74 protein-coding genes, 2 tRNA genes, 1 pseudogene and 1 riboswitch (1 of these 78 cut by a window edge) are annotated in these 90,233 nt (G+C 71.5%); of the genes and pseudogenes, 38 read left to right on the top strand and 39 right to left on the bottom strand.

Features of this window, described 5'->3' with window-relative positions; all coding sequences use genetic code 11:
• The first annotated feature begins 104 nt into the window (after nucleotides 1–104).
• A complete protein-coding gene (locus OTB20_RS17045; RefSeq protein WP_267751980.1) occupies nucleotides 105–1,070 on the top strand; it encodes a diacylglycerol/lipid kinase family protein in 966 nt (321 codons plus the stop codon).
• 331 nt (nucleotides 1,071–1,401) lie between these two features.
• Complete coding sequence (locus OTB20_RS17040; protein WP_003953983.1) at nucleotides 1,402–1,659, top strand: WhiB family transcriptional regulator; 258 nt, start codon at nucleotides 1,402–1,404, stop codon at nucleotides 1,657–1,659.
• Between the two features lie 159 nt (nucleotides 1,660–1,818).
• On the opposite strand, the gene OTB20_RS17035 is transcribed toward OTB20_RS17040, so the two are convergent.
• Both OTB20_RS17035 and OTB20_RS17030 read right to left on the bottom strand, forming a co-directional pair.
• Nucleotides 1,819–3,288, bottom strand: coding sequence for a sensor histidine kinase (locus tag OTB20_RS17035; protein WP_267818416.1), 1,470 nt, complete (start codon nucleotides 3,286–3,288; stop codon nucleotides 1,819–1,821).
• Between the two features lie 420 nt (nucleotides 3,289–3,708).
• Complete coding sequence (locus OTB20_RS17030) at nucleotides 3,709–4,302, bottom strand: TetR/AcrR family transcriptional regulator (RefSeq protein WP_267818388.1); 594 nt, start codon at nucleotides 4,300–4,302, stop codon at nucleotides 3,709–3,711.
• Nucleotides 4,303–4,379: 77 nt separating this feature from the next.
• On the opposite strand from OTB20_RS17030, the gene OTB20_RS17025 reads away from it, so the two are divergent.
• Both OTB20_RS17025 and nagB read left to right on the top strand, forming a co-directional pair.
• Nucleotides 4,380–5,141, top strand: a complete 762-nt coding sequence (locus OTB20_RS17025; protein ID WP_267818386.1) for an SDR family oxidoreductase — start codon at nucleotides 4,380–4,382, stop codon at nucleotides 5,139–5,141.
• Nucleotides 5,142–5,319: 178 nt separating this feature from the next.
• Nucleotides 5,320–6,105, top strand: a complete 786-nt coding sequence (gene nagB, locus OTB20_RS17020) for a glucosamine-6-phosphate deaminase (RefSeq protein WP_267751977.1) — start codon at nucleotides 5,320–5,322, stop codon at nucleotides 6,103–6,105.
• A gap of 134 nt (nucleotides 6,106–6,239) precedes the next feature.
• On the opposite strand, the gene OTB20_RS17015 is transcribed toward nagB, so the two are convergent.
• The 4 genes from OTB20_RS17015 to OTB20_RS17000 form a co-directional block, all read right to left on the bottom strand.
• Nucleotides 6,240–7,730, bottom strand: coding sequence for a glycoside hydrolase family 3 protein (locus tag OTB20_RS17015; protein ID WP_267818384.1), 1,491 nt, complete (start codon nucleotides 7,728–7,730; stop codon nucleotides 6,240–6,242).
• Nucleotides 7,731–7,736: 6 nt separating this feature from the next.
• Nucleotides 7,737–8,573 (bottom strand): carbohydrate ABC transporter permease, encoded by an 837-nt coding sequence (locus OTB20_RS17010; RefSeq protein ID WP_267755842.1) that lies wholly within the window; start codon nucleotides 8,571–8,573, stop codon nucleotides 7,737–7,739.
• Between the two features lie 56 nt (nucleotides 8,574–8,629).
• On the bottom strand, nucleotides 8,630–9,652 hold the full coding sequence (locus OTB20_RS17005; protein ID WP_267818383.1) for a carbohydrate ABC transporter permease: 1,023 nt from the start codon (nucleotides 9,650–9,652) through the stop codon (nucleotides 8,630–8,632).
• Nucleotides 9,653–9,809: 157 nt separating this feature from the next.
• The gene (locus OTB20_RS17000; RefSeq protein WP_267755814.1) at nucleotides 9,810–11,093 is read right to left on the bottom strand and encodes an extracellular solute-binding protein; all 1,284 of its coding nucleotides are present in this window, start codon (nucleotides 11,091–11,093) and stop codon (nucleotides 9,810–9,812) included.
• Between the two features lie 296 nt (nucleotides 11,094–11,389).
• Here OTB20_RS17000 and OTB20_RS16995 point away from each other — a divergent pair, with 296 nt between their 5' ends.
• The 8 genes from OTB20_RS16995 (at nucleotide 11,390) to OTB20_RS16960 (ending at nucleotide 20,913) form a co-directional block, all read left to right on the top strand.
• Nucleotides 11,390–12,154, top strand: coding sequence for a GntR family transcriptional regulator (locus OTB20_RS16995; protein WP_267818381.1), 765 nt, complete (start codon nucleotides 11,390–11,392; stop codon nucleotides 12,152–12,154).
• Nucleotides 12,155–12,711: 557 nt separating this feature from the next.
• A complete protein-coding gene (locus OTB20_RS16990) occupies nucleotides 12,712–14,874 on the top strand; it encodes a carbon starvation CstA family protein (RefSeq protein WP_267818415.1) in 2,163 nt (720 codons plus the stop codon).
• Nucleotides 14,871–15,068, top strand: coding sequence for a YbdD/YjiX family protein (locus OTB20_RS16985; RefSeq protein ID WP_267818379.1), 198 nt, complete (start codon nucleotides 14,871–14,873; stop codon nucleotides 15,066–15,068). The genes OTB20_RS16990 and OTB20_RS16985 overlap by 4 nt, the downstream gene beginning before the upstream one ends.
• Before the next feature lie 89 nt (nucleotides 15,069–15,157).
• Nucleotides 15,158–15,655: a GNAT family N-acetyltransferase gene (locus OTB20_RS16980; protein WP_267818377.1), complete on the top strand. Its 498-nt coding sequence runs from the start codon at nucleotides 15,158–15,160 to the stop codon at nucleotides 15,653–15,655.
• 91 nt (nucleotides 15,656–15,746) lie between these two features.
• Nucleotides 15,747–15,829, top strand: a riboswitch (cobalamin riboswitch).
• Nucleotides 15,830–16,009: 180 nt separating this feature from the next.
• Nucleotides 16,010–18,412 carry a ribonucleoside-diphosphate reductase subunit alpha gene (locus OTB20_RS16975; protein WP_267818375.1) on the top strand — a complete coding sequence of 801 codons (2,403 nt, stop codon included), beginning with the start codon at nucleotides 16,010–16,012 and terminating at the stop codon, nucleotides 18,410–18,412.
• Complete coding sequence (locus OTB20_RS16970; protein WP_267818373.1) at nucleotides 18,412–19,428, top strand: ribonucleotide-diphosphate reductase subunit beta; 1,017 nt, start codon at nucleotides 18,412–18,414, stop codon at nucleotides 19,426–19,428. The genes OTB20_RS16975 and OTB20_RS16970 overlap by 1 nt, the downstream gene beginning before the upstream one ends.
• Before the next feature lie 39 nt (nucleotides 19,429–19,467).
• Nucleotides 19,468–19,806 (top strand): DUF3703 domain-containing protein, encoded by a 339-nt coding sequence (locus OTB20_RS42760; RefSeq protein ID WP_420716419.1) that lies wholly within the window; start codon nucleotides 19,468–19,470, stop codon nucleotides 19,804–19,806.
• A gap of 126 nt (nucleotides 19,807–19,932) precedes the next feature.
• Complete coding sequence (locus OTB20_RS16960) at nucleotides 19,933–20,913, top strand: helix-turn-helix domain-containing protein (protein WP_267818369.1); 981 nt, start codon at nucleotides 19,933–19,935, stop codon at nucleotides 20,911–20,913.
• Nucleotides 20,914–21,175: 262 nt separating this feature from the next.
• Here OTB20_RS16960 and def read toward each other — a convergent pair whose 3' ends face one another.
• The 8 genes from def to OTB20_RS16920 form a co-directional block, all read right to left on the bottom strand.
• Complete coding sequence (def, locus tag OTB20_RS16955; protein WP_267818367.1) at nucleotides 21,176–21,826, bottom strand: peptide deformylase; 651 nt, start codon at nucleotides 21,824–21,826, stop codon at nucleotides 21,176–21,178.
• A 65-nt stretch (nucleotides 21,827–21,891) separates the two neighbouring features.
• The gene (locus OTB20_RS16950; protein WP_267818366.1) at nucleotides 21,892–22,887 is read right to left on the bottom strand and encodes a tetratricopeptide repeat protein; all 996 of its coding nucleotides are present in this window, start codon (nucleotides 22,885–22,887) and stop codon (nucleotides 21,892–21,894) included.
• 174 nt (nucleotides 22,888–23,061) lie between these two features.
• Nucleotides 23,062–24,321, bottom strand: a complete 1,260-nt coding sequence (locus OTB20_RS16945) for an HD-GYP domain-containing protein (protein WP_267818365.1) — start codon at nucleotides 24,319–24,321, stop codon at nucleotides 23,062–23,064.
• Nucleotides 24,318–25,940 carry an HD-GYP domain-containing protein gene (locus OTB20_RS16940; RefSeq protein ID WP_267818363.1) on the bottom strand — a complete coding sequence of 541 codons (1,623 nt, stop codon included), beginning with the start codon at nucleotides 25,938–25,940 and terminating at the stop codon, nucleotides 24,318–24,320. Before OTB20_RS16940 ends, OTB20_RS16945 begins: the two co-directional genes overlap by 4 nt.
• A gap of 221 nt (nucleotides 25,941–26,161) precedes the next feature.
• Nucleotides 26,162–26,491, bottom strand: a complete 330-nt coding sequence (rsrA, locus tag OTB20_RS16935) for a mycothiol system anti-sigma-R factor (protein WP_267755788.1) — start codon at nucleotides 26,489–26,491, stop codon at nucleotides 26,162–26,164.
• Nucleotides 26,488–27,132: a sigma-70 family RNA polymerase sigma factor gene (locus OTB20_RS16930; RefSeq protein WP_008741505.1), complete on the bottom strand. Its 645-nt coding sequence runs from the start codon at nucleotides 27,130–27,132 to the stop codon at nucleotides 26,488–26,490. The genes rsrA and OTB20_RS16930 overlap by 4 nt, the downstream gene beginning before the upstream one ends.
• 293 nt (nucleotides 27,133–27,425) lie before the next feature.
• A complete protein-coding gene (locus tag OTB20_RS16925) occupies nucleotides 27,426–28,088 on the bottom strand; it encodes an alpha/beta family hydrolase (RefSeq protein ID WP_267818362.1) in 663 nt (220 codons plus the stop codon).
• A gap of 49 nt (nucleotides 28,089–28,137) precedes the next feature.
• Nucleotides 28,138–28,953: an SOS response-associated peptidase gene (locus tag OTB20_RS16920; protein WP_267818360.1), complete on the bottom strand. Its 816-nt coding sequence runs from the start codon at nucleotides 28,951–28,953 to the stop codon at nucleotides 28,138–28,140.
• Nucleotides 28,954–29,006: 53 nt separating this feature from the next.
• On the opposite strand from OTB20_RS16920, the gene OTB20_RS16915 reads away from it, so the two are divergent.
• The 4 genes from OTB20_RS16915 (at nucleotide 29,007) to OTB20_RS16900 (ending at nucleotide 32,694) form a co-directional block, all read left to right on the top strand.
• Nucleotides 29,007–29,720, top strand: coding sequence for a M50 family metallopeptidase (locus OTB20_RS16915; RefSeq protein WP_267818358.1), 714 nt, complete (start codon nucleotides 29,007–29,009; stop codon nucleotides 29,718–29,720).
• A 113-nt stretch (nucleotides 29,721–29,833) separates the two neighbouring features.
• Nucleotides 29,834–31,195: a 3-phosphoshikimate 1-carboxyvinyltransferase gene (aroA, locus tag OTB20_RS16910; protein ID WP_267818356.1), complete on the top strand. Its 1,362-nt coding sequence runs from the start codon at nucleotides 29,834–29,836 to the stop codon at nucleotides 31,193–31,195.
• 8 nt (nucleotides 31,196–31,203) lie between these two features.
• Nucleotides 31,204–32,214, top strand: a complete 1,011-nt coding sequence (rsgA, locus tag OTB20_RS16905) for a ribosome small subunit-dependent GTPase A (RefSeq protein WP_267818354.1) — start codon at nucleotides 31,204–31,206, stop codon at nucleotides 32,212–32,214.
• A gap of 156 nt (nucleotides 32,215–32,370) precedes the next feature.
• A complete protein-coding gene (locus OTB20_RS16900; protein ID WP_267818352.1) occupies nucleotides 32,371–32,694 on the top strand; it encodes a DMT family transporter in 324 nt (107 codons plus the stop codon).
• On the opposite strand, the gene OTB20_RS16895 is transcribed toward OTB20_RS16900, so the two are convergent.
• Nucleotides 32,660–33,241 (bottom strand): TetR/AcrR family transcriptional regulator, encoded by a 582-nt coding sequence (locus OTB20_RS16895; protein ID WP_267818350.1) that lies wholly within the window; start codon nucleotides 33,239–33,241, stop codon nucleotides 32,660–32,662. The two genes, OTB20_RS16900 and OTB20_RS16895, sit on opposite strands and share 35 nt — an antisense overlap.
• A gap of 133 nt (nucleotides 33,242–33,374) precedes the next feature.
• Between OTB20_RS16895 and hisN the strand changes: the two genes are divergently transcribed.
• Together hisN and OTB20_RS16885 are read left to right on the top strand one after the other, a co-directional pair.
• Nucleotides 33,375–34,178 (top strand): histidinol-phosphatase, encoded by an 804-nt coding sequence (hisN, locus tag OTB20_RS16890; protein ID WP_267818349.1) that lies wholly within the window; start codon nucleotides 33,375–33,377, stop codon nucleotides 34,176–34,178.
• Between the two features lie 209 nt (nucleotides 34,179–34,387).
• A complete protein-coding gene (locus OTB20_RS16885; protein ID WP_267818413.1) occupies nucleotides 34,388–34,783 on the top strand; it encodes a cyclic nucleotide-binding/CBS domain-containing protein in 396 nt (131 codons plus the stop codon).
• A 69-nt stretch (nucleotides 34,784–34,852) separates the two neighbouring features.
• On the opposite strand, the gene OTB20_RS16880 is transcribed toward OTB20_RS16885, so the two are convergent.
• Nucleotides 34,853–36,304 carry a catalase gene (locus OTB20_RS16880; RefSeq protein WP_267818348.1) on the bottom strand — a complete coding sequence of 484 codons (1,452 nt, stop codon included), beginning with the start codon at nucleotides 36,302–36,304 and terminating at the stop codon, nucleotides 34,853–34,855.
• 149 nt (nucleotides 36,305–36,453) lie between these two features.
• Here OTB20_RS16880 and OTB20_RS16875 point away from each other — a divergent pair, with 149 nt between their 5' ends.
• Nucleotides 36,454–36,870 carry a Fur family transcriptional regulator gene (locus tag OTB20_RS16875; RefSeq protein WP_267818347.1) on the top strand — a complete coding sequence of 139 codons (417 nt, stop codon included), beginning with the start codon at nucleotides 36,454–36,456 and terminating at the stop codon, nucleotides 36,868–36,870.
• 138 nt (nucleotides 36,871–37,008) lie between these two features.
• On the opposite strand, the gene OTB20_RS16870 is transcribed toward OTB20_RS16875, so the two are convergent.
• The 4 genes from OTB20_RS16870 to OTB20_RS16855 form a co-directional block, all read right to left on the bottom strand.
• Nucleotides 37,009–37,082: transfer RNA gene (locus OTB20_RS16870), tRNA-Met, on the bottom strand.
• Nucleotides 37,083–37,208: 126 nt separating this feature from the next.
• A complete protein-coding gene (locus OTB20_RS16865) occupies nucleotides 37,209–39,110 on the bottom strand; it encodes a tetratricopeptide repeat protein (RefSeq protein WP_420716418.1) in 1,902 nt (633 codons plus the stop codon).
• Between the two features lie 211 nt (nucleotides 39,111–39,321).
• Nucleotides 39,322–39,395, bottom strand: a tRNA-Met gene (locus OTB20_RS16860).
• 44 nt (nucleotides 39,396–39,439) lie between these two features.
• Entirely contained in the window at nucleotides 39,440–42,316 is a 2,877-nt protein-coding gene (locus OTB20_RS16855) for a UPF0182 family protein (protein WP_267818411.1), read from the bottom strand.
• 147 nt (nucleotides 42,317–42,463) lie between these two features.
• Between OTB20_RS16855 and OTB20_RS16850 the strand changes: the two genes are divergently transcribed.
• Nucleotides 42,464–43,036, top strand: coding sequence for a PPA1309 family protein (locus tag OTB20_RS16850; RefSeq protein ID WP_267818345.1), 573 nt, complete (start codon nucleotides 42,464–42,466; stop codon nucleotides 43,034–43,036).
• Between the two features lie 22 nt (nucleotides 43,037–43,058).
• On the opposite strand, the gene OTB20_RS16845 is transcribed toward OTB20_RS16850, so the two are convergent.
• From OTB20_RS16845 to OTB20_RS16830, 4 genes are all read right to left on the bottom strand, one after another.
• On the bottom strand, nucleotides 43,059–44,147 hold the full coding sequence (locus tag OTB20_RS16845; RefSeq protein WP_267818344.1) for a PDZ domain-containing protein: 1,089 nt from the start codon (nucleotides 44,145–44,147) through the stop codon (nucleotides 43,059–43,061).
• A gap of 70 nt (nucleotides 44,148–44,217) precedes the next feature.
• Nucleotides 44,218–44,430 (bottom strand): hypothetical protein, encoded by a 213-nt coding sequence (locus tag OTB20_RS16840; RefSeq protein WP_267818342.1) that lies wholly within the window; start codon nucleotides 44,428–44,430, stop codon nucleotides 44,218–44,220.
• 106 nt (nucleotides 44,431–44,536) lie between these two features.
• Nucleotides 44,537–44,998, bottom strand: a complete 462-nt coding sequence (locus tag OTB20_RS16835; protein WP_267755758.1) for a molybdenum cofactor biosynthesis protein MoaE — start codon at nucleotides 44,996–44,998, stop codon at nucleotides 44,537–44,539.
• A gap of 203 nt (nucleotides 44,999–45,201) precedes the next feature.
• Nucleotides 45,202–46,419, bottom strand: coding sequence for an SDR family oxidoreductase (locus tag OTB20_RS16830; RefSeq protein ID WP_267818340.1), 1,218 nt, complete (start codon nucleotides 46,417–46,419; stop codon nucleotides 45,202–45,204).
• 193 nt (nucleotides 46,420–46,612) lie between these two features.
• Between OTB20_RS16830 and OTB20_RS16825 the strand changes: the two genes are divergently transcribed.
• Nucleotides 46,613–48,031: a zinc-dependent metalloprotease gene (locus tag OTB20_RS16825; RefSeq protein WP_267818338.1), complete on the top strand. Its 1,419-nt coding sequence runs from the start codon at nucleotides 46,613–46,615 to the stop codon at nucleotides 48,029–48,031.
• Complete coding sequence (locus OTB20_RS16820) at nucleotides 48,028–48,552, top strand: NUDIX hydrolase (RefSeq protein ID WP_267818337.1); 525 nt, start codon at nucleotides 48,028–48,030, stop codon at nucleotides 48,550–48,552. The genes OTB20_RS16825 and OTB20_RS16820 overlap by 4 nt, the downstream gene beginning before the upstream one ends.
• Before the next feature lie 73 nt (nucleotides 48,553–48,625).
• On the opposite strand, the gene OTB20_RS16815 is transcribed toward OTB20_RS16820, so the two are convergent.
• The 4 genes from OTB20_RS16815 to OTB20_RS16800 all read right to left on the bottom strand — a co-directional run bounded on the left by OTB20_RS16815 (nucleotide 48,626) and on the right by OTB20_RS16800 (nucleotide 52,434).
• On the bottom strand, nucleotides 48,626–49,381 hold the full coding sequence (locus OTB20_RS16815) for an AIM24 family protein (RefSeq protein WP_267755751.1): 756 nt from the start codon (nucleotides 49,379–49,381) through the stop codon (nucleotides 48,626–48,628).
• Between the two features lie 17 nt (nucleotides 49,382–49,398).
• Nucleotides 49,399–50,079 carry an AIM24 family protein gene (locus tag OTB20_RS16810; RefSeq protein WP_267818410.1) on the bottom strand — a complete coding sequence of 227 codons (681 nt, stop codon included), beginning with the start codon at nucleotides 50,077–50,079 and terminating at the stop codon, nucleotides 49,399–49,401.
• Nucleotides 50,080–50,108: 29 nt separating this feature from the next.
• Nucleotides 50,109–51,731, bottom strand: a complete 1,623-nt coding sequence (locus OTB20_RS16805; protein WP_267818335.1) for a TerD family protein — start codon at nucleotides 51,729–51,731, stop codon at nucleotides 50,109–50,111.
• A 139-nt stretch (nucleotides 51,732–51,870) separates the two neighbouring features.
• Complete coding sequence (locus tag OTB20_RS16800; protein ID WP_420716417.1) at nucleotides 51,871–52,434, bottom strand: M48 family metallopeptidase; 564 nt, start codon at nucleotides 52,432–52,434, stop codon at nucleotides 51,871–51,873.
• Nucleotides 52,435–52,659: 225 nt separating this feature from the next.
• On the opposite strand from OTB20_RS16800, the gene OTB20_RS16795 reads away from it, so the two are divergent.
• Together OTB20_RS16795 and OTB20_RS16790 are read left to right on the top strand one after the other, a co-directional pair.
• Nucleotides 52,660–53,766, top strand: a complete 1,107-nt coding sequence (locus OTB20_RS16795) for a ThiF family adenylyltransferase (protein ID WP_267818331.1) — start codon at nucleotides 52,660–52,662, stop codon at nucleotides 53,764–53,766.
• 420 nt (nucleotides 53,767–54,186) lie between these two features.
• Nucleotides 54,187–55,518: an ABC1 kinase family protein gene (locus OTB20_RS16790; RefSeq protein WP_267818329.1), complete on the top strand. Its 1,332-nt coding sequence runs from the start codon at nucleotides 54,187–54,189 to the stop codon at nucleotides 55,516–55,518.
• Between the two features lie 13 nt (nucleotides 55,519–55,531).
• Here the strand turns inward: OTB20_RS16790 and OTB20_RS16785 are convergent, their stop codons facing one another.
• The 5 genes from OTB20_RS16785 to OTB20_RS16765 all read right to left on the bottom strand — a co-directional run bounded on the left by OTB20_RS16785 (nucleotide 55,532) and on the right by OTB20_RS16765 (nucleotide 59,409).
• A complete protein-coding gene (locus tag OTB20_RS16785; RefSeq protein WP_267755740.1) occupies nucleotides 55,532–55,738 on the bottom strand; it encodes a hypothetical protein in 207 nt (68 codons plus the stop codon).
• Between the two features lie 110 nt (nucleotides 55,739–55,848).
• Entirely contained in the window at nucleotides 55,849–56,181 is a 333-nt protein-coding gene (locus OTB20_RS16780; RefSeq protein WP_267755737.1) for a hypothetical protein, read from the bottom strand.
• Nucleotides 56,178–56,552, bottom strand: coding sequence for a WhiB family transcriptional regulator (locus OTB20_RS16775; protein ID WP_267755735.1), 375 nt, complete (start codon nucleotides 56,550–56,552; stop codon nucleotides 56,178–56,180). The genes OTB20_RS16780 and OTB20_RS16775 overlap by 4 nt, the downstream gene beginning before the upstream one ends.
• A gap of 166 nt (nucleotides 56,553–56,718) precedes the next feature.
• Entirely contained in the window at nucleotides 56,719–57,129 is a 411-nt protein-coding gene (locus OTB20_RS16770; RefSeq protein WP_267818328.1) for a hypothetical protein, read from the bottom strand.
• Between the two features lie 114 nt (nucleotides 57,130–57,243).
• Nucleotides 57,244–59,409, bottom strand: a complete 2,166-nt coding sequence (locus OTB20_RS16765) for an ATP-dependent DNA helicase UvrD2 (protein WP_267818327.1) — start codon at nucleotides 59,407–59,409, stop codon at nucleotides 57,244–57,246.
• 256 nt (nucleotides 59,410–59,665) lie between these two features.
• Between OTB20_RS16765 and OTB20_RS16760 the strand changes: the two genes are divergently transcribed.
• Nucleotides 59,666–59,926 (top strand): mycoredoxin, encoded by a 261-nt coding sequence (locus OTB20_RS16760; RefSeq protein ID WP_267755732.1) that lies wholly within the window; start codon nucleotides 59,666–59,668, stop codon nucleotides 59,924–59,926.
• A gap of 182 nt (nucleotides 59,927–60,108) precedes the next feature.
• A complete protein-coding gene (locus OTB20_RS16755) occupies nucleotides 60,109–60,966 on the top strand; it encodes an aldo/keto reductase (protein WP_420716423.1) in 858 nt (285 codons plus the stop codon).
• 219 nt (nucleotides 60,967–61,185) lie between these two features.
• On the opposite strand, the gene nudC is transcribed toward OTB20_RS16755, so the two are convergent.
• The 5 genes from nudC to OTB20_RS16730 all read right to left on the bottom strand — a co-directional run bounded on the left by nudC (nucleotide 61,186) and on the right by OTB20_RS16730 (nucleotide 71,725).
• The gene (gene nudC, locus OTB20_RS16750) at nucleotides 61,186–62,139 is read right to left on the bottom strand and encodes an NAD(+) diphosphatase (protein ID WP_420716416.1); all 954 of its coding nucleotides are present in this window, start codon (nucleotides 62,137–62,139) and stop codon (nucleotides 61,186–61,188) included.
• A gap of 95 nt (nucleotides 62,140–62,234) precedes the next feature.
• A complete protein-coding gene (locus OTB20_RS16745; protein WP_267818323.1) occupies nucleotides 62,235–63,644 on the bottom strand; it encodes a dipeptidase in 1,410 nt (469 codons plus the stop codon).
• A gap of 9 nt (nucleotides 63,645–63,653) precedes the next feature.
• Nucleotides 63,654–67,526 carry a UvrD-helicase domain-containing protein gene (locus OTB20_RS16740; protein ID WP_267818322.1) on the bottom strand — a complete coding sequence of 1,291 codons (3,873 nt, stop codon included), beginning with the start codon at nucleotides 67,524–67,526 and terminating at the stop codon, nucleotides 63,654–63,656.
• Nucleotides 67,527–67,570: 44 nt separating this feature from the next.
• Complete coding sequence (locus OTB20_RS16735; RefSeq protein ID WP_267818320.1) at nucleotides 67,571–71,110, bottom strand: ATP-dependent helicase; 3,540 nt, start codon at nucleotides 71,108–71,110, stop codon at nucleotides 67,571–67,573.
• 258 nt (nucleotides 71,111–71,368) lie between these two features.
• Nucleotides 71,369–71,725, bottom strand: a complete 357-nt coding sequence (locus OTB20_RS16730) for an MGMT family protein (protein WP_267818318.1) — start codon at nucleotides 71,723–71,725, stop codon at nucleotides 71,369–71,371.
• Between the two features lie 169 nt (nucleotides 71,726–71,894).
• On the opposite strand from OTB20_RS16730, the gene OTB20_RS16725 reads away from it, so the two are divergent.
• From OTB20_RS16725 to OTB20_RS16715, 3 genes are all read left to right on the top strand, one after another.
• Nucleotides 71,895–74,741 carry a lysylphosphatidylglycerol synthase transmembrane domain-containing protein gene (locus tag OTB20_RS16725; protein ID WP_420716415.1) on the top strand — a complete coding sequence of 949 codons (2,847 nt, stop codon included), beginning with the start codon at nucleotides 71,895–71,897 and terminating at the stop codon, nucleotides 74,739–74,741.
• A gap of 41 nt (nucleotides 74,742–74,782) precedes the next feature.
• The gene (locus OTB20_RS16720; RefSeq protein ID WP_267818314.1) at nucleotides 74,783–75,688 is read left to right on the top strand and encodes a GNAT family N-acetyltransferase; all 906 of its coding nucleotides are present in this window, start codon (nucleotides 74,783–74,785) and stop codon (nucleotides 75,686–75,688) included.
• A gap of 76 nt (nucleotides 75,689–75,764) precedes the next feature.
• Nucleotides 75,765–76,268, top strand: a complete 504-nt coding sequence (locus OTB20_RS16715; protein ID WP_267818312.1) for a GNAT family N-acetyltransferase — start codon at nucleotides 75,765–75,767, stop codon at nucleotides 76,266–76,268.
• Nucleotides 76,269–76,297: 29 nt separating this feature from the next.
• Here OTB20_RS16715 and OTB20_RS16710 read toward each other — a convergent pair whose 3' ends face one another.
• Nucleotides 76,298–77,038 (bottom strand): YwiC-like family protein, encoded by a 741-nt coding sequence (locus OTB20_RS16710; protein ID WP_267818310.1) that lies wholly within the window; start codon nucleotides 77,036–77,038, stop codon nucleotides 76,298–76,300.
• Between the two features lie 230 nt (nucleotides 77,039–77,268).
• Between OTB20_RS16710 and OTB20_RS16705 the strand changes: the two genes are divergently transcribed.
• From OTB20_RS16705 to OTB20_RS16665, 9 genes and pseudogenes are all read left to right on the top strand, one after another.
• Complete coding sequence (locus OTB20_RS16705; protein WP_267818308.1) at nucleotides 77,269–80,976, top strand: nitrate reductase subunit alpha; 3,708 nt, start codon at nucleotides 77,269–77,271, stop codon at nucleotides 80,974–80,976.
• 3 nt (nucleotides 80,977–80,979) lie between these two features.
• Nucleotides 80,980–82,560 carry a nitrate reductase subunit beta gene (gene narH, locus OTB20_RS16700; protein WP_420716414.1) on the top strand — a complete coding sequence of 527 codons (1,581 nt, stop codon included), beginning with the start codon at nucleotides 80,980–80,982 and terminating at the stop codon, nucleotides 82,558–82,560.
• Complete coding sequence (narJ, locus tag OTB20_RS16695) at nucleotides 82,557–83,315, top strand: nitrate reductase molybdenum cofactor assembly chaperone (RefSeq protein WP_267818304.1); 759 nt, start codon at nucleotides 82,557–82,559, stop codon at nucleotides 83,313–83,315. The genes narH and narJ overlap by 4 nt, the downstream gene beginning before the upstream one ends.
• Nucleotides 83,315–84,040 (top strand): respiratory nitrate reductase subunit gamma, encoded by a 726-nt coding sequence (gene narI, locus OTB20_RS16690; protein WP_267818302.1) that lies wholly within the window; start codon nucleotides 83,315–83,317, stop codon nucleotides 84,038–84,040. The genes narJ and narI overlap by 1 nt, the downstream gene beginning before the upstream one ends.
• Complete coding sequence (locus OTB20_RS16685; RefSeq protein ID WP_267818300.1) at nucleotides 84,037–85,236, top strand: TIGR04053 family radical SAM/SPASM domain-containing protein; 1,200 nt, start codon at nucleotides 84,037–84,039, stop codon at nucleotides 85,234–85,236. The genes narI and OTB20_RS16685 overlap by 4 nt, the downstream gene beginning before the upstream one ends.
• 55 nt (nucleotides 85,237–85,291) lie before the next feature.
• Nucleotides 85,292–86,671, top strand: a complete 1,380-nt coding sequence (gene hemG / locus OTB20_RS16680) for a protoporphyrinogen oxidase (protein WP_267818298.1) — start codon at nucleotides 85,292–85,294, stop codon at nucleotides 86,669–86,671.
• Between the two features lie 279 nt (nucleotides 86,672–86,950).
• Nucleotides 86,951–87,375 (top strand): annotated as a pseudogene (locus tag OTB20_RS16675) (response regulator transcription factor); the annotation flags it as partial.
• Between the two features lie 88 nt (nucleotides 87,376–87,463).
• A complete protein-coding gene (locus OTB20_RS16670) occupies nucleotides 87,464–88,858 on the top strand; it encodes an ABC transporter permease (RefSeq protein ID WP_324290383.1) in 1,395 nt (464 codons plus the stop codon).
• 77 nt (nucleotides 88,859–88,935) lie between these two features.
• Nucleotides 88,936–90,233: the 5' portion of an alpha/beta hydrolase gene (locus OTB20_RS16665; protein ID WP_267818294.1), read on the top strand. It continues 286 nt past the right edge of the window; the window shows 1,298 of its 1,584 coding nt (coding positions 1–1,298); the start codon lies at nucleotides 88,936–88,938; the stop codon falls past the right edge of the window.

The raw sequence follows: 90,233 nt of genomic DNA, 5'->3' as shown, positions 1-90,233 counted from the left end.
GGGGTGGGCTTCGTACTCACCCCAGCAGGGTATCCGCGCGCCTCCCAGCCTCGCGGGGGCGGCCAGTATGGGCGGCGTCCGAACGGGTCGGTAGGCTGACGCCCATGCGTGCACTTCTCGTGGCCAACCCAGCAGCGACGACCACCAGTGCGCGCACGCGCGACGTCCTGACCCACGCTCTCGCCAGCGAGATGAAGCTGGAGGCGGTCACCACCGAATACCGCGGCCACGCCCGGGACCTGGGCCGCAGGGCGGCCGAGACCGGCGTCGACCTGGTGGTGGCCCTGGGCGGTGACGGCACCGTCAACGAAGTGGTCAACGGGCTGCTCCACGAGGGCCCCGATCCGGACCGGCTGCCCGGGCTCGCGGTGGTCCCCGGCGGCTCCACGAACGTCTTCGCCCGCGCGCTCGGCCTGCCCAACGACGCGGTCGAGGCGACCGGCGCCCTGCTGGACGCGCTGCGGGAGCGGCGCGAGCGGACGGTCGGCCTGGGCCTGGCGGCCGGCACCCCGGGCACTGAGGACGAGTCGGTTCCGGCGCGCTGGTTCACCTTCTGCGCGGGCTTCGGCTTCGACGCGGGTGTGGTGGGCCGGGTCGAACAGCAGCGGGAACGGGGCAAACGTTCGACCCATGCACTGTATGTACGACAGCTGATGCGCCAGTTCTGGGAAGAGCCCAACCGCCGGCACGGCATGGTGACGCTGGAGCGCCCCGGCGCGGATCCGGTGACGGACCTGGTGCTGTCGATAGTGTGCAACACGTCGCCCTGGACATACCTGGGCAATCGACCGCTCTACGCCTCTCCGGAGGCGTCGTTCGATACCGCACTTGACGTATTGGCACTGAACCGTTTGTCAACTCCGGCGGTCGCCCGCTATGCGACACAGCTCCTGACCTCGACTCCTGAACGAGGTCCACACGGCAAGCATGCGGTGTCTCTGCACGATCTGACCGACTTCACCTTGCATTCGAAGGTGCCGCTCCCGTTCCAGATGGACGGAGACCACCTAGGGTTGCGCACCAGCGTTCGGTTCACAGGCGTACGCCGTGCACTGCGTGTGATTGTGTGAGTGGAAGGGCCGAAAGTCCTTTCACTCGAACGTTTACACGCCGGTCCACCCCTAGGAAGTAGGGCTGTGACCTAGTAGACACCGACGAATCAAAAAAAACTTTCCGGAAGGGGTTGTATCCCCGTCCGAGGTTTGCGAATCTCTACATGGCGATCGGGACAGCCCGCAGAACCGGCACCCACACAGACCGCCAGAACCCCTCCACGAATCTCCGACAGCCCAGGGCGAGTTTTTCCCCAAACTGGGCGGTCTCCCTTCCCTCGCGAAGGGATTCGTGAAAGCGTTCACATTCACAAGCAACCTGCCCGCAATACAAGGAGATGGAGCAGCCATGGACTGGCGTCACAACGCCGTTTGCCGCGAGGAAGACCCGGAACTCTTCTTCCCCATCGGCAACACCGGTCCTGCGCTGCTGCAGATCGAGGAAGCCAAGGCCGTCTGCCGCCGTTGCCCCGTCATGGAGCAGTGCCTGCAGTGGGCGCTTGAGTCCGGCCAGGACTCCGGTGTCTGGGGCGGTCTCAGCGAAGACGAGCGCCGCGCAATGAAGCGCCGCGCCGCTCGCAACCGGGCGCGCAACGCCAGCGCCTGATATCGACTTTCGAGCCTCGAGCCGCAGCGCGTAGTACCCTTTCAAGCGCTCAGCAACGTGCTCTCGAACCCCGTACCGAAAACCATTCGGTACGGGGTTCAGTGCTGTCCGGAGCCCATGACGTCACCCTGAGTCACCAGTTCGGTGCCCCCGACCGCCCTACTTGTGCGGGCTGGCCGGGATGTCGAGGACGACCTTGGTGCCGCGCGGCGCGGAGGCGACCATGTCGAAGGTGCCGCCGAGCTCACCTTCCACCAGGGTCCGTACGATCTGCAGCCCGAGGTTGCCGGCCCGCTGGGGGTCGAACCCCTCGGGCAGACCGCAGCCGTCGTCCACCACGGAGATCAGCAGTCGGGCATCGTCCCGGCCGGTGCCGGAGCGGGCCGCGGAAACCTCCACGGTGCCGCCCTCCCCCTGGGTGAAGGCGTGTTCCAGGGCGTTCTGGAGGATCTCCGTCAGCACCATCGACAGCGGGGTGGCGACCTCCGCGTCCAGGATTCCGAAGCGGCCGGTGCGCCGGCAGTCGACCTTGCCCGGGGAGATCTCGGAGACCATCGCGATCACGCGGTCGGCGATCTCGTCGAACTCGACCCGCTCGTCCAGGTTCTGAGACAGCGTCTCGTGCACGATCGCGATCGAACCCACCCGGCGGACGGCTTCGTTCAGCGCCTCGCGCCCCTGCGGCGAATCCATCCGGCGGGCCTGCAGGCGCAAGAGCGCGGCCACGGTCTGGAGGTTGTTCTTGACCCGGTGGTGGATCTCCCGGATGGTCGCGTCCTTGGTGATCAATTCACGTTCGCGACGGCGCAGTTCCGTGACGTCGCGGCACATGACCAGCGAGCCGATCCTGGTGCCCTTGGGCTTGAGCGGGATGGCCCGCAGCTGGATGACCCCGCCGCTGCCCTCGGCCTCGGTCTCGCGCGGAGCCCAGCCGCTGGCGAGTTTGACCAGGGCCTCGTCCACCGGGCCGCGGGACGGCGCCAGTTCGGAAGTGATGGTGCCCAGGTGCTGGCCGACCAGGTCGGAGGCGAGCCCGAGCCGGTGGTAGGCGGAGAGCGCGTTCGGGGACGCGTACGTCACCACGCCGTCGGCGTCGAGCCTGATCAGGCCGTCCCCGACGCGCGGGGAGGCGTCCATGTCCACCTGCTGGCCGGGGAACGGGAAGGAGCCCGCCGCGATCATCTGCGCCAGGTCGGAGGCGGACTGGAGGTAGGTGAGCTCCAGGCGGCTGGGTGTACGCACAGTGAGCAGGTTGGTATTGCGTGCGATCACTCCGAGGACCCGGCCCTCGCGGCGCACGGGGATCGACTCGACGCGGACCGGCACCTCCTCGCGCCACTCCGGGTCGCCCTCGCGCACGATGCGGCCCTCGTCGAGCGCGGCGTCGAGCAGCGGGCGGCGGCCGCGCGGGATCAGGTGGCCGACCATGTCGTCCTGGTACGAGGTGGGGCCCGTGTTCGGCCGCATCTGCGCGACCGAGACGTACCGGCTGCCGTCGAGGGTGGGAACCCACAGCACGAGGTCGGCGAAGGAGAGGTCGGAGAGCAGCTGCCACTCCGAGACCAGCAGGTGGAGCCACTCCAGGTCGGTTTCACTGAGAGCGGTGTGCTGGCGTACGAGGTCGTTCATGGAGGGCACGTGGCGAGCGTACCCCGGGTACGGGCCATGACTTTCCTCAGAGCGATCTCCGAGTATCCGGTGGAGTACCCAGGAGACCCCGGTTCCGCGTAGGCTTGGAGGAAGTGACGGTATTCAGCGCTCCGTCATTGGATGGACAGAACAGATTGGTCTAGTCCACAATTGCATCAAGCTTCCGTCCTCCCCGCACAGGAGGACGGATCGAGGTAAGTCGCGCGCTCTGCCCTGACCGCGCGTCACCTCCCACCGGCCGTCGGGCACCGCACACCCGTCGGCCGTAAGTACTCCGGGCTACGGTGCCGGGCGGGCCGAGGGTCCCACTCGGCACCGTGGCCCAGAGGAACGAGTCGCGCGGAACGCAGAATGCGTCGCGCCGAATCCCGCGGAATGTGCCCGCACACCGCGGCGGCCCTACTGCGGCCAGGCCCGCAGGGCCAGCTCCGCCACCGCTTCCAGCTCCTCCCGGCCCGCGCCGTCGCGCGACTGCTGGGACATCCCCTGCAGCACGGCCCCGGCATAGCGCGCCAGCGCCCACGTGTCGGTGCCGGCCGGCAGGATCCCCGCGGCTACATCGGCCCGGATGCGGCTCTCGAACTGCACCAGGTTGGCCTCGCGCCGTGCGCGCAGTGCCTGCGCCACCTCGTCCGAGGTGGTGTTGACGGCCGCGCTGATCACCATGCAGCCCGGCGGGTGGGCGGGGTCGGTGTAGACCTCCGCCGCCTCGTGCAGGATGCGGCCCATCGCCGCGCGGGCGGTGGGCTCCTCGGCGAGGGCGACGGCCGCGAAGTCCGCGTACCGGCCGCCGTAGACCACCACGACCTCGTCGAAGAGCTTGCGCTTGTCCCCGAACGCCGCGTAGAGGCTCGGGGCGCTGATCCCGAGCGAGGCGGTCAGGTCGGAGATCGACGTCGCCTCGTAGCCGCGCTCCCAGAAGGCGAACATCGCCTTGCCGAGTGCCGCGTCACGGTCGAAGGAGCGGGGCCTGCCGCGTTGTCCGGTCACCATGAAGACATTCTATAGCGGGCGCTACGGAATCTGATACGGTCCTTTCTGTAGCGACCACTATCGAAAGGGGGCGCGCCATGGGCGTGCTCAAGGGGAAGACCGCACTGGTCACGGGCGGCAGCCGGGGCATCGGGCGGGCCATCGCGCAGCGCCTCGCCCGCGACGGGGCGCTGGTCGCGGTGGCCTACGGGACCAACGAGGCGGCGGCCGAGGAGACCGTGGGCGCCATCGAGGAGGCCGGGGGCCGCGCCTTCGCGGTCGGGGCGGAGCTCGGCGTCCCGGGCGGCGCGCAGGCGCTCTGGGCGGCGTACGCGGCCCATCCGCTGGCCACCGAGAAGGTCGACGTCCTGGTGAACAACGCGGGCGGGGCCACCTTCGCCGGGATCGCCTCCACCGACGAGGAGACGTACGACCGGGTGCACGCGCTCAACGCGAAGGCTCCGTTCTTCGTGATCCAGCACGGTCTGGAGCGGCTCCGCGACGGCGGCCGGATCGTGAACGTGACCGGCACCCCGGACATCGCCCTGCCCGCGATCCTCGCCACGGTGATGGCCAAGGGCGCGGTGAACGCGCTGACGGTCTCGCTGGCCGCCGAGCTCGCGCCGCGGGACATCACGGTGAACTCGGTGGGTCCCGGGATCGTCGAGACCGACCTGAACGCGGCCTGGCTCGCGGACCCGGCGGCCCGCGCGCACGCCGCGTCCCGCTCCGTATTCGACCGGCTCGGCACCCCGCAGGAGGTCGCGGACGTGGTCGCCTTCCTGGCCTCCCCGGACTCCCGCTGGGTCACGGGCCAGCACCTCGCCGCGACGGGCGGACTCCAGCTCTCGCTGCTCTAGGCCGCCTCTTCGGATCCTGCCGGGCCCGGCCGACAAGATCCGGAAAAGACGGCACAGCCCTGTGGCCGGGGCGGCGGAAACGGCCCACCATGGAGTGGGCGAAGACCCGGCAACGGACCGCCTCCTCTGCTAGATTGGTCTATACCACAACGTCCCACTCCAGATCGGCAGGCCCCGCGTGGAAGTTGTCATCGTCCCGGACGCCAAGGCAGGCGGCGAGCTCATCGCGGAGGCCATGGCCGCCCTGGTCCGCCGCAAGCCCGACGCCCTGCTCGGCGTGGCGACCGGCTCTACCCCGCTGCCCATCTACGAGGCGCTCGCCGCCAAGGTCAAGGCCGGACAGGTCGACGCCTCCAAGGCCCGCGTCTGCCAGCTCGACGAGTACGTCGGCCTGCCGGCCGGGCACCCGGAGTCCTACCGCGCCGTCGTCCTGCGCGAGGTCGTCGAGCCGCTGGGCCTGTCCGAGGCCTCCTTCATGGGCCCGGACGGCTCCGCCGAGGACATCGTCGCCGCCTGCGACGCGTACGACCGCGCCCTCGCCGAGGCCGGCGGCGTCGACCTGCAGCTGCTCGGCATCGGCACGGACGGGCACATCGGCTTCAACGAGCCGTGCTCCTCGCTCGCCTCCCGCACCCGCATCAAGACGCTGACGGAGCAGACCCGCGTGGACAACGCGCGCTTCTTCGACAACGACATCGAGCAGGTGCCCCACCACGTCATCACCCAGGGCATCGGCACCATCCTCGACGCCCGCCACCTCGTCCTGCTGGCCACCGGCGAGGGCAAGGCCGAGGCCGTCGCGCAGACCGTCGAGGGCCCGCTGTCGGCCCTGGTGCCGGCCTCCGCTCTCCAGCTGCACCGCCACGCCACGGTGATCGTGGACGAGGCCGCCGCGTCCAAGCTGAAGCTGGCGGACTACTTCCGCCACGCCTACGGCAACAAGCCCGGCTGGCAGGGCCTGTAAACCGGTAGTCACGGCGAAGGCCGGGCCTCCCCCTGGGGAGGCCCGGCCTTCGCCGTATCTGCTCGACCGGCGGCCGGACGCGGTGGAGCCGGGCACCCCGTGACGGGTGCCCGGCTCCGGTCGCGGCAGCCGGCCTAGACTCCCGCGATGATCTCCGCGGCGGCCCGCCCGCACACCCGGGCGGCGCCGTGCGTCGCGATGTGCAGCGCGCCGCGCGGCTCGGCCCGCGGCAGGCCCATCTCGACCACGATCGTCCCCGGCCGCGCCGCGACGAGCGCGTCCAGGGCCTCGGTCATCCAGGGGTGCCGGTGCGCGTCGCGGACCACCGCGACGACGGTACGGTTCCCCGCGGCGGCCAGGATGTCCGCGGCGGCCGAACCCTGCGGGTACACACCCGACTCGGTGCCCGGGACCAGCGCGGACACTTCCCCGGCCACCCCCCACGGGGTCTCGTCGCCGACGGCGATGTTCGCCACCGGGGTGAGCGTGGCGATGTACGGGGCGTTCACCGGAGCGGCCGCCGCGGGCGAACCCGTCACAACCACCGCACGGCGGGCCGCCGCCAGGCCGATGCCGGGTGCGCTGCTCCCCTCCGGCAGCGCACTCCGGCGGACCTGGAGGGTCCACTCGGCCAGCGAGCGGACCCGGGCGGCGGCCTCGGCGAGCCGCTCCTCCGGGAGCGCGCCCTCGCGCACGGCCGCTACCAGCGCGTCGCGCAGGCGCAGGACGGTGCCCTCGTCGGCGAGTCCTCCGCCGACACAGATCGCGTCGGCGCCGGCCGCGATGGCCAGCACCGAGCCGTGCTCGATGCCGTACGTCGCGGCGATGGCGTTCATCTCCATGCCGTCGGTGACGATGAGGCCCTCGTAGCCGAGCTCCTTGCGCAGCAGACCGGTCAGGATCCGCGGGCTGAGGGTGGCCGGGCGGGTGGGGTCCAGGGCGGGCACCAGGATGTGCGCGCTCATGACGGCCTTCGTGCCGGCCTCGATGGCGGCGCGGAACGGTACGAGTTCCCGCGCGGCCAGGGTGTCGAGGTCCACGTCGATGCGCGGCAGCGCGTGGTGCGAGTCGACGTTGGTGTCGCCGTGGCCCGGGAAGTGCTTGGTGCAGGCCGCGACCCCGGCGGCCTGGAGGCCTTCGACGTACGCGGCGGTGTGCCGGGCGGCGAGGTGGGTGTCGGCGCCGAAGGACCGTACCCCGATGACCGGGTTGTCCGGGTTGGAGTTGACGTCGGCGGACGGGGCCCAGTTGAGGTTGACCCCGCACACGGCGAGCCGGCGGCCCAGCTCGCGGGCGACGTCGCGGGTCAGGTCCACGTCGTCCACGGCGCCGAGGGCCAGGTTGCCGGGGAAGGAGGAGCCGCCCCGGACCTCCAGGCGGGTGACGTCGCCGCCCTCCTCGTCGATGGCGACGAGGATGTCGTCCCGCTCGGTACGCAGCTGCGCGGTCAGCGCGGCGAGCTGCTCGGGCGAGGTGATGTTGCGGCCGAAGAGGCCGACGGAGGTGAGCCCCTCGGCGACCTGTCGCAGCAGCCAGGCGGGGGCGGTGGTGCCCTCGAAGCCGGGCTGGAGCACCGCGAGGGCATCACGCGTCAAGGTGTCTGTGCGGTGCGCAAGGACAGTCATGGGCCGTTATCCCTTCACGGCGCCGGCGGTCATGCCGCCGACGGCCTTGCGCTGGAGGAAGACGAAGATCAGCAGGACCGGGACCGCGAAGAGCGAGGACGCCGCCATGGTGGCGCCCCAGTCGTTGCCGAACGCCGTTTGGAACTGGGTCAGCCACAGCGGCAGGGTCTGCGCGGTCTTGTCCTTGTTCAGGATCAGGACCATCGCGAACTCGTTCCAGGCCGTGATGAAGCCGAAGAGCGAGGTGGACATCAGGCCGGGGGCCAGCAGCGGGAAGATCACCTTGCGGAAGGCCTGGCCGCGGGTGCAGCCGTCGATCTGAGCTGCCTCCTCCAGGCTCACCGGGACGGCGGCGATGAAACCGCGCAGGGTCCAGATGGTGAAGGGGAGGACCATCACGAAGTAGATCGCGGTCAGCACGGCGAGGTTGTTCAGCATCTCGGCGTCGCGGACGATCATGTACATCGCGATGACCATGACCTCCCAGGGGGCCATCTGCGCCAGCATCACGGCGAGGACGAGGCCTTTGCGGCCCTTGAACTTCATCCGGGCGATGGCGAAGCTCGCGGCGAGGGCCACGATCAGGGCCAGCGCGACGGCTCCGACGGTGACGACGAGGCTGTTCGTGACGTAGGTCCAGAACAGGTCGACGCCGGTGGCCTTGGTGAAGTTCTCCGTCGTCGGGGTGAAGACGAAGACCGGGTCCTTGGAGAGGATCTCGCTGGACGGCTTGAGCGCCGAGGAGAACATCCAGTAGACGGGGAAGATGAAGAGGAGGGCCAGCAGCAGGGCGCCGACGTTCTTGGCGACGGCCGCGGGACGGATCGGCCGGCGGTTGCGCAGCTGCTGGGGCTTCGCGGACGGCGCGGACGGCGCGGGCTTCGGGGCGGTGGTGGTGCTCACTGCTCCTCCTCCTGCTTCAGGATCAGACGGAAGTAGAAGGACATGACGAACACGAGCATCAGGATCGTCAGGACGGAGATCGCCGCGGCCAGGCCGTAGTGGAACTGGCTCTGGCCCTCTACGTACGCGTAGATCGTCAAGGTCTCGGAGCCGCGGTCGGGGCCGCCCTTGTTCATCGCGTAGATCTGGGTGAAGGCCTTGAAGATCCAGATGACCTCGAGGAACGTCGTGACCAGGAAGAACGACTTGAGGTTCGGGAAGACGACCTGCCAGAAGGTCTGCCAGCCGTTGGCACCGTCCATGCGGGCGGCCTCGTACATCTCGCCGCTGACGGTGGTCAGGGCCGCGTACATGTTGAGGGAGACGAAGGGGATGGAGCCCCAGGCCAGCAGCACCGTGACGATCACCATGGTGGAGAGGCCGGTCTCGAACCAGTTGTGCTGGTCGTACCCGGCGAAGCCCAGGGTGCGCATCAGCCAGTTCATGACGCCGTACTGCTCGTCGAACAGCCACTGGAAGACGGTCACGGAGGCGACGATCGGCATGGCCCAGGCCATCACGAGCGCCATCGACAGGACCAGGCGCATCCACTTGCCGAGCCGGTTCAGCAGGAGCCCGATGAGGCTGCCGATCACCATGATCAGGAGGACGTTGACCGCGGTGAAGACGAAGCTGCGGACCACCACGGTCCAGAACTGCGAGTCACCGAGCAGCTGGGTGTAGTTCTCCACGCCGGTGAACGGCGACTTCCGCTGAATGAACTCGATCTTGTCGACCTTCTGGAACGACAGGATGATGTTCTTGATCAGCGGGTACAGCAGCAGGGACGCCATGCTGAGCACGGCGGGCCCGATCAGGAGGTACGGCAACCACCCTGAAGGGAGCGACTTTCTGCCCCCGCGAGGAGACTTGGACGCTGCCTTGGCTCCGGTGGGCGGCGGCATCTCGGCCGGCCCCGCGGACTCGTGTGGTGCGTCCTGTGGAGCGGAGGTCGCCGCTCCCTGGGAGTGCACGGTCATGTCTGGGCTTCCTCGCGGTTGACTGTGGCGACTCGCACCCGCTTCCCCGCTCGGAGCGGGCGGTGCTTACGTCTGTCAATGCGCGACCGGGGGCGCGGCGGGCGCTCTGGGCGCCCGCCGCACCCCCCGGTGCGTTCAGTACTGGTACTGCTGGGTGTTACTTGTTGATGCGGCTCGCGATTTCCTTGTCCGCGTCCGCGCCCGCCTTGGCGGCGTCCTCACCCTTCAGGACCTTCGCCATGAACTCCTTGATCGGGTTCGGCTCGGTCTCGACGTTCGCCCAGCCCGGGGTCACCGGGGTGATGTTGCCGTTGGCGCCGGCCAGAGCCATCGCCTCGGCGAAGGAGCCCGGGGCCGGGGCGAAGTTCGCGGCGACCTGGTTCGGGAGCAGCGCGCCCTTGGTCTCGGCGGCGTACTTGGTCATCTGGTCCTTGCCTGCGGCGAGGGCCAGCCACTCCTTGGCGAGGTCCTTGTTCTTGGAGCGCTCGGCGATCGCCAGGTTCGAGCCGCCGAGGAAGACGGTGCCCGGCTTGTCGGCGGTCTTGCCCGGGATCGGGAAGTAACCGAAGTCGGCTTCCTTGCCCGCGTCCTTCAGCGCCTTCTCGGCACCGCCGGCCTCCCAGCCGAGGCCGATCCAGGAGGCGACGCCGCCCTTGGGGATGACGTCGGTGGACTGCTGCGGGTTGGCCTCGTCCTTGTCCTTGGGGGCCGTGGAGAAGGACTGGAGCTTCTTGTAGAACTCCATCGCGGAAGCGGCCTGGGGGGTACCGAGACCGCCCTTCCACTTGTCGCCGTCCTTCGTGGCGAGGTTGCCGCCCTCGTCCCAGATCAGACCGGCGAGGACGTACCAGCTCTGGCCGGGCAGGTAGATCGCCTGCGAGGCCGGGTCGGCCGCCTTCAGCTTCTCCAGACCGGCGACCCACTCGTCGCGGGTCTTGGGCGCCGTGACGCCGGCCTTCGCGAAGGCCTTCTTGTCGTAGATGACCACGCGGTTGGCCGCGTACCACGGAGCGGAGTAGAGCTTGCCGTCCATCTCGGCCGAGGCCAGGCCGCCCTTGCTCCAGGCGTCCGCGCCGAGCGCGGCCTTGTCCTTGGTCAGATCGGCGAGACCACCGGTGACCGCGTAACCGGCGGTCTGGGTGTTGCCGAGCTCCAGGACGTCCGGGGGGGTGTTCTCGGAGAGGGCCGTGGTGACCTTCTCCTGGATGCCCTTCCAAGGCTGAACCTCAACCTTGACCGTGACACCGGGGTGCTTGGCCGAGAACTCCGCGTTGACCGCGTCGATCCAGGTCTTCGGTGCGGAGCCGTCCATCACCCAGACGGTGATCTCCTTGGCGCCACCCGCGTCGGCCTTCGGCTTGTCGTCGCCGCCGTTGCCGCACGCCGCGACTCCGACCATCATGCCCGCGACACTGACCGCCGCGATGAGCTTGCGCTTCACGCCACCCTCCTCAGGGATGCTGCCTGCAACTTCCCTTGCCCGCCGCGGTGACTCAAAAAGCACCAAGTACTGCCCGTGGGGCCGGGATCCGATCCATATTGGTGTAGACCAGTAGCTGGAGCTTGGCCTAGACCTTTAGGGGTGTCAAGGGTCTAATGAACGGGTGCTCGGTCCGTTATCGGACCGACACCTGGGGGAGGGAGGAGGCCTGCCCTCCCTCCCGTGTCACGATGTGACCGCACATATCGGAGGAGCCGGTGACGGCAACGAAACTGGAGTCGGGAAGGCGGGCGGCCATGGCCACCGAAGGGGCGATCACGGAGCCGGAGGGCGGGGCGGCCACCCGCACGGCACGCGTGCCCAAGTACTACCGACTCAAGCGGCACTTGCTCGATATGACCGAAACTCTGCCACCTGGCACACCGGTGCCGCCGGAACGGACGCTCGCGGCCGAATTCGACACCTCCAGGACCACGGTCCGCCAGGCGCTCCAGGAGCTCGTCGTCGAGGGGCGACTGGAGCGCATCCAGGGCAAGGGCACCTTCGTCGCCAAGCCGAAGGTCTCGCAGCCGCTCCAACTCTCCTCGTACACCGAAGACATGCGGGCCCAGGGGCTGGAACCAACCTCCCAACTCCTGGACATCGGCTACGTGACGGCCGACGACACCCTCGCCGGCCTGCTCAAGATCACCACCGGCGGGCGGGTGCTGCGCATCGAGCGACTGCGTCTGGCGAGCGGCGAGCCGATGGCCATCGAGACCACGCACCTCTCGGCGAAGCGCTTCCCCGCGCTGCGCCGCTCGCTGGTCAAGTACACCTCCCTCTACACGGCCCTCGCCGAGGTCTACGACGTACGCCTCGCCGAGGCCGAGGAGACCATCGAGACCTCGCTGGCCACCCCGCGGGAGGCCGGGCTGCTCGGCACCGACGTCGGACTGCCGATGCTGATGCTCTCCCGCCATTCGCTGGACGCCGACGGGGAACCCGTCGAGTGGGTGCGCTCCGTCTACCGGGGCGACCGCTACAAGTTCGTCGCCCGCCTGCAGCGCCCCGCGCTCTGACGCCCGGCCCTGCGACGCCCCCGTAAAGCCCCCTCCCCCGATCCGGGGAGGGGGTGGCCCACCCCTTGACAGCGATGGACCTCCCCCTTCGCGCACCGTCCCGGCGGCGTCGGGGCCGCAGCCGCACGCACCGCCCGGAACGGGCAGCGGGCAGATGGGCCCGCCACGGCCGGACCCCCTTGCCGCCACCCCCTTGAACGCGGACATCCGCCCTCCCCCTGGTTCCGGACCCCGAAGTCCCGAATCCCCAGGCCCAGGCCGATGTTGAGGTGGATTTGAGGTTTCCCCGGAATGCCTCCCCCTCCCGGAACGGCGGGCGCACCGACGCTTTCAAGACATCCGCAGGGGCTATTCCGAGCCGTACGGCCATACACGTCCGACCAAGGCCCCACTACGGCCCTGATTCCGTACCGGATTACGGACAGGGACTTCCGCCCAGCGGGCCGAGCCCCATAGATTCCCTGCGCCTACGCAGACGATCGACAAGGGGACGACGGATCATGACGGAACCGGAAGAAGCAGAAACAGGACGGACCGCGACGAGTCCGGACGGGGGGATGGCCCCCAAGGCCGTGGCCCTCTGGGTGCTCGTCGGGCTCGTGGGGGCCATCGGCTGGGGCGTGCTGGCGCTCTCGCGGGGCGAGGAGATCTCGGCCGCCTGGCTGCTCGCCGCCGCCCTGGGCTCGTACGCGATCGGGTACCGCTTCTACGCGCGCTTCATCGCCAACCGAATCCTCAAGGTGGACAAGACCCGCGCCACCCCCGCCGAACGCCTTGACAACGGTGTCGACTTCCACCCGACCGACCGGCGGGTGCTCTTCGGCCACCACTTCGCCGCCATCGCCGGCGCCGGACCGCTCGTGGGTCCCGTACTCGCCTCGCAGATGGGCTACCTGCCCGGCACCATCTGGATCGTCGTCGGCGTGATCTTCGCGGGCGCCGTCCAGGACATGGTCACGCTCTTCTTCTCCACCCGGCGCAACGGCCGTTCGCTCGGCCAGATGGCCCGGGACGAGATCGGCCCGGTCGGCGGCGCCGCCGCGCTGATCGGCGTCTTCGCCATCATGATCATCCTGCTGGCGGTCCTGGCCCTGGTCATCGTCAACGCGCTGGCCCACTCCCCGTGGGGCGTCTTCTCCATCGGCATGACGATCCCGATCGCCCTCTTCATGGGGTTCTACCTGCGCGTCCTGCGCCCGGGCCGGGTCACCGAGGTCTCCGTCATCGGCGTCGCACTGCTGCTGCTCGCCCTCGTCGCGGGCGGCTGGGTCGCCGAGTCCTCGCTGGCGGACACCTTCACCCTGGAGAAGGAGACGCTGGTCATCTGGATGGTCGTCTACGGCTTCGTGGCGTCCGTACTGCCGGTGTGGATGCTGCTCGCCCCGCGCGACTACCTCTCCACCTTCATGAAGGTGGGCACGATCGGGCTGCTGGCCGTGGGCGTGGTCATCTCCATGCCGACGCTGAAGATGCCGGCGGTCACCGAGTTCGCCTCGCGCGGCGACGGCCCGGTCTTCGCCGGCTCGATGTTCCCGTTCGTCTTCATCACCATCGCCTGCGGAGCGCTGTCCGGCTTCCACTCGCTGGTCTCCTCGGGCACCACCCCGAAGATGATCCAGAAGGAGACCCAGGTCAGGGTCATCGGCTACGGCGCGATGCTCACCGAGTCCTTCGTCGCCATCATGGCGATCATCGCGGCCTGCATCATCGACCCGGGCCTGTACTTCGCCATCAACTCCCCCGGCGGGGTCGTCGGCGCCACCGTCGAGACGGCCTCGCAGGCGGTGACGAACTTCGGCTTCGCCATCTCCCCCGACGCCCTCGCGCAGGCCGCGAAGGACGTGGAGGAGACCAGCCTGCTGTCCCGTACGGGCGGCGCGCCGACCTTCGCACTCGGAATGTCGGAGATCTTCTCGGCGGTCGTCGGCGGCTCCTCGATGAAGGCCTTCTGGTACCACTTCGCGATCATGTTCGAGGCCCTGTTCATCCTGACGACCGTGGACGCGGGCACCCGCGTGGGCCGCTTCATGCTCCAGGACACCCTCGGCAACGTGCACAAGTCCTTCAAGGACGTCAGCTGGAAGCCGGGCGTCTGGTTCGCGAGCGCGGTCGTCGTCGGCGGCTGGGGCTACTTCCTCTGGGTCGGCGTCAAGGACCCGCTGGGCGGCATCAACCAGCTCTTCCCGCTGTTCGGCATCGCGAACCAGCTGCTCGCAGCGGTCGCCCTCGCCGTCTGCACCACCCTGCTGATCAAGTCGGGCCGGCTCAAGTGGGCCTGGGTGACGGGTGTTCCGCTGGCGTGGGACCTGGCCGTCACGCTGACCGCCAGCTACCAGAAGATCTTCTCGGACAACCCGAAGATCGGCTTCTTCGCCCAGCGGGACGCCTACCAGGACGGCATCGACGCGGGCAAGGTCCTCAAGCCCGCCAAGAACATGGACGAGATGCACACCGTGGTCACCAACGCCACGGTGGACGGCGTCCTGTCGGTGTTCTTCGCCCTGCTGATCATCATCGTGCTGGTGGACGCGACCCGGACCTGCCTGCGGGCCATCCGCAAGCCGGAGTCGGTCACCCTGGCCGAGGTCCCGTGGACCGAGTCCAAGCTCGTCGCCCCGGCCGGGCTGATCCCGACCGCCGAGGAGCGGGCGGAGCTCGCCGCGGCCGGTCTCGACTCGGGCGGGGGGCTCGTGAAGGACTCCGTACGGGAACCCGCGTGAGCCGCCTGCGCAACGTGCTGGGCCGGGCCCGGTTCTTCGTACGGGAGTTCTCGGGCGAGGCGGCGTACGACCACTACGTCGCCCACGCCCGCACGCACGACCCGGATGCGCGGGTGCAGTCGCGGCGGGCCTTCGAGCGGGCCCGGACGGATGCCCGCGAGGGCGATCCGCGCGAAGGGTTCCGCTGCTGCTGAACCGGTGGGCCCACGAGGGCCGCCGCGTCCCCGCCGTCCGGGCGGGAACGCGGCGGCCCTTTTCCGCGACCTGTCGCACACTCGGTGCCATGGACATCGTCATCAGGGCGGCAGCGGCCGCCGAATACGAAGAGCTGGGCGAGATCACCGCACGGGCGTACCTCGACGACGGGCTGCTGGACTCCGGCGAGGACGACCCCTACCTGAACAGGCTGCGCGATGTCTCCGGCCGGGCCCCCGACGGCGAGGTGCTCGTCGCGGAGTACGAGGGCACGCTGCTCGGCGGTGTGACCTTCGCCCCTCCCGGCAGCCCGCTGTGCGATATCGCCGGCCCCGGCGAGGCGGAGTTCCGGATGCTGACCGTCTCCCGGGCGGCGCGCGGGCGCGGCGCCGGCGAGGCCCTCGTACGGGCCTGCATGAGCCGGGCCCGGGAGCTGGAGGGTGTGACCCACCTGGTGCTGTCGACCACGGAGAAGATGCTCGGGGCGCACCGGATCTACGACCGGCTGGGCTTCGTACGGACGCCGGAGCGGGACTGGTACCCGGTTCCGGGCCTCCCCCTGCTGACCTACCGCCTGGAGCTGTAGCGGTACACCGTCCCCGAGGAGCGACACAACATGTGGGGGCTACCGCAAGCACCGGCCCCCACATGTATGCTCATGCTCGCTGTCGCCGCAGGGGAATCCGGTGAGAATCCGGAACTGTCCCGCAACGGTATGAAATGCACCGACCTGCTCGGTGCATCCGCAAGTCCGAGGACCTGTCGACAGTGCGCCCGGCTCGACCGAACCGGGTGCAGATACGTCCGGGCCTCGCGGTTGGGCCGGTGGACGCCACGTGGCACATGCGCGCTGCCTGCCAGGCTCGCGCTCCCCCACGTGCGCCCCCTCGCGCCCCGCACCAGCGGTGTTCCCGGAGCCGAGCGAGGGAGAGCTCCCCCCGTGACCATCGCGCCTTCCGCACCGCGCGCCGAGTCCGACCCGTCCGCCTACGCCACGTCGGCCGGTGGGCCTGGGGCCGCGCTGCTGCGCACGCTCACCGAGCTGACCGCCGACCTGCCCGACACGGACCCCGGCCGGGTCGCCGCCGCCGCGCTGCGCGGCCGCAGCGCCGCCGCCGACGAGGCGGAGCTCCGTACGCTCGCCACCGAGGCCGCCGCCGGGCTGATCTCCGAGGACCCGGCCTACTCCCGCCTGGGCGCCCGCCTGCTGACGCTGGCCGTCCGCGACGAAGCCGCCGGCCAGGGCGCCACGTCCTTCTCCGGCTCCGTCGAGGTGGGACACCGCGAGGGGCTGATCGCCGACCGCACCGCGGACTTCGTACGCCTGCACGCGAGCCGGCTCGACGCGCTGGTCGGGCACGCCCTCGCGGAGGGCGCCGACGACCGCTTCGGCTACTTCGGCCTGCGCACCCTGCACAGCCGCTACCTGCTGCGGCACCCGATCACCCGCCAGGTCATCGAGACCCCGCAGTTCTTCATGCTGCGCGTGGCCTGCGGCCTCGCGGAGAACGACGGCATGCAGGCCGTGGAGGAAGTGGCCTCGCTGTACCGGCTGATGAGCCGCCTGGACTACCTGCCCTCCTCCCCCACGCTCTTCAACTCCGGCACCCGGCACCCGCAGATGTCCTCCTGCTACCTGCTGGACTCCCCGCTGGACGAGCTGGACTCGATCTACGACCGCTACCACCAGATCGCGCGCCTCTCCAAGCACGCCGGGGGCATCGGCCTCTCGTACTCCCGCATCCGCGCCCGCGGTTCGCTGATCCGCGGTACGAACGGCCACTCCAACGGCATCGTGCCGTTCCTCAAGACCCTCGACGCCTCCGTCGCCGCCGTGAACCAGGGCGGCCGCCGCAAGGGCGCCGCCGCGGTCTACCTGGAGACCTGGCACGCGGACATCGAGGAGTTCCTGGAGCTCCGCGACAACACCGGCGAGGACCAGCGCCGCACCCACAACCTGAACCTGGCCCACTGGGTGCCGGACGAGTTCATGCGCCGCGTGAACGCGGACGCCGACTGGTCGCTGTTCTCCCCGGCCGAGGTCCCCGCGCTGGTCGACCTTTGGGGCGACGAGTTCGACGCCGCCTACCGCGCGGCCGAGGCGGCGGGCCTCGCCCGCAAGACCATCCCCGCCCGCGACCTGTACGGCCGGATGATGCGCACCCTCGCGCAGACCGGCCAGGGCTGGATGACCTTCAAGGACGCCTCCAACCGCACGGCGAACCAGACCGCCGAGCCGGGCACCGTCGTCCACTCCTCGAACCTCTGCACCGAGATCATCGAGGTCACCAACGACGGCGAGACGGCCGTCTGCAACCTCGGCTCGGTCAACCTCGGCGCCTTCGTCCTCGCCGAGTCGGGTGACATCGACTGGGAACGGCTGGACGAGACCGTCCGCACCGCCGTGACCTTCCTCGACCGCGTCGTGGACATCAACTTCTACCCGACCGAGCAGGCCGGCCGCTCCAACGCACGCTGGCGTCCGGTGGGTCTGGGCGCGATGGGCCTGCAGGACGTCTTCTTCCAGCTGAAGCTGCCCTTCGACTCCCCCGAGGCGAAGGCGCTGTCCACCAAGCTCTCCGAGCGCATCATGCTCGCGGCGTACGAGGCTTCGTGCGACCTGGCCGAGCGCAGCGGCCCGCTGCCGGCCTGGGAGCAGACCCGCACCGCGCGGGGCGTGCTGCACCCCGACCACTACTCCGTCGAGCTGAACTGGCCGGAGCGCTGGGACGCGCTGCGCGCCCGGATCGCGAAGACCGGCATGCGCAACTCCCTGCTCCTCGCCATCGCCCCGACGGCGACCATCGCCTCCATCGCGGGCGTGTACGAGTGCATCGAGCCGCAGGTCTCCAACCTCTTCAAGCGCGAGACCCTGAGCGGGGAGTTCCTCCAGGTCAACGGCTACCTGGTGCAGGAGCTCAAGCGGCTCGGCGTCTGGGACGCCCAGACCCGCGAGGCGCTGCGCGAGTCCTCCGGCTCGGTGCAGGGCTTCGGCTGGATCCCGGCCGAGGTGCGCGAGCTGTACCGCACGGCCTGGGAGATCCCCCAGCGCGGCCTGATCGACATGGCGGCGGCCCGTACGCCGTTCCTGGACCAGTCGCAGTCGCTGAACCTGTTCCTGGAGACGCCCACCATCGGCAAGCTCAGCTCGATGTACGCGTACGCCTGGAAGCAGGGCCTGAAGACCACGTACTACCTGCGCTCCCGTCCCGCGACGAAGATCGCCCGCGCCGCCTCGGGCAGTGCCGTCCCGGCGGCCGCAACCCCCCTCCCGCAGGCCGTCGACGCCGACGCGCTGGCCTGCTCCCTTGAAAACCCCGAGTCCTGCGAGGCCTGCCAGTAATGAGCACTGACAACACCAAGAACCTCCTGGACCCGGGCTTCGAGCTGACGCTGCGCCCCATGCGCTACCCGGACTTCTACGAGCGCTACCGCGACGCGATCAAGAACACCTGGACGGTGGAGGAGGTCGACCTCCACTCGGACGTCTCGGACCTCGCGAAGCTGACGCCCTCCGAGCAGCACATGATCGGCCGGCTGGTCGCGTTCTTCGCGACGGGCGACTCGATCGTCTCGAACAACCTCGTCCTGACCCTGTACAAGCACATCAACTCCCCGGAGGCGCGCCTGTACCTGTCGCGCCAGCTCTTCGAGGAGGCCGTGCACGTCCAGTTCTACCTGACGCTGCTCGACACCTACCTGCCCAACCCGGACGACCGCGCGGCCGCCTTCGACGCGGTCGAGGAGATTCCCTCGATCCGCGAGAAGGCGCAGTTCTGCTTCCGCTGGATGGACTCGGTGGAGAAGATCGACCGGCTGGAGACGGCCGCCGACCGGCGTCGCTTCCTGCTGAACCTGATCTGCTTCGCCGCGTGCATCGAGGGCCTGTTCTTCTACGGGGCGTTCGCGTACGTGTACTGGTTCCGCTCGCGCGGCCTGCTGCACGGCCTGGCCACCGGCACCAACTGGGTGTTCCGTGACGAGAGCGCCCACATGAGCTTCGCTTTCGAGGTCATCGACACGGTCCGCAAGGAGGAGCCGGAGCTGTTCGACGACGCGCTCCAGCAGCAGGTCGTGGACATGCTGAAGGAGGCCGTCGAGGCGGAGCTGCAGTTCGGCCGCGACCTGTGCGGCGAGGGCCTGCCGGGCATGAACACCGAGTCGATGCGCGAGTACCTCGAGTGCGTCGCGGACCAGCGCCTGGTGCGCCTGGGCTTCGCCCCGGTGTACGGCTCGCAGAACCCGTTCTCCTTCATGGAACTCCAGGGCGTCCAGGAGCTGACGAACTTCTTCGAGCGCCGCCCGTCGGCCTACCAGGTCGCGGTCGAGGGCACGGTCGACCTGGACGAGGACTTCTAACCCCCCACCGGGCAGCACCACTTGACAGCGTCCCCGCCCATGGGGAGACAGACTCGGCCCGCCGAGTCCCGGGGCGGGGGCGCTTCGCCGTTCCCGGCCCCCTCGGAGCCGCCGGAGAATGGGCCGGGCGGGCCCGGATGCGGCCCGGCGGGCTGCGGTACGGCGGGACCGTGGGGCCCGCCTCCGCCCACGCACACCAGGCCCGGAGCCGGATCAGTGTCCGGGCGCGTGCCGTACGGAAACACGGGGCGTACGAGCGCCGGCCTGTTCACGCCGATGCCGATCCCGCAGGACCTGCGCCTCCTGCTCGGCCGCACGGATCTGCCGGTCGAGCCGGCGCTCGCCCAGGGCCCCGTAGAGGGTGGGGCCCGCCAGTAGGGCGGCGACGGCGAGGACGAGGAGGTAGTCGAGGAGCGTGTTCATGACTCCACTCTCGCCAGGACGGCCAAAATCGGACAGTGGCAGGACTGTCATGAAAGAGCGAATTACTGCCACACTGAAATCATGCTGAAGCCTTCCTCCCTCAAGAACGTGGCCGTGGCCGTGGTGAACGGGGTCACCCCCTTCGAGATGGGCATCTTCTGCGAGGTCTTCGGGATCGACCGCAGCGCCATGGGCCTGCCGACCTACGATTTCGCCGTCTGTGCGATGGAGGAGAACCCCATCACCGTGGGCGACGGCCACTACCGCCTCACGCTCCCCCACGGACCCGAGCGGCTGGAGGAGGCGGACCTGATCTGCCTGCCCGCCGACCGCCAGGCCCCCACCCGCGAGTACCCGGAGCCGCTCCTGGAAGCCCTGCGCCGGGGCGTGGACCGCGGTGCGCGGGTGCTCAGCGTGTGCAGCGGCGCCTTCGTGCTGGGCGCGGCGGGGCTGCTCGACGACCGGCGCTGCACCACGCACTGGATGCACGCCCCGGCCCTGGCCCGCCGCTTCCCCCGGGCCAAGGTCGACCCGGACGTGCTCTACGTGGACGAGGGCTCGGTGATCACCTCGGCCGGCACCGCGTCCGGGATCGACGCGTGCCTGCACCTCGTGCGGCAGGAGCAGGGCGCCGAGGTGGCCAACACCATCGCCCGGCGGATGGTCGTGCCGCCGCACCGGGACGGCGGGCAGGCGCAGTACATCCAGCGGCCGCTGCCCCGCACCTCCTGCGACACGGTCGGCGAGGTGATCGGCTGGATGGCCCGCCACCTGGAGGAGGAGATCACCGTCGATCAGCTCGCGGAGCGGGCCCACATGTCCGCGCGGACCTTCGCCCGCCGCTTCCTGCAGGAGACGGGGACCACCCCGTACCAGTGGGTGCTGCGCCAGCGGGTCCTGCTGGCGCAGGAGCTGCTGGAGGCGACCGACGAGACGGTCGACGCGATCGCGGGCCGCTGCGGCTTCGGCACCGCTGCCGCCCTGCGCCACCACTTCCTGCGGACGCTGGGCACCACCCCGAACGCCTTCCGCCGTGCGTTCCGGGGCCCGGCCGCGGCCTGACGTCCAACAGGCGACACTCCATGGCCAAGAATTCCCCGTCTTGATCATTTTCGCCCTACGGTTTGCTCGTTCGCACAAGACAGGGGATCCCATGACTCGCACCATCAGCGCCGACCGCACCACTGCCGCGACGTTCCCGGGCACGGCCGCCACGGCCCTGCCCGACCCGAGCGACCTCGGCTGGGACTAGTACCACCGCTCCACGCGAAAGGCGCCCCGCTCCTGACCTGAGCGGGGCGCCTTTCGCGTACGGGAACGGCGGCTACTCGTTCGGAACCGTCTCGTAGCGCGCGGTGCCCTCTTCCATCTGCCGCAGCGCGTCCTTGCGGTCCCGCTTGGAGAGCCGGTCGATGTACAGGTAGCCGTACAGGTGGTCCGTCTCGTGCTGCAGGCAGCGCGCGAAGTAGCCGGTGCCCCGCACCTTGATCGGGTTGCCCCGCGCGTCCTGGCCGGTCACCTCGGCGTAGTCCGGGCGGGCCAGCGAGGCGTAGGCGGTCGGGACCGACAGGCAGCCCTCGTTCGAGTCGTCGAGGATGCGCGAGGCGGCCGGCAGCTCGACGAGCTTGGGGTTGACGACCACGCCGGTGTGGCGGTTGCCGTCGTCGTCCGGGCAGTCGTAGACGAAGACCTTGGCGTCGACGCCGATCTGGTTCGCGGCGAGGCCCACGCCTTCGGCGGCCTTCTGGCTGGCGAACATGTCGTCGATCAGCTGCGCAAGCTCGTCGCCGAACTCGGTGACGTCCTTGCACTCCCGGTGCAGGACCGGGTTGCCGACCACCGTGATCGGACGGGCGGTGCCGCGCTCGCGGTGGGCGAGCTCGCGCGCCTCACCGTCCTCGGTGTCCACGACGTAACCGTCGTTCACTTCACCGACGACACCGACCTCGACAACGTCGTTCTCCTGCTGCGCCATGTCCGCCGTACGCCTTCCGTAAGTCCACCAGTCACCGATGTGCCGGTACAGACTACGTCCCCCGCTCAGCAGACTTCTTCGAGATCCCGCCACTCCCGGCTGTCCGGGCTGTCCGCGACCCAGCCGTCGAGCAGCCCGCGCACCAGACCCGCCGGCGCCGCGATCCCGCACTCCCGCTCGGGCACCCACAGGGATCCGGACCCGGTCGTACGGTGTCCCAGCGGTCCGGGATGGCCCGGTTCGCTGTGGTCGTGCGGGTCCAGCTGCTCGCCGTCGCCCTCGCCGCTCGGCATCGCGCTCTCCGAACAGGTCCGGCACAGGAGCCGTACCGAGGAGGACCAGTCCTCGGCGGCGAAGCCCGCATCGGAGGCCAGCTGCTCCAGGGCGTTGCGGTCGGCCTCGGTGGCCGCCTCCAGGAGCACCACCCAGGTCGGTACCGGGGAGGGTGCCCACAGCTCGATCTCGTCGAAAACGGGGTACGAGGGCCCGGCCGCGGTGACACGCTCACCGTGCGGGACCCCGTCGTGCAGGACGACCTCGCCCCAGCGCCGCCCCGAGGAGGGCAGCGGGATCGACAGGACCTCCATACGGGCCGGGTCCAGCCTGCGGCCCCAGACCACCTCGGCCTCGCCCTCGGGAGACAGCCGCACGGCCGCACTGCCGAGCTCCATGCCGACGGGCTCGCCGCCGCCGCCCGCGCCGTGCGGGTCTCCGGGCACCTTCAGCCCGTACGCCTGCCACGCGCGGCGGGCCAGCGGCCAGTCCTGCAGCGCGGTCGCGGCGATGCCGACGTTCCACCAGTCCGGGGCGCCGCCCTCCCGGTCGAGCAGGGCCACGGCACGCAGTCCGGCGGCCCGCGCCTGCTCCCAGTCGTGGCGGAACTTGTGGAGCAGCGCCAGATTGAACCAGGACTCGGACAGCCAGGGTTCCAGATCCGCGGCCCTGGTCAGGAGCGCGCCCGCGTCCTCGTACCGACCGTCGCCGATCAGCGTGAACGCGCGGTCGGTGGCCTGCCGCCACGAGGCGGAGGGCCGATGCCGTACCTTCCCGAAGATCCTCACGATTCCCGCCTGCCGGTCCGACGACGCAGCGGTGCGGCTCTGCCGACGGGTGCGGCCTGGCCGACTGCTGCGGACACTCCTACTGGGGACACTCTTCCTGGGGACGCTCCTGCTGGGAACACTCTCACTGGCATCCAACCATGCCCACTTGGGCGGCCGCTCATTACCCATGGGTTACCCAGGCGGGACGGGTACGACTCTGGCACGTCCGCCCCGGGCGAGCACCCTGGCGAGACATTCCACGATCTCCGGCTGGTAGTCCCGCCCGGTGCCCAGACGCAGCCGCTCCAGGGCCTCCAATGAGCCGCCCGGGTGACGGGCACCGCCGACGAGGTCGTCGTAGGCATTGACCGTGCGCACGATGCGGGCCGCGACGGGCTGCTCCCGGTACGGGTCCGCCTGCAGCTCCACCACCATGGCGACCTCGGCCGGCACCCCCGTCTGGCGGGCCACCTCCCCACCGAGTCCGGCGATCCGGCGGGCCTCGGCCGCGGGCAGCTCGGCGGTCGCCCCGGCCGGGACCGGGTCGACCAGGGAGAGCTGCCCGATGTCGTGCATCAGGGCTGCGTACTCCAGCACCGTGAGCTCCCGCTCCGAGAGGCCCAGCTCCCGGCCCACGGCGCAGCTGAGCGCCGCGACCCGGCGGGAGTGGCCGGGCCGGGTGTAGCCGGCGATCTCGGTGGCGCGGGCGAGGGAGGTGATGGTCTGGCGGTAGGTGGTGCGGATGGCGGTGATCCGGTGGAAGGACATCTGGGTCAGGAGCAGCGGCACGCTGAAGACGGGCACCGCCCACAGACCGGCGACGGCGACCCCGAGGGCCATGACCACGCCCGTGGCGCAGATCGCGGCGCCGATGCCGAGCTGGGCGCGCAGCTCGTCGCGGAGCAGCGGGGTAAACGGCCAGCCGGTGCGGGCACCGGCGAGAACGGCACCGAGGACCGCGTCGCACAGGGCCGTGAGCCCGAGGAGCAGGACCAGGAAGAGCACGAGGTACGAACCCTGCCCGACCCACGGCTCCAGTCGGCCGGAGTTGTAGAGCGGCTGGAAGCAGACGGCGGCGAAGGTGACGGTGAGTACCCGGCGGGCCAGGTGGTCGAGGGCGGGGCCGCGACCCCGGGCGATGTGCGGGACGATCCCGAGGAGGGCGGCCGTGACGACCACGGCGACGATCTGCAGAACCCCGTGGTGGGTGGGGCTTCCGGCGTTCTGCCCGAGCAGGGCGTACGCGAGGGCGCCTGCGGAGCCGAGCGGCGCGGGCTGCTGGCGGGCGGCGTCGCCGCTGTCCCGGCGGGCGAGCTCGCCGATGGTGATCAGGGTGCCGAAGGCGAGGGCGATGCCCGGCTCGAGCAGCCCGTTCCACAGGGTGTGCCCGAACGCGGCCACGGTCAGCGCCCCGGCGGCCCCCCGCACGACGCCGACGGCCCAGCCCCTCACGCCTTCGCTCCCGCGGCGGGGGCGGACGGGGAGCCGGGGCCTCCCGGCTCCTCCTCGAGCCCTGCTGCGGGCTCGTCCGGCGGCCCCCCGGCGCAACCGCGGGGTGCCGCGGCCGGGAGCTGCGTACCGGCCCCCCGGGCCTCGGGCCGGCTCTCGGCCGGGGCGGCCTGGGCGGGCAGTGCGGTCAGTGGCGCGCCGGTGGACACGGCCGCCCGCGCGGCCCCGTTCGCCGCCTGCCCGGGAGCGTCGCCGCCACCGCCCGCCGCAATCACCTGGAGGTCGTCGTCCGAGGTCACCTTCGGATGCCAGCCCTGGCGGTCGATGGCACCGACCAGCGCCCGCACCATCTCGGGGTCGAACTGCGCCCCCGAGCAGCGTTCCAGTTCGGCCAGTGCGACCGGCACCGGCCGGGCCCTGCTGTAGGACCGGGTCGAGGTCATCGCGTCGAAGGCGTCGGCGACCGCCACCACCCGGGCCAGCACCGGGATCTGCTCCCCGGTCAGGCCGTACGGGTAGCCGGAGCCGTCCATCCGCTCGTGGTGGTGCAGGATCGCCGCCCGGGCCTCTCCCAGGAAGCCGATGCCGCGCACCATCTCGTGTCCGTACTCGGGGTGGAGTTCGATGATCCGGCGCTCTTCGGGGGTCAGCGGTCCGTCCTTGCGCAGCAGCCGGGTCGGGACTCCGAGCTTGCCCACGTCGTGCAGGATCCCGGCGATGCGGACGATTTCGAGGCGTTCCTCGCCCATGCCCAGCTCGCGGGCGATCATCGCCGAGGCCTGGCCGACGCGCTCGCTGTGGCCGCGCGTGTAGCGGTCCTTGATGTCGACGGCCTGGACCAGTGCCCGGATGGTGGCCTGGTGGGCGGCGCGCTCGCGGTGGTACTGGGCGAAGACCCAGCAGGAGATGTACATCGGCAGCAGGACGAGCAGTGCGGCCGGGAGTCCGTACGGGCTGCGCCACATGACGGCCATCATCAGCCCGGCGAGGCCGTGCACGCAGTGCGGGGCGAGGGACCGGGTCGCAAGGCCCCGCCAGGCGGTGGCGGCGGGCCGGCGTTCGGCGGCGGCCAGGATGCCGCCGTCGAGGGCGGTCAGCACCAGGCAGAAGGCGACGGCCGCGGCGGCGGCGGGGAGCATCACGTACGGGAAGTCGGCGACCCAGACGGCCTCACTCCCGGCTCCGTCCGGGCCCGGCGGCCCGGTCCCGCCGAAGGGGCCTCCGGCCAGCGCCCCGGGCCCGCCCAGCAGCCCGTAGACCTGCCCGGCGGTCCAGGCGGCTATCGACTGCTGCGCCCCGTGCCAGGTGCGCCGTACCCGGGCGGGCCGCGCGGTCACGGCTCCGGCGAGTCCGCCGGGCAGCGCGACGAGTGCGGCGGCGGCCGGCGGCAGGAGGAACACGGCGGCCAGCACCACCGGGAAGAAGGAGCCGAGCCCCTCGGGCACCCGGTGGCCCATGAGCGGGCAGACCTTGACGAGTTCGCAGCCGAGGTAGAGCACGGAGAGCAGGCCGATGGAGGGCCACGGGGTAGCGGCATCGGCGAGGGCGGGGGCAATGCACGCGCAGGCGGCGAGGACCGCGCACAGGACGTAGGCGCGCGCCATCGGCGGAAGTACCCGCATGGCGCTCTCCTCCCCTGGAGCCGTGCACGTCAGGTACGAATCAAACCAGTACCCGAAAGGGGAGAATAAGTGGGGCCGGGAGCGAGGTGGGCCACATTTTCGCATTGCACCATGCGGACGCCCCCGGATTACCACCTTCGAGTGAAGGAAGTACCCATCCGGGGGCGGCTGTTCGAGATTGTTCAATCGGGTACTACTTCATCGGCGAACTCGGCCGGTTTTCACCCCGTCGCGGATCCCGGCATCGGCTCGGCGGCGGCCGGCGTGGCCGTGATGTCGTGATCCGGCACCGCCTGCCCCGAACGGATCAGTTCGATCCGTCCCATCACCTTCGAGCGCAGGTCGGTGGGTACGTCGTCCGATCCGCAGCAGCGCTTGACCAGCTTCTTCACGGCCTGCTCCAGGCCGTACTTCTCCAGGCAGGGATTGCACTCGCCGAAGTGCGTCTCGAACTTCGTGCAGTCGCTGTCGGGCATCTCCTGGTCGAGGAACTCATAAAGGTGGTCCAGGACCTCCGAGCACTCCGTCTCGTGCGCATCTCCGCAGCTCATGAGCCCGAGCCTTTCAGGTCGTTCGACTCTCCCGCGCCGGCCGGGACGAGCCCGCGCTCACGGGCGTAGTCCTCAAGCATTCCACGGAGTTGACGGCGGCCACGGTGCAGTCGCGACATGACAGTACCGATGGGTGTACCCATGATGTCCGCGATCTCCTTGTACGCAAAGCCCTCTACGTCGGCAAGATAGACCGCAATGCGGAACTCCTCCGGAATGGCCTGGAGAGCTTCCTTCACGTCCGAATCGGGCAGGTGGTCGAGAGCCTGCGACTCGGCGGAACGCAAGCCCGTCGACATGTGCGACTCGGCGCGCGCCAGCTGCCAGTCCTCGATCTCCTCGGCCGCACTGCGCTGGGGTTCGCGCTGCTTCTTGCGGTACGAGTTGATGAAGGTGTTGGTGAGAATGCGGTACAGCCAGGCCTTCAGGTTGGTGCCCTCGCGGAACTGGTGGAAGGACGCGTATGCCTTCGCATACGTCTCCTGGACCAGGTCCTCGGCGTCGGCCGGATTGCGCGTCATGCGCAGGGCGGCCGAGTACATCTGGTCGAGGTAGCCGAGGGCGTCCCTCTCGAAGCGCGCATTGCGCTCCGGGGTTGTCTCCTCCGCGTGGCCTTCGTCGGTCCCGGCGACAGGACCCACCTCCTCCGACTGCGTGGCGGCTCCGAAAGCGGACCCGCTCGAATCGGAGAATAGTCGACCATCCCGGTCGCCCGCCGCCCGAACCTGTCCGCGCTTGGGCCCGGGCAGCACTGTCCAGTCCAGGTCAGCGGCCTGCGGACGGTTCTGGCTGATGACCTGGGTCATGCGGTGCCTCTCCTCCGACGTCTTCCCGTACGTACCGACATCCGGGACAACAGAAGGCCGCTGCGGCACATTCCCGGGCAGGGCACGGGATTCGGGACCCGGTGGGCCGTCCCGGTCACAGTGCCGGCTCAGACGGGCAGCCGGCCGAGCCATTCGGCCACCGCCCCGGTGATCACCGCCAGGGCTTCCTCCTGCGTGGGACCGGTCTTCTTGAGCACGGCGAAGCCGTGATCCCCGCCGTCCACTTCCACCAGCTCGTACGAGGCTCCGCGCGCCCCCCGCTCCGGGAACTCCTGCGGCCTCCCGAAGGAGTCGCGGCCGCCCTGGACCACCAGCGCCGGACGCCCGGCGCCCAGCAGCTCCTCGGCCCGGGACTTCTCCGGCCGGCCCGGCGGGTGCAGCGGGAAGGCCAGCGCGAGCACCCCGGCCGCGCCCAGATCCGCTGCGGTCCGGCAGGCCACCCGGGCCCCGGCGCTGCGGCCGCCCGCGACGACGGGCAGCCCGGGCTCCGCGAAGGCGGGCCACAGGGCGCTCCAGCCCGCGTCCAGCACCTTGGGCGCGGCGGCGACCTTCTTCCCGGCGACCCGCCAGGGCTGTTCGGCCAGCGCCACGGTGATCCCCAGGACGGGCAGGGCGGCGGCCAGGGCCTGGAGGTCCCGGGCCTCGATCCCGCCGCCGGCTCCGTGGCCCAGGGCGAGCACCAGGCGGGCCCTGCCCGCCGGGGCCGGGTGCCAGGTGATGCGGGCTTCGCCCGCCGGGGTGTCGACGCTCTCGGTGCGCGTGCTGCTCATGGCCCGATCATGCCGGTCCGGGGCGCCCTCCGGAGTGAGCGCCGGGGCCTCAGAAGAGCGTGCCCTCCTCCGGCCCCTCCAGCTCCTCCAGGAGTTCGGGCCCGTTGTTGCGGACGTTGCTCGCGGCGGTGGACACCGGATAGGCGCGCATCAGCCCTCCGGGTGGCGGGGCCAGCAGGGCCTGGAGCTCGTCGGGGTCGGCCCGCGCCGGGTCCAGCCAGGCGTCCCACCGGTCCGGGGTGAGCATCAGGGGCATCCGGGGGTGGATGTCGGCCAGCGACCGCGGCCCCTCGGCGGGGGCCACGCCCAGGGGGCCGGCCTCGGCCTCCGTGGTGATCACCGAGCAGGTCGCCCACCAGGCGCGGGGGTGCTCGTCGGGCAGGGTCCGGTCGCGCCAGAACTCGTATATCCCGGCCATGGCGAAGACGGAGCCGTCGGTGGGCAGGACGAAGTAGGGCTGCTTTCGCGCCCGCTTCTTCTTGCCCTCGACCTCCAGCTGCCGCTCGTCGTGGGCGGTGACCCACTCGTAGTAGCCGTCCGCGGGGATGATGCAGCGGCGCTGCTCGAAGGGGCGGCGGAAGGAAGGCTTCTCGGCGATGGTCTCGGACCGGGCGTTGATCATCCGGGCGGCGCCCTCGGGGTTCGGCGCCCAGGACGGCACGAGCCCCCATTTCAGGACCCTCAGCTGGCGAACCGGACGCGGGCTCGGAGCGTCTTTCAGCGGACGGTCGAGGACGACGTGGACCTCTTTCGTCGGAGCCACGTTCCAGTCGGGTGCCAGCGCCTGCGCCGGCTCCCACCGCTTCACCCCGAACGCCTCCGCCAGATCCTCGGGCCCCCGACTCGCTGCAAACCTTCCGCACATGGCTGCCACACTGCCATGACATTCGATCGTCACCGCAAGGAGTCCGCCACCTCATGAACACCAGCAGCGCTGCCGGCCTGTGGGACCGGCTCACCGGCATACAGGCGGCGCCCGGTCTGTGGCTGGTGATCGCCACGGGGCTGGCGGCGCTCGTCGCCGTGGGCCCCCGGCCGGTGTGGCGGCTCTCCCGCAACGCGATCACCATCGCGCACGAGGGCGGCCACGGACTGCTGGCGCTGCTCACGGGCCGCAGCCTGGACGGGATCCGGCTGCACTCGGACACCAGCGGGGTCACCGTCAGCCGGGGCAAGCCGACCGGCCTGGGCATGGTCCTCACGGCCGCCGCCGGGTACACGGCGCCCTCCCTGCTCGGCCTCGGCGGAGCGGCCCTGCTGTCGGCCCACCGGATCACGCTGCTGCTGTGGGCGGCGACCGCCCTGCTGCTGGCGGTGCTGGTGATGATCCGCAACGCGTACGGGCTGCTGACGGTGGTACTCACGGGCGCCACCTTCGTACTGGTCTCCTGGCTGGCCCCGGAGGAGGTGCAGGCCGTCTTCGCGTACGCCGTGGTGTGGTTCCTGCTGCTCGGCGGCGTCCGGCCGGTCTTCGAGCTGGGGGCCAAGCGCCGGCACAGCGGAGCGCCCGACTCCGACGCGGACCAGCTCGGACGGCTCACCCATGTGCACCCCGTGGTGTGGCTGCTGTTCTTCCACGTGGTGGCGCTGTCCTCGCTCATCGGCGGCGGCCGCTGGCTGCTCGTCCTCTGACCGAGGGCCTGTCCTTCTGGCCGGTCCCAGCCCGTGGCTGCTTTGCGTCCGACCTCCAAGACTCCCCCGGTGATCAAGATCTGCGGCCGTGGGAAGCCACTAAAGTGGTGGCCATGACCGAGACCCACGCTCTGCCCGCCCTCTGGCCCGCCCCGCTCGCCGACGCCGCCGTCCAGGCCACCGTCACCGTGCCCGGGTCCAAGTCGGTCACCAACCGTGCCCTCGTGCTCGCCGCGCTCGCCTCCGAGCCGGGCTGGGTGCGCCGCCCGCTGCGTTCGCGCGACTCCCAGCTGATGGCCGACGCGCTGCGCGCGCTGGGCGTCGGCATCGAGGAGACCGTGTCCTCCAGCTCCGCCGGCGAGGGTCACGGCGGCGAGGCCTGGCGGGTCATCCCGGCCGCACTGCACGGACCGGCCACGGTCGACGTCGGCAACGCGGGCACGGTCATGCGCTTCCTGCCGCCCGTGGCCACCCTGGCCGACGGCGACATCCGCTTCGACGGCGACCCGCGCTGCTACGAGCGCCCCCTCGGCCAGGTCATCACCGCGCTGCGCACGCTCGGCGCCCGCATCGACGACGACGGCCGCGGGGCGCTGCCGCTGACCGTCCAGGGCGGCGGGGCCCTGGAGGGCGGGACCGTCGAGATCGACGCGACCAACTCCTCGCAGTTCGTCTCCGCGCTGCTGCTCTCCGCCCCCCGGTTCAACCAGGGCGTCGAGGTGCGGCACGTGGGCACCAACCTGCCGTCCATGCCGCACATCCGGATGACCGTGGAGATGCTGCGCGCGGCGGGCGCGCAGGTCGACACCCCCGAGTCCGGCGGCGAGAAGAACGTCTGGCGGGTCGCCCCCGGCGCCCTGCTCGGCTGCGACCTGGTCGTGGAGCCGGACCTCTCCAACGCCCAGCCCTTCCTCGCGGCGGCCCTCATCACCGGCGGCACGGTCACCATCCCCGACTGGCCCCGCCGCACCACGCAGCCCGGTGACGCGCTGCGCCGGATCTTCACGGAGATGGGCGGCTCCTGCGAGCTCACCGACGCGGGCCTGGTCTTCACGGGCACCGGCAAGATCCACGGCATCGACGTGGACCTGGGCGAGGTCGGCGAGCTCACCCCGGGCATCGCCGCCGTCGCGGCGCTGGCCGACTCGGAGTCGGTGCTGCGCGGGGTGCAGCACCTGCGGATGCACGAGACCGACCGGCTGGCGGCGCTCACCAAGGAGATCAACGGGCTGGGCGGCGACGTCACGGAGACCGCGGACGGTCTTCGGATCCGGCCGCGCCCGCTGCACGGCGGCACGTTCCACACGTACGACGACCACCGGATGGCCACGGCCGGCGCGGTGATCGGCCTGGCGGTGGAGGGCGTGCTCATCGAGAACGTGGCGACGACCGCGAAGACCTTGCCGGACTTCCCGCAGATGTGGGCGGACATGCTCTCCCGGGCCGAAGCGGCTCCGGCAGGTGTCGGAGCGTAGGGCCCGTCATGCGCAGGTACGGCAAGAACACCGACGAGGACGACATCCGCCAGCGGCCCAACCCCAAGGGCAACCGGCCGCGTACGACCATCCGCCCCAAGCACGAGGACGCGGCCGAGGGCTTCGTCCTGACCGTGGACCGCGGCCGGCTCACCTGCCTGGTCGACAACCGGCCCGTGCACGCGATGAAGGCCCGCGAGCTGGGCCGCAAGGCGGCGGTGGTCGGGGACCGGGTCTGGATCGTCGGCGACCTGTCCGGCAAGAAGGACACCCTCGCCCGGATCGTGCGGATCGAGGCCCGCAAGTCGGTCCTGCGGCGCACGGCCGACGACGACGATCCGTACGAGCGCATCGTCGTCGCCAACGCCGACCAGCTCGCCATCGTGACGGCGCTGGCCGACCCGGAACCGCGCCCCCGGATGATCGACCGCTGTCTGGTGGCCGCGTACGACGCCGGGCTGGAACCGCTGCTGGTCCTCACCAAGTCCGATCTGACGTCCGCGGACAAGATCCTGGAGATCTACTCGACCTTCGGCCTGAACTACGTGGTCACCAACCGCGAGGAGCTGGCGACGGGCGACGCGGCCGAGCGGGTGCGCGAGCGCCTGAACGGCCGGATCACCGCGTTCGTCGGCCACTCGGGCGTCGGCAAGACCACGCTGGTGAACTCGCTGGTCGCCGAGGGCCGCCAGCGCGCGACCGGCGTGGTCAACGCGGTGACCGGCCGCGGCCGGCACACGACCACCTCGGCGCTCGCGCTGCCGCTGCCGGGCGGGGACGGCTGGGTCATCGACACCCCGGGCGTACGTTCCTTCGGCCTGCACCACGTGGACCCGTCCCGGGTCATCCTGGCCTTCCCGGAGCTGGTGCCGGGCACGGAGGGCTGCCCGCGCGCGTGCAGCCACGACGAGCAGGACTGCGCGCTCGACAAGTGGGTGGAGGACGGCCACGCGGATCCGGCGCGGCTGTACTCGCTGCGGCGGCTGCTGCAGACGCGGGAGCGCCGCGAGGGCGACTGACCGGGTGCGGGCGACCGGCCGGGCGAGGCCGACCGATCTTCGGCCGATCGCCCGGCGGGGTTTGCCGTACGCGATGTCTGGAAAATGCATAATCGCACCAAGTGACGCGAGGGCAGAGCCCGTGAGCGCGTCACATGACGCGGGGAGGCATACGCCATGGCGTGGCTGCTGGTCGTGGTTGCCGGGATCCTGGAAACGGGGTTCGCGGTCTGCCTCAAGCTGTCGCACGGCTTCACCCGGCTGTGGCCGACCATCGCCTTCGCGTGCTTCGCGCTCGGCAGCTTCGGTCTGCTGACGCTGGCCCTGAAGAAACTGGACGTGGGACCGGCCTACGCGGTGTGGACCGGCATCGGAGCGGCCGGTACCGCGATCTACGGGATGATCTTCCTCGGGGATCTGGTCTCCACCCTCAAACTCGTCTCGATCTCGCTGGTGATCCTCGGCGTCATCGGGCTCCAGCTCTCGGGCTCGTCACAGTGAGCACCCGCAGCAGCCCGGCGTGGCCCGGCCCCGACGGCTCGGCCGGGGCGATCAGGTAGGACAGCGCGAGCCGCACGGCCAGCTCGCACCGCTGCGCCCCCTCCTGCCCGCCGGTCGCGGCACCGAACGCGGCGTCGGCCCGCTCACGGACGCCCCGGATCAGCTCGGCGGGCCCCAGGGCGGGCAGTCCCGGCCGGAGCCCGCGGCCGGCCGGGACGGGTAGGTTCCCGTTCCAGCACCCCGTCAGCAGGGCCCTCGCGAGGGGGCGCTCCCGGCCCGCGCGCACGGTCCACTCCACGACCGCCGCCAGCCGTTCGGCCAGTGCGCCCGAGGAGGCCAGGGCCCGGTCCACCCCGTCCAGGTACCAGGCGGCGTCGCGCCGGACCAGGGCGTGGCCCAGGCCCGTCTTGCCCGCGAACTCGTTGTAGAGGGTCTGGCGCGAGACCCCGGCGGCGGCCGCCACCTCGATCATCCGCACGGCCGGCCACGGGCGCGCCGCGAGGGCGGCTCCCGCCGCTTCGAGCAAGGACTCCCGGGCCGTCGGCACCGTCGCCTCCCCTTCGACGCCTCCGGTCGACGTCTCCGTCAGAGTTGACGGACCGCCAGATCCTGTCAAGGGTGCGTGTGCCGGACCCTGGACACCTTTCGCGGCGTCCCGGCCGTCTCGGTACTGTTCTGACATGCCCGAGTATGACGATGACCTGCGCCTTGCCCTCGAACTCGCCGACGCGGCGGACGCCTCGACGATGGAGCGGTTCCGCGCCCTCGACCTGAAGGTCGAGACGAAGCCCGACATGACCCCGGTGAGCGAGGCCGACACCGCCACCGAGGAGCTCATCCGGGCCGGGATCTCCGCCGCGCGGCCCTCCGACGCGATCCTGGGCGAGGAGTACGGCCTCAAGGGCGACGGCCCGCGCCGCTGGGTCGTTGATCCGATCGACGGTACGAAGAACTACGTGCGCGGCGTTCCGGTGTGGGCGACGCTGATCTCCCTGATGGAAGAGGACGCCGACGGGGTCTTCCGCCCCGTCGTCGGCGTGGTGTCCGCGCCCGCGCTGGGCCGCCGCTGGTGGGCGGCGCGCGGCCGGGGCGCCTTCACGGGGGGCGCGCTCGGCGGGACCACGGCCCTCGGCGTCTCGAAGGTCGCCACCCTCGCCGACGCCTCCTTCGCCTACTCCTCGCTGAGCGGCTGGGAGGAGCAGGGGCGGCTGCCCGGCTTCCTGGACCTGACCCGTGCCTGCTGGCGCACGCGGGGCTACGGCGATTTCTGGCCGTACATGATGGTCGCCGAGGGCTCGATCGACCTGTGCGCCGAGCCGGAGCTGAGCCTGTGGGACATGGCGGCCCTGGCCGTCGTCGTGGAAGAGGCCGGCGGCCGCTTCACCGCCCTGGACGGGGTGGACGGCGTCCACGGCGGCAACGCGGCGGCCTCGAACGGGCTGCTGCACGCGGAGATGCTGGACCTGCTGCGCCCGCGCGGCTGACGCGTACGGGACGGGCGCGCGCCACCGTGACCGGACGGCCCGCGCCCGTACGTACGGAAAGCGCCCCGTACGCGCCTCCTTGCTGACACTCCGTATGCGTGGGAATCTGAGACTCCTCCGCTTGTGCGCTTGTGAAGGGCTTCTCTAAGTGCGGGCCTTCGTGCGCACCCCACCCAAGCGGAGGGACTCACTAGGAGGTGGCTCTCTTCATGCTCGTCCGCGACGCCATGAGCACCGTGATCCTCACCCTCGGCCCCACTCACACCCTGCGGCAGGCGGCCTGCCTGATGTCCGGCCGACGCGTCGGCGCCGCCGTCGTCCTCGATCCCGAATACAGCGGCATCGGCATCCTGACCGAGCGCGACATCCTCAACTCGATCGGCGCGGGCCACGATCCCGACCGGGAGTCCGTGGGCGCGCACACCACCAACAACGTGGTGTTCTGCACCCCGGACGCCACCGTGCAGGAAGCCGCCGAGGCGATGGCCCACGGCGGTTTCCGTCATCTGATCGTCCTGGAGCACGGCGGCCCGGTGGGCATCGTGTCCGTACGTGATGTCATCCGCTGCTGGGCCCCGGCGCGGCGCACCACCGTGCCCGCGTAGGAACGGCCGACGGGCCGGCGCTCCCTTTCGGGGGCGCCGGCCCGTCGGCCTGCTGCGGCAAGCGGTCGATCAGCCGCGAAGGGCCTGGACCGCGGTCTCCAGACGCTTGCCGAAGTCGCCGTCCGCCTGGCGGAAGTTGTTGATCGCGCGCTCGACGATGTCGTCACGGGAGACCTTGGCGATGAAGCCGGACAGGTTCTCGATCAGACGGGCCTTCTCGTCCTCCGAGTACAGGCGGTAGAGGTTGCCCGCCTGGACGAAGTCGGTGTCCTCGGAGTGCGAGGGCGCGGCGTGGTTGCCCGTACCGCCGGTGACCTCGGAGGAGACCCACAGCGGGCGGTCCGTCTGGTGCGGGCCGCCGAAGCTGTTCGGCTCGTAGTTCTTCGCACCCTTGTGGCGGCCGTCGTACAGGTGGCCGTCACGGGAGTTGGTGCGCGCCTCGGTGGCGTGCGGGCGGTTCACCGGCAGGTGGTCGGCGTTGATGCCGACGCGGTAGCGGTGTGCGTCGCCGTAGCCGAAGAGACGGCCCTGGAGCATCTTGTCCGGGGACGGACCGATGCCGGGGACGAAGTGCGCCGGGGAGAAGATCGACTGCTCGACCTCGGCGAAGACGTTCTCCGGGTTGCGGTTGAGCTCCAGCTTGCCGATCTCGATCAGCGGGTAGTCCGCGTGCGGCCACACCTTGGTGAGGTCGAACGGGTTGAAGCGGTAGTTCGCCGCCTCGGCCGCCGGCATGACCTGCACCTGAACGGTCCAGGACGGGAAATCGCCGCGCTCGATCGACTCGCGCAGGTCGCGCTGGTGCGAGTCGGGGTCCTCACCGGCGAGCTGGTTGGCCTCGGCCTGGGTGAGGTTCTTGATGCCCTGGTCGGTCTTGAAGTGGTACTTGACCCAGAAGACCTCGCCGGACTCGTTGTTCCACTGGAACGTGTGCGAGCCGAAGCCGTTCATGTGGCGGTAGGACGCCGGGATGCCGCGGTCACCGAACAGCCAGGTCACCTGGTGCGTGGACTCGGGCGACAGACCCCAGAAGTCCCAGACGTTGTCCGCCTCCTGCGAGCCCGTGTACGGGTCGCGCTTCTGGGTGTGGATGAAATCGGGGAACTTGATGGCGTCCTTGATGAAGAACACCGGGGTGTTGTTGCCGACGAGGTCGTAGTTGCCCTCTTCGGTGTAGAACTTCAGCGCCCAGCCGCGGGGGTCGCGCACCGCGTCCGCGCTGCCGAGGTTGCCCGCGACGGTGGAGAAGCGCAGGAAGGTCTCGGTCTCCTTGCCCACCTCGGACAGGAAGTTCGCACGGGTCCACTGCGAGACGTCACGGGTCAGCGTGAACGTGCCGTAGGCACCGGCGCCACGGGCGTGCACCACGCGCTCCGGGATGCGCTCGCGGTTGAAGTGCGCGAGCTTCTCCAGAAGCAGCTGGTCCTGGACCAGAACGGGTCCGCCGATGCCGGCGGTCTCGCTGTTCTGGTTGTCAGCGACCGGAGCTCCGGCCTCCGTGGTGAGCGGTCCCTGCGTCACGTATTGCCTCCTGCGTAAATTTGCTGCAAACCTGTCCCGCGCCCTAACGCTACCGATCCTACGATAGACTTTGTCTAAGTCAAGTAAGAATCCAAATCAACACGCGTTCGGGAGTTACACAGAATCCCCTCGCTGTTAGGCTGACGCACATGAGTGACCTGCTGGATCGACTTCGCGGACGCGGATGGCGCATGACCGCACAGCGGCGCGTCGTGGCCGAGGTGCTCGACGGTGACCACGTTCACCTGACGGCCGACGAGGTACACGCGCGCGCCGCGGTCAGGCTGCCCGAAATCTCCCGCGCGACCGTTTACAACACCCTGGGCGAGCTCGTCACCCTCGGTGAGGTCCTGGAGGTTTCCACGGACCGCCGCGCCAAGCGGTACGACCCGAACGCCCACCGCCCCCACCAGCACCTGGTGTGCGCGCAGTGCGGGGCGATCCGCGACGTCCACCCAGCGGGCAATCCGCTGGCCGACCTGCCGGACACGGAGCGGTTCGGCTTCGTGGTGTCGGCGGTCGAGGTGACGTACCGCGGGGTGTGCCCGTCCTGCGCCGGGGTGTGACGACGGAGACAAGAAGAAGGCCGGGGGCGCGATGAGCCCCCGGCCTTCTCCCTTGCCCCGGCATTCGCACGCCGTGACTTGGCATTCACAAACGACCGAATGCCCGGATCCAGAGGATCCGGGCCTTCGAGCCTTCAGTAGCGGGGACAGGATTTGAACCTGCGACCTCTGGGTTATGAGCCCAGCGAGCTACCGAGCTGCTCCACCCCGCGTCGGTAAACCTGACTGTACGCGAGCCCGGCGAGCAGATGCAAATCGGTTAACGGCTGCTCCAGCCCGCCCGGCATTCGAGGATCGGGAGCCCGGGTGCGTGACCCCCGGGCAGCGACCCCGCACCCTCAAGCCGACAGCTCCTCGGCCAGGGCGTCGCGCAGCCGGGCCGCCCGCTCGGAGACCTCCGCCGGGCCGAGCTCCATCGCGCGGACGCACCACTTCTGGCCCTCCGTCAGGTCTCCCTGCCGGGCCGCGAGCAGCCCCAGCCGAAGCGCCGCCCGCCCGTGCCCGGCCACCGCCGCCCGGGTCCACCACAGCGCCGCCTCGGGCTCGTTGCCCTCGCGGGCCAGCAGCAGCCCCAGGTTGAAGGCGCCGTTGCGGGAGCCGGCCTCCGCCGCCTCGCGGTACCACCGCGCCGCGGCCCCCAGCTCGCCCCGCGCGGCGGCGAGCATGCCGACCCGCACCTGCGCCCGCCGGTGCCCCAGCTCCGCGGCCCGCTCGTACCACTCCTCGCTCTCGGTGCGCGCGGCTCCGCCGACGGGCTCGCCCAGCGCCACCGGCTCCGGCGGCGGGGCCAGCGACTCCAGCAGCGAGGCCAGCCGGAAGGCGGCCTCCGCACTGCCGCCGCCGGCCGCGCACCGCAGGTGGCGTTCCGCCGCGCGCTCCTCGCCGTCGCGGACCAGCGCGATGCCGACCTGCAGCGCCGCGTCGGTGTGTCCCGCCGACGCCGCGCGCTCGTACCACTTCAGGGCCGTCCGGTCCTCGTCCCGGCTGGCGAAGAGGATCCCGAGGTTGAAGGCGGCGTCCACGCTCCCCGCCTCCGCGGCCTTCGAGAACCACGGTTCCGCGCCCTCCGCGTCGCCGCCCTGCAGCAGCAGGATGGCCAGCGCGTTGGCCGCCTCGCGGTGTCCCGCGTACGCGGCGCGCCGGTACCACTGCTCGGCCGGGCCGGTCCGCTCCTGCGCGGCGCAGAGCAGCGCGAGGTTGTAGGCCCCGTTCTGGTCGCCCGCGTCCATCGCGGCCCGGTACCACTTCTCGGCCGTCTGGGTCTCGCCGCGCGCGGCGTGCAGTGCGCCCAGCGCGTTCGCCGCGTTGCCGTCGCCGTCCTGCGCGGCCCGAAGCCACCAGGTGGCCGCGTTTTCCTCGTCGCCGGCGTCGCGCAGCAGGAAGCCGAGCGCGCACGCCGCCCGCGGTTCGCCCTGCTTGGCGGAGGTCAGGTACCAGCGGCCGGCCTCCTTCAGCTCCCCGCGCGCCTCCAGCAGCGCGCCCAGGTGCAGCCCGGCGCGCCGGTGGCCGCGCGCGGCGGCCTGCCGGTACCACTGCTCGGCCTCGGCCGGGTCGCCCTTCCTCAGGTGCCGGGCCAGTCGGTACGCGGCCTCGCGGTGCCCCTGTTCCGCGGCGGCCCGGAACCACCGCTCGACGCCCTTGTCCCCGCGGTGCTCCAGCAGGTCCGCGAGCCCGTAGGCCCCCAGGGCGTGGCCGGATTCCGCCGCCTGGCGCATCCAGTACTCGGCGGCGGGCTCGTCGCCCCGCTCGCGGTAGTGGCGGCCCAGGGCGTGCGCGGCGGGGGCCGATCCGGCCACGGCCGCCACGCGCCACCAGTCGGCGGCCTCTTCGGGGTAGCCGCGCTGGTGCAGCAGTACGCCCAGGTTGTTGGCGGCCGCGCGGTCGCCCTCACCGGTCGCCCCGCGCAGGTACGGCTCGGCTCCCGCGAGGTCGCCGCGGCGCAGCAGAAGTGCCCCGAGTACGCTCATCGCGCCCGGGTCCCCCTTGTCGGCGGCGACCCGGTGCCGGGCCTCCAGCTCGGCGTCGCTGGCCGCGTCGGTCAGCGCGAAGACCGCGTCGTCGAACATCGCGTCGACCGACACGTCCGGCGTGGTCGGCGCCAGTGCCGTGGTCCGTACCGGCCGCGTGGTCATCGCGGTCCGCACGTCATAGGCCTGAGCCGCCCCATCGGCCTCCGCATCCGATTCGGACTCCGCCCTCACAAACCGCCCTGTCTCCAGCAGAGTTGACCTGTCCCCCATAAATCCCATCGTCGCATCACCTGCTACCCGCGTACACCTGGTATGTCGCAGCCCGTGAGGTCACTAGAGCGTTTTGTCGACATGCCCACAGAGAGACAAGTCAAACACGCTGCTACCCCAACTCACCCGTATCAGCGACCCCGCGTCGGCGGAAAACTCAGTTGGACATGACGAAGGCCCGGATCCATCGGATCCGGGCCTTCGTCTTCAGTAGCGGGGACAGGATTTGAACCTGCGACCTCTGGGTTATGAGCCCAGCGAGCTACCGAGCTGCTCCACCCCGCGTCGGTAAAACCACAGTAGCACGACACGGGGTGGAGCCATTACCGCTATCCGGTCGGCGCGGGCGCAGCCACCTTGGCCTCGGCTTCGATGGCCCGCTTCAGAGCCGCCTGCAGGGCGTCCTGGGCCTTTCCGTAGGCCGCCCAGTCGCCGGCCTTGAGCGCCTGGTCGGCCTCGTCGACCGCCTTCTGCGCATCGGCGAGCGCCGCCTTGACCGTCGGGTCCTGGCTGGCCGGCGGCGGGGTGGTGGTCCCGTCGCCCGGCGGGGTCGGCGGGGTGGTGGTCGCGGCCTCGGCCCCGAACACCACGTTCAGCGCCTTCTCCAGCGTGTCCTCGAAGGCCGTCTGGTCCCCGTAGGTCACCAGGACCTTCTTCAGCAGCGGGTACTTGAGGCCGCCACCGCGCACGTACACGGGCTCGACGTAGAGCATTCCCTTGTCGAGAGGGACCGTGAGCAGGTTGCCGTACTCCACCTGGGAGTCGCCCCGGCTCAGGATGTTGATCTCCTGGGCGATCTCCGGCTTGGAGTTGAATCTCGCCTGCACGAGCTTCGGCCCGTCCACCGGGTTCTGGGTGGGCAGCTTCAGCAGCTGGATCTTGCCGTAATCCGCGGTGGTGGGATCGGCGTTGACCGCCATGAAGGCGCTCAGGTTGTCCCTGCCGTTCGGCGTGAGCGTCGTGGTGAGCGAGAAGGCCTGGTTGGGATCCTTCTGGCCCGGCATCTTCATGGAGAGGTAGTACGGCGGAACCGCCGTCCCCTCCTTGGTGGTCGGGTCGTCCGGCACCTCCCAGACCTCGCTGCCGCTGAGGAAGGTCTGCGGGTCGGTGACGTGGTAGCGCGTCAGCAGCTCACGCTGGACCTTGAAGAGGTCCTGCGGGTAGCGCAGGTGCTCCATCAGGGCCGGCGAGATCTCCTTCTTCTCCTTCACCGTCCCTGGGAAGGCCTTCATCCACGTCTTGAGGACCGGGTCCTTGGCGTCCCACTGGTACAGCTTCACCGTGCCGTCGTAGGCGTCGACGGTGGCCTTCACCGAGTTGCGGATGTAGTTGACCTGGTTCTCCTGCGCGACCACGGCGCGCTGGGAGTTGGTCAGCGAGTCCGCCGTGCTGTCACCGAGCTGGGTGCGGGACGCGTACGGGTAGCCGTTGGTCGTGGTGTAGGCGTCCACGATCCACTGGACCCGGCCATCGATCACCGCCGGGTAGACGGCTCCGTCGATGGTCAGCCACGGGGCGACCGCCTCGACCCGCTCCTTGGGCGTGCGGTTGTAGAGGATCTTCGAACCGTCGCCGATGGCGCCGGAGTAGAGGATCTGCGGCTCGCTGAAGGCCAGGGCGTACGCGGCCCGGTTGATCGAGTTTCCGAGGCTCACCCCGCTGTCGCCCTGGTAGGTGGTCTCCTTCTCGCCCGAGTCGTTGGCGTAGTCGAGTTCCTTCTGCGGTCCGCCGACGATCGAGTACTGCTTCGTCTGCTCGCCGTAGTAGATCCGCTGCTCGTACGTCCCGAGGTCGCCCTGCGCCGGCAGGCCCGACTCGGTGAACAGGGGCTGCCCGCCCGGGGCCACTTCGGTGCCCTTGGCGGCGACCACACCGTATCCGTGGGTGTAACGGAAGTGGTCGTTGATCCAGTTGTTCTTCGGGATGCCCGCGAGGTTGATCTCACGGAGCCCGATGACCGTGTCCTGGCCCTTGTACCGGTCGACCGCCAGCGTGGCCGGGAACCCGTAGTAGCCCTTGTTCTGCTGGAGCTGCTGGAAGGCGGGGGACACGATGTTGGGGTCGAGCAGACGGATGCTCGCCGTGGTGTTGGCGTCCTGGCGGAGCACCTTCTTGTCCGCCTTGGGATCCGGCAGGCCCGGGTAGTCCGTGACGGAGGCGTCGGCTACCCCGTAGGCGTCGCGCGTCGCCTTGATGTTCTTCTGGACGTACGGGGATTCCTTGGCCTGCTCGTTCGGCTGGACCTGGAACTTCTGCACGATCGCCGGGTACAGGCCGCCGATCAGGATCGCCGAGAGCACCATCAGGCCGAAGCCGATGACGGGCAGCTGCCAGGTGCGGCGCCACAGTGTCGCGAAGAACAGCAGCGCGCAGATCGCGGCGATGGCGACGAGGATCGTCTTGGCCGGCAGGTAGGCGTTGGCATCGACGTAGCGCAGGCCGGTCCAGTTGTCCGCGGCCTTGAAGTCGCTGGACTTCACGGCGAGGCCGTACCGGTCGAGCCAGTAGGCGACCGCCTTGAGCGTGACGAAGAGGCCGAGCAGCACCGACAGGTGACCGGTCGCCGCGGCGGTGGCCCGCGCACCGGGGCTGGTGACGCGCAGACCCCCGTAGAGGTAGTGCACGACGGCCGCGGCGATCACCGAGAGCACGACGGCGGCGAAGCCGAAGCCGAGCAGGAAGCGGTACCAGGGCAGGTCGAAGGTGTAGAACGACACGTCCCGGTTGAACTGGGGGTCCTTCTGACCGAAGGGCACCCCGTTCACATACATCAGCCAGGTCTTCCACTGGCCCGCCGCCGAGGCGCCCGCGATCAGGCCGACCAGCGCGGAGATGCCGAGCAGCAGCCACTTGCGGTACGGCGCGACGGTCATCCGGTAGCGGTCGAGGCTCTGCTGCTCCATCGACATCGCGCTGAGCGGCGGCCGCAGCCGGTGGGCCAGCCAGATGTTCAGCCCGACGGCACCGGCCATCAGCAGGCCGAAGACGGCGAAGAGGCCGACCTTGGTCCACAGGGTGGTGGTGAAGACGGTGGAGTAGTTGACGGAGCGGTACCAGAGCCAGTCCGTCCAGAAGCCGGCGAACATGATGAACGCCATGGCCAGGACGGCCAGCACGCCCAAGGTCATCAGAAGAGTCCGGGCGCGCCGGGACGGGCGGCCGACTCTCATCCGTGGCCCGGAGGGGCCTCCGCCGCGGTCCGGCATCTGGAAAGCCAAGGTGCGCCCCTCGAAAGTCGCTGTGTGTAAGTGATGCTGAGATTTTTCAAAGCATGGGCCCCCGATCGTAGAGCCCACTCATGCAACTTACTGAGGCTTTAGTCAGTTCCCGGTATCCGGTGGAAAGGAGGCAGGATGTTGTCCATGTCCAACCTTTCGCCGTCCCCCGGCACCCCTATGGCGGCAAGCCCGCTGACCCGAGCCGTCCTCGAAATCGACGAGTACGCCTCCACCCTCGGCTGGGACAAGCCCGCCCGGCTCTTCGCCCTGGTCGACACGGCCAGGCTGCGCAAGGAGGCGCCGGGCGTCGCCCGCCAGCTCGGCCTCGACCAGGACGACGCGGGCAAGAACCAGCTCACCCCGATCGAGCAGGAAGAGGTGCCAGCCGGGACCCCCCTGGACAAGTTCCTGGGAACCATCGCCTGGCCCCCGTCGATCCTCGGCTGCGCGCTGACGGTGGAGCGGCTGATGCTGCCGCCGTCCGCGGAGTCGGCCGTACCGGAGGGGCTCGGCGACAAGCAGCTGGCCCAGTGGGTCGCCGCCCACCCGGACCGCCAGGAGGTACGGCTGACCGTGGGCGTCCTGCGCAACGGATCGCGGGAATCGGCCGTACGCCTGCGGGACAAGGACTCGGCGAACGAGGTGCTGACCGGCGCGACCCTGGTGCCGGGGCTCGCCGAGGCGCTGGCCGCGACCTTCCTCGACTAGCGGGCGGGGGACGGGGACGCGGTCAGGGCTTGGCGCACTGCGTCAGCCCGGCCGTGTCCCCCTTGCCGATCTTCTCCAGTGCCTTCACGGCGTCGTCGATGGTGGAGACCTTCACCAGCGTCAGCCCGTCGGGCACGTCGTTCGCGGCGGAGGCGCAGTTCTCGGCGGGCGTCAGGAAGTACTGGGCGCCGGCCTGGCGGGCTCCGATGGTCTTCATCTGGATGCCGCCGATCGGGCCGACCTTGCCCGCGTCGTCGATGGTGCCGGTGCCGGCGATGAACTTCCCGCCGGTCAGGTTCTCCGGGGTGAGCCTGTCGACGATGCCGAGTGCGAACATCAGGCCGGCACTGGGGCCGCCGACGTCGGCGAGCTTGATGTCGATGGTGAACGGGAAGGTGTGGTCGGTGCCGGCCCGGATGCCGACGACCGCGTGACCGTCGCCCTCCGCCTTGCCCGCGATGATCGAGACCTTCGTCGTGCCGGTGGGCTCGCGCTGCGCCTTCTCGGCCTCGGCCGCCTCGGCGGCGGGCACGATGGTGAACTCGACCGGCTCACCGGGCTTGTGCTTGGTGACGAGCTTGGCCACGTCCTCGGGAGCGTTGACGGGGGTCCCGTCCACGGCCTTGATGACGTCTCCGGCGTGCAGCTTGCCCTCGGAGGGGCTGCCCTTGACCACGGAGGCGACGATCACGCGGGCGGCGACCGGGATGCCGATCTGCTTGAGGGCGGCCACCTTGGCGCTCTCCTGCGACTGGCTGAACTCCTCGGCGTTCTCCTGCGTGGACTCCTGCTCCGTCTTGCCGTCCGGGTACAGGTTCTCGTGCGGCACGACGATGTTGTCGCCGGCGGCCCAGCCGTACACCGCTTCCAGCAGGTTCATGTCGTAGTCCGCGCCGGTGACGCGGACCGTCGTCATGTTCAGGTGCCCCGTCGTCGGGTACGTCTTGTGCCCCGAGATGTTCAGGACGGGCTCGCCGTGCGAGTCCCCGAGCGTGTTCACGGTCGGGCCCGGGCTCATCTCGGAGTACGGGGCCTTCATGAACACTCCCACGCAGAGCAGCGCGAAGAGCATGAGGGTGGAGGCGAGCATCGTCGCAGTGCGGCGTGGCATGGATCGACAGTACGTGACGGCCCTGGCGAGCGGCCCCCGGGGCCGGTCCGTAAGGGGCCCGGCCGCCGCGTCAGGCGGAGTCGACCGTGTCCTTCTTCCGGTCCGCGTCCGCGTCCGCCTTCGCCCGGCCCGGTTCGCCCTGGCCCATGGCCTCGCGGAACCTCGCGTAGCCCGCGAGCTCGGATATGTCGCCTGATGTACGGTCGCGCGCCGCCCAGCTGCCCCATATTGCCGCTCCGATCGCGGCGAACAGCGGAATCAGCAACCACGCCAAAGACGCCATGGGCGTGTCTCCCTGACCCGAAGTACGTGTTGTTGGTGCCTTCAACGCTGGTGCCCGGGAGGGGGTTACGCAAATCGAGGGCGTGTTGCGCGGCCGAACGGGGCAATCAGCAGGCCCCGACCCATTCCTCGGTGCCGTCCGCGAAGGTCTGGTGCTTCCAGATCGGGACCTCGTGCTTGAGGTCGTCGATCAGCATCCGGCAGGCCTCGAAGGCCTCGCCGCGGTGCGGGCAGGACACGGCGACGACGACCGCGAGGTCGCCGACGGCCAGGTCGCCGATGCGGTGGACGGCGGCGAGGGCGCGGACCGGGTACTTCTCCACGACGCGCTCCGCGACGCGGCGCATCTCCGCCTCCGCCGAGGGGTGGCAGGAGTAGCCGAGCTGGTCGACGTCCGCCCCGCTGTCGTGGTTGCGCACCGTGCCGACGAAGAGCGTCGTACCGCCCGTCGCGTCGTCGCCGACGGCCTGGAAGACCTCGTCGATCGAGAGCGGGGTCTCACGGATCGCGAGCAGCCGGATCGGGTCCGGAGCGGCGTTCTCGCCGGGGTGGTCGAAGTGCGGTGCCATATGTCCATCGTGCCCTAGCCGCTGACCGGGCGGAATAGCCGTTTCACCAGGGTCGGGCCGGCGCCCTTGGGAGCCTCCTACAGAAAACCGCGGCCGGACCGGCCCGCTGTCGGGGCGCGGGGCCGGGGCGCGGGCCCGCGAGCCCGGGCCCGGCGCGGGGCCGCTCGCGCGGCGGCGCCCCGGCCGCCGGCGGAGCGGACCCCTCAGATTCCCCGGCGCCGACGGGCCGCGCGGATCGCGGCGGCGGCGCCCAGCAGCGCCACCGTCGCCCCCGCGGCGCCGGCGGCCGTCGCGTCCTTGCGGCCCAGCCGGCGTCCCGCGACGGTGTGCCGCCCGGCGACCTCCTGGAGCAGCTCGGCGAGCACCTCCTCGTTGGTCCAGCGCGGCCGCCAGCCCGCCGCGTGCAGCCCGCTGACGCTGACCACCCACGGGTGCATGGTGTAGGCGAGGTCCCCGGCCGGGGACGGGGTGAGGCCGATCCGGTGCAGGCGGGCCGCGGCGCCCAGAGCCACGGCGGAGGGGAGCTCCATGCGGCGGATGCCGCTCAGCTCCTCGACCTCCTCCTGCTCGAGCCAGCCCTCGCAGCCGACGGCCAGTTCGCCCTCGACCTTCTCCAGGGCCGCGTACTCCAGCGCACTGACCAGGTCCTCGACGTGGCAGAACTGCCAGGTCGGCCTGGATCCGGCCACCACCAGCAGCCTCGGCGACTCGAAGTACCGGGTCAGCGCCGTGTCCGTGCCGCCGACCAGTACCGCCGGGCGGACCACGGTGACGTTCAGGCCGGGGTGCGCGCGCGGCGCCCGGCGGCCGAGCCGCTCGATCTCCAGCAGGTCGCCGACGCCGGTCGCCTCGGCGGTGGCGCGCAGCTCCGCGTCCTCGGAGAGCGGGATGTCGTTGTCCGGCAGGGCCCCGTAGACCATGGCCGAGGTGCAGAGCACGACCCGGTGCACTCCCGCCGCCGCGGCGGCGGTGAGCACGGTCTGGGTCCCGCGCACGTTGTACGCCGTACGGGCCGCCGGGTCCGTCTCCAGGTCGAGGTCGAGGGCGAGGTGCACCACGACGTCCGCGCCGCGCAGTTTCTCCGCGATCGCGGGGTCCCGTACGTCCAGGAGGTGCCACTGCGCGTCCGTGCAGTCACCGCGCCGCTCGTCGATCGCGACGACCTGCTTGACCTCCTCGGACGCGGCCAGCCTGGTCACCAGGGCCGCCCCGACACCCGAGGCGGCGCCGGTCACGGCGATCACCGGGCCCCGGCGTGCGGGACCGCCCGGGTTTCGCGTCCGGCGAACGTCCGGGGAGCCGTCGGCCTGCTCGGCGCCGCGGTCAGCGCTGTGGCCAGCACTGTTCTCGCCGTCGTGCGGCTCGCGGTCGTGCTCGTCCGGGCCCTGCTCGGCCAAAGCGTGCGGATCTGGGGAACTCACCAGGCGTCTCCAGCGGTTGTCTTCAGTAGGGACGCACCGTGACGCGCACCCACCAGTCGATGTCCATCCTGCCGCAGCCCAGGAGTCAGCGGAGCACCGAGCCCGGAAGCGGGGTCTGGTGTCTACGCTGGGTGGTGTTGCCGAACCATTGCCCGCCGGCTCCTGCCGGCGGCCCTACGAGCCGAGGAAACCCGTGAGCGACATCCCATTCGGATTCGGCCTTCCGCCGGAGGAGCCTGAGAACGGCGACGAGGGCAAGAAGAAGGGCAACGAGGGCGGCCAGGGCGGCCCCAATCCGTTCGGATTCGGCACGGGCCTGCCCGGCGGCTCCGGCGGCCAGGGCGACGCCGACAATCCCTTCGCCGCGATGTTCGGCGCCATGAACCCGAACGACCTCGGCGCCGCCTTCCAGCAGCTCGGCCAGATGCTGAGCTACGAGGGCGGTCCGGTCAACTGGGACATGGCCAAGGACATCGCCCGCCAGACCGTGGCCCAGGGCACCTCTGACGGGGTCAAGGACGCCAGCGTGGGCGTCGCGGAGAAGTCCGCGGTCGAGGAGGCCGTGCGCCTTGCCGACCACTGGCTCGACGACGTCACCTCGCTGCCGTCGGGCGCCTCCACGGCCGTGGCGTGGAGCCGCGCCGAATGGATCGAGGCGACCCTGCCGGTGTGGAAGGAGCTCGTGGACCCGGTCGCCGAGCGCGTCGGCGCGGCCATGGGCGGCGTACTGCCCGAGGAGATGCAGGCCATGGCGGGCCCGCTGCTCGGCATGATGCGGTCCATGGGAGGGGCCATGTTCGGCCAGCAGATCGGCCAGGCCGTGGGCACCCTCGCGGGCGAGGTCGTCGGCTCCACGGACATCGGGCTCCCGCTGGGCCCGGCCGGCAAGGCCGCGCTGCTGCCGCTGAACATCGAGAGCTTCGGCAAGGACCTGGGCGTCTCCTCGGACGAGGTACGGCTGTACCTGGCGCTGCGCGAGGCCGCCCACGCGCGGCTCTTCGCGCACGTGCCGTGGCTGCGCTCGCACCTCTTCGGCGCGGTCGAGGGGTACGCGCGGGGCATCAAGGTCGACACCTCGAAGCTGGAGGACGTGGTCGGCCAGCTCGACCCGTCGAACCCGGAGCAGCTGCAGGAAGCCCTCCAGGGCGGCATGTTCCAGCCGCAGGACACCCCCGAGCAGAAGGCGGCGCTGGCCCGCCTGGAGACGGCGCTCGCGCTGGTCGAGGGCTGGGTGGACGCGGTCGTGCACGAGGCCGCCAAGCCCCGTCTGACCTCGGCCGACGCCATGCGCGAGACCATGCGCCGACGGCGCGCCTCGGGCGGCCCGGCGGAGCAGACCTTCGCCACGCTGATCGGGCTGGAGCTGCGGCCGCGCCGGCTGCGCGACGCCTCGCGGCTGTGGGCCTCGCTCACCGACGCGCGCGGTGTGGACGGGCGTGACGGGCTGTGGGAGCACCCGGACATGCTGCCGACCGCTTCCGACCTGGACGACCCGGACGGGTTCGTGCACCGCGAGCAGCTGGACTTCTCCGAGATCGACAAGATGCTCGGCGAGGCCGCCGAGAAGCGTGAACAGGACGGCCGCGAGCAGGACGGCGACGACAAGAAGTGAATCTGTACGAAGACACGGTGCTGGTCCTGAAGGCGTACGAGGACCAGCCCGAGCTGCGCGACCTGTACCTGGAGCACCTGGCCGCCCACCCGGACGGGATCTACAAGCCCTGCCGGGCCGGGCACATCACGGGCAGCGCCCTGGTGATCGACCCGGCGCGGGGCCGCGTGCTGCTGACCCTGCACAAGAAGCTCGGCATGTGGCTCCAGATGGGCGGGCACTGCGAGCCCGGTGACACGACCATCGCCGGGGCCGCGCTGCGCGAGGCCGTGGAGGAGTCGGGCATCACCGAGGGGCTGACGCTGCTGCCCGGCGGGCCGGTGCGGCTCGACCGGCATCCGATCCCGGCGCCCTGCAACTGGCACCTGGACGTGCAGTACGCGGCGCTGGCGCCCGCCGGGGCGCTCGAAGAGATCAGCGACGAGTCGCTGGACCTGCGCTGGTTCCCGTACGAGGAGGTGGCGGCGGTGGCCGACACCTCGGTGGTGCGGCTGGTGGAGGCGACCCGGGCGAGGCTCTGACCCTGCGCGGGACACGGAGAAGGGGCGGCCCCGCCGATGCGGGTCCGCCCCTTCTCGTCGGTCCGTGCCCGGGTCAGTTCCAGGCGTTGTTCTGGTTCTGGGCGTGGGAGCCGTGCTGGCCCATGCCCAGCTGCGCGGCCGCGCCCTGCCCGATCTGCGCGTTCTGCGGCGGGAGCACCTCGCTGGGCTGGACCAGTGCGAAGCCGCTGCCGAGGAAGCTCAGCTCCCAGCCCTCGCCGGTGTTGCCGCGCCGCCGCCAGACGCCGGTGGAGTGCGTCTGGGCCTGCATCTGCACGCGCAGCGAGGTGGACCAGGCGACGATGGCGTCCGCGTCGGCGTTGACGTACTTGTCGGGCGTGACCTGCATCATCAGCGGCTGCCCTGAGGTCATCAGGGCGACCTTGCCGCGGCCGGTGATGTTGAGCTGGTACTTGCCCGATCCGGAGATCCCGTACTGGCTGTCCACCGCGATGGCCTCGGTGTGCAGCGTGGAGTCCAGGGCCAGCACGTAGCTGCTGTCGACGGTGAGGCCTTCCTGGTCAACGTCCAGGACGTGGACGTACTGCGCCAGGTTGGCGAGGTAGACGGTGCCTTGCCCGGAGCAGCGCATCAGGTCGAGGCCCTCGCCGGTGCGGGCGCGGGCATTGCGCTGGGTGGTGCTCTGGTACTCGCCGTCGAAGTCGATGATCCCCTGGTAGGCGACCATCGCGCCCTTGCGGGCGAGCACGTCGTCGGAACCGCTCAGCGAGACCCGCAGCAGCTGCGGGTTCTGGACGGCGTACCGCTCCTGGGACTGCGCCTCGGCATGGGCGAAAAGTGAGCTCTGCATGATGTGTCTTCTCCCCCTCAGCCCCGGGCTCGGAGCCGGTCGGTGCTGTCCTCGCTGGGCTGTACGACGACGATGCCCTGGCCGGAGAATGCCATCTGGTAGGCCTCCCCGCTGCCCCGGCCGATCATCGACGAGGCCTTGAAGCTGCGCTTGCCCTTGACCTTGAGGTTCGGGGACCAGGCGACGAGCGCGTCGGGGTCGACGTACGTCTCGTCCTCGCCGCGGCCGCAGTCGACCACGATCGGCGTGCCGCGCGAGGTGATCGCGACCCAGCCGGTGCCGGCGACCGACACGTTGAACAGGCCCTGGCCGGCGAACTTGGCCATGCCCTTGACCCGCTCGACGCCCCACTGGAGGTGGGCGTCGAAGGCCAGCAGGTTGGTGCCGTTGACCGAGAGCGAGTCGTTGTTGAGGTTGATGACGACGACGTCCGCGCCGTAGTCGGCGAGGTACAGCAGGCCGTCGCCGGTGCACTTCATCAGCGGGGCACCTTCGCCGGTGAGCCACTGCGAGGCCATCTGGCGGACGGCCGGCGGGTTGGGCTCGTACTGCACGAAGCCCTCGTAGGCGACCATCGATCCGGTGCGCGCGAAGAGGTCCTGGCCGGTCTGCATGGCGACCTTGAGCATCGCGCGGCCGTGGTTCTCCATGCGGGCCGTGACGGGGGTCGGGGCGTAGCCCGCGAGCTGCTGGTTCATAGCGTTCATGGCATTCATGTGGGGCTCCCTCAGACCTCGTACGGCTGGACGACGATGAAGTTGCCGGGAGCGGCGCGGAACTGGAGGTTCACGGTCTCCCCGCTGTGGCCGGGGTAGGCGTTGCGGCGCAGCCGGACCTGGCTGGAAATGATCACCTGAGCGGCGGCGGACCACGCGACGATGGCGTTGCTGTCCGCGAAGGTGGTCGGGGTGACGGGCAGGACCACGGGCACGCCGTGCGTCTTGGCGATCACCGTGCCGGTGCCCTGGAACTGCATGGTGAACAGCGCGCCGCCCGGGATGCCGTGGCCCTCGATGCGGCGGACCTCGTGCTGGAGCGACTCGTCGAAGGCGAGGACGCTCTCGGCGGAGACACAGATGCCGTCGCCCTGGAGCTCGATGGCGTGCAGGTGGGCGCCGTCCTCGGCGAGGAAGACCTGGCCGCGGCCGGTGCAGCGCATCAGCTGCATCTCCTGGCCGGTGGCGTTGCCGACGACGCGGCCGGCGAAGCCCGCGCCCTTGTAGCTGAAGTCGACCTTGCCCTGGTAGAGGACCATGCTGCCCTGGCGGGCGAGGACGGCCTGGCCGCCCATCGACAGGTCGACCCGCATGAGCTGCTGGTTCTGCGGGGTCCAGCGGGCACCCGTGGGGGCTTCCTTGTACGGCTGGAGGGCGGCGGCGAGTCCGGCGCCGACGGCCGGGGCCGCCTGCGCGGGCTGGCCGTAGCCCTGGGGCTGCTGGCCGTAGCCGGGCTGCTGGCCGTACGGGGGCTGCTGCTGGCCCGGGACCTGGCCGTACGCGGGCTGCGGCTGCTGCCCGTACGGCGCGGGGGCCGGGGCGGGCGGCGGAACCTGCCCGTAGGGCGCGGGGGCGGGCGGGGCCAGCGGGGCGCCCATCGGCGCGGCCATGGTGGGGGCCGCGTGGACGGGCTGCTGGTACGGCGCCGGGGCCGGTACGTGTGACGGGGCGGGGGCCTGGGGCGGCGCGCCGAACGAGGGCGCCGGGGCCGGGGGCTGCGCCTGGGCGGGAGCACCGAAGGAAGGCGCCGGGGCGACTGCCTGCGGGGGCGGGGCGAAGCCGGGCGAGGCGGCCGGGGCCTTTGCAAGCGCTGCGGGCTGCTCCTCCTCGGCGACCTCGCCGCCGAAGTTCTGGAGCAGCGCGGCGAGCCCGCCGTCGAAGCCCTGGCCGACGGCGGCGAAGCGCCATACGTCCTTGAGGTAGAAGTCGCCGATCATCAGCGCGCGCTCGGTGCTGAACTCCGCGCCCGAGAAGGAGTACCGGACGACCTCCTCGCCACCCGCCACGATGCGGATGTAGCCGGGGCCGATCTGCGACATCTGCCCGGCGCCGTCGATCGAGGCGGCGAAGGAGAGCTTGTGGATGTTGGCCGGAACGCGGTCCAGGGTCACCCGGAAGGATTCCGTGTCACCGGACTGCGTGCCCAGCTGCTGGATGGACTCTTCCGGCGACTTCGGCTGGTTGAAGAAGACGAAGTAGCGGTCGTCCGAGAGCTGCTCGTTCGCGTCGAGGCCGAAACAGCTGATGTCGATGGCAAGTCCGGGCCCGGCGATCTGGACGCCCACATAGAGGTCCGTGCCCGCCGTCAGATCACTGATTTTGGCCTTGTGACCGCGTTGGAATTCCCTGGCCATACGTAAGACCGTCCCCCATCCCGACTGTGAATACGTGGCGCTCAGGCTAACGGCAACCTGGGACATCCGGCCAAGTCGGTACCGACCCGGTACATATCACGAGGTGGGGCATACCGGGCGCATAGCGGATAGATCCGGATCATTCCTCGATGGCGGCCGGGACATTCGGCAGGCGGTCGGCGGCGACGATTCCCTCGAGGTATCCGCGCGCCCGCTCGGTGCGCGGATAGGCCTCCAGCAGCTCCCAGAAAGCGGGGCCGTGGCCGGGCACGAGGAGGTGCGCCAGCTCGTGCAGCAGCACGTAGTCGACGACGTACTCCGGCATCGGCTGGATGCGGTGCGAAAGCCGGATGCTGCCTTCGGCCGGGGTGCAGGAGCCCCAGCGGGTGTTCTGGTTGGTGACCCAGCGGACCGACTTGGGGCGGGCGCGGCCGCTGAAGTACTGCTCGGACAGCCGCTCGGCCCGTTCGGCGAGCTCCGCGTCCCCGACGGGGCGTTTGCTCTCCTGCGCCGCCAGCTTGTCGAGCATGACGCCCACCCAGCGCTGCTCCTCCGCCGCGGACATCCGGGCAGGGATGAGGACGACCGTACGGTCACCCTCGCGGTAGGCGGATACGGTCCTTCGGCGGCGTGCGCTCCGGCGGACTTCGACGGCGCACTGCGGTGGATCGGCGGACACGCCATGACGGTACCCGCTCGCCATGACGGAAGTCCCGCCCCTCCGGGGTTCGAACACGACCGATGTGCACTCCGTACGCCGGAGAGCCGAGGCGGACTGCAAAGAACCTCAATCATTCAGTTCATATACCTAATACCCCTCGCCTGTGGACAAACTCCTGCATCCCTTTCGACGGCCGGGCAATCTTGCGGAAAGCGACGTACGGGAATGCGGCACGTGAATCGGGCCGCGAATCGGGGGAGGACCGCGATGTATCCGAAGGTGAAGCCGGCGCTGGCACGGGCCTGGCGGGATCTGCAGACGGTGCAGTTCGGGGTGACGCCCGCCCACGCGGTGGTGCTCGGCCCGGTGGACACGGCGACGGGCGCTCTCCTCGACCTGATCGACGGGACGCGGAGCATGGAGCTGCTGCGGTCGGAGGGCAAGGGGATGGGACTGCCGGACGGCCGGGCCGACGAGGTGGTGCGGAGGCTGGCGGCGGCCGGGCTGCTCGACGATGCCACGGCGGGCGGGGCCCGCGCCCAAGCCGTGCGGGACCGGCCGCAGACCCTGGAGCGGCTCGGCCCGGATCTGGGGTCGCTGTCACTGGTCCGCCCCCGGCCGGGCGGGGACTTACAGGCAGTCGCAGCTCGCCGGGTGATACGGGTTCAGGTGCGCGGGAGCGGCCGGGTGGGCGCGGTGATCGCCTCGGTCCTGGCGGGAGCGGGCATCGGCCGTGTCGAAGTGCTCGACGGGGGACGCGCGCAGCCGGCGGACGTGGCTCCGGGCGGGCTGGGTCCCGGCAGCGTGGGGCGGCTGCGCGCCGAGGCCGCGCGGTCCGCGGTCCGCGACGCGGCCCCGGGACGCGGGCCGCGGACCGGGGAAGGCGGGGGCCCGGAGCCGGGGCTGGCCCTGGTGGTAGTCGCGCCCCGGGACGGGCTGCAGTCCTGGGCCCCCGATCCGCAGACGGCGGCCGACTGGGTCGCCACCGGCACCCCTCATCTGTACGCGGGGGTGCTGGAGGGCACCGGGCTGGTGGGGCCGCTGGTCCTCCCCGGAGCCACGGCGTGCGCGGGCTGCATGGAGCGCGACCGGGTCGAGCGGGACCCGGCCTGGCCGCGCATGCTGGTCCAGTGGCGCTCGGCCCACCGCCGCCGAACGGCCGCCGCCTGTGACCTCGGACTCTCCACAGCCGTGGCCGGCCTGGCCGCCGCCCACGCCCTGTCCTTCCTCGACGGCGAGCTCCCCGCCTCCACCGCCACCCGCTGGGAAGCCTCCCTCCCGGCCCTCCACTGGCACCCGACCCCGGTCCACCCGCACCCCGACTGCCCGTGCGCGGCGGCCAGGGTTCCGGCGGGGCAGGAGGCCGGGACGTGAGGGGGCCAGCCGGGAGGCACTGGCGCGAGCCTTGCCTCAAGGGGCTGGCAGAACCCCGCCATCCGGGGCTCGGCCGAGAGGAGCAGGCGGACGAGGCTGCGGAGGGAGGTGATCAGTTCGCGCAGCCGCAGAGTGGACGGGTCGGCGTGACGGACATGACGACAGCTGTCTCGAAGGTCCCCCGCCCTGCCATTCCTCAGGCCTTTCGCGACCGGCGCCCGGCCCGCTCTGTAGCGCCATGCTGTCTCATGGGGGCGGGCACCGTCCGCCGACCGGTGGCTCCCTCCCGGGTTCCGGGCAGGAGACTCGGACGGGGTGGGCGCGGAGGGTCATGGCAGGATGCTTTTGGCCGGGAAGGCCTTCGGGGGACTCCCCCGGACCGCCGCTTGCGGCTCAGCTGTCTGGGAATTGGAGGGGCGCATGTCTGATCTTCCCCGGAAGGCGGTCACCCGTACCGTCAAGCTGGCCGCGCTGCCGCTCGGCATAGCGGGCCGGGCCACCTGGGGTCTCGGGAAGCGGATCGGCGGCAAGTCTGCGGAGATAGTGACGCGCGAGCTCCAGCAGCGCACCGCGGAACAGCTGTTCCGTGTGCTGGGCGAGCTGAAAGGGGGCGCCATGAAGTTCGGCCAGGCGCTCTCGGTCTTCGAGTCCGCCCTGCCCGAGGAGGTGGCCGGGCCCTACCGGGCCGCGCTGACGAAGCTTCAGGAAGCGGCCCCGCCGCTGCCCGTGGCGACCGTGCACCAGGTACTGGCGGAGCGGCTCGGCGCGGACTGGCGGGAGTTGTTCGAGGAGTTCGAGGACAAGCCGGCCGCGGCGGCCTCGATCGGGCAGGTGCACCGGGCGGTGTGGCACGACGGCCGGCAGGTGGCGGTCAAGGTCCAGTACCCGGGGGCCGGCGAGGCCCTGCTGTCGGACCTGAAGCAGCTGAGCCGGTTCGCGGGGCTGCTGGGGCCGCTGATCCCCGGCATGGACATCAAGCCCTTGATCAAGGAGCTGCGCAACCGGGTCGCGGAGGAGCTCGACTACGAGCTGGAGGCCGAGGCCCAGCGGACGCACGCGGACGCCTTCGACGGCGACGAGGACGTGGTCGTGCCGGACGTGGTGCACCAGGGCGACCAGGTACTGGTGACCGAATGGATCGAGGGGACCCCGCTGTCGGAGGTGATAGCCGACGGCACCCCGCAGGAGCGCGACCGCGCCGGACAGCTCCTGGCCCGCTTCCTCTTCTCCGGCCCCGCGCGCACCGGGCTGCTGCACGCCGATCCGCATCCGGGCAACTTCCGGCTGATCGCGGGGGCGGACGGCCGGATGCGGCTGGGCGTACTGGACTTCGGGACCGTCGACCGGCTGCCGGGCGGCTGGCCGCGGCCCATCGGCCGGTCACTGCGGATGGCGCTGGACGGTGACGCCGAGGGGGTCTACGGGCACTTGCGCGCGGAGGGGTTCGTCCGCGAGTCCATCGAGCTGGAAGCCGAAGCCGTGCTCGACTATCTGAAGCCGATGCTCGAACCGGCCGAGGCCGAGGAGTTCACGTTCACCCGGACGTGGCTGCGCGGCCAGGCCGCGCGGATCGCCGACCCCCGCTCCCCCGCGCACCAGTTGGGCCGTCAGATCAATCTGCCGCCCTCGTACCTGCTGATCCACCGGGTGACGCTGAGCACCATCGGGGTGCTGTGCCAGCTCGGCGCCACGGTCAGGCTCCGCGAGGAACTGGACTCCTGGCTCCCGGGGTTCCTGCCCGACGAGGGCTGAGCAGGACGGGCGCTCACCACCAGGCGGAGTCGAGGCGGCCTTCGATGGCGCGGAGGTTCGCACGCGCGCAGTCGACGCAGAAGTACTGTCTGGTCCCGTTCTCCACGGAGCAGGTCCAGGTGGGCGGGGCGCCGGCCGGGGACTGGGCGCCGCAGCGCGCGCAGACGACGGGCGGGGCCTCGGTTCCCGGCGCTGCCGGGCGGGGATTCGGCTGGTCCACCTCAAGACGATATCCCCGGGGGGCCGGCGGGCGGTCCGCAACGCACCGGGGGAACCGGCCCTTGCGGACCGGTCCCCCCGGGTGGTTCTTCCGAGCCGTTTCAAGCTCTCTCAGTGCATGACGGCCATGGCCAGCGCGCGCCGGGCGCGCAGCGAGACGCGCTCGGCTCGACGCTGCATGCGCCGCGCGGCGACCACGCGCAGGGCGCGACGCTCGGCGTCGACCTCACGCATACGGTCGTCCATATGGGCACGAGCCATGGCTTCTGGGATGAGTTGCATTTCGCGGGTCCTGTTCTGACGCGAGGTGATCGCGCCGGCGGTGATGAAGTCTGCGGTGGCGGAGCCGTGCGGCTGCTCGCTCGTGGTGGCGTAGGGGGACATGAGGGCCTGCTTCAGGGGGTCGCGCGTGACGGGGCGGTCGATGGTTCCGTTGGCGGTCATGCCGCAACAACCGGGTTCTTGCGCGGACGGCCACGGGGACGCTTCCGGGCGACGACGACACCCTGGACGAAGAGCTCGCCTCCCCAGACACCCCAGGGCTCGCGGCGCTCGAGCGCACCGGCGAGGCAGGCCTCGACCAGCGGGCAGGTGCCGCAGAGGGACTTCGCGTACTCGACGTCCGCCGGGGACTCGGCGAAGAAGACCTCGGGGTCGTAGGTGCGACAGGCGACGGGGACGCCGAGGTTCTCGATGGCGTCGTCGAGCGCGGTCAGCGCGGTGAGGGGAGTCAAGGTGGTGGAGCCTTCCGGGACTGCGGGCGGGGAGAGGGTCTGGGTCTTCGGTACGGACGGGGCGTGCGCTTCGAGTTGCACGGTGGTTTTTTCCTCGTCTTGTTCGGCTAGTCGTTCCGGCCGGTCGGCCGGGGCGGCTGGGGTACCTCGCCCCTTCGGTCCGTCGTCCCCTGTCGGGGACAAACAGAAGGGCCGCGGATCCCGGGTGGGGTTCCGCGGCCCTGAAGGCGCCGGTCTGATCGTCGGATCAGACTGGATCACTCCAGGGTTCGAGCCCGCGGAAGGCCCACATCAGGTGGTGCTGCTGCTTCGTCTGCTTCGTCTTGACTCCGGCACCGGCTGCGGCCGCAAAGGCATAGGCGCCATGCGCCTTGGCTTCTGCTGCCATTACTGCCACCGGTGCCTGGGCCGGTCGCTCATTGCGCTCACTGACCCGCAGGGCGGTAGGCGCGGCGGACAGGGCGGGGCTGTCAGCGCAAATCGCGGACAGACCGGTACCCGGAAGACCGGAACCCGTGAGGGCAAGGAGCGTGGAGGAGCCGAGGGTGCAGGAAGCGGCAACCGAGCGATCGGTCATTTTGGTGGTGGTGATGAAGCTGGTCACTGGTCTCGCCTCCTCTCGGCGTCTCGGGGACCCGGCCCGAAGGCCTCGTCCCATGCGTATTCGGATAAGTACAGCACGGATCAGGGGCTTCGGAGAAGCCACCGTTTCCGTTGCTAAGAACCTATGGGGCTTCGCTGGGCATGTGCAAACTATTTTTCCGACGAGTTTCTACGCGTCGTCAGAATCTTCCGTCCCGGGCTCCCCACCTGCGCAGATGGCAAGCACGTCGGCTCCGTACCGCTCCAGCTTGCGGACGCCCACTCCCGAGATCATCGCGAGGTCTCCCTCCTGCGAGGGCGCGGCCTCCGCGATGGCCATCAGCGTCTTGTCCGTGAAGACGCAGTAGCCGGGCATGCCCTGCTCCTTCGCCTGGACGCCGCGCCAGTCCCGCAGCCGCTCGTAGAGCCCTTCGTCCATGTCCGAAGGGCAGTCCTCGCAGCGCAACAGTTTCAGCTCGCCGGCGTCGGTCAGGGTCTTGCGACAGACCCGGCAGACGGCGGGGCCGCGGCGGCCGCGCTTGCGCACCCCGGGCTCGGCCGGGCCGCCCGGCCTGGTTCCCGGGGCCATGGAGCCCGGCCTCAGGCCGTTCAGGAAGCGGCTGGGGCGTCTGGACCCCCGGCCGCCCGGAGTCCGGGAGAGCGCCCAGGAGAGGGTCAGGTGGAGCCGGGCGCGGGTGACGCCGACGTAGAGCAGCCGACGCTCCTCCTCGACCTGCTCGTCGGTCTTCGCGTAGGTGATCGGGATCATGCCGTCGGTCAGGCCCACGAGGAACACGGCGTCCCATTCCAGGCCCTTCGCCGCGTGCAGCGAGGCGAGGGTGACGCCCTGGACGGTCGGGGCGTGCTGGGCGGCCTTGCGCTCCTCCAGCTCGACGATCAGGTCGGCGAGGGTGGCGGGGGGCCGGGCGCGGGCGAAGTCCTCGGCGAGCCGGACCAGCGCGGCCAGAGATTCCCACTGGTCGCGGACTGCGCCGGAGCCGGCGGGCGGTTCGCCGGTCCAGCCGGTGGAGCTGAGCACGGCCCGGACCTGGGATCCGAGCTCCACGACGTCGTCGAGCAGCCGGTCGTTGCCGCCGGAGCGGGCGGCTCCGCGCAGGGCGAGGATCGCCTTCTGCACCTCGGCGCGCTCGAAGAAGCGCTCGGCTCCGCGCAGCTGGTAGGGGACTCCGGCGTCGGCGAGGGCCTGCTCGTAGACCTCGGACTGGGCGTTGATCCGGTAGAGCACGGCGATCTCGCCGGCCGGGACGCCAGCCTTGACGAGGTCGCGGATCCGGTGGGCGACGCCCTCGGCCTCGGCGGGCTCGTCGGGGTACTCGGCATAGACCGGGTCGGGTCCGGTCTCGCGCTGGGAGACCAGTTCCAGGCGGTGCTCGGCGGCGCGGCCCTTGGCCTGGGCGAGGAGCCCGTTGGCGAGGTGGACCACCTGGGGGGTGGAGCGGTAGTCGCGCACCAGCTTGACCAGGGTGGCCTGCGGGTACTTGGTGCGGAAGTTCAGCAGGTGGTCGGGGGTGGCGCCGGTGAAGGAGTAGATCGTCTGGCTGGCGTCGCCGACCACGCAGAGGGTGTCGCGCTCACCGAGCCAGAGGTCCAGCAGCCGCTGCTGGAGCGGGCTGACGTCCTGGTACTCGTCGACGACGAAGTGCTGGTACTGGGTTCGGATCTGTTCGGCGATGTCGTGGCGGTCCTGCAGGATGCCGACGGTGAGAAGCAGCACGTCCTCGAAGTCGATCATGCCGCGGTCGCGCTTGAGCTGTTCGTAGGTCCCGTAGATCTGGGCGATCTCGGCCAGGTCCCGGGGGGCCTCGCGGCCGGATTTGCGGGCCGCCGCCGGGTAGTCGGCGGGCACCGTCTGTGTGACCTTCGCCCACTCGATCTCGCCGGTGACGTCGCGCAGCTCACCCCGGTCGAGGCGAATGCGGCAGCGCGCGCCCGCCTCGGCGACGAACTGGATCTTGCGCTCCAGCAGCCGGGGCACGTCTCCGCCGACCGCCTTGGGCCAGAAGTACTGCAGCTGGCGCAGGGCCGCGGAGTGGAAGGTACGCGCCTGCACCCCGCCGGCGCCCAGCTCGCGCAGGCGGCCGCGCATCTCGCCGGCGGCACGGTTGGTGAAGGTGACGGCCAGCACACTCGCCGGCATCAGCTGGCCGGAGCGGACCCCGTAGGCGATGCGGTGGGTGATCGCGCGGGTCTTGCCCGTGCCGGCGCCCGCGAGCACGCACACCGGTCCGCGCAGGGTCGTCGCGACCTCGCGCTGCTCCGGGTCCAGGCCCAGGAGCACCGCGTCGGCCGAGTCTGCGTCGGCCGTGAAGGATGAGGAGTGCGTTGCTGGTGTCACCCCGCCATGCTGCCAGGTCTCGTGGGGAGGCCGGGAAATCCGTCCACAGGCCGCCCGCGTTGTTCCGACCGGAACATCGTCGTACCGGTGGCGGGGCGGGGCGCCGACCCGGGCAGGGGGTCCAGGAACCGGCCGGGGGCGCGGGGGTCCTCGGGCAGAGGTGACGCGGTGCCCCGGCGGGGTTGCGGGAATGGACGCACGGTCCCGTACGTTCGACTACTCGGACCAAGGGGCACCCACGAATGGAGAGCGCAGCATGCAGGACGCGGGCACGGTCACGATGTACAGCACGACCTGGTGCGGCTACTGCCGCAGGCTGAAGACCCAGCTGGACCGGGAAGGCATCGCCTACACCGAGATCAACATCGAGCACGACCCCGCGTCCGCGGCGTTCGTGGAGAAGGCGAACGGCGGCAACCAGACCGTTCCCACCGTTCTCGTCACCTCCTCCGCGGGTAGCGAGTCGGTCATGACGAACCCGAGCCTGGCCCAGGTCAAGCAGGCCCTCGCCGTCTGATGTGCTGAACGCCACGTACGGAAAGGCCCCCGCCTCGGCGGGGGCTTCTGCGTTCCCGCGCCGCGTGGCCGGGCGCCGCGGCGGAGCCGGGACGTCCGGTTTCGGCGGCTCAGGAACCGGCCAACTGCGCTGTTAGCGTTGCCCCTTGGACAAGGGGGAGGGACCAGTACGTGCTTTCGACGATGTTTCGTATCGGCGGGGATCTGGAAGTTGGCAGGCTCGGTTTCGGGGCCATGCACTTGGCCGTGGACCCGGGTCCGGGCCGGGAGAACTCCCTCGCGGTGGCCCGGCGGGCCGTCGAGCTGGGCGTCACCCTGATCGACACCGCCTACATGTACGGCATGGGCGGCAACGAGGAGCTCCTGGCCGAGGCCCTGCACCCGTACCCCGACGGGGTCCTCGTCACCACCAAGGCCGGGGTCGCCCGGTCGGGCCCCTCGGGTGAGTGGAAGCTCGACGCGCGGCCGGCCGCGCTGCGCGAGCAGGTCGAGCAGGCGCTGCGCCGACTGCGCGTCGAGCGGATCGAGCTGCTCCAGCTGCACCGCCTCGACCCCCGGACGCCGCTCACCGACCAGATCGGCACGCTGCGGGACCTGCGCGCCGAGGGCAAGATCGGCCGCATCGGCCTGTCGGAGGTCACCGTCGAGGAGCTCGGCCGGGCACGGGAGATCGTCGACATCGCGAGCGTCCAGAACCGCTACAACCTGCTCGACCGGGAGCACGAGCCCGTGCTCGAGGCCTGTGAGGCGGCGGGCATCGCGTTCCTGCCCTGGCGCACCGTCGCCTGGGGAAAGGCCGGGGCGCGGGCCGAGATCGCCGCCGTGGCGGCCGAGGCCGACGCCACCCCCACGCAGGTCGCGCTCGCCTGGCTCCTCGGCCGCTCGCCGGTCGTCCTGCCGATCCCGGGCACCTCCCGGATCGCGCACCTGGAGGAGAACCTCGCCGCGCAACGCCTCCACCTGACCGACGCCCAGAGGCTCCGCCTCGACGGGCTGTCGGACCGCGACGGCGGCGACGCGCTCCGGGGGGAGCAGTCGTGAACCGATACGGCCTGCCCGTGGGGGAAGCATCCGTCGGGGGCCCCGCCACCTCTTCCGCGATCCCGCGGGGCCTGCCCTCGTCACTCAGGCGATGATCGCCACCTCGGGCCAGAAGAGGAAGGTGACGACGCAGGGAATGTTGAGCGCGGGAAGGACGGACTCCGGGTCGAGCCACGGGGAACGGCTCCGTACGGGTACGGGTACGGGTACCGGTCCGGGTCAGGCGGTCGTGGCCGGCTTCGGGAGGGGCTTGCCGTACCAGAGTTCCACCAGGCGGGCCGCGATGGAGATGCCTGCGGGCGGGAGGACCTCGCCGACCTCGATGGCCGTGCGCAGATCGTCGCGGGAGAACCAGCGGGCCTCCTGGATCTCGTCGCCGTCGACGGTGATGTCGAAGGTGACGGCGCGCGCCGTGAAGCCCAGCATCAGGCTGTACGGGAACGGCCAGGGCTGGCTGGCGACGTATTCGACCTCGCCGACCTTGACGCCCGCTTCCTCCCACACCTCGCGGATGACCGACTGCTCGATCGACTCGCCCGGCTCCACGAACCCGGCGAGGGTGGAGAAGCGGCCCTCCGGCCAGTGCACCTGGCGGCCCAGCAGCGCACGGTCCTGGTCGTCCGTGACCAGCATGATCACGGCCGGGTCGGTCCGCGGGTAGTGCTCCGCACCGCAGCCGGGGCAGCGGCGGATGTGCCCGGCCGCGGCGACCACCGTGCGCTCGCCGCAGCGCGAGCAGAAGCGGTGCATGCGCTGCCAGTTCTCCAGCGCCACCGCGTGCACCATCAGCCCGGCGTCCCGCGGGCACAGCAGGAGTCCGGCCTCGCGCAGGCCGGCCGGGCGGGCCGACTGGTCGATGCGGCCGGGCAGCGAGTCCTTCTGCAGCGCGAAGTACCGTACGCCGTCCTCGTCGGTCCCCAGGAAGTAGCGGTGGGTCTCGGTGACCGGGGCCTCGAAGGCCGGGGTCATCACGATGGCGGTGCCGCCGTCGGGGGTGTCGTCGATCAGGACCTGGCCGCCCGAGACGACGAAGACGCGGGTGCTGGGGTGGCTCCACGCCGCGGCGAGCCACGCCTCGTCGAGACGGTGGTGCGCGGCGCGGTCGATTCCGCTGGGCGCCGCCAGCGAGATCGGACGCTCGGACTCGGTATGGGTGCTCACAGGTACTTCCAACTCCCCCGGTGGCGGGACACAGGCAGGCTCAGCAGGACGGACGGGTGTGCGGTGGCGGGTGTGGGGCCGCGGGTACGGGTGCCGGCCGGGCGTCGTCAACCGGACGCCGGCTTCCAGTGGGCGGCCAGGTCGCTCCAGAGGTACGCCGTGGTCTCGACCCCCTTGGTGAGCAGGTCGAGCTCCACCTTCTCGTTCGGCGAGTGCCAGCCGTCGGAGGGTACGGAGATCCCGAGGAAGAGGACAGGGGCGTCCAGCACGTCCTGGAGGTCGGCCGCCGGACCCGAGCCGCCCTCGCGGGTGAACCGGATCTTCTGGCCGAAGGCCCGGCCCATGGCGCGTACGACCGACTGCAGCGCCGGGTGGTCCAGCGGGGTCAGGCACGGCCGGGTCGGGGCGCCGAAGGTGATGGAATGCCGGATTCCGGCCGGGACGCGTTCCTCGACCCAGGCCGTGACGGCGGTCTCGACCTCGTACGGGTCCTGCCCGGAGACCAGGCGGAAGGACAGCTTCAGGTGCGCCGAGGCGGGCACGATGGTCTTGCCGCCGGGCCCCTGGTAGCCGCCGCCGATGCCGTTGACCTCGGCGGTCGGGCGGGCCCACACGCGCTCCAGCGTGGAGTAGCCCGCCTCGCCCGCGGCCGCGTACGACCTGGCCGTACGGAGCCACTCGCTCTCGTCGAAGGGGAGCTCGGCGATCAGCTCGCGCTCCGCGTCGGTGAGCTCGGCGATGTTGTCGTAGAAGCCGGGGATCGTGACCCGCTCGTCCGCGTCGTGCAGGGCCGCGACGAGGCGGGCGGCGACGGTGGCCGGATTGGGTACGGCGCCGCCGAAGGCACCCGAGTGGATGTCCTGGTCGGGGCCGAACAGGTCGATCTCGCAGTCGGCGACGCCGCGCATGCCGGTGCAGACGGTGGGAGTGGTCTCGGACCACATGCCGGTGTCGGAGACGATCACGATGTCGGCGGCGAGGCGGGCCGCCTCGCGCTCAACGAGGGCGCGGAAGTGCGGGGAACCGGACTCCTCCTCGCCCTCGATGATCAGCTTCAGATGCACGGCCGGGGCGGACGCGCCGGTCGCCGCGAGGTGCGCCCGGACGCCGAGGGTGTGGAAGAAGACCTGCCCCTTGTCGTCGGCGGCGCCGCGCCCGTACATCCGGCCGTCCTTGATCACCGGCTCGAACGGGTCGGTGTGCCAGCCGTCGGCGAGGGCCGCGGGCTGCACGTCGTGGTGCCCGTAGACAAGGACGGTGGGGGCGGCGGGGTCCGCGCTGGGCCATTCGGCGAAGACGGCGGGGGCGCCGGCCGTCTGCCAGACCTCGGTGACCGGGAAACCGGTGTCCTCGAGCTTCGCGGCCAGCCAGTCGGCGCTGCGCCGTACATCGTCCGCGTGCTCGGGCTGGGCCGAGACGGAAGGGATGCGGAGCCAGTCGGCGAGGTCGTCGAGGAAGGCCGCACGGTGCGTGTCGATGTACGTGCGGACGACGCTGTCCGCCGGGATGTCGCTCATGCCACGAGCCTAACCGTCTGTTCGATGGTCACTTTCCGTGTCCGTTTTGCCTTGGAGGATCTGCTCAAGACGAGCGCGGTCGGGGAGGTTGCGGGGACGGATGACGCGGCCGCTGCGGACGTGCAGGAAGACGCCCCTGACATCGGTGAGGGGGATGTTCGCGGCTTCCGCCCAGGCCACGCGGTAGACGGCCAGCTGGAGCGGGTCGGCCTCGGTGGTGCGGCCGGTCTTCCAGTCGACGATCTCGTACGTGCCGTCGGGGTTGCGGTACACGGCGTCGATCCGGCCCCTGATCACCCGGCCGGCGAGGGTGATCTGGACCGGGACCTCCATGCGGTACGGGGTCCGGTCGGCGTACGCGGACCGCTCGAAGGCCGCCTTGAGGGAGTCGAGGTCGGCCTCGTCGGCGATGTCCTGGTCGGAGCCGTCCCCGGCGGGGGCTCCGGGGAGATCGGTGAGGGGGTCGAGGACATCGAGGTGGGGCAGCGGGAGCTCGTCGAAGCGGGACTCCACCCAGGCGTGGAACCGGGTGCCCTGGCGGGCGGCGGGCTGCGGGGGCTTGGGCATGGGGCGGGCGAGGTCGCGTACGAAGCCCTGCTCATCGGCGGCGAGCCGGAGCAGCTGGCTGGCGGAGAGCGCGGGCGGGAGCTCCACGTCACGGACCGCCGCGCGGGCTCGGCGGAGCTCGCCCTCCAGGGCGTCGAGGTCGCGGTCCCATGAGGCGATGGCCCGGGCGTCTTCCGGGGTCGGCTCGGCGGGATGCGGTGGCCGTCGGTGCGGGGCCGCGTCCTGCGGCAACAAGTCCTCGTCGGCGGCGCCGGGCTTGGCGGGGTGCGGTGTGGCGGGGTGCGGTGTGGCGGCTGCGGGCGCGGTGACGGTGGCGGCCTCGGGCCAGCCTTCCTCGGGGTCCGGCCACAGGTCGTCCGGGGCCTGGGGGTGGGCTTCTTCTTCCCCCACCCCGCCCCCTCCCGAAACCGGGGCTTCGCCCCGGACCCCCTTCGGGCTCCCGCCCGCGCCGGGGCGTGCCCCGGGCGCCGGGGGCTTGGCGGGGAGGCCGGCGGGCGCGCCCGGGCCCGTCCCGGCCTCCGGCGGCCAGGAGGTGTCGGTGGCCGCGGGAGGGTCCAGCGGGACCGGCTGCGGGATGTCCGTGTCCGGAGGCCCGTCCACAGCATCCGGCCAGGGGTCATCCGTACCCGCAGCGCCGCCCAGCGGGACCGGCCAAGGGGTCTCCGTGCCCGCAGGCCCGTCCAGGGGGTCCGGCCAGGGGGTTGGGGGTTCCTCGTCGTAGGCGGGGTCTTCGCAGTCGGGGGGCCAGAGGTAGGTGTCCTCCGGCTGGGGTTCCGGGGGGTTCGGGGTGCCGGGTGGGGTCGGGTGGAGGTAGGACTCGACCAGGGTGGCTGCTTCTCGGCGCAGGGCGAGGGAGGCGGGGTCCAGGGGAAGCGGCCAGGAGTGGTCCGGGGTGGAGTCCGTGGCCAGGGCCGGGTTCTCGGCGTCCGCCTCGGGGGTGTCGGCCCAGGCCTCGATCTCGCCGTGGCCCGCGGCGCAGTGGTCGTAGAGGGCGGTCAGGAAGGCGGACGGGCCGCGCGGCTTCTTCTGCGTCGGGCCCCACCAGTGGCCCGAGGCCAGGAGGAGGGAACGCGGACGGGTGAAGGTGACGTAGCCGAGGCGCAGTTCCTCGACGGCTTTGTGGGTCTTCAGGGCCGATTTGAAGGAGCGCAGGCCGGCCGAGGTCCATTCGGGGGCGGGCGGAAGCGTCGGCGCGTCCCCGCGCAGGGCGTACGGGAGGACCTTCGCGTACGAGGTCCAGGCCTCCGGGGCCTTCTCCTTCGGGAACGAGCCCGCGCACAGGTCGGGGACCACGACCACGTCCCACTCCAGGCCCTTGGACTTGTGGGCCGTGAGCACCTTGACCGTGTTCTCCCCGCCCGGCAGTGCGTGGTCCAGGCCCTTCTCGTACTGGGCCGCCGTGCGCAGGAAGCCGAGGAAGGCCAGCAGGGAGGCCTCGCCGTCCAGGGAGGCGAAGCCGGCCGCCACGTCCATGAAGCTCGACAGGGTCTCCCGACGGCGGGCCGCCAGCGCGTGCGGGGACGAGGCCAGCTCCACGTCGAGGCCGGTCGTCGACAGCACCCGGTGCAGTACGTCCATCAGCGGGTCCGAGAGCGAACGCCGCAGGTCGCGCAGTTCCTGGGCCAGGTGCGCGAAGCGGACCCGGGCCGCGGCGGAGAAGGGCAGCTGGTCGGGGGCGGACTGGCCCGAGCCGTCCAGGAAGGTTTCCAGGGCGTCGGCCAGCGACACGATCTCCGCCGGGTCCACGCCCTCGACCGCCGCCGCGAGGCGGTCCTCCTCCGCGGACGGGGAGCGGGCGATCAGCGTGCGGGCGCGGCGGCCCAGCAGCGCCAGATCGCGGGCGCCGATGCGCCAGCGCGGCCCGATGAGCAGCCGGACGAGCGCGGCATTGGCTCCCGGGTCCTGCAGGACCTCGCAGACGGCGACGAGGTCCGCGACCTCCGGGAGGTGCAGGAGCCCGGAGAGGCCGACCACCTCGACGGGGACGTCCCGCTCGACGAGGACGGCCTGGATCCGCGCGAAGTCCCCGCCCGAGCGGCACAGTACGGCGATGTCGCGCGGCTCCGTCCCGGTGCGGACCAGGTGGGCGATGGAGTCGCCGATCCAGTCGAGCTCCTGGGCGTGGGTCTCCAGGAGGGCGCAGCGGACGGACCCGTCCCGCTCCGCGCCCGGTGCGGGGCGCAGCGCCTGGACGCCCTCGTGCATGGCGCGCAGCGGGGTGGCGAGCTCGTTGGCCAGGTCCAGGAGGCGGCCGCCGCTGCGCCGGTTCTCGCTGAGGGAGAAGCGGGTGGCGGGGCGGCCGTCGGCGTAGGGGAAGTGCTCGGGAAAGTCGTCGAGGTTGGCCACGGAGGCGCCTCGCCAGCCGTAGATGGCCTGGCAGGGGTCGCCGACGGCGGTCACCGCGTGCCCGGTGCCCCCGCCGAACAGTCCGGACAGCAGCAGCCGCTGCGCGACCGAGGTGTCCTGGTACTCGTCGAGCAGGACGACCCGGAACTCCTCGCGCAGCAGGGCGCCGACCTCGGGCCGGGTGGTGGCGAGCCGCGCGGAGAGGGCTATCTGATCGCCGAAGTCGAGGAGGTCGCGGGAGTGTTTGGCGGCGCGGTAGCGCTCGGTCAGCTCCAGCAGTTCCAGGCGGCCCCGGACGGCTTCGGGCACCTTGCGCAGGTCCTCGTTGCTCAGCTTGACGTCCGCGAGGACGGAGAGGAGCTCCGTGTCGTACGCGCGCAGCCGCTCCGGCGGTACGAGGTGCTCGGAGAGCTCTCCGTCCAGCGCGAGCAGGTCACTGACCAGGTCGGGAACGGATTTGGTGAGGGCCGGATACGGTCCGGGGGCCTCGCGCAGGACGCGGGCGGCGAGCTGGAAGCGGGTGGCGTCGGCGAGCAGCCGGGCGCTGGGCTCCAGGCCGATGCGCAGGCCGTGGTCCTTGAGGAGCTGTCCGGCGAAGGCGTGGTACGTGGAGATGCGCGGCTCTCCGCCCGCCGCGCCGTCGCCGGCGTCGGCCGGGGAGGGGTCCGGATCGCTGATGCCGGCCCGCGCCAGGGCGGTGCGCACCCGCTCGGCGAGCTCGCCGGCGGCCTTGTTGGTGAAGGTCAGGCCGAGGACCTGCTCGGGCGCGACCGCGCCGGTGCCCACCAGCCAGACCACGCGGGCGGCCATGACGGTGGTCTTGCCGGAGCCGGCGCCGGCCACGATGACCTGCGGAGCGGGCGGGGCCGTGATGCAGGCCATCTGCTCGGGCGTGAAGGGGATCCCCAGGAGCTCCTTGAGCTGCTCGGGATCGGTGAGGGCCGGTGGGACGGACGGGCGCGCGGACACGTAAAAAGGCTAGCCGCACGGACTGACAGTCCTCGCCGCTCGGCCTACTCCACCGTCTGGCGGCCCTCCGGGCGGGCGCTGCACGAGGCCCGGAAGGAGCAGTGGTCGCAGTGCTTGCCGAGGGCGGGCGCGAAGCGCTCGTCGAGGACCCGGCCGGCGGCGGTGGCGAGCAGCTCGCCGACCCACTCGCCGGAGGCGCCGCCCTCCAGGGCCTGCTGCGCCTGGATCCTGGGCACCGTTTCTCCGCCGTCGCGCTGGGCGGCGCCCTGGCGCAGCTGCACGAGCTCCGCGCCGCCGGGTGCGGGGCGCAGCCCGTCGAAGACCTCGTCGACGGCGCCCTCGCGTACGGCGAGCTGGTACACGGCCAGCTGCGGGTGGCGGTCGACCTCCTTGGCCGTCGGCGCGGCCTTGCCGGTCTTGAAGTCGACGACGTACGCACGCCCCTGCGCGTCCGCCTCGACCCGGTCCATGGAACCCCTCACCCGCACGGCGTACTCCCCCGCGTCCAGGGTGACGTCGAAGTCGTGCTCGGTGGCCACGGCCGCCCGCCCCCCGCGGTCGGTGTTGTGCCAGCGCAGGAAGCGTTCCAGGGCGGCGCGGGCGTTGTCCTTCTCCTGTCGGGACTTCCAGGGTGCGTCGAAGGCGAGCGAGTCCCAGACGGAGTCGAGGCGTTCCATGAGGACGGCGAGGTCGGCGGGGGTGCGGCCGGAGGCGACCTCGTCGGCGAGGACGTGGACGACGTTGCCGAAGCCCTGGGCGGCGGTGGACGGGGCGTCGGCCTTGACCTCCCGGCCCAGGAACCACTGGAGGGAGCAGGTGTTGGCGAGCTGCTCCAGGGCGGAGCCGGACAGGGCGACGGGGTGGTCCCGGTCACGCAGCGGGACGCTGCTGCGGGTGGGCTCGTACAGCCCCCACCAGCGCTGCGGGTGCGCGGCGGGGACGAGCGGGCGGTCCTCGTCGTCGGTGAGCACGGCGAGCCGGGCGAGGCGCCGGGCGGCGGCGTCGCGCAGTGCGGGCGAGGCGTCGGGGTCGACGGTGGTGGCGCGGAGTTCCGCGACGAGCGCGGGGACGGCGAGCGGGCGGCGGGGGCGGCCGGTGACGTCCTTGACGGGGACACCCAGCTCGGTGAGCAGGCGGGAGGGCTGGTCGCCGTCCTCGGCGGGGGCCTTGACGGCGGTGACGACGAGGCGCTCGCGGGCGCGGGTGGCGGCGACGTAGAAGAGGCGGCGCTCCTCTGCGAGGAGCGCGCCGGGGGTCAGCGGCTCGGCGAGGCCGTCGCGGCCGATGCGGTCGGCTTCGAGGAGGGAGCCCCGGCGGCGCAGGTCCGGCCAGAGCCCTTCCTGTACGCCCGCGACGACGACGAGCCCCCACTCCAGTCCCTTGGACCGGTGCGCGGTCATGAGGCGGACGGCTTCGCGGCGGGTGGCGCGGGGGGTGAGGGTGTCTCCCGCGATGTCCTCGGCTTCGAGCTGTTCCAGGAAGTTGAGGGCGCCGCGGCCGCCGGTACGTTCCTCCGCGCGGGCGGCGGTGTCGAAGAGCGCGCAGACGGCGTCGAGGTCACGGTCGGCGTTGCGGCCGGCGGGTCCGCCGCGGCGGGCGCTGCGTTCGAGGCGCTGCGGCCAGGGAGTGCCGTCCCAGAGGGTCCACAGGACCTCCTCGGCGGCGCCCCCTCCGGCGAGGAGCTCCCGGGCCTTGCGCAGCAGCAGCCCGAGGCGCTGCGCGCCGCGGGCGTAGGCGGGATCGTGCGCGACGAGCCGCTCGGGCTCCGCGAGGGCTCGGGCGAGGAGTACGTCGGAGGGCGCCGGGGTGCGGACCCCGGCGGCCCGCTCCTCGTCGCGCAGCGCGCGGCCGAGACGGCGCAGGTCGGCGGCGTCCATCCCGCCGAGCGGCGAGGACAGCAGCACGAGCGCGGCCTCGACCCCGATCCACCCCTCACCGGCGAAACCGGTGCCCGGGGCGGGCCCGTCGGCGGAGCCGGTGGCCGGGGCCGGCCCGTCGGCGGAGCCCGTGCCCGAAGCAGGCCCGTCAGCGGAGCCTGTGTCGGCCCCCGGTGCGGACCGCTCGGTGTCGCCCTCGGTGGTGGGGGCGGCGGTACCCCGCCCGTCCGCCCCACTGTTGCGCTGGAGTGATCCCGATCCGATGTCTCCGGCGCCCGCGGCGCCGGGCACGACCGGGGCCGATGCGACGGCCGCGTCGGCCGCCGTGGGCGCCGGTGTGGTGATCGGGGTCGGGAGGCTGGATTCGGCGAGGGTGCGGAGGGCTGTGAGGAGGGGGGCTATGGCCGGTTCGTGGCGGAGGGGGGTGTCCGTGCCGTCCGTTTCGGCCGGGACGCCCGCCGCGATCAGGGCGCGGCGCATCTGCGGCAGGGTGCGGCCGCCCGCGCGGACCAGGACGGCCATGTCCTGCCACGGCACGCCCTCCTCCAGGTGGGCCCGGCGCAGGATGTCGGCGATGTTGTCCAGTTCCGCGCCGGCCGTCGGGTACGTGAACACCTCGACCCGGCCCCCTTCGCGGGTCGACGCGAGCGCGCGGTGGGCCCGTACCGCCGCCGAGGGCAGGCGCGGCATCGGCATGCGGGTGGTCAGGTGGCGGGTGGCGGCCAGGAGGACGGCCGAGGAGCGGCGGGAGACGGTCAGGGCCCGGACCTCCGCTCCCGGGAAGGCCGTCTCGAAGTCGAGGATGTTGTTGATGTCGGCGCCGCGGAAGGCGTAGATGGACTGGTCGGGGTCGCCGAAGGCGGTCAGCCGGCCCGCCGGACCGGCCAGCGCGCGCAGCAGCCGCAGCTGTGAGGCGTCGGTGTCCTGGTACTCGTCCACGTAGATCACGTCGTACATCGATGCCACCGACGGCGTGCGCTCCGCGAGGAGCACCGCCCGGTGGAGGAGTTCCGCGTAGTCCAGGGTGCCCTGGAGGTCCAGGACGTCCAGGTACTCGGCGAGGAAGGCCGCCGCCGCCTTCCAGTCCGGCCGGCCGAGGCGGGAGGCGAAGTCGGAGAGGGCCGCCGGGCCCAGGCCCAGTTCGCGGGCGCGGGCGAGCACCGCGCGGACCTCGTCCGCGAAGCCCCGTGTGGTCAGCGCGGCCCGCAGGTCGTCCGGCCACCGGATCGAGCGGATGCGGCGCTGTCCGTCCAGCAGGGTGCGGACCATGACGTCCTGCTCCGGTCCGGACAGCAGCCGCAGCGGGTCCGCGAACAGCTCGGCGTCCTGGTGGGCGCGGACCAGTCCGTAACAGAAGGAGTGGAAGGTGGTGGCCTGCGGGGCCCGCGCGCCGCCGAGCCGCAGGGCGGTCCGGTCGCGCAGTTCCACGGCGGCCTTGCGGCTGAAGGTGAGGATCAGCACGCGCGCCGGGTCGGCGCCCGCCTCGACGCGGGCCGCGACCGCTTCCACCAGCGTGGTCGTCTTTCCGGTGCCCGGTCCGGCCAGGACCAGCAGCGGTCCGCCGGTGTGCTCAACCACCGCCCGCTGCGCTGCGTCCAGCACAGGGGGATCCACCCGTTCCGCGCCGGTACGCACCAGGCGGTACGCGTCCGGGGTCCGCGTACGCCGCCGCTCGGTGCGGTGGCCGTCGGAGGAAGAGGAGTTCACGTGGGGTGCCGGTCCTGGTGGGTCTGCCGTTGCGGCGGTCGCTGCCGCAGCGGTTGCTGCTGCTGTGGTGACGGCCCGGGTGATGGCCGAAGCCGAAGCCGAAGCCGAAGCCGAAGGGGCAACGCTACGGCAAGCCGCGCGACGCGCGCAGTTTCCCCGGGGCTCCCGTCCTCACTGCCATCCGGTCCCACGCGTCCCCCGTACGGGGCTTCGCACGTCCCTTCGACCGCCCCTCCGGGCCGCACATGGCCGAAGCTGTCAGATGTGACCTTCGTCCCGCGCCGCGTCCCCGTCGTACCCGTCCCAGCGCGCCCGACGCATGTCGAGCCGCGGTTCGCCGTCGCCGGTCAGCCGCAGCGGGGTGGCCTCGGTCCGGTAGTTCTCCAGCGCCCGCCGCTCGCTGCCGGGCAGCGGGCGGCCGTCCGCCCGTACCACGCGCCACCAGGGCACCGCTCCCCCGTACAGCGCCATGACACGGCCCACCTGACGGGGCCCGCCCTCGCCGAGCCACTCCGCGACGTCGCCGTACGTCATCACCCGGCCGGGCGGAATCCGCTCGGCCGCCTCCAGTACCCGCTCGGCGTACGCCGGCAGCTCTTCGCTCATTCGGCCCATGGTGCGGCACCGGACCGGCAGGCGAGCGACAAGCCTGCGGAAGCGCGTGTTCCGGACCGGCTCGCACCCTGCTGCCCCCCGCGGTCTTCGGTCCGTGCCACCATCTTCCGGGCGGTGACGCGTGATACGTGATCAAGAAGAGATGGAAGTGACGGGAAAGGAGCAGGGTGTGAGTCCTCCGGACGGCGCGGCGGCGAACGACGGCGCGCGCCCTGACGAAAGCCCGCCGAAGGGCCACGAGGACATGCCCCCGGGTCTCCGGGCCGCCGAGCCCAAGGACGCCGAGACCCCGGAAGCCGAGCCCGAGGGCATCGAGCCCAAGAGCATCGAACCCCAGGCCGCCGAGCCCAAGACCGTCGAACCCAAGACCGTCGCCCCCCAGGCCGCCGAGCCGCTGGACCTCGAGACCCCGCACGGCCACACCCCGACGGCCGCCGACCAGGTCGAGGTCGACGAGCCGCTGCTCGCCGCCCGTGTGCACCGCCCCTCCGACCTCGTACGCCTCCTCGTCGGGATCCTCGGCATCGCCGTCGTCCTCGGCATCGCCGCCTTCGCCCACGGCACCACCGCGGGGCTGGAGGCCGACATCAGCAACGGCACCGGCCAGGCCCCCGACGTGCTGATCAAGGTCGCCGGGCTGGTGTCCAGCATCGCCGTGCTCCTCGTGCCCGTGGCTTTCGCCATCGAGCGGCTGATCAAACGCGACGGGCTGCGCATCGCCGACGGCGTTCTCGCCGCCGTCCTCGCGCACGGGGTCACCCTCGCCACCGACCTGTGGGTCTCCCAGGCCGCGCCCGAGACCATCCAGGACGCCCTCACCCGCCCCACCGGTCTCGGCGGCTCCCTCACCGACCCGGTGCACGGCTACCTCGCGCCCGTGATCGCGTACATGACCGCCGTCGGGATGACCCGGCGGCCGCGCTGGCGCGTCGCCCTGTGGGTGGTCCTGCTGCTGGACGCCTTCGCGATGCTGGTCAGCGGTTACACCACCCCCTTCTCGATCATCCTGACCGTGCTGATCGGCTGGAGCGTCGCGTACGGAACCCTGTACGCGGTCGGCTCGCCGAACGTCCGCCCCACCGGGCAGAACCTCCTCGCGGGCCTGCGCCGGGTCGGCTTCCAGCCGGTCAGCGCGATGCGCGCCGAGTCGCCCGAGGGTCCCGACAGCACCGAGGTCAGCGACCGGGGGCGGCGCTACCACGTCACCTTGGAGGAGGGCCCACCGCTCGACGTCACCGTCGTGGACCGGGAGCAGCAGGCCCACGGCTTCTACTACCGGGTCTGGCGCCGTCTCACCCTGCGCGGGATCACCACCGGGCGCAGTCTGCAGTCGCTGCGCCAGGCGCTCGAGCAGGAAGCGCTGCTGGCGTACGCGGCCATCGCCGCCGGAGCCAACGCGCCCAGACTCATCGCCACCTCCGAGCTGGGCCCGGACGCCGTGATGCTCGTCTACGAGCACCTGGGCGGCCGGAGCCTGGACTCGCTGGCCGACGAGGAGATCACCGACGCTTTGAGCCGCAACGCCTGGCAGCAGGTACGGGCCCTGCAGTCCCGGCGGATCGCGCACCGGCGGCTGACCGGGGACGCGCTCGTGGTGGATCGTTCCGGCAGCGGCGCGGCGAACACCATCACCCTGACCGACCTGCGCGGCGGCGAGATCGCGGCCGGTGACCTCGTACTGCGCATGGACATCGCGCAGCTGCTGACCACACTCGGCCTGCGGGTCGGCGCCGAGCGGTCGGTCGCCTCCGCGGTGTCGGTGCTCGGACCGGACGCGGTGGCGGACTGTCTGCCCCTGCTCCAGCCGATCGCGCTGAGCCGCTCCACGCGGGCGACGCTGCGCAGGCTCGCGCGGGAGCGGGCGGACCGGGAACGGGAAGCGGTACTGGAGTCCTCGCGGGCGGCGAAGGCGGCCCGCGGGGCCGGATCCGCTTCGGCCGGCTCCAGTTCCGCCGCGGAGCGCAAGGCCGAGAAGAAGGCCCTGGACGATGCGCTCGACGGGGCCCGCGAGGAGGACCTGCTGAGCCAGATCCGCCAGCAGGTGCTGCTGATCCGCCCGCAGGCGCCGGTGGAGCCGGCCCGGCTGGAGCGGATCCGGCCGCGCACGCTGGTCTCGTTCATCGCGGGCGCGTTCGGTGCGTACTTCCTGGTCACGCAGCTCGCACACGTGGACTTCGGGACCACCATCAGCGAAGCCCGCTGGGGCTGGGTCGGGGCGGCGCTCGCCTTCTCGGCGCTCACCTATTTCGCGGCGGCGATGAGCCTGCTGGGCTTCGTGCCCGAGCGGGTGTCGTTCCTGCGGACCGTACTGGCCCAGGTCGCCGGATCCTTCGTGAAGCTGGTGGCTCCGGCGGCGGTCGGCGGCGTGGCCCTGAACACCCGCTTCCTCCAGCGGGCCGGCATCCGGCCGGGGCTGGCGGTGGCCAGCGTGGGTGCCTCCCAGCTCTTCGGCCTGGCCAGCCACATCCTGCTGCTGCTGTCCTTCGGCTATCTGACGGGCACCGAGAAGACCCCGGAGATGACCCCGTCGAGGACGGTCATCGCGGGTCTGCTGACGGTGGCCGTGCTGGTGTTGGTGGTCACGGCCGTGCCTTTCCTGCGGAAGTTCGTGGCGACCCGGGTACGGGCCCTGTTCGCGGGAGTGGTCCCGCGCATGCTGGACGTGCTCCAGCGGCCGCAGAAGCTACTGACCGGCATCGGCGGGATGCTGCTGCTGACGGGCTGCTTCGTGATGTGCCTGGATGCCTCGATCCGCGCCTTCGGGGGCGGCGAGGCCATCAGCTACGCGAGCATCGCGGTGGTCTTCCTGGCCGGCAACGCCCTCGGCTCGGCGGCGCCGACTCCGGGCGGCATCGGCGCGGTGGAGACCACGCTGACGCTGGGTCTGATCGCGGCCGGGGTGGACAACCAGGTGGCGTTCTCGGCGGTACTGCTGTTCCGGGTGATGACGTTCTGGCTGCCGGTGCTGCCGGGGTGGATCTCCTTCAACTTCCTGACGCGCAAGGAAGCGATCTAAACCGCTGGAGCCCTGCCGGTCCGCCTGCCTAGGGTGACCGGATGAACGACAACGGCAGCGGCAGCGGCAGCGGCAGCGGCAACGCGATACGGGTCGTACCGGACCAGGCCGAGTGGCGGGCCGGGTTCGAGGAGCGGGTACTGGCGGGGTACCGGGCCGCGGGCTGCCCGGAGCCGCTGGCCCGGGCCCTGCTGGAGCGGGCGCTGAAGGGGATCGACGACTGGACGGTGGCCACGGACGGCGCCGGGTGGATCGCGGTCGGGGTGTCCGAGGACAACGGGGCGGCCGTGGGAAGGATCCACGACCTGACGGCGCCGGGAGCGGTCGCGCGCGAGTGGGCCGAGCGGTGGTGCGCCGAACAGGGCGCGCAGCGGGTGGAGGTCCGGCTGACCGGCGCGGACAACGCGGCGGCGGCGAGGTTCGCCGGCTATCTCGTACGGGGGCAGAACCGGATGCGCACCGTGGCCGAGCGGCCCGAGCTGCCGCCGGGTCTGGCCGTCCGCCGGCTGACCGAGGAGGAGTACCCGGGCTGGTACGCCGGCGAGGAGGCCGCGTACGTCGCGGACATCGTCCGGGCCGGGGCCCTGACCCCGGAGCAGGCCAGGACCAAGTCGGACGAGGACTTCGCCCGCCACCTACCGCAGGGCTATCTGACCCCCGGGCACGCCTTCTACGCGCTGGAGGCCGAGGGGCAGGTGATCGGCACGGGCTGGGTGAACCACGGCTTCCTGCCGGGCGTGACCTTCGGTTTCTCGCTGGAGGTGTACGAGGAGCACCGCGGCAAGGGCTACGGCCGGGCCGCGATGGCCGTCGGCGAGTGGGCCGCCCGGCAGGGCGGTGACGGGGCGCTGATGTTCAACGTCTTCGGCGGCAACGAGGTGGCGATGGGCCTGTACGAGGCCACGGGCTTCGCCGTACTGGACGAGTTCCGCTCGTTCAAGCTCTAGGGCGGGAGCGCCCCCCGGCCGGGGGGCTGGTACTCCAGCTGTGGTCCGTGATGATCCGTGGGGAAGAGTGGGGGCCATGGCCACGTACGAGACGATGTCGTTCCACCTCGAGACCGAGCGGCTGGTACTGCGGCCGTGGGCCGTGTCGGACGCCGCCGAGTTCTGCGCCCTCCTCTCCGAACGCGGCAAGGGAACGCCCCCGGTCGAGCGCATCCGGACGGCCATCGCGGAGCTGCTCACCGCGACGCAAGACACGGGGATCGCCCTGCTGCCCATCCAGCGCCGCGACGAAGGCGACTTCATCGGCTATTGCGGGTTGATCATCGGCCGCACCACCCTGGAGGAGCCCGAAATCGCCTACGAGTTGTTCCAGCACGCGCACGGGCGCGGCTACGCCACCGAAGCGGCCGGCGCGGTGCTCGATGCCGCTGTCGCGACCGGGCGGAAGCGCCTCTGGTCGACCGTCGGGACATGGAACACCCCCTCGCTCCGGGTCCTGGAGAAGCTCGGGTTCGAGCGGGACCGCGTCTCCACGGAGGACAGCGGTGAAGTGGCCTGGCTCACGCGCCCGTTGCCCTGACAGCTAGGGCAGGATCCCCCGCTGGAGCGCTAGAAGAGCAGCAGCAGCGAAGTGAGCAGGGCCATCGAGGCGGCGAGTTCGACGGCGCCGACCACCGGGACCTTGATCCCGCGGCCGGGGAGGGCGGCGGCCCGGGCCAGGTAGGCCGCGAAGGGGAGGGCCAGCCCGGGGGAGAGGCAGGACGCCAGGGCCACGGCCGCCGCGTGATGGGCCACTGAACCGAGGTAGTACGTACGGGAGTTCCGTTCCCTGATCATCGTCTTCACGTACGGGACCGTGCCCGCGAAGTACAGCAGGCAGGCGGCGGTGGGCGCCCACGGCAGTCCTCCCCCGCCCAGCCGCGCGGCGACCAGCAGCATTCCGCACGCCGGGACCACCGCGGCCAGTCCGTTGGCCAGTGCCCGTTCGCGGTTGCGCCACGCGTACCAGGCGTTCACGGCCACGAAGGGCGCCGCCGCCGCGCCCGCGAGCAGCAGCCAGGGGTGGGACGCCGCGAGCGGGATCCCCGCGAGGGCGGTCGCGGCGCCGAGGACGAGTGCAGGGCGGACGTGCCGCCGCGCCGCCTGCGGACGCCGGGCGGCGACCCGGCGCAGGCGCAGCCACTGCTGGGCGTGGAAGACCGTCGCGTAGCCGAGCAGCCAGGCCGCCAGGAGCAGGGCGTGCTGCCGTCCGGGCCGCGGGGAGAGGAAGGTGCCCGCGAGGAACGGCACCGTGAGCATCGCCCACGCCCCGTGCTGGTCCGGGATCCAGGAGGCCTTCTTCGGCGGCACGTTCCCCGGCCTTTCGATAATTGGTATTCGGGCTCGTAAATTTCCGGCCGCACAACGAAGTTGGCCTTGTCCAGCGTGGCATCCACTCGACCCGTGAAAGACCGGAATTAGGTCACGCCCGTACGGGACCTTTGTCATCGGATTCGCCTCCGCGCCGGGCGTAGCGTCGTTCGTGGGTCATCTTGCCCGGGCCCACGCACCGCCTCTTACCGCCCGCCTGGAGGGTCGCCTTGTACGAGCGTCACGGACGTCGAGAACACCAGGACGCCGCCGAATCGCTGATCAAGGCGGGCAGCTTCTTCACGAAGGCCGAGGTCTCCGACGACCTGCGGACCGTCCACAGGACGGGCGGTCGCGCCGCGGAGGCGTTCTACCGGGACCGGTGGAGCCACGACAAGGTCGTGTACTCCACCCACGGCGTGAACTGCACGGGCTCCTGCCGGTGGAAGGTCTACGTCAAGGACGGGATCATCACCTGGGAGACCCAGTCCACCGACTACCCCTCGGTCGGCCCCGACAGCCCCGAGTACGAGCCCCGCGGCTGCCCGCGCGGCGCCTCGTTCTCCTGGTACTCCTACTCCCCCACCCGGGTGCGCTATCCGTACGTGCGCGGCGCCCTGCTGGAGATGTACCGCGAGGCCAAGGCGCGGCTGGGCGACCCGGTCGAGGCCTGGGCCGACATCCAGGGCGACCCGGTGCGCCGGCGCGGCTACCAGCAGGCGCGCGGCAAGGGCGGGCTGGTGCGCGCGACGTGGGAAGAGGCGACGGAGATCGTCGCCGCCGCGCACGTGCACACGATCAGGGAGCACGGCCCCGACCGGGTCGCGGGCTTCTCGCCGATCCCGGCGATGTCGATGGCCTCGCACGCGGCCGGCGCCCGTTTCCACTCGCTCATCGGCGCGCCGATGCTGTCCTTCTACGACTGGTACGCCGATCTCCCGGTCGCCTCTCCGCAGGTCTTCGGGGACCAGACGGACGTGCCGGAGTCGGGCGACTGGTGGGACGCCGCGTACCTGATGATGTGGGGCTCGAACGTCCCCGTCACCCGTACCCCGGACGCGCACTGGATGGCCGAGGCCCGCTACCGCGGCCAGAAGGTCGTCACCGTTTCCCCCGATTACGCGGACAACACGAAATTCGCCGACGAATGGATGCACCCGCACCCCGGTACGGACGGTGCGCTGGCCCTCGCGATGGGCCATGTCATCCTCAAGGAATTCTTCGTCGACAAGCAGACGCCGTTCTTCACGGATTACGTCCGCCAGTACACGGACCTGCCTTTCCTGGTTTCCCTGAAGGAGACCGAACAGGGCCTGGTTCCGGGCAAGTTCGTCACCGCCGCGGATCTCGGTCAGGACACCGGGAACGCGCAGTGGAAGACGGTGCTGATCGACGACACGACCGGCGAGCCCGTCGTCCCGAACGGCACCCTCGGCCACCGCTGGGGCAAGAACGAGAAGCCCGAGTGGAATCTCGAACTGGGCGACACCGTCCCGCGGCTGACCCTCCACGGCGCCTGCGACGAGAGCGTGGAGATCACCCTCCCCCGCTTCGAGGACGACGAACAGGGTGTGGACCAGGACGGGAGGCCGCGCGGCACGATCCGCCGCGGTGTGCCCGTACGGCGCCTCGCGACCGCCTCGGGGGACCGGCTCGTCACGACCGTCTTCGACCTGATGCTCGCCCAGTACGGTGTGGCCCGCGACGGCCTGCCGGGCGTGTGGCCCACCGGCTACGAGGACGCGAGCGCCCCGGGCACCCCCGGCTGGCAGGAGTCGCTGACCTCGGTCCCCGCGGCCCAGGCGGCGCGCGTGGCACGGGAGTTCGCGCAGACCGCCGAGCAGTCCCGGGGCCGCTGCATGATCCTGATGGGCGCGGGCACCAACCACTGGTTCCACTCGGAGACCATCTACCGCTCGTTCCTGGCCCTGCTCACCCTCACCGGCTGCCAGGGCCACAACGGCGGCGGCTGGGGCCACTACGTCGGCCAGGAGAAGTGCCGCCCGGTCACCGGCTGGGCGACGCTGGCCGCCGCCTCCGACTGGTCGCGCCCGCCGCGCCAGATGATCGGCGCGGCCTGGTTCTACCTGCACACCGACCAGTGGCGCTACGACACCCTTCCGGCCGAGGCCCTCGCCTCCCCGCTCGCCACCGGTGCCTTCGAGGGGATGACGGGCTCGGACTGCCTGGCAGCGAGCACCCGGATGGGCTGGATGCCCTCGTACCCGACTTTCGACCGCAACCCGCTGGAGCTGGCGGAGGCCGAGGACCCGGTCGCGGAGACGGTCCGGCAGCTGAGGAGCGGCGAGCTCGGCTTCGCCGGCGAGGACCCGGACGCCCCGCACAACTGGCCGCGCGTGCTCAACGTATGGCGGGCCAACCTGCTGGGATCCAGCTCCAAGGGCAACGAGTACTTCCTCAAGCACCTCCTGGGCACCCACTCCAACCTCCCCGACGACGGTCCGCGCTGCACGCCGAAGGACGTGACGTACCGGGAGGAGGACGTGGAGGGCAAGCTCGACCTGCTCATGTCCATGGACTTCCGGATGACGTCCACGACGCTGCTCTCCGACGTGGTCCTCCCGGCGGCCACCTGGTACGAGAAGCACGACCTGTCCTCCACGGACATGCACCCCTTCCTGCACGCCTTCACCCCGGCCGTGGATCCGCCGTGGCAGGCCCGCTCCGACTACGACGCCTTCAAGACCCTGGCCGAGCGGTTCGGCGAGCTCGCGAAGACCCACCTGGGCGTGCGCAAGGACCTGGTCGCCACCGCCCTGCAGCACGACACCCCGGGCGGCGAGATGGCCCAGCCCGGCGGGGTCGCCCTGGACTGGTCGAAGGGCGAGTGCGAGCCCGTACCGGGCCGGACGATGTACAACCTGACGGTCGTGGAGCGGGACTACGGGGCGGTCGGCGAGAAGTTCAAGGCGCTCGGCCCGCTCGTCGACAAGCTGGGCGTGACCACGAAGGCGGTCACCTTCGACGTGGCCGAGGAGGTCGACTACCTCGGCCGCAAGAACGGCACGGTCCGCGGCGGAGTCGCCGACGGCCGGCCGCGCCTGGACACCGCCCAGCAGGCCTGCGAGGCGATCCTCTCCCTGTCCGGCACCTCCAACGGCCGCCTGGCCACGCAGGGGTTCGAGACGCTGGAGAAGAAGGTGGGCACCCCGATGGCCCACCTGGCCGCCGAGGCCGAGGGCAAGCGGATCACCTTCGCCGACACCCAGGCCCGCCCGGTCCCGGTGATCACCTCGCCCGAGTGGTCGGGTTCGGAGTCCGGCGGGCGCCGGTACACGGCCTTCACGATCAACACCGAGCACCTCAAGCCCTGGCACACCCTCACCGGCCGCCAGCACTTCTTCATCGACCACGACTGGCTGCACGAGGTCGGGGAGTCCCTGCCCGTCTACAAGCCGCCGCTGAACATGCACGTCCTGTACGGGGAACCCGAGCTCGGCACGGTGGACGAGAAGGCGAAGTCGGTGGCCGTGCGGTACCTGACCCCGCACAACAAGTGGGCGATCCACAGCCAGTACCAGGACAACCTGTACATGATGACGCTGGGCCGCGGCGGCCAGACGGTGTGGATGTCCCCGCAGGACGCCGCCGCCATCGGGGTCCGGGACAACGACTGGATCGAGGCGGTCAACCGCAACGGCGTGATCACCGCCCGCGCGATCGTCTCCCACAAGATGCCGCCCGGCACGGTCTACATGAACCACGCGCAGGAGCGCACGGTCGGCGTCCCGAAGACGGAGAAGACCGGCCGCCGCGGCGGCATCCACAACTCGCTGACCCGGGTGATGCTCAAGCCCACCCACCTCATCGGCGGCTACGCCCAGCTGACCTGGGCCTTCAACTACCTGGGCCCGACCGGCAACCAGCGCGACGAGGTGACGGTCATCCGCCGCCGTGACCAGAAGGTGGAGTTCTAAACAATGCCCCGGAGCGCAGCTCCCATCGGACGTGTCATGGCACAGGTCGCGATGGTCATGAACCTCGACAAGTGCATCGGCTGCCACACCTGCTCGGTCACCTGCAAGCAGGCGTGGACCAACCGGCAGGGCACCGAGTACGTCTGGTTCAACAACGTCGAAACCCTCCCCGGCCAGGGCTACCCGCGCCGCTGGGAGGACCAGGAGAAGTGGAAGGGCGGCTGGGAGCTCACCCATCCCCTACGTTCCGCGGGGAGGCCCCGAGTCGGCAAGCTCCGCCTCAAGGCGGGCGGCCGCCTCGCCAAGCTGGGCAAGATCTTCGCGAACCCGGACCTCCCGGAGATCGACGACTACTACCAGCCCTGGACCTACGAGTACAAGAACCTCACCGAGGCCCCGGCGGGCGACGACATGCCCACCGCCCGGCCCGTCTCGCAGATCACCGGCGAGCCGATCGACAAGATCGAGTGGGGTCCGAACTGGGACGACAACCTCGGCGGCGCCCCCACGCACGCGCCGAAGGACCCGATCATCGAGAAGATCCGCGACGAGGTCGGCGAGAAGATCCGCTTCGAGTTCGAGCAGAGCTTCATGTTCTACCTCCCGCGCATCTGCGAGCACTGCCTCAACCCCGCGTGCGTCTCCTCCTGTCCGTCCGGCGCGATGTACAAGCGCGAGGAGGACGGCATCGTCCTGGTCGACCAGGACCAGTGCCGCGGCTGGCGGATGTGCGTGACCGGCTGTCCGTACAAGAAGGTGTACTTCAACCACCAGACCGGCAAGGCCGAGAAGTGCACGTTCTGCTTCCCGCGCATCGAGGTCGGCATGCCGACGGTGTGCTCGGAGACGTGCGTGGGCCGGATGCGCTACCTCGGCGTGATGCTCTACGACGCCGACAAGGTCGCCGAGGCCGCCGCGGTCGAGGACGAGCACGATCTGTACCCCTCGCAGCTCGAATGCTTCCTGGACCCGGCGGACCCGGTCGTGATCGCCGCGGCCCGCGCGGCCGGCATCACCGACGAGTGGCTCGACGCGGCCCGCGACTCCCCGGTCTACGACCTGATCGCCACCTACCAGGTCGCTCTCCCGCTCCACCCGGAGTACCGGACGATGCCGATGGTCTGGTACGTCCCGCCGCTCTCCCCCGTCGTCGAGGCGGTCGCCGCCACCGGCAGCGACGGCGAGGACGCCGGGAACCTGTTCGGCGCCATCGACGCCATGCGCATCCCCGTCGAGTACCTCGCCGCGGTGCTCACCGCCGGGGACACCGTGCCGGTGGAGGCGGTGCTGCGCCGGATGGCCGCGATGCGCGCCTACATGCGCCGCGTCAACCTGGGCGAGGAGAAGGACGAGTCGATAGCCCGGGCCGTCGGACTGTCCGGCCAGGAGATGGAGGACATGTTCCGCCTCCTCGCCATCGCCAAGATCGAGGACCGCTTCGTGGTCCCGAGTGCCGCCCGCGCCGAGGCCGACGCTCTCTTCGACTCCCACCCGCTGAACGACGTCGAGCAGGGGTGCCCGGTCGGCGCGCTGCCCGAACCCCGCGTGATGCTCAATCTCGGCGATACCAGGAGGCGGACGTGACCCGGTACCCGATGAGTGGCGATGCACTGCTGCGCCTGGTCGCGGGCTGCGTACTGCAGTACCCCGGCGACCACTTCCACGATGAACTCCCGCGGCTCCGTGCGGCCCTCGCCGGGGCGCCCGCCGAACCGGCCCGACTCCTCGGCTCGTTCCTCGACGAAACCGAGCGCCAGACCCCGATCGAGCTGTGCGCCCAGTACACCTCGACCTTCGACACCCGCAACCGGCGCTGCCTCTACCTCACCTGGTGGGTGGACGGGGACACCCGCCGGCGCGGGCTGTCCCTGGTCCGGCTGAAGCGGATCTACCGGGACTTCGGGCTGGAGTTCGCGGGCGAGGAACTGCCCGACTTCCTGCCGGTGGCCCTGGAGTTCGCCGCCCGCCAGGAGGAGGCCGGCACCGAGCTGCTCCAGGAGCACCGGGCCGGGCTGGAGCTGCTGCGCCTGGCGCTCACCGAGTCCGCCTCCCCGTACGCCCGGGTCATGGAGGCCGTCTGCGCGACGCTGCCCGGCCCCTCCCCCGAGACCAAGGCGGAGGCGAAGGCCCTCGCGAAGAACGGGCCGCCACAGGAGCTGGTCGGCGCGGGCTCGGCGCTCGAACCCTTCGGGCCGGGCATCGACATGCCGGCCGACTTCCCCCTCGGGGCTCCGACCGGCCTCCCCTGGCCCACGAGCGCGAGGGCCACGAACGCTGCTGCCTCCGTCGCCTCCGTCGCCTCCGTCGCCTCCGTCGCCTCCGAAAGGATGCCCGCCTGATGGACCTCCTCCTGTGGGGCGTACTCCCGTACGTCTCCATCGCGCTGCTGATCGCGGGCACGGTCTGGCGGGCCCGGTTCGACAAGTTCGGCTGGACCACGCACTCCTCGCAGCTGCACGAGTCGCGGCTGCTGCGCATCGGATCGCCGCTCTTCCACTTCGGCATGCTCTTCGTGATCCTGGGCCACGTCGTCGGCCTGCTCATCCCCAAGAGCTGGACCGACGCGGTGGGACTGAGCGACCACGCGTACCACCTGATCGCCCTGGCCACCGGCACGGTCGCGGGCGTCGCGGCAGCCGTCGGCATCGGGATCCTGGTCCACCGGCGCTTCAAGGTGCCTGCCGTACGCAAGGCCACGCTGCGCAGCGACCACGCGATGTACACGTGCCTGCTCGGCGCGATGATGCTCGGGCTGACGGCCACGATGCTGAACTCGGCCGGGATGATGGACGGTTACAACTATCGCGATGGCATCTCGCTGTGGTTCCGCAGCCTGTTCACGCTCACCCCCGACTACCACCTGATGGCGGCGGCCCCGCTCGCCTTCAAGATCCACATCATCTTCGGCTTCGTGCTGTTCGCGCTGATCCCGTACTCCCGCCTGGTGCACATGTTCTCGGTGCCGCTGAAGTACTTGTTCCGGCCGTACGTGGTCTACCGCAAGCGGGACCCCGAGCAGCTCGCCAACCGCCCGAGCAAGCGCGGCTGGGAGCGCGTGTCATGACCCGGCGCCCCGACCGCACGGTCGTCCGCCGGCCCCGGCACGCGGTCTCCGAACGGCCCTTCATCGTCATCTGGGAAGCCACCCGGGCCTGCCCGCTGGCCTGTCTGCACTGCCGGGCCGAGGCGCAGACCCTGCGCCACCCCGAGGAGCTCGACGGGACGGACGCCCGGCGGGTGATGGACCAGATCGCCGCCTTCGGCAAGCCCGCCCCGCTCTTCGTGATCACCGGCGGGGACCCCTTCCAGCGCGCCGACCTCACCGACCTGGTCGCGTACGGGACCTCGCTCGGCCTGCGCGTCGCGGTGTCCCCCTCGGGTACGCCGACGCTGACCCGGGAGAACCTCGTAGCGGTGCGGGAAGCGGGGGCCATCGCGCTCTCGCTCTCGCTCGACGGTTCGACGGCCGAGCGGCACGACGCCTTCCGGGGGGTGCCCGGGGTCTACGACTGGACGCTGGAGGGCTGGCGGGCCGCCCGGGAGCTCGGGCTCAAGGTGCAGATCAACACCACGGTCACCCGCGACAGCCTGGAGGACCTGGCCGATATCGCGGCGCTGGTCAAGCGCGAGGGTGCCATGCTGTGGTCGGGTTTCGTGCTGGTCCCGACCGGCCGCGGGGAACAGCTGGACTCGCTGACGGCCGCCGAGGTCGAGGACGTCCTGCACTTCCTCTACGACTGCGGTGCGGTGATGGCCACCAAGACGACGGAGGGCCACCACTTCCGGCGGGTCGCCATGCAGCGCACCGTCCTGGAGGCACGCGGCGAGCGGCCCGTCCTGGGCCCGCTCCACGAGCGCCTGTCCGCCCGCGCCCACGAGCTGGGGGTCTTCGACGGGGAGCGGCGGGCCGTCCGCCGGCCGCCCATGGACGTCTCCTCGGGCCGCGGCTTCGTCTTCATCTCACACACGGGCGAGGTCCACCCCAGCGGCTTCCTGCCCGTCTCGGCGGGCAACGTGAAGAACCACCCGCTCACCGACATCTACCGCGGATCGGCGCTCTTCACCACGCTCCGCGACCCCTCGCTGCTGCGCGGGAAGTGCGGGGCGTGCGAGTTCAAGACGGTGTGCGGGGGGTCTCGCTCACGGGCGTACGGATTCACGCGCGACGTGCTGGAAGCGGATCCGTACTGCGCGTACGAGCCCGGCAGCTTCCCCCATCAGGAGGATCTCAAGGCTTTGGCCGAAAGCATGAGGCGCTGACTCACCCCGCTCCCATATGTTTCATGTGGGGGCATATCGGCCACAGGAGAACACAATGCGTTCAGTGATCGTCATCGGTGGCGGTATCAGCGGTCTGGCCGCCGCATGGCAGTTGCGCGGCCAGGCCGACGTGACCGTCCTGGAGAGCCACGCCAAGGTCGGCGGGAAGCTCCGGACCGGCACCATCGCCGGCATCACCGTCGACGAGGGCGCGGAGTCCCTCATGGCCCTGCGTCCGGAAGCCGTGGAACTGGCCGCCGCCGTCGGACTCGGCGAAGCCCTCTGCGATCCGGCGCAGGCCCCCACCACCATCTGGACCAACGGCGCCCTGCGCCCGCTGCCCCCCGGCCATGTGATGGGCATCCCCACCGACCCCTCCGCGCTGGCCGGCACCGGCCTGCTCTCCCCCGAGGGCCTCGAACGCGTCGCCGCCGAGGAGACCCTCCCGGCCACCCCGCTCACCGAGGACTGCTCGGTCACCGCGTACCTGGCGGCCCGCTTCGGCCAGGAGGCCGTCGACCGCCTCGTCGAACCCGTGCTGGGCGGCGTCTACGCCGGCCTCGCCGACCGGCTCTCGCTGCGCGCGGCCATGCCCCGGATCGCGGCCCTCGCGGAACAGGGCACCCCGCTCCTCCCCGCCCTGCGCCGGATGCGCGCGGCGGGCGCCCCGCGCTCGGCGGCCGTGGCCGTCCAGGGCGTCGTCGGCGGCACCGGGCGCTTCCCGGCGGCCGTCGCGGACGCCTGCGGAGCGCGCATCCTCACCGGTACGACGGCTCGCTCGCTGCAGCAGATCGCCGACGGCCGCTGGCGCGTCCAGGCGATGACCGGCGACGGCGCGCTGACGATGGAGGCCGACGCGGTGATCCTCGCGCTCCCCGCCTTCGCGGCGGCGGAGCTGCTGCGCCCGCATTCCCCGCTCGCCGAGACCGAGCTCTCCTCGATCGCGCACGCGTCGACGGCCGTCATCACGATGGCCTTCTCCCGCGCCCAGGCCCACTTCCTCCCCCAGGGCAACGGCTTCCTGGTCCCGCCGGTCGACGGCCACACCCTCAAGGCCGCGTCCTTCCTCTCCAACAAGTGGTCCTGGCTGCACGACTCGGCCCCCGAGACCTTCGTGCTCCGCGCCTCCGTCGGCCGTATCGGCCAGGACGAGCTGCTCGGCCGCCCCGACCGCCACCTGGTCCGCTCGGCCATCACCGAACTCCACCGCGCGGTGGGCCCCATGGGCGAACCCCTGGCCACCCGCGTCACCCGCTGGGACCGGGGCCTGCCCCAGTACGGCGTCGGCCACCGCGAGCGGGTCGCCCGCATCCGCGAGGCCGCCGGCAAGCTCCCGGGCATCGCCCTGTGCGGAGCGGCGTACGAGGGCGTGGGCGTGGCCGCCTGCGTCGCGACGGGACGCGCGGCGGCCAAGCAGATCCTCGCCCAGCCGTAGGGTCCGGCCGTCGAGGTCCGGCGCTCGGGGCTCGGGGCTCGGCGCTCGGGCGCGGCCGTAACGCGCAGCCTTCGTATCGGGCGCGTATCAGCGAACGCTCGACTGTTCATCTGATCGGTGCGCGGGGCCGCCGCGAGGGGAATCACGGCCGCCGCGGCCCTATCGTTCGTCTCAGGGACCCGTCCGCCGAACAGGAGTCGTCCCCCCGTGTCCTGCGCCGCCCCGCCTCCCGCCGCCGCGCGCCCCGTCCGCGTGCTGCTGGTGGAGGACGACGAGCTGATGCGCCGCTCCTTCAGCGTGGCCCTGGAGCGCTACGGGTACCGGGTGCGGGCCGCAGCCGATGGACTCACCGGCCTCGAAACCTTCCGCGAGGAGGCTTCGACCTGCTGATCCTGGACGTGATGCTGCCCGGCCCGGACGGCATCGGCCTGTGCCGCAAGGTCCGCGAGACCAGCCTGGTCCCGGTCCTGATGATGTCGGCCCGCGGCGACGGGCTGGACATCGTCGCCGGTCCGGAGGCCGGAGCGGACGACTACGTGGTCAAGCCCGTGGACACCAACGTGCTCGTGGCCCGCATCCGCTCGCTGCTGCGCCGCGCCACCTACGCCCCGCCCCCCGGCGCCGGACCGGCCGCGGGCAACGGGCCGGCCCCCTCCGGGGGCGACCTGCTGGTCTTCGGCGAACTCACCATCGACACCGGCGGTGGTCCTCCTCCCCGGCACCGTGGTCGTCGCGCTGGCCGTCGGCACCGCCCTGCCCGTGATCGCCGCCTGGTTGCCGATCCGCCGGGCCATGGCCATCCCGCCCGTCGCCGCCCTCAGCGCCGCCGAGCCCGCCGCGCCCGCACGCCCCGGCTCCCCGCGCACCGCCGTCGGCGCCGCCCTCGTACTCACGGGCACCGCCGCCGTGCTGTACGGGGCGTTCGGCGCGGGGAAGGAGGACGCCCGGGCCGTCATCGGGGTCGGCGCCGCCCTCACCCTGGCCGGGGCGATCGGCCTCATCCCGCTCCTGTCGCGGCCGTTCGTGGCCCTGCTCCGGCCGCTGCTGATCCGCGTGAACCCGGTGCACGGCGACCTCGCCGCCCGCAACACCGTGCGCGATCCCCGCCGTACGGGCGCCACGGCCGCCGCGCTCGCCATCGCCCTCACGCTCGCCTCGGGCCTGTCCGTGCTCGGGGTCTCCGCCACCCAGTACCTCGACGGCGCGACCACCCGTGACCTCACCGGCGACTACCTGGTGAAGACCGCTCCGGGCGTCCGGGGGCTGGCCCCCGCCACCGCCGGGCTCCTGGGGAAGCTGCCGGGTGCTTCCTACAGCCCGCTCAACCAGTCCACCCAGTACCGGATCGGTGGCGTCTCCTCCGTCCTGACCGGGGTCGACCCCGCCGCCATCGGCCGCCTCCTGCGCTGCGAGGTCACCGAGGGCTCCCTCGACAGCCTCGCCCAGGACAAGATCGCCGTGGCCGATTTCAAGGCCCGGGCGAACGGCTGGAAGGTCGGCCGGAGCCTGCCGCTGAAGCGGCTGGGCAAGGAGGGCGAGGTCACCATCGGCGCGATCTACCGGGCGGCGGACCAGCAGAGCAACCTGCTGCCCAGCGTGACCGCACCCGACTCCCTGGTCGCCCGCTACGACTCCGCCCCGAACACCGACGCGATCGTCGTGGCCACCGCGGGCGGACCCGGCCGGGCCGCCTTCGCCGGCATCACCAAGGCCCTCGGCGACAACCCCGCCCTGTCCGTCCTGGACAAGGAAGCCATCCGGGCCGAGGACACCAGCGGCATCGACAACCAGCTGAACGTCTTCTACGCCCTGCTCGGCATGGCCCTGGTGATCGCCGCCCCGGGCATCGCCAACACCCTCGCGATGTCCGTCCTCGAACGCCGCAAGGAGATCGGCACCCTGCGCGCCATCGGCCTGGACCGCGCCGGAGTGGCCCGGATGATCCGCATGGAGGCCCTGCTCGTCGGCGCCCTCGGCGCGGCCGTCGGCACGGTCATGGGCATCTTCACGGGCTGGGCGCTCGGCCGCACCCTCCAGGAGAGCGTCGTGGGTCACGCCCTGGTCGTTCCCTGGGGACGACTCGCCCTCGGGGTGCTGCTCGCCCTGGCCGGGGCCCTGCTCGCCTCCCTCTGGCCGGCCCGCAGGGCCGCCCGCGTGGACATTCCCGCCGCCACCGCGGCCCAGTGACCGGGCTCTTCCGCGCCGCGTGACCCGGATGGGTCAGCGCGGGGGCGGAAGGGGCGGGGCGCGCACAGGATGAGGACATGCCGACACACGCCCTGCGGATCACCGCTGCCGCCGCCGCTGCCGCCGCGCTGCTCGCCAGCAGTGCCTGTTCCGATGGCGGAGGCGAGGAGAAGAGGGGCAAGGACGGCGCCGCTCAGGGCGTCAAGAAGCCGAAGTGGGGGGACTGCGAGGCACCCACCGCCGCCGAGGGCGGCGGGCAGGTCCCCGGCAAGGACTGGCAGTGCGCCGTCCTCGACGTACCCCTCGACTACGCGGAGCCGGAAGGGGAGACGATCCCGCTGGCGCTCATCCGGGCCAAGGCCCGGGACAAGGACAAGCGCATCGGTTCGCTGGTCTTCAACTTCGGCGGCCCCGGCGGCTCCGGCATCACCACCCTGCCCGGCGCGGCGAAGGAGTACGCGGCCCTGCGCCAGCGGTACGACCTGGTCAGCTTCGACCCGCGCGGGGTCGGCCGCAGCGCGCCCGTCCGCTGCGAGGACGACAAGCAGCTGGACGCTTACTACGCCTCCGACTCCAGCCCCTCCACTCCTGAGGAGGAGAAGGCCTTCCTCGCCACCGGCAAGAAGTACCGGGACGCCTGCGAGGCGAAGTCCGGCAAGGTGCTGCCCCACGTCGGCACGGAGAACGCCGCCCGCGACCTGGACCGGATCCGCCAGGCCCTCGGCGACGAGAAGCTGAACTACTTCGGCATCTCCTACGGCACCGAACTCGGCGGGGTCTACGCCCACCTCTTCCCCAAGAACGTCGGCCGGGCCGTCTTCGACGCCGTCGTCGACCCGACCAAGAACTCCGAGGAAGGGGCCCTCGGCCAGGCCAAGGGCTTCCAGCTGGCGCTCGGCAACTTCGCCCAGGACTGCGTGAACCGCGGCGACTCCTGCCGCCTGCAGGGCAGCACCGCCAAGGAGATCGAGGCGAACATCATCAAGCTCCAGAAGGAGCTGGCGGCCAAGCCCGTCCCCGGCTCCGGCGACCGGCTGCTCACGGAGGACGCCGCGACCAACGGCATCGCCTTCGCCCTGTACTCCAAGGAGGCCTGGCCCCTGCTGGAGCAGGGCCTGGACGAGGCCGAGGGCGGCCAGGGCCAACTGCTGCTCGCCATGTCGGACGCCCTCAACGGCCGGGACCCCAAGGGCACTTACAGCAACATCGGGTCGGCCAACACCGCCATCAACTGTGCCGACTCCAAGGACCGGTACACGCTGGCCCAGACGAAGGCGAAGCTGCCCGAGTTCCGCGCCGCCTCACCCGTCTTCGGGGACTTCCTCGGCTGGGCCATGATGGGCTGCACCGACTGGCCCGTCGCCGGCGCCTGGAA

This window comes from Streptomyces sp. H27-H1, assembly GCF_026627445.1.
Lineage (GTDB): Bacteria > Actinomycetota > Actinomycetes > Streptomycetales > Streptomycetaceae > Streptomyces.
The sequence above is the reverse complement of the archived record's forward strand: the minus strand, read 5'-3'. Positions and strand labels throughout refer to the sequence as shown.

Excerpts from the sequence above, each read along its gene's own strand:
- OTB20_RS16715 (WP_267818312.1), top strand. The coding sequence starts at position 75,765 with ATGGCCACGTACGAGACGATGTCGTTCCACCTCGAGACCGAGCGGCTG.
- OTB20_RS16815 (WP_267755751.1), bottom strand. The coding sequence starts at position 49,381 with ATGCAGAGCTCACTTTTCGCCCATGCCGAGGCGCAGTCCCAGGAGCGG.
- OTB20_RS16840 (WP_267818342.1), bottom strand. The coding sequence starts at position 44,430 with ATGGCGTCTTTGGCGTGGTTGCTGATTCCGCTGTTCGCCGCGATCGGA.
- OTB20_RS16970 (WP_267818373.1), top strand. The coding sequence starts at position 18,412 with ATGAGCACTGACAACACCAAGAACCTCCTGGACCCGGGCTTCGAGCTG.
- aroA (WP_267818356.1), top strand. The coding sequence starts at position 29,834 with ATGACCGAGACCCACGCTCTGCCCGCCCTCTGGCCCGCCCCGCTCGCC.
- hisN (WP_267818349.1), top strand. The coding sequence starts at position 33,375 with ATGCCCGAGTATGACGATGACCTGCGCCTTGCCCTCGAACTCGCCGAC.
- OTB20_RS17035 (WP_267818416.1), bottom strand. The coding sequence starts at position 3,288 with ATGAACGACCTCGTACGCCAGCACACCGCTCTCAGTGAAACCGACCTG.
- OTB20_RS16900 (WP_267818352.1), top strand. The coding sequence starts at position 32,371 with ATGGCGTGGCTGCTGGTCGTGGTTGCCGGGATCCTGGAAACGGGGTTC.
- OTB20_RS16885 (WP_267818413.1), top strand. The coding sequence starts at position 34,388 with ATGCTCGTCCGCGACGCCATGAGCACCGTGATCCTCACCCTCGGCCCC.
- OTB20_RS16770 (WP_267818328.1), bottom strand. The coding sequence starts at position 57,129 with ATGGGACGAGGCCTTCGGGCCGGGTCCCCGAGACGCCGAGAGGAGGCG.
- OTB20_RS16730 (WP_267818318.1), bottom strand. The coding sequence starts at position 71,725 with ATGGGCCGAATGAGCGAAGAGCTGCCGGCGTACGCCGAGCGGGTACTG.
- narH (WP_420716414.1), top strand. The coding sequence starts at position 80,980 with ATGCCCCGGAGCGCAGCTCCCATCGGACGTGTCATGGCACAGGTCGCG.
- OTB20_RS16920 (WP_267818360.1), bottom strand. The coding sequence starts at position 28,953 with ATGTGCGGAAGGTTTGCAGCGAGTCGGGGGCCCGAGGATCTGGCGGAG.
- OTB20_RS16875 (WP_267818347.1), top strand. The coding sequence starts at position 36,454 with ATGAGTGACCTGCTGGATCGACTTCGCGGACGCGGATGGCGCATGACC.
- OTB20_RS16745 (WP_267818323.1), bottom strand. The coding sequence starts at position 63,644 with ATGAGCGACATCCCGGCGGACAGCGTCGTCCGCACGTACATCGACACG.
- rsgA (WP_267818354.1), top strand. The coding sequence starts at position 31,204 with ATGCGCAGGTACGGCAAGAACACCGACGAGGACGACATCCGCCAGCGG.
- OTB20_RS16835 (WP_267755758.1), bottom strand. The coding sequence starts at position 44,998 with ATGGCACCGCACTTCGACCACCCCGGCGAGAACGCCGCTCCGGACCCG.
- OTB20_RS16850 (WP_267818345.1), top strand. The coding sequence starts at position 42,464 with ATGTTGTCCATGTCCAACCTTTCGCCGTCCCCCGGCACCCCTATGGCG.
- OTB20_RS17015 (WP_267818384.1), bottom strand. The coding sequence starts at position 7,730 with ATGACTGTCCTTGCGCACCGCACAGACACCTTGACGCGTGATGCCCTC.
- OTB20_RS16670 (WP_324290383.1), top strand. The coding sequence starts at position 87,464 with ATGGCCATCCCGCCCGTCGCCGCCCTCAGCGCCGCCGAGCCCGCCGCG.
- OTB20_RS16990 (WP_267818415.1), top strand. The coding sequence starts at position 12,712 with ATGGCCCCCAAGGCCGTGGCCCTCTGGGTGCTCGTCGGGCTCGTGGGG.
- OTB20_RS17040 (WP_003953983.1), top strand. The coding sequence starts at position 1,402 with ATGGACTGGCGTCACAACGCCGTTTGCCGCGAGGAAGACCCGGAACTC.
- def (WP_267818367.1), bottom strand. The coding sequence starts at position 21,826 with ATGGCGCAGCAGGAGAACGACGTTGTCGAGGTCGGTGTCGTCGGTGAA.
- OTB20_RS16865 (WP_420716418.1), bottom strand. The coding sequence starts at position 39,110 with ATGGGGGACAGGTCAACTCTGCTGGAGACAGGGCGGTTTGTGAGGGCG.
- OTB20_RS16925 (WP_267818362.1), bottom strand. The coding sequence starts at position 28,088 with ATGAGCAGCACGCGCACCGAGAGCGTCGACACCCCGGCGGGCGAAGCC.
- OTB20_RS16755 (WP_420716423.1), top strand. The coding sequence starts at position 60,109 with ATGTTTCGTATCGGCGGGGATCTGGAAGTTGGCAGGCTCGGTTTCGGG.
- OTB20_RS17005 (WP_267818383.1), bottom strand. The coding sequence starts at position 9,652 with ATGACCGTGCACTCCCAGGGAGCGGCGACCTCCGCTCCACAGGACGCA.
- OTB20_RS16940 (WP_267818363.1), bottom strand. The coding sequence starts at position 25,940 with ATGCGGGTACTTCCGCCGATGGCGCGCGCCTACGTCCTGTGCGCGGTC.
- OTB20_RS16720 (WP_267818314.1), top strand. The coding sequence starts at position 74,783 with ATGAACGACAACGGCAGCGGCAGCGGCAGCGGCAGCGGCAACGCGATA.
- OTB20_RS42760 (WP_420716419.1), top strand. The coding sequence starts at position 19,468 with ATGGGGAGACAGACTCGGCCCGCCGAGTCCCGGGGCGGGGGCGCTTCG.
- OTB20_RS16760 (WP_267755732.1), top strand. The coding sequence starts at position 59,666 with ATGCAGGACGCGGGCACGGTCACGATGTACAGCACGACCTGGTGCGGC.
- rsrA (WP_267755788.1), bottom strand. The coding sequence starts at position 26,491 with ATGAGCTGCGGAGATGCGCACGAGACGGAGTGCTCGGAGGTCCTGGAC.
- OTB20_RS16980 (WP_267818377.1), top strand. The coding sequence starts at position 15,158 with ATGGACATCGTCATCAGGGCGGCAGCGGCCGCCGAATACGAAGAGCTG.
- OTB20_RS16915 (WP_267818358.1), top strand. The coding sequence starts at position 29,007 with ATGAACACCAGCAGCGCTGCCGGCCTGTGGGACCGGCTCACCGGCATA.
- OTB20_RS17025 (WP_267818386.1), top strand. The coding sequence starts at position 4,380 with ATGGGCGTGCTCAAGGGGAAGACCGCACTGGTCACGGGCGGCAGCCGG.
- OTB20_RS16800 (WP_420716417.1), bottom strand. The coding sequence starts at position 52,434 with ATGGCGAGCGGGTACCGTCATGGCGTGTCCGCCGATCCACCGCAGTGC.
- OTB20_RS16790 (WP_267818329.1), top strand. The coding sequence starts at position 54,187 with ATGTCTGATCTTCCCCGGAAGGCGGTCACCCGTACCGTCAAGCTGGCC.
- OTB20_RS16795 (WP_267818331.1), top strand. The coding sequence starts at position 52,660 with ATGTATCCGAAGGTGAAGCCGGCGCTGGCACGGGCCTGGCGGGATCTG.
- OTB20_RS16855 (WP_267818411.1), bottom strand. The coding sequence starts at position 42,316 with ATGCCGGACCGCGGCGGAGGCCCCTCCGGGCCACGGATGAGAGTCGGC.
- OTB20_RS17030 (WP_267818388.1), bottom strand. The coding sequence starts at position 4,302 with ATGGTGACCGGACAACGCGGCAGGCCCCGCTCCTTCGACCGTGACGCG.
- OTB20_RS16845 (WP_267818344.1), bottom strand. The coding sequence starts at position 44,147 with ATGCCACGCCGCACTGCGACGATGCTCGCCTCCACCCTCATGCTCTTC.
- hemG (WP_267818298.1), top strand. The coding sequence starts at position 85,292 with ATGCGTTCAGTGATCGTCATCGGTGGCGGTATCAGCGGTCTGGCCGCC.
- OTB20_RS16780 (WP_267755737.1), bottom strand. The coding sequence starts at position 56,181 with ATGACCGCCAACGGAACCATCGACCGCCCCGTCACGCGCGACCCCCTG.
- OTB20_RS16685 (WP_267818300.1), top strand. The coding sequence starts at position 84,037 with ATGACCCGGCGCCCCGACCGCACGGTCGTCCGCCGGCCCCGGCACGCG.
- OTB20_RS16810 (WP_267818410.1), bottom strand. The coding sequence starts at position 50,079 with ATGAACCAGCAGCTCGCGGGCTACGCCCCGACCCCCGTCACGGCCCGC.
- OTB20_RS16995 (WP_267818381.1), top strand. The coding sequence starts at position 11,390 with ATGGCCACCGAAGGGGCGATCACGGAGCCGGAGGGCGGGGCGGCCACC.
- OTB20_RS17045 (WP_267751980.1), top strand. The coding sequence starts at position 105 with ATGCGTGCACTTCTCGTGGCCAACCCAGCAGCGACGACCACCAGTGCG.
- OTB20_RS16960 (WP_267818369.1), top strand. The coding sequence starts at position 19,933 with ATGCTGAAGCCTTCCTCCCTCAAGAACGTGGCCGTGGCCGTGGTGAAC.
- narI (WP_267818302.1), top strand. The coding sequence starts at position 83,315 with ATGGACCTCCTCCTGTGGGGCGTACTCCCGTACGTCTCCATCGCGCTG.
- OTB20_RS16805 (WP_267818335.1), bottom strand. The coding sequence starts at position 51,731 with ATGGCCAGGGAATTCCAACGCGGTCACAAGGCCAAAATCAGTGATCTG.